This window comes from Escherichia sp. SCLE84, from assembly GCF_012584495.1.
GTDB lineage: Bacteria > Pseudomonadota > Gammaproteobacteria > Enterobacterales > Enterobacteriaceae > ECMA0423.
In genome coordinates this window covers 4,143,981-4,259,323 of sequence record NZ_CP051430.1, presented here as the reverse complement: position 1 = coordinate 4,259,323, position 115,343 = coordinate 4,143,981, and the positions used below count along the sequence as shown (strand labels likewise).

The window sequence follows — 115,343 nt, the reverse complement described above, 5'->3', positions numbered from 1 at the left end:
GATGAAGCCGCACTGGGAAATCTCTCAGAAAGAGGCTGACGCTTGCCTCGCCGCTACCGAATGGTGCCCGGCGATCCACGAATACTTCCGTGGCGGCGGTTACTCTTCCCGCTTCCTTACCGAAGGCGGCGTCCCGTTCACCATGACTCGTGTCAACATCATCAAAGGCCTGGGACCGGTACTGCAAATCGCGGAAGGCTGGAGCGTGGAATTGCCGAAGGATGTGCATGACATCCTCAACAAACGCACCAACTCAACCTGGCCAACCACCTGGTTTGCACCGCGCCTCACCGGTAAAGGGCCGTTTACGGATGTGTACTCGGTAATGGCGAACTGGGGCGCTAACCATGGGGTTCTGACCATCGGCCACGTTGGCGCTGACTTTATCACTCTCGCCTCCATGCTGCGTATCCCGGTATGTATGCACAACGTTGAAGAGACCAAAGTGTATCGTCCTTCTGCCTGGGCTGCGCACGGCATGGATATTGAAGGCCAGGATTACCGCGCTTGCCAGAACTACGGCCCGTTGTACAAGCGTTAATACATTACTCCCTGATGTGATGCCCGGTCGCTCCGGCTACCGGGCCTGAACAAGCAAGAGTGGTTAGCCGGATAAGCAATGTTATCCGGCTATATTGCAGGAGCGATTATGAAACAAGAAGTTATCCTGGTACTCGACTGTGGCGCGACCAATGTCAGGGCCATCGCGGTTAATCGGCAGGGAAAAATTGTTGCCCGCGCCTCAACGCCTAATGCCAGCGATATCGCGATGGAAAACAACACCTGGCACCAGTGGTCTTTAGACGCCATTTTGCAACGCTTTGCTGATTGCTGTCGGCAAATCAATAGTGAACTGACTGAATGCCACATCCGCGGTATCGCCGTCACCACCTTTGGTGTGGATGGCGCTCTGGTAGATAAGCAAGGCAATCTGCTCTATCCGATCATTAGCTGGAAATGTCCGCGAACAGCAGCGGTTATGGACAATATTGAACAGTTGATCTCCGCACAGCGGTTGCAGGCTATTTCTGGCGTCGGAGCCTTTAGTTTCAATACGTTATATAAGTTGGTGTGGTTGAAAGAAAATCATCCACAACTGCTGGAACGCGCGCACGCCTGGCTCTTTATTTCGTCGCTGATTAACCACCGTTTAACCGGCGAATTCACTACTGATATCACGATGGCCGGAACCAGCCAGATGCTGGATATCCAGCAACGCGATTTCAGTCCGCAAATTTTACAAGCCACCGGTATTCCACGCCGACTCTTCCCTCGTCTGGTGGAAGCGGGTGAACAGATTGGTACGCTACAGAACAGCGCCGCAGCAATGCTCGGCTTACCCGTTGGCATACCGGTGATTTCCGCAGGTCACGATACCCAGTTCGCCCTTTTTGGCGCTGGTGCCGACCAAAATGAACCCGTGCTCTCTTCCGGTACATGGGAAATTTTAATGGTCCGTAGCGCCCAGGTTGATACTTCGCTGTTAAGTCAGTACGCCGGTTCCACCTGCGAACTGGATAGCCAGGCAGGGCTGTATAACCCAGGTATGCAATGGCTGGCATCCGGCGTGCTGGAATGGGTGAGAAAACTGTTCTGGACGGCTGAAACACCCTGGCAAATGTTGATTGAAGAGGCTCGTCTGATCGCGCCTGGCGCGGATGGCGTGAAAATGCAGTGTGATTTATTGTCGTGTCAGAACGCTGGCTGGCAAGGAGTGACGCTTAATACCACGCGGGGGCATTTCTATCGCGCGGCGCTGGAAGGGTTAACTGCGCAATTACAGCGCAATCTACAGATGCTGGAAAAAATCGGGCACTTTAAGGCCTCTGAATTATTGTTAGTCGGTGGAGGAAGTCGCAACACATTGTGGAATCAGATTAAAGCCAATATGCTTGATATTCCGGTAAAAGTTCTCGACGATGCCGAAACGACCGTCGCAGGAGCTGCGCTGTTCGGTTGGTATGGCGTAGGGGAATTCAACAGCCCGGAAGAAGCCCGTGCACAGATTCATTATCAGTACCGTTATTTCTACCCGCAAACTGAACCTGAATTTATAGAGGAAGTGTGAAATGCTGAAAACAATTTCGCCGTTAATTTCTCCCGAACTATTGAAAGTGCTGGCAGAGATGGGACATGGAGATGAAATTATTTTTTCCGATGCTCACTTTCCCGCCCATTCGATGGGACCGCAGGTGATCCGCGCTGATGGCCTGTTGGTGAGCGACTTGCTCCAGGCGATTATCCCGTTATTTGAGCTGGACAGTTATGCCCCGCCGCTGGTGATGATGGCAGCGGTAGAAGGTGACACTCTCGATCCTGAAGTAGAACGACGTTACCGTAATGCGCTTTCACTACAAGCCCCGTGTCCTGACATCATCCGCATCAATCGTTTTGCGTTTTATGAACGGGCGCAAAAAGCCTTTGCGATCGTTATCACAGGCGAACGAGCGAAGTACGGGAATATTCTTTTAAAAAAAGGGGTAACACCGTAATCTCATACCGGTACGCCCGCATGACGCGGGCGGTTATCGAATGATGGGGTGAAAAATATGAAAGCGGCACGCCAGCAAGCGATAGTCGACCTGCTGCTGAACCATACCAGCCTGACCACGGAAGCTCTCTCTGAACAGCTAAAGGTCAGTAAAGAAACCATTCGTCGCGATCTCAATGAATTACAGACGCAGGGTAAAATTCTGCGCAATCATGGACGCGCTAAATATATCCACCGTCAAAATCAAGACAGTGGCGATCCCTTTCACATCCGGCTGAAAAGCCATTATGCGCATAAAGCAGATATCGCGCGCGAGGCGCTCGCGTGGATTGAAGAAGGGATGGTGATAGCCTTAGACGCCAGTTCAACTTGCTGGTATCTGGCACGCCAGTTGCCTGACATCAACATTCAGGTCTTCACCAATAGCCATCCGATTTGCCATGAACTCGGTAAACGCGAACGCATTCAACTGATCAGTTCCGGCGGCACACTTGAGCGCAAATATGGCTGTTACGTCAATCCCTCGCTGATTTCCCAACTTAAATCGCTGGAAATCGATCTGTTTATTTTTTCTTGTGAAGGGATCGATAGCAGCGGCGCACTGTGGGACTCCAATGCCATCAACGCTGATTACAAATCGATGCTATTAAAACGTGCCGCGCAATCGTTGTTATTGATTGATAAAAGTAAATTTAATCGTTCAGGGGAAGCCCGCATCGGGCATCTGGATGAGGTAACGCACATTATTTCTGATGAGCGCCAGGTTGCAACTTCTTTGGTAACAGCCTGACGGAAAGGGTAGCAGGCCGGAGACGACGCCCCGGCCTTGCCTGTTATCGCTCGTCGCGACGACCACCCACCGCAGCCCAGATGCGGCGGACGTGCACCGTCACTTCTTCGCGATCGTGATACAACTGCCGCGCCTGAATCTGAGCATTTATGCCATGTTCATCAAGCTGTGCCTGAATATACGCCAGATTGTGTGATACTTCTTCGTAGCGTTTTTTCATCGGCAGTTTGAGATTGAAAATGGTTTCACGGCACCAGCCATTAACCAGCCACTGCGCCATCAATGCCGCAACTTTAGCCGGTTTTTCAACCATATCGCATACCATCCAGGAGATATTGCTGCGTGTCGGACGGAATTTGAAACCGTCTTCCCGCAGCCACGTCACCTGCCCGGTATCCATCAGACTTTGCGCCATCGGGCCGTTGTCGACGGAATAAACCCACATGTTGCGCTTCACCAGTTGGTAGGTCCAGCCGCCTGGGCAAGCGCCCAAATCCACCGCCCACATCCCGTTCGCCAGGCGTTCATCCCACTCATCCGCAGGAATAAACACATGAAATGCCTCTTCCAGTTTGAGTGTGGAACGACTCGGCGCATCTGCCGGAAATTTCAGGCGCGGAATGCCCATATAGAACGGCGAATTATTGTTGCTGTATGAGTAACCGGTATAGCAGCAACCTGGTGCAATGAAGAATACATGCACAACCGGACGCTTCGGCGTTTCATAGTTCGCCAGCACCCCGGCATCGCGCAAGGCAGCGCGTAGCGGCACGGTGAATTTACGGCAGAATTTCAGCAACTCTTTGCTTTCGTTGGTATCGGCAACTTCAACACGCAGTTCACCGCCCTTCTCTACTACGCCCTGTAACATGCCGACAATGGGGGTAATACGATCTTCTGGCGGCAAATGCTGCAGGAGTTCCCCCACCACAAACCACTGGCGGGCAAAAATTAATGAACTGAACGGCAGCTCACGGATTAACTTATCGCCATCATCAGGTTGATAACATTCATAAATGACATAACCCGCATTCTCTTTCACGCGGGCAAAACCGAAAATTTCCCGCTGGCCGGCTTTATCGGTAATTTCTGCGGCGCACTCTTTTTCAAAGCCCGGACGGCACAGCAATACAACCTTATTCATGACTTACGCCCTTGCGCTTTAAACGGATAGCACCAACTAACATTAACGCCCAGCCCGCAAGGAAACTCACGCCGCCAACCGGTGTGACAAACGCCCACAAACGCAGATGGGACAGTGCCAGGCAATAAAGGCTGCCGCTGAACAGCACCGTGCCTAACGCGAGGAAAACGCTACTCCAGTAAAACCAGATACTGATGCGACGCTGCATTGCCACCGCCAGACCTAAGATCGCCAGCGTATGAAACGCCTGGTATTCGAGGCCGGTCTGGATCCAGCCCATCTCAACGGCGCCCATGGTTTTACTTAACACATGCGCGCCAAAAGCGCCCAGAGCCACAAAAATGAAGCCGCTAATGGCGGCGAAAATCAGCATAAAACGGCTGGTCATGGTCGTACCCTACGTAAATTATTGTTCATAACGAAAGCGGAATTTTTCTTGTTCAGCAGCGGCTTTCGCCAGGATCCATTGGCGAAAGGCGGCTATTTTACCCAGTTCTGCCTGGCTGTCATGACAAACCAGATAAAAAGCGTTTTTACTGACCAGAACATCATTAAACGGGCAAACAAGACGTCCGGCTTCAATTTCAGATTGCGCCATCACGTTATTTGCCAGCGCCACTCCCTGCCCGTGAATAGCCGCTTGCAGCACCATGGCGCTATGGCTAAAAATTGGCCCTTGCTGAACGTTGATATGATTTAACCCCAATTGTCGGGTATATGTCTGCCAGTCACGGCGCGAAGCATCATGTAATAACGTATGTTTAGCCAGATCTTCCGGGGTCTTCAAGGGTTTTTCGCCAGTCAGCAGTAGCGGCGAACACACCGGCAATAAATATTCGGCGTAAAGTTTTTCCACCCGTAGCCCCGGCCAGTTGCCCCGACCATAAAATATCGCCACATCAACATCATCCGCCAGCTTATCTTCCTGACGATCAACCGCCTGGATTCGAACGTCAATTCCCGGATAAGCTGAATTAAAGCTGGAAAGTCGCGGAACCAACCAATGAATGGCGAAACTGGGGAGTAAACTGACCGTCAACGCCCCTTTGGCGCTACGGGCCTGGAGTTTACGCGTCGCTTCGGTTAATTGCGAAAATATCTCTTTGATATCGAGGAAATAGCTTTGACCTTCCTCGGTCAGCAGGAGTGAACGATTACGGCGGCGGAACAGTTTTAGCCCCAGAAAATCCTCAAGAGACTTGATTTGATGACTTACTGCGGCCTGGGTCACAAAAAGCTCTTCTGCTGCGCGAGTGAAACTTAAATGGCGTGCTGCGGCATCAAAAACTCGTAAGGCATTTAGCGGTGGTAATCGTTTAGACATGGCTTTTAAACTTTGATGTTAAATGAATTTAACAATTAGATCACACTGTGTAACCTATTAGTTTTTTTAATCTGAGCCATTATAAATTGTCCGTTGAGCTTCTACCAGCAAATACCTATAGTGGCGGCACTTCCTGAGCCGGAACGAAAAGTTTTATCGGAATGCGTGTTCTGGTGAACTTTTGGCTTACGGTTGTGATGTTGTGTTGTTGTGTTTGCAATTGGTCTGCGATTCAGACCATGGTAGCAAAGCTACCTTTTTTCACTTCCTGTACATTTACCCTGTCTGTCCATAGTGATTAATGTAGCACCGCCTAATTGCGGTGCTTTTTTTTACCTTGCGATCGCGAATTACTGATCCAGTTCGACCATCTCTTTCACGTCGGTACGGTTGATCTGCTGTTTGTTGCCATTAGCGTCTTTATACGAAATCATACCGGTATCGTTATCAGTCTGTGGTTTGCCGTCAGAGACGATGGTACGTCCGTCATTGGTGTGCATCACATAGTTCGAACCGGAACAGGCGCTCAGGGCAAAAGTCAGCATACAGGCAGAAATAATTGCGGCAGTCTTTTTCATCATCTTCTCCTTAAAGCGATTAATAAATCTTAATAGTATTGATTAACAGGCTAAAATTAACGCCTAACACTATTCAGCATATGTTACTGACGCGGCTTCGCCAGGATATCCAGATAATTCTGATGGTTAGCACTCTCCTTGTATCAAAGTGAATTTTGCGTCACGATCGGTGCATCAAGCCGAGGAGTACCATGAACGTTTTTAATCCCGCGCAGTTTCGCGCCCAGTTTCCCGCACTACAGGATGCGGGCGTCTATCTCGACAGCGCCGCGACCGCGCTTAAACCTGAAGCCGTGGTTGAAGCCACCCGACAGTTTTACAGTCTGAGCGCCGGAAACGTCCATCGCAGCCAGTTTGCCGAAGCCCAACGCCTGACCGCGCGTTATGAAGCTGCGCGGGAAAAAGTGGCGCAATTACTGAATGCACCGGATGATAAAACTATCGTCTGGACGCGCGGCACCACTGAATCCATCAACATGGTGGCACAATGCTATGCGCGTCCGCGTCTGCAACCGGGCGATGAGATTATTGTCAGCGTGGCAGAACACCACGCTAACCTCGTCCCCTGGCTGATGGTCGCCCAACAAACTGGAGCCAAAGTGGTGAAATTGCCGCTTAATGCGCAGCGACTGCCGGATGTCGATTTGTTGCCAGAACTGATTACTCCCCGTAGTCGGATTCTGGCGTTGGGTCAGATGTCGAACGTTACTGGCGGTTGCCCGGATCTGGCGCGAGCGATTACCTTTGCTCATTCAGCCGGGATGGTGGTGATGGTTGATGGTGCTCAGGGGGCGGTGCATTTCCCCGCAGATGTTCAGCAACTAGATATCGATTTCTATGCTTTCTCTGGTCACAAACTGTATGGCCCGACGGGTATCGGCGTGCTGTATGGCAAATCAGAACTGCTGGAAGCGATGTCGCCCTGGCTGGGTGGCGGCAAAATGATTCACGAAGTGAGTTTTGACGGCTTCACGACTCAATCTGCGCCGTGGAAACTGGAAGCTGGAACGCCAAATGTCGCTGGTGTCATAGGATTAAGCGCGGCGCTGGAATGGCTGGCAGATTACGATATCAACCAGGCCGAAAGCTGGAGCCGTAGCTTAGCAACGCTGGCGGAAGATACGCTGGCGAAACGTCCCGGCTTTCGTTCATTCCGCTGCCAGGATTCCAGCCTGCTGGCCTTTGATTTTGCTGGCGTTCATCATAGCGATATGGTGACGCTGCTGGCGGAGTACGGTATTGCCCTGCGGGCCGGGCAGCATTGCGCTCAGCCGCTACTGGCAGAATTAGGCGTAACCGGCACACTGCGCGCCTCTTTTGCGCCATATAATACAAAGAGTGATGTGGATGCGCTGGTGAATGCCGTTGACCGCGCGCTGGAATTATTGGTGGATTAATGACAAACCCGCAATTCGCCGGACATCCGTTCGGCACAACCGTAACCGCAGAAACGTTACTCAATACCTTCGCACCGTTGTCGCAATGGGAAGATAAATATCGCCAGTTGATCATGCTGGGGAAACAGCTTCCGGCTTTGCCAGACGAGTTAAAAGCGCAGGCTAAAGAGATTGCCGGATGCGAAAACCGCGTCTGGCTGGGATATACCGTGGCTGAAAACGGTAAAATGCACTTCTTTGGCGACAGCGAAGGACGTATAGTGCGCGGCCTGCTGGCGGTGCTGTTGACTGCCGTTGAGGGGAAAACCGCCGCCGAATTGCAGGCACAGTCGCCGCTGGCATTGTTTGATGAGCTGGGATTGCGTGGGCAGCTTAGCGCCTCACGCAGCCAGGGGTTGAATGCGTTAAGCGAGGCGATTATCGCTGCGACGAAGCAGGTTTAAGCACAGAACCGGGTCGGATAAGACGTTCGCGTCTCATCCGACCTGATTGTTTAACCCTGACGCGCCGCTTTCGCCATCATCTTCTTCAGCGCATGAGAAACCGCAACAAACCCAAAGGTGGCGGTCACCATCGTTGCCGCGCCAAATCCAGATGCACAATCCATCCGCTTCGGCCCTTCTGCCGTGGCTTTCATCGCACACACCGTACCGTCTGACTGCGGGTACACCAGCGCTTCAGTAGAAAACACGCAATCCACGCCGAGCTTACCTTTACTGTTTTTCACTACGCCAAAATCGCTTTTCAGGCGCTCGCGCAACTTCGCCGCCAGCGGGTCCTGAATCGTTTTCGCCAGATCGGTAACCTGAATCTGCGTCGGGTCAATCTGCCCACCCGCGCCACCGGTCGTGACCAGCGGGATTTTATTGCGCCGACAATAAGCAATCAGCGCCGCTTTGGGTCGTACACTATCAATGGCATCAATCACGTACGAATAACCGGCACTCATATACTGCGCTACGTTATCCGGCGTCACGAAATCATCCACCACCGTTACACGGCACTCCGGGTTAATCTGGCGAATACGTTCCGCCATGACTTTCGCTTTTGCCAGCCCAACGTTATCGCGCAGGGCATGAATTTGCCGATTGGTATTGGTGACGCACACATCATCCATATCGATAAGCGTGATTGCGCCAATCCCCGTGCGCGCCAGCGCTTCCGCCGCCCAGGAACCGACACCACCGATACCGACCACACAAATATGCGCGTCAGCAAACAGTTGCAACGCTTTTTCACCATACAGACGCGCTGTGCCACCAAAACGCTGACGCCATGCATCACTAATTACCACAGACATAGCACCTCAGAATTAAAAAGGGTGAGGTTTTCCCTCACCCTAAACGCATAAATGCCTGATGCGCTACGCTTATCAGGCCTACATAACTCCTGCAATATTTTGGATTTGCATGATTTGTGGGCCGGATAAGGCGTTCACGCCGCATCCGGCATGAACAACGCGCACTTAGTCAATAATCAGGATGTGAGGTTACCCCTCACCCTGTCATATCCGTAAAAACGGCATACAGAATATCACATCAGCCGCTAAAGACGTTACCTGCGCCCGGGGCGGTTTTCAGCACCCAGACACGTCCATAGTGGTTGTACCAACCTGCGCGGTGTCCGGCTTCCGGCCCGATCCCTTGATAGATATCGAAGTGTTGGCCTTTGATTGCGCCCCCGACATCCAACGCCACCATCAGACGCAATTCGTACTGACCGTTAAATTTGCCGTTATTATCCAGCAGCGGCACTTCTGCCAGCAAGGTAGTACCTGGCGGAATAATTGAACGATCGGAGGCAACAGAAGCACGGCCAACCAGCGGCACCGCACTTGCCCCTTTCACCGGTGCAAAAGATTGCGGTTTAAAGAAGACGAAAGACGGGTTCTGTTCCAGCAGCTCGCGAACCTCGGCTTCACTGTGTGTTTCGCCCCAATGACGAATCGCCTGCATCGACATATCTTCTTTTTTCACTTCGCCACGGTCGATCAGCACCTTACCAATGCTGCGATAGGCATGACCGTTTTTCCCTGCATAGCTGAAAAAGTTAAGCGGACTGCCATCACCAAAGTCGATATACCCGCTACCCTGCACATCCATAATGAAGTTATCCATCAGGGAGTTGCTGTAAGCGAGAATATATTTATCACTCAGCGCCCCTGCGTAGATCTCCGCACGAGACGGCAGACGACCACGTTTTGGCGGCATACGGTAAATCGGATACTGGAACTCGCCCTGGCGGGTATGGCGCGCCTGAATTACCGGCGTGTAATAGCCTGTAAACTGCACGTTACCATAGTTGTCGGCACCTTCCATCTGCCAGGCATCAATGCCGAACTGACGCATATTGCGGGTATCACCGCCTGCGCGCAGCCACTCTTGCACCGCGTTATAAACATTACTCTGGTTGCCATACAGACGCGGTGACGAATTACGGATATGGTTAATTTGCTCGGCAAAATCACCGGCGTTAATCGGCGCGCCAACGGCATCTGGCTGGTTCACCAGAGAGAAAGGCTGGGTAAATTTCCCGTCTTTATATTGCTGTCCGCGATCGGTTGGTTTGGAAGAGCAGGCGGCAAGCATTGCCACAACCGTGCCCATAAGAAGGTACTTTACCCAACGTCCTTTCATTGTTCTCTTCTTCAGGTTAAAAAATAAGGCGCAACGAAGATAACAAACCGCCGCGTTTAATGAAATGAGCAGCCTCTCCCTGACGCAAATTTTGCACAAAAAATAGGCTTTAGTGATTTGTTTTTGTTCAAAATCATGCCAAATCCGTGATCGGGGTAAAAAAAAGGTTGCATGAAAACGCGAGCGGAGTATAGTGCGCATCCACGGACGCGGGGTGGAGCAGCCTGGTAGCTCGTCGGGCTCATAACCCGAAGGTCGTCGGTTCAAATCCGGCCCCCGCAACCAATTAAAATTTGATGAAGTAAAGCAGTACGGTGACGCGGGGTGGAGCAGCCTGGTAGCTCGTCGGGCTCATAACCCGAAGGTCGTCGGTTCAAATCCGGCCCCCGCAACCAATCAAATTTGATGAAGTAAAAGCAATACGGTGACGCGGGGTGGAGCAGCCTGGTAGCTCGTCGGGCTCATAACCCGAAGGTCGTCGGTTCAAATCCGGCCCCCGCAACCAATTATTGAACACCCTAACGGGTGTTTTTTTGTTTCTGCTCTCCCATAAAAAAAGCGCCATTCAGCGCCTTTTTATCATCCCCTTCTCGCCAGCGTCGCCCCATCGGCAAAATACGCTTTAATTCCCGCAAGAATAGACTCCGCAACTTCCTGCTGGAAAGTCGCCGTTTTCAGTTTACGCTCTTCCTCAACGTTACTGATAAACGCCGTTTCGACCAGAATGGAGGGAATATCAGGCGCTTTCAGCACGGCAAACCCGGCCTGTTCAACCTGATTTTTATGCAGCTTGTTGATTTTACCGAGCTTATTCAGCACCGCTTTACCAAACTTAAGGCTGTCGGCAATGGTCAGCGACTGCACCATATCGAACATGGTGTGGTCGACATAGCGGTCACCGCTTTTGCTCACGCCACCAATCAAGTCCGAGGCGTTCTGGGTCTGTGCCAGATATTTTGCCGCAGTACTGGTTGCGCCTTTGGTTGAGAGCGCAAACACTGAGGAACCGCTCGGCTGGCGACTGGTAAAGGCGTCGGCATGGATAGAGACAAACAGGTCGGCACGCTGTTTCTGGGCTTTTGCTACGCGCACTTGCAACGGAATGAAGATGTCTTCATTGCGCGTCATGTACACCTTCATATTGCCCTCTTTCTCGATCAGAGAGCGCAGACGGCGAGCTATTTGCAATACCACGTCTTTTTCGCGCGTTTTGTATTTCCCCACCGCACCGGAGTCTTCGCCGCCGTGGCCAGGGTCAAGCATAATAACAATAGGACGATCGCGCCCTGCTTTACCCGGTTGTGGACCACTTTGTGCTGGCGGCACCTGCTTTTCGAGGTCGCCTTTGTTGTAATCCTCCAGCAGCGCCAGCAGCGGGTCCTGCATATCCTGTGCATTGGCCGGATAGAGGTCCATCACCAGACGCTCTTTAAACCCGGCGACCGGCGCAAGGGCAAACAGCTGCGGTTTTACGTTTTGCTTTAATTCAAAAACCATCCGTACGGTCTGCGGGTCAAATTGCCCGACGCGCGCCGACTTGATGAACGGGTCGTCTGCACGAATTTGTGCCGCCATCCCCTTGAGTACCGAGTTCAGGTTTACATCTTCGATATCCACCACCACGCGTTCCGGGTTACTCAACGCGAACTGCTTATATTTCAGCTGACGATTTGATTCTACCGTCACGCGGGTGTAGCTGGACGCAGGCCAGACGCGCACCGCCACGACCTGGCTAACCGCAGCCAGGCTGACCTGACTTACGCTCAATAGCCACATAGCGCCCGCGCCTTGCAGTAAACGACGACGGCTGATTGCAGTGTTGGATCCTGACATGCCTCTCCCGAGCAAAAGAAATCTAAGCTGTGTAACAAGTAAACGACTAATTTGACCGGAAACTTTAGCGAAAGACGCATAATCTGTCATCTAATAAACGGTAAACATTCTTTTTATATTCACGGCATTACTGATAAAAAAGTCGCTCTCGCATAAAATTTACACTTGCACCCTGCGAAAAAACAGAATAAAAATACAATAATTTCGAATAATAATGCAAAGAGGTGTGCCGTGGTAAAGGAACGTAAAACCGAGTTGGTCGAGGGATTCCGCCATTCGGTTCCCTATATCAATACCCACCGGGGAAAAACGTTTGTCATCATGCTCGGCGGTGAAGCCATTGAGCATGAGAATTTCTCCAGTATCGTTAATGATATCGGGTTGTTGCACAGCCTCGGCATCCGTCTGGTGGTGGTCTATGGCGCACGTCCGCAGATCGACGCAAATCTGGCTGCGCATCACCACGAACCGCTGTATCACAAGAATATACGTGTGACCGACGCCAAAACACTGGAACTGGTGAAGCAGGCTGCGGGAACATTGCAACTGGATATTACTGCTCGCCTGTCGATGAGTCTCAATAACACGCCGCTACAGGGCGCGCATATCAACGTCGTTAGTGGCAATTTTATTATTGCCCAGCCGCTGGGCGTCGATGACGGCGTGGATTACTGCCATAGCGGGCGTATCCGGCGGATTGATGAAGACGCGATCCATCGTCAACTGGACAGCGGTGCAATAGTGCTAATGGGGCCGGTCGCTGTTTCAGTCACTGGCGAGAGCTTTAATCTGACCTCGGAAGAGATTGCCACTCAACTAGCCATCAAACTGAAAGCTGAAAAGATGATTGGTTTTTGCTCTTCCCAGGGCGTTACTAATGACGACGGTGATATTGTCTCAGAACTTTTCCCTAACGAAGCGCAAGCGCGGGTAGAAGCCCAGGAAGAGAAAGGCGATTACAACTCCGGTACGGTGCGCTTTTTGCGTGGCGCAGTGAAAGCCTGCCGCAGCGGCGTGCGTCGCTGTCATTTAATCAGTTATCAGGAAGATGGCGCGCTGTTGCAAGAGTTGTTCTCACGCGACGGTATCGGTACGCAGATTGTGATGGAAAGCGCCGAGCAGATTCGTCGCGCAACAATCAACGATATTGGCGGTATTCTGGAGTTGATTCGCCCGCTGGAGCAGCAAGGTATTCTGGTGCGCCGTTCTCGCGAGCAGCTGGAGATGGAAATCGACAAATTCACCATTATTCAGCGCGATAACACGACTATTGCCTGCGCCGCGCTCTATCCGTTCCCGGAAGAGAAGATTGGGGAAATGGCCTGTGTGGCAGTTCACCCGGATTACCGCAGTTCATCACGGGGCGAGGTTCTGCTGGAACGCATTACCGCTCAGGCGAAGCAGAGCGGCTTAAGCAAATTGTTTGTGCTGACCACGCGCAGTATTCACTGGTTCCAGGAACGTGGATTTACCCCGGTGGATATTGATTTACTGCCCGAGAGCAAAAAGCAGTTGTACAACTACCAGCGTAAATCCAAAGTGTTGATGGCGGATTTAGGGTAAGCGATGAAAATTGTCGGATGCGACATGCGTAACACTCGTGCGTCGCATCCGGCAATTACGTTTATTCCCGCGAACTAAACAACGCCGCCAGACCACTGCGCCGCTCAGTACGAGTGGCGATTGCCGCACTTAATATACGCTCATCGGCATACAGCGACAGACGGCGACGCGCGCGGGTCACCGCGGTGTATACCAGCTCTCGCGTTACTACCGGCGTGCGTTGGCTCGGTAAAATCAACGCCGCATGGTCGAACTCCGATCCCTGCGATTTATGTACCGTCATCGCCCACGTAGTTTCGTGCTCTGGCAAGCGACTCGGTTGCACAGACTTAATATTGCCGTCCGGCATCGCAAACCAGACGCGCGTCCCCTGCCCGCGATCCAGCGCAATACCGATATCGCCATTAAACAACCCAAGCGCGCTGTCATTACGGGCAATCATTACCGGTCGACCTTCGTACCAACGAGAGTGCGGATGACGATGAATTTTGCGCTTCTGTTGCATAAACTGCTCAATTCGCTCATTCAGTCCAGCCACGCCAAACGGCCCTTCCCGCAGGGCGCACAAAAGTTGGTACTCATTGAACGCCTGAATGATTAAATCCGGCTCGGCACGCGCTTGCAGCAGATCCAGATAACGTCCATAACCCGCAAGAGCTTCCTCAAGCATCGCAATATAATCTTCTCCGCTCTGTAAAAGCCGTTTTTCGATATCAGTAAAATCCTGCTGAAAAACGGTTTTCACTGCCGTTTTATCACCACGGTTGATCGCCGCAGCTAACTGACCAATGCCAGAATCACTGCCGAAACGATAGCTTTTTTGCAGCAGGCAGAGACTGTCGCGCAAAGATGCCGCTTCTGTGCCAGTTCCTGCCGGAACGTGAGTTCCCGTCAGGCGGCTTAGCTGCCCGGCACGCTCGGCGGTAAAGCCGGCATTGGCATAAGCGCAGATATCGCCCAGCACAGCCCCAGCCTCAACCGAGGCCAGTTGATCACGATCGCCGAGAAAGATCACTCGCGCATGATCGGGCAAGGCGTCGATCAGTCTCGACATCATAGGCAGATCGATCATTGACGCTTCATCTACCACCAGCACATCAAGATGCAGCGGGTTACCGGCATGATGACGTAAACGCTGGCTACCCGGCTGCGCACCCAGCAATCGGTGCAAAGTACTGGCATCTTCCGGAATGCGTTTCTTTTGTTCATCGGTCAGCGGTAACTGTCGCAAAGCCTTGCCGAGAGATTCGGTTAAGCGCGCGGCAGCTTTACCCGTTGGTGCAGCCAGACGGATACGGCAGCGTTCGCCGTCGGCCATTTGAATTAACGCTGCCAGTAACTTCGCCACGGTGGTCGTTTTACCGGTACCTGGGCCGCCGGAAATCACCGAGATCCGCCGCGTCAGCGCCACTGCCGCTGCAACTTTTTGCCAGTTAATTTCATCGCTTACTGGAAAAAGTTTGTCCAGGGTTTGCGCCAGTAGAGCTTCATCAACCTCAATGGCATGATTCACCTCATTGAAGAAGCGCGCTACCGTCCGCTCGTTACACCACATGCGATTCAAATAAAGACGATCGCCACAGAGGATCATCGGCGTGGGTTCATCTCCCCTGCTGACCGCTTGAGAAGCCAGCAAGCATTCTTCCCAATTTTGTAGCTCACCGATTTCACTGACACAGGTCGCCAACAGCGGATGCGACGCCTCGTTATTTTCCAGTCGTGAAAGCGGCAAACAGACGTGTCCCTCTCCGGCATCATGACTTAACAGTGCCGCCGCGAGGGTGACGGCAGGATGTTCATCTCCCGCCACGGTCAGGGCAAATTGCACATCCAGCGGGCGTAGCTGTTTGTGCTCCACAGCTTCCAGTAATTGCTTTTGCAATTTCATTACGCCTCCTCCAGGGTCATACCGGCAAACATCTCATCCATCAGGGCAATCAACCCGGCGTTGGGTCGGGTTGTGTAAATCCCTTGTTGCGGATGTTCTTTATCAACGCCACGCAGGAACAGATAGATAACGCCGCCAAAGTGACGATCATAGTCGTAATCAGCAATGCGATGGCGCAGATAACGATGCAGCGCCAGGGTATAAAGCTGATATTGCAGATCATAGCGGTGTGCCTGCATCGCTGCTGCCATAGCCTGTTGGGTGTAAGCCGAACTGTCTTCACCCAGCCAGTTGGATTTATAGTCGAGCAGGTAATAACGCCCTTCGTGGCGGAATACCAGGTCGATAAAGCCTTTTAACATGCCGCGTACCTGCATGAACTCCAGCGGCGGGCAGCCAGCGGATAGCGGGTCAAACTGGCGAATTAGTGCATCAAGCTGGCTGGCGATGAGCGGTTCGCTAATCGGCAGGTAAAACTCCATCTCCACCTGTTTATCGCGGTCGGAAAGCTGACTCAGGCTAACACCCGTTTCATTGAGAGGTGCCTGGAGGACAGCCGTGATCCACTCGGTCAACACCGGTTCCCACTGCGATTCAAAGCCGCCGAGTTCCAGTTTTTCCTGTACCCAGTTCGGGTCAACCGGCTGGGTAAAATCGAGGTCTTCAAACAAACTGTGCAAGAATGTCCCCGGTGACGCACCGCGCGGGAACTGATGCGGTGTTAACGTCGGTTCTTCAACGACGCTGACCACGCCTGCGGCATCAACATCCAGCCGTGGCATCAGATCCTGAGCGATACCGTGACCACGCTGCTGCAAGCCGGAGTAGCTGGTGACACGCCAGTTATCGCCGGGCAATCGTTGTAGCGTCCTCGCATTCAGTTCTGCAGTTAAAGCATCATTAACCTGCCAGGGCTGGTTATCACCAGTTTGTGCCGTTTGCCAGGCAATATCATCATCGCATAACGCTTCAATACAGGTGCGAAGCCCTGCCGCATCTTGCGGTTCCCCTTTTTGCAGCAAACGCCCGAGCGCACTTTGGTGGACGTCGGTGTCACCTTTTTTATCGCCACGACGGCGCACCAGCGGTGCAACGCCGAGACTGCAATGCCAAACCGAACGCGTCAGCGCCACGTAAAGCAAACGCAGATCTTCCGCCAGACGTTCGACCTCCGCAAGCTCGACGCTTTCTGGCGCAGCGTTAAGATCCAGAACAGCCTCAAACGAGTGGCGATCGTGATAAAACGCCTGATCCTGGACGCGGAAATTGGTAATAAATGGCAACCAGACCAGCGGATATTCCAGCCCTTTCGATTTATGGATCGTGACAATCTGCACCAGATGTTTATCACTTTCGAGGCGCATTTGTTGGCTGGAGGCATTACTGTCTGGCTCGAGGATATGTTGCGATAACCAGCGTACCAGCGCATGTTCACTTTCCAGCTGCGTTCCGGCTTCTTGTAGCAGTTCGCTGATATGCAAGATATCGGTAAGACGCCGCTCACCGCCTGCCGTTGCCAGCAAGTTTTCAGCAATGTTACGCGCCGACATCAGCGCCCGCAGCATCGGCATAACGCCACGTTTGCGCCAGATTTGCCGATAACCATCGAACTCTTCGACTACCACATCCCACGCATGTTCGTCATTGTTCAGCGTTTCGATATCCAGCGCGTTCAGCCCCATCATTGACGTTGCCAGCGCACTACGCAGGGTGTTCTCACGTTCGGGCGTCATCACCGCCTGCAACAACCAAAGCATTTCCTGCGCTTCCAGAGTTTCAAAAACACTGTCGCGGTTCGAAAGGTAAACGGAAGGGATTTCCAGCAACGTTAAGGCGTCGCGCACCTGGGCGGCCTCCTGGCGGCTGCGCACCAGCACACTGATGTCCGAAGCACGCACCGGACGCGCGTCGTCGCCGTTCATCAGCAACGCTTCGCCCCGCTGTCCGGCTTGTAGCCAGTCGCGGATTTGCGCAGCACATACCTGCGCCATGGTACTTTGATAGTCGCCAACGCCGCAGCTTTCGCCTTCCATCAGCCACATTTTCATCGCAGGCTGCGTTTCACCTTTAAACACAAAACGTAACGCCTGATTTTTCCCGGCTGATTTCACTGGAATAAACGGTATTTCGCGAAACATGAACGCGTCATCAGTCTGGCTGAAAAGCTTGTTCACACTGTTCACCATTCCAGGTGCGGAGCGCCAGTTGGTGTCTAAAGTGTAGTGGGCGTGAACTTCACTACGCGCCTTCATATAAGTGAAGATATCCGCACCCCGGAATGCATATATGGCCTGCTTCGGGTCGCCAATCAGCAACAATGCGGTTTCCGGCTGATGGTGCCAGATACGGCGAAAAATTCGGTACTGCTGGGGGTCGGTATCCTGAAATTCATCGATCATTGCCACCGGGAATCGCGTACGGATCGCCGCTGCCAACACCTCACCGCTTTCGCTACGCAGCGCGGAATCGAGCCGACTTAACATGTCATCAAAACCCAATTCGCCACGGCGGCGTTTTTCACGCGCTACTGTTTCGCGGATCTCAGCCAATGCGCGGGTGATCACCAGATCGCGGATCGACAATGGTTCTGCAAGCAGTTGATCGATCGCCTCAAACAGTGGATGTCGCGGGGTTTCCCCCCCGGCTTTCGTGCGATCTTCTAAGAAACGCTGGGAGAATTTTTCCAGCGACTCCGGCAACTGATAACTGTTGGTCTCTTCTTCTGCCCAGGCGCTGATCTTGTCGATCCATTTAGCCTGATTGCTACGGTTAAACTTGCGTCGATCAATACCAGAAGATTCGATCAGCGCATCCAGTTCACCCACTGCGTCGCGCCACTGCTGTTTTACCGTAGCAATACGCGCCACAATTTGCGCGTGGCGGGAAGCCAGCGTTTCATCATCGGGCGGCGGTGCTTTGATAACCGGCGCTTCGCCTTGCAGATAACGATTAATATCGCGCAGCAACGCCTGCGGCCCTTTCCAGGTTTCAAAGACGACCTGGGCTATTTCACGCGGCAGCGGGTAGCAGTGGCGACGCCAGAAATCGGCGCAGGCCTGGTAACGTAGCAGAGACTCATCTTCAATCAGCTGCTGCTCAAACAGCATGCCGGATTCAAAGGCATTCAGGTTGAGCATGCGCTGGCAAAAACCGTGAATAGTAAAGACTGCCGCTTCATCCATCTGCCGTTCGGCTAACAACAACCACTGCGCGGCTTGCGCTTTATCGTCGATCTCTTCCAGCAGACGTTCGTACAGTGGATTGTCGGTGGTTTCACGCAGACAGGCGATGCGCAACTCATGGATATTGCTACGGATACGACCACGCAATTCTGCCGTGGCAGCCTCGGTAAAGGTGACCACCAGCAGTTCTTCAACGGTCAGCGGGCGGGGAAAGGCGGCGGAACCGCCTAGTCCAAGTAACAGGCGCAAATAGAGCGCCGCAATCGTAAAGGTTTTGCCTGTGCCGGCAGAGGCTTCAATCAGGCGCTCACCCTGTAAGGGCAAGCGTAAAGGATCTAGTGTCTCGGCGACATCACTCATTCTTTTCACTCATCAGGGGCATTGTTTGCTGCAACGCGCTGACGTTCTCCCACACTTTCCAGCCTTCAGGGTGTACATATTCTGCTTTCCCATTCTGGCTGCCGGAAATCTGCGACAGGATAGCCATGCCTTGCGGCTCGACTACCGCCTGATGGAAGAAATCGGCCAGTTTTTGCGGCGTCAGCAGTTTAATCTGGGCCACGATTTTATCACGCGAATCGAAGCGCATATTGCCGCGATCGAAATCTTTACTTAACTTCGATGCTTCTTCGCCGAGCGTTTGCGGTGCCTGCAGCATCTGGGTAATTACCGCCTGCTGGATTTGCGCAAACTCATCTGGCTTCATCGCTCGCAATTTTGCCTCTGCAGTTGGGAAAAACGCCTTGTAACGCTCCCACAAGAATGAAGGCTGTTTATCATTGCTTTGCAAAAGGAAGCCCATGCCCCACTGACGCCCCACGCTCATTGGAAACGCAAACACGGCATAGCCCAATTGTTCTTCGGTACGCAACTGATTGTAGAACCACGGCTGTACGATCTGCCCCAACAGTGAGCTATAGGCTGAGCTGGTGTATTCATCGTAGCCAGTCGGTACAAATACCGCTGCCAGTGCGGAGTCGGTGCTGTTACCGGCTTTTTCAAAGATGACGGATTGTTTTTTATCGACCACTACATCTTTGTTTCGACACCACTCTGAACCATCAGCGCCCAACTGTTTTTGCACATCGCGTGCCAGCGTTGTTGCCTGGGCTTCGGTCATGTTGCCAATAACCATAAACTCTGGTCGAGCCCCTGATTTTAAGGCGTCGCGATAGGCCAGCACCTCTTTCAACGTAATGGAGGGCAAAATTTTGCGCCGTTCATCTCGCGAGAAGTACGGCACTTGCGAGAGCATCTGCGCAGGCATAATCGCCTGCTCGAACGCTTTGCCCTTTTCTGCGGAATCCATCATCTGGTTATACCAGGACTTCGCCTGCTCAAGCTGATCTTCCGTGGCGGTATAGCTAAAGTAGCCTTCCAGCAATGCCTGGAACAGCTGCGGCAGACGCTGGGTGTAACCATTAGCATTAACCATAAGGCCGTTGTTAGCGTTGGTGGAAAAACTTATGCCACCAACCGACGCCTGGTTGCTTAACTGATCAAGCGCCAGCCCTGCGAGATAATCATTGAGCGCAAACATCACCTGATTGCGGGCGCTGTCCATGGCTTTCGGATTACGCAAAATCAGGCTGACATCGGCTTTTGGCTCGCTGGCAAAATAACGGCTTGGCGCATACACCACGCGCAGATTCGACTCATCAACAATCAGCTCTGGATGGTCATATTTCTTGTCTGACTTAATCAGCGAGAAATCGTCAGGAATATAAGGGTTAAGCTCTGGCAAAGAGAGCGCAATGTCGGCGGCTTTTTTCTGCCAGTCGGCGAAAGTTTGTGCGCTGATTTTATCGACCTGATACGGCGCATCGACAAAGTAAGCCGTTTTGTTGTGCGGCTCTTTCGGGCTGATATACCAGATACGCGCATTCTGCGGCGTCATCATCGCCAGACGTTCCTTTACTGCTTTAGCATCGTACCGATCGGCAATATTGACTGCATCCAGCGTATGCTCAACAGGAACGCGAATCATGGTATCTGCCAGCCATTCGACGTAATCCATATCACGGGTGATTGACGGATAACGGAAGTCGATATCCAGCACATTCGCCAGTTCATCGAAGTATTGTTTATCGATCCCTTTTTCACGTAACAAATTGAGGTAGCTAAAAATAGCCGCCACAACCTGATCGCGATTCGCCAGACCTTTATCGGTTAAAGACGCAGAGATCGCTAATACGCCGCTGTTGCCGTTGACGATAGGATCGGAGTTGGCGCTAATGCCCTCAACTAATCCCTGCTTTTGCAGCCAGTCGGAAAGTGTACCTGGGCTGCGATTACCAATCAGATAGGTAATCAATTCATCGGTTTTGCTACGGAATTTCGCCGAGTTGTTATCAATACGAAACTCTACGCGCAACACTTTACGCGGCAGCGCCGGGACGTAATGAATGATAATGCCCTTTTGCGCGTCAGTGACTACCGGCACGGTGATTTCCGGTTTTTTGCTCTCTTTGTTCGGCACGCGACCAAAGGTGTCCGCCGCCATTTTTGCCAACTCCGGCAGCGGTTTATTGCTGTAAATAACCGCCTTCATCAGATTGGCGGAATAGTACTTCTCGTGGAAATCTTTCAGCGCCTGCTGCACCGGATTACCAGGTTTGTCGCTTAAAGTTTCGAGGTTACCACCAGAAAACTTTGAACCGGGGTGTGCCGGGTTAATGGTTTCTGCGCTGACCTGTGCCATGCGCATCCCGTCACGCGTACGCGCCATGGTTAATTCAGCGTTCACTGCATTACGCTCACGTTCGGCGTATTTCTTGTCGAGCAAGGGTTCTGCAATAGCATCAGCCAGGCGGTCTACCGCACCAGGCAAGGCGTCGTTCTCAACTTCCAGATAGAAAGCCGTGCGATACGGCGCAGTGCTGGCATTGTGACTACCGCCGTGCATTTTGAGATATTCGGCCAGACTGTCAGCCTGCGGGTACTTTTTCGACCCCATCAGACTCATATGTTCAAGGTAATGTGCCAGCCCCTGGTACGCCTCGGGATCTTCCAGCGACCCAACGGGCACCACCAGCGCCGAGAGCGATTTAACTGCCTGCGGATCAGAAACCAGCAAGACCACCATACCGTTATCCAGACGTATAGCCTGATACTGGCGGTTATCTTTATCACTTTTACGGATGGTTTCCTGAATCGGCTGCCATCCCGTTTCTGCCTGACTTAAGGGTGCCCAAAGGGCAACTAACAACAATAATGCTTTGAACCAGGTGCTGCGGGGCATTCACGGACCTCATAATCAACTTAATTTTCTGTCCAGATTCAACACGTTAACGCAAATCATCTGCCAGAATTTAATCTTGTGCTGCACGAGTCAGCCTATGTTTATATAACCATCAGTCCGTGACTGGTGCGCATCATAAAGTAAGCGGATAGATTGCGCAATTTTTATACAGCACTCATGACTGATTAAAGCGAAACAGCGGTAACAGGAAACGTTGCGACTGTTCAACGATGGCCTCCATTGTCTCTGGTGTTAATTGCCGCCAGAGCCGTTGATACCAGATATCATCACCTTCGCCACGCACCATCATGTTGCCTTCGTAAGCCTGCAGGAATTTCGTACGGGCTTTTTGCAACGTGGAATCGTCATCCAGCATGGCATCGTTTTGCGCGTCATAACAGGTTTTTAGCCACGCGCCGCCACTTTCAGGTAACACCAGCAATGGCGCGGACATCCCTTCACGATACCCCTCAATCAGTTGTGAGAGGTAATGCAAAGCCTGTTCGGCTGCAAGCGGCGGAAAACGCCACTCGCCGTCTTTGCGTAGAAAAAGGCGACTTTCACCATTACCACCGCTGGCACAGTAGACAAGGTGTTCCAGCCAAAGTTGCATTCCCTGCGCCACACTTAATAAAGAGGGACGCCAGCGCAACAAGCCATCCGGCTGCACCTGCGGCAACCAGCCAGTTATCTGCACACCGTTGCAGGCGAGATCAATTTCCATACTCTGCCCCGGCTGGCGACAGGCAATGACTCTGTCGGCAAGCTGCTGCATCTCCTGGCACTGTGTTTCCCAGAAAATTTCACCAAAAGCGCCATACGGTAAATCCCCTGCCGCCCGGAAGCGGCGGAACAAGCGTTCGGCATCATCCTGCTCAACCAGTGCATTCAATAACTGCTGATTGATTTGATAACGACTAAGCCCTTCAAGAATAAATGGCTCGGTGTCGGGGATTTCGCTGTCTTCAGTACGGAAGTTCACCTGCAAACGCATCTGGAAGAACGCCCGCACCGGATGTGCCCAGAATCGTTGTAGCGTTTCCAGCGGCACGGTTTCCGGTAAGGTAAACGGCAGCGGCTGAACAAATTCAGAATGTGCTTTACCAGCCTGGCTGGCCGCAGGTAGCCATTCACGAGCATAGCTTTGTCGTTCGCCTGGCTGGTAGTTTTGTGGATCAAACGGCATCCGGGTATGGAGGCAAGTAAGATGCGCTTTTACCCTTGCCTCGCTTTCATCACAGTTGAGCGCTTCATCGCCCGGTAGATAATGACTTTGCCCGATGTAGTCGATCAGTTCCTGCACCAGTACCGACGGGAAACGTTCACTGTTATCCTGAATGGAGCGCCCGATATAGCTGATATAAAGTTTTTGTTGCGCGGAAATTAACGCTTCCAGGAACAGATAGCGGTCATCATCGCGACGGCTACGGTCGCCACGCTTCGGTTTCTGGCTCATCAGGTCAAAGCCCAATGGCGCAAGCTGACGTGGATAAACGCCGTCGTTCATTCCCAGCAGGCAAACCACTTTGAACGGAATTGAACGCATTGGCATCAGAGTACAAATGTTAACCGGTCCGGCGAGAAAACGCTGGCTGATACGTTCTTGATCCAGACGCTGCGCCAGTTCATCACGCAATAGTGACAGCGGCACCGCGTCGCCATACTGCGCACCTAAACCTTCGGCGATAATCGCCTGCCATTGTTGTTCGATCAGCGTCATCGCCGCTTCGGTTTCCGCATCCGGCAGGAAGAAGGCGTTGAGCATATCGCGACAAACCGGCAACCACTCTTCTAGCGGACGCTCCTGTGCCAGCCCGCGACGCCAGATGTTTAGCTGCATTAGCAGTGAAGCCAGATGCCCCACCAGTTCTGCAATTAAGCCGCTCGATTCATCATAAGGTAGAACCGATTGCCACTCGCCCTGCGCGCTCTCCATCGCGTAGCCCAGCAACATACGCGTCAGGCCAAATCGCCAGGTGTGTTGTCCGGTGGCGGGGAGTTCCAGCTCGCGAACGTTGTCGTCATCTATCCCCCAACGAATGCCGGATTCGTTGACCCACTGGCGTAAATAACGCAGCCCTTCTTCGGTGATGTCAAACCGCGCCGCCAGCACCGGCACATCCAGTAATGCCAGCACGTCTTCCGACACAAAGCGGCTGTCTGGCAACGATAACAGGCTGATAAACGCTTCCAGTACCGGATGCGACTGCCGCGCCCGACGGTCGGAAATGGCGTAAGGCAGGTAACGATCCGCAGGTGCGCTACCAAACACAGCCTGAATAAACGGACTGTAGCTGTCGATATCAGCCACCATCACGATGATGTCGCGCGGAGTAAGTGTCGGGTCTTCTTCCAGCATCGCCAGCAGGCGATCGTGCAAAACTTCAACTTCACGCTGCGGGCTATGGCAAACGTGGAAGGTGATACTGCTATCCAGTGGATCAAGCGGGCGTTTGTTATCGCTACGGGAAAACTCTTCGATGTTCACACCAGCAACGGCACGGTTTTCCAGTTCCAGAATGTCAGACTGAATGTTATGCAGCAGGTTATCTGGCGTGACATCGACAAAGGCGTCCAGCTCCTGGCTGCTCTCCAGGTCAGAAAGGAGATAAATGTAGTCGCGCCCAAGCTTACCCCATGAAGCCAGCAGCGGGTTGCCGACATCCTGTTCACCATCGCTGTTAAAGAGCTGCCCGGCATTTTCGCTATCACGAAATAGCGGCAATTCGCGATCTTCAAAACTGTGTCGACGCTGACGGGTCAGCAGTTTCGCCAGATAAGCAGGATCTTTAATATCGCCCCAGTAATAACGGCAGGGGTTGGTAAACAGGAGATGGATTTCAATATGTTTACCCAGCGCCTGTAGCGCCTGGAGATAAACAGGCGGTAACGCGGAAATACCGCATATAAAGACGCGCGAAGGTAGCCCCGGCGGGCAGGTCGTCGCGGACTCCAGCGTTTCGATAAAGCGCTGATAGAGATTGGCGCGGTGCCAGCGCGGTTGCCCGAGTTGATGGGTATATTCCACCAACGCCTTCCACAACGGCGCTTGCCAGGCCTGTGCTTCTCCCAGCCCTTCAACCAAATGTCCTGTTTCCCACTGTGCCAGCCAGTCCGGACGATAGACCAGATACTGGTCAAACAGGTCCGCCGCTTTTGAAGAAAGCTGGAACAGTTTTCGCTTGTCGCTATCGTCAGTCAGATAATGCCGCAACAGGGTAAAGTCTTCGCGCTCCAACAATTGCGGCAGCAGAGTCATCAGTTTCCAGCTCATGCTCTGTTTGTTAAAGGCGCTCTCTTTGGGGATTTCCGGTAACACCCGGACGAACATATCCCAGATAAAGCTCGCTGGCAGCGGAAAATCAATGTTTGCCGCAATACCAAACTTTTGCGACAGGGTCATTTGCAGCCACTGCGCCATACCGGTACTTTGCACCAGAATCATCTCTGGTTCGAAAGGATCGTCCAGCCGTTCGCGTTCGACAATAAACTCCATCAACGCTTCCAGCACGTCCAGACGATTGGAATGGTAGACCCTTAACATAGCGGCTCCTGACTACTGACGATTCGGGCAATGCAGGCGGGTCATCTCGCCTTCTCTGCCCCCGGGTGAAACTAGCGTAACGCTGATGCTGACACATCCCGCCTGCGATGTCTGCATTCGGTTGACCTGCCAGTTGGCAGGTGGCGAAATCGCGCGCAGTTGCGTTTGCTGCCAACCATGCCGCCAGAGCTGTTGGTACTGGTTTCTGCTGGCGAGACTGTTCATTAATGTTCGCTGGATACCCGATAACGCAGTGACAATCATCACCATCAGCACCATCGCAACCATTACCTCCGGCAGGCTAAAGCCTTGTTGATTCTTCAGGGAAGCTGACATAACGCCCTCTCTTTCAGCGGACAAAAATCGCTCCAGCCGCGTGGCGAAAAAACAATGTTTCCATCAATGACTTCGCCTGTTCGCCACAACGAAACGCCTTCATAACCGGCAATCAATAAGGCTTCATTATCTGCCAGTAAACGCAAACAAACCTGGGCATCGGTTCCAGCGTACTGCGAGCACTGAACTGCTGGCTGCGTCTGCCAGGAGTGCATTTTTCCCCACGCCAGCGCCGACTGAACGATGGCCTGGCGGCGCAATGACTGACTTTCCATGCTCACGCGAGAGGCAAAACTGCGATCCTGCTGACTCATTCCTTGCAATAGCAAGCTACCCAAAACCAGCAGCATCAGGACCAGAGCCAGTGACGAAACACCTTTTTCGCGGTTCACAGGTTGAATCCTGTCACGCTATAGCTGGCATCCACCACGGTTTGCGGTTCAGACTTACTGGCAGCACGCATATTAACCGTCAACACCGGCGAGAAGCCGCTGACATCCTGACGTACGACCTGAAAAGTGTCGATAATGATGGCATCCGGATTAGCGACTTTATCCCAGCCCTTACCTTCACAGGATGTCGCACCGCGTAGCGTTTCCAGCACATGCTCCTTCAGACGAAATCCAATCTGGTCAGACTCTTTTACCGGTTCGCGATCCCAGATACCGTTACTGTTCGCATCCCACTGCACAATGATACAGTCACCCTGTCCGACAATTTCCAGCCCTTCGCCGGTACAGCTGCCATGACAATAACCCGCCCTCTGGAGATGCTTCGCGACGGTAAATACCCGCAGCCAGATTTCATCTTCCAGCGCCAGCTTACGGGTGCTCGTTAAACTTTCACGCTGTAACGCAGGCAGAAAGCGTGCAGCCCCCAGCAACAATACGCTACTGATCGCCATAGCAATCAACACTTCCAGCAGAGAAAAACCTTGCTCTTTTACAGGCATCCTTCTGTTTCTCCTTGCTGACAAAGCCGGAGTCTTCCCCACGGCGAAACCACCAGCCACCACTCGCCCGTTGAGTTTTTGAAGCGAATATGCCCGGCCCATGCGGTATTGCGCAGGCCAAAGAAAGCAAGCGAAGGTGTCAGGTCGCTCATTTCGACTTCGGGCCAGCGTGGCACAAAGACCAATGGTGAACTGCCATGACAGGTATTGGCCCCAGCAGCGGAACTCACAAGGCACCATAACGTCCCCTCCCTGATAACGCTGATACTGTGGTCGCGGTTATGCCAGTTGGCATCTTCACGTAAATAGAGCAAATAGTCCCGCGCCTGGCTGGCGGTTTGCCATAGCCGTTGCGACTGCTGCCAGTATTGCCAGCCATAGAGTCCACTTGCGCTTAGCATGACCAAAATCAGCATCGCGACCAGCGTTTCAATCAGCGTATAACCACGTTGTGTTTTCATGCCGGCAGTATGGAGCGAGGAGAAAAAAAGACGAGGGCCAGTTTCTATTTCTTCGGCGCATCTTCCGGACTATTTACGCCGTTGCAGGACGTTGCAAAATTTCGGGAAGGCGTCTCGAAGAATTTAACGGAGGGTAAAAAAAACCGACGCACACTGGCGTCGGCTCTGGCAGGATGTTTCGTAATTAGATAGCCACCGGCGCTTTAATGCCCGGATGTGGATCGTAGCCTTCAATCTCAAAGTCTTCGAAACGGTAGTCGAAGATGGATTCGGGTTTACGTTTGATAATCAACTTCGGCAGCGGACGCGGTTCGCGGCTTAATTGCAGATGAGTTTGATCCATATGATTGCTGTACAGGTGCGTGTCGCCTCCCGTCCAGACAAAATCGCCCATTTCCAGATCACACTGCTGCGCCATCATATGCACCAGTAACGCGTAGCTGGCAATGTTAAACGGCAGGCCGAGGAAAACGTCACAGGAGCGCTGATAAAGCTGGCAAGAGAGTTTGCCGTCTGCCACATAGAACTGGAAGAACGCATGGCACGGTGCCAGCGCCATTTTATCCAGTTCGCCTACGTTCCACGCTGAAACAATAATGCGGCGCGAATCCGGGTCGTTTTTCAGCTGGTTCAGTACCGTAGTGATCTGGTCAATATGACGACCATCCGGCGTTGGCCAGGCGCGCCACTGTTTACCATACACTGGCCCGAGGTCGCCGTTTTCATCGGCCCATTCGTCCCAGATGGTGACATTGTTTTCGTGTAGATAAGCAATGTTAGTGTCGCCCTGCAGAAACCACAGCAGTTCATGGATGATGGAACGCAGGTGGCAACGTTTAGTTGTCACCAGCGGGAATCCATCCTGCAGGTTAAAACGCATCTGATGACCAAAAATGGAAAGCGTTCCGGTTCCGGTACGGTCGTTTTTCTGTGTGCCTTCGTCGAGCACTTTTTGCATCAGTTCTAAATACTGTTTCATGGTTCCTCAGGAAACGTGTTGCTGTGGGCTGCGACGATATGCCCAGACCATCATGATCACACCCGCGACAATCATCGGGATGGAAAGAATTTGCCCCATGCTGATGTACTGCACCCAGGCACCGGTAAACTGCGCGTCGGGCTGGCGGAAAAACTCAACAATGATGCGAAACGCGCCGTAGCCAATCAGGAACAAGCCAGAGACAGCTCCCATTGGGCGCGGTTTACGAATATACAGGTTGAGGATAATAAACAGCACCACACCTTCCAGCAGCAGCTCGTAAAGCTGTGATGGGTGGCGCGGCAGCACACCGTAAGTGTCGAAAATGGATTGCCACTGCGGGTTGGTTTGCAGCAGCAAAATATCTTCTGTACGGGAGCCTGGGAACAGCATGGCAAACGGGAAGTTCGGGTCAACGCGGCCCCACAATTCACCGTTAATAAAGTTGCCCAGACGCCCGGCACCAAGACCAAACGGAATGAGTGGTGCGATAAAATCAGAAACCTGGAAGAAGGAACGTTTAGTACGGCGGGCAAAGATAATCATCACCACGATAACGCCAATCAGGCCGCCGTGGAAAGACATGCCGCCGTCCCAGACACGGAACAGATACAGCGGATCGGCCATAAACTGCGGGAAATTGTAGAACAGAACATAACCAATACGTCCCCCGAGGAAGACGCCGAGGAAGCCCGCATAGAGTAAGTTTTCAACTTCATTTTTGGTCCAGCCGCTGCCCGGACGATTCGCCCGTCGTGTTGCCAGCCACATTGCAAAAATGAAACCCACCAGATACATCAGGCCGTACCAGTGAAGCGCCACGGGTCCTATTGAGAAAATGACCGGATCAAACTCCGGAAAATGCAGATAGCTACTGGTCATCTGTCACCACAAGTTCTTGTTATTTCGCTGAAAGAGAACAGCGATTGAAATGCGCGCCGCAGGTTTCAGGCGCTCCAAAGGTGCGAATAATAGCACAAGGGGACCTGGCTGGTTGCCGGATACCGTTAAAAGATATGTATATGATCTGCGCTATAACCCTCCGCGAATCAGCCCGCCCATGCCGCGACGCTCCATAAAGGCTGCAACCTGATGGCGAACTTCGGTCGCCAGTTGCGCTTCCAGACTACGCTGCGCAAGATTTTCTGCTTCGGCATAATCAATGCGCCGCAGCAGGTATTTTACCCGCGCTACAGAACGTCCGTTCATAGACAGATGGCGATACCCAAGCCCAATGAGGATTGCCACGCACATGGGATCGCCCGCCATTTCACCGCACAAACGGAGATCGATTCCATGTATTTCCGCTTCCCGGGCGATCATCGCCAGAGCTCGTAACATTGCAGGATGAAGACTGTCATAAATGTTCGCCACCCGGGTATTGTTGCGATCAACGGCCAGAATGTATTGAGTCAGATCGTTGGTGCCAACAGAGATGAAATCGACCCGCTTTGCCAGATGCGGCAGCATAAATACCATTGACGGCACTTCCAGCATGATGCCGATACGTGGTTTGGGAATTTCGTAACCGATCATCTCCTCGACTTCACGTCCGGCACGTTCAATCAGGCGGCGTGCTTCATCAACTTCATCGAGGCTTGTGACCATCGGCAACAGAATATTCAGGTTGCCCGTAGCAGCATTAGCACGCAGCATCGCCCGCACCTGGATCAAGAAGATCTCCGGCTGATCGAGCGTAATGCGAATCCCACGCCAACCCAGGCATGGATTCTCTTCGCTGATCGGCATGTAAGGCAGCTGCTTATCTGCTCCGACATCCAGCGTACGCAAGGTGACGGGTTTATCATTGAACATTTGCAGCATCCCCTGATACTGCGCCACCTGTTCTTCTTCCGACGGGAAACCACTTTGCAGCATGAATGGGATTTCAGTGCGATAAAGACCGATGCCATCAATACGGCTGCCCAGTTTTTCTTCATGTTCCGGGCTTAAACCAGCATTGAGCATGACTTTTATACGCTCACCGCTTTTTAACTGCGCGGGTAAATTGACGTCATCTTCCGCCAGACGGCTAAGCTCAATCTCTTCACTAATTAGCCGCTGATATTCTTGCAGCAGTACCGGCTCCGGATCGACCAGCAATTCACCGCGATAGCCATCAACGATCAGCGTCCTACGATGCAGCACCGAAGGCTGAATATCCGCGCCCATCACGGTAGGGATCCCCAGCGCACGTACCATGATCGCAGCATGGGAGTTGGCTGCGCCATCTCGCACGACAACACCGACTAAGCGATCCTGGGGCAGCTCAGCAAGAGTTGTCGCTGACAGTTCATCTGCCACCAGAATGAAACGTTCCGGCCAGGCGTTCGGCCCTTGATTAGCGTCATCAAGATGAAACAGCAATCGCTGACCCAGCGCACGTAAATCGCCAGCCCGCTCTTTGAGATAGTTATCGCTTAGCGCGGCAAACTGTTCGGCAAATTTTTCAATGACCGTTTTTACCGCCCACTCTGCCACCGAGCCTTTATCAACCTCGGCAAACAATTCGCGACGCAGCCGGGTGTCCGAAAGCAGGTGCGAGTAAAGATCGAAAATAGCCGCCGTTTCTTTTTGTGCACCGGCGGCAAAGCGTTTGCTGTAGCGGCGAAACTCGTTTGCCGCTTCTTCCAGCGCCCCGGTCAGTCGTTCGCGTTCCAGAGCCGGATCCAGCGTTGATGCCTGATACACCTGTTCCATTAAAGGTAACGTGGCATCCTGCCAGCCTTCGGCAATCGCCACACCAGGTGCTGCCGGTAATGCGCGGATTCGCGTCTGGCGATATTGCCCAAACAGGGCAGTCAACTGCGACTGAGAAAGAATAGCTGCCATCTGGGTGGCAAGCGTCACCAGGAAGGATTCTTCACTTTCGTCATACTGGCGCAACTCTCGTTGCTGTACCACCAGTACACCAAGCAACTGGCGACGTTGAATAATTGGTACGCCTAAAAACGCGCGGAAACGTTCTTCTTTTACGGAGGGGATGTATTTGAAGCTGGGGTGCTTTTGCGCATCTGCAAGGTTTATCGGTTCCGCCAGCCTGCCAACCAGGCCGACGATCCCTTCATCAAACGCGAGCGTTACAGTGCGACCGCGTGGTTTTTTCAGCCCCCGGGTCGCCATCAGGTAGTAACAACGTCGATCATGATCGGCCAGGTAGACCGAACAGACCTCGGTATCCATCGCAAGACAGATGTCGGTAACCAGAATATTTAACGCCTCATTCAGGCGTGGTGCGCTGGCTACCTTTTCGACTATTTCGCGCAGGCGAGTGAGCATAATTGGCGTGACTTAACCTCTTTTACGTCGATAAGCAGATGCGTTTTGTGGTTTTGGCGTATTTTCCTGCAGTGACATCACCACACTCGCGAACTCTTTCATTACCCTACGGTAGACATCACGTTTAAATGACACCACCTGTCTGACCGGATACCAGTAACTTACCCATCGCCAGCCGTCAAACTCTGGTGTACTGCTGGTTTGCATATTGATTTCTGCATCGCCGCTCACCAGCTGCAAGAGAAACCATTTTTGTTTTTGGCCGATACAAACCGGCTTCGTGTCCCAACGCACCAAACGTTTCGGTAATTTGTAGCGCAACCAGTTACGCGTTGAAGCAAGGATTCGAACGTCTTTGCGGCTTAATCCTACTTCTTCAAACAATTCACGGTACATCGCCTGCTCTGCGGATTCTCCGGGGTTGATTCCGCCTTGCGGAAATTGCCAGGAGTGCTGACCAAATCGCCGGGCCCACATTACCTGCCCCTGGCGATTACAAATCACGATACCTACGTTTGGGCGGTAGCCATCGTCATCAATCACCGGACTACCTCAAAATAAAGCTTTATATACGAATGATTGTTTCATACTCCAGGAAGACGGTAAACCACTCTCTGCAGGGCATTACACACTAATAACAATTGAATAACTCACAGTTATGTGCAGAGTTATAAACAGAGGAAGGGGTGGATAGCCGTTTTTATTCACCTTTTCTGTGGATAGAGTTGTGAAGAACTACGGAATTACTACGGGAAAACCCAGAGCATTCTGAATAAGCCCGATATAGACATTTTAAAATATTCATTATTAGTCAATGCATTACATGTAATTTGAGTAATGAAAAAGAGTAATTCGTGACCCAGGTCACACCTCTCATTTACGGGTTGGCGAAAGATCAACCAATGCCGTATTTATCCACAGAATGTGCCACTAAGTTAAGCACTGAACCACTAAAAACTGGAGTTTCATCGCACGTCAAGGCTGTAAATGGAAACAGTAGTGGAGGTTTTTCACAGTTATCCCAGCTTTCTGTGGATAACATGGTGTAAGATCCTGTTTATTTTCAGTGACCAGATTTGGAAAACCTATTGCAGTGTTGCGCAACTCGATTACCGGCAGCCTAAAAAGCAATATAAATCAGGGAATTGAACAACACATGTGGAAAAAGTTACACTGCGAATATTCGGCACATAATTGCTGTTTGTTTTTTAATCAAGGTATCATGACATGTCCCAACCTCGCCCACTGCTCTCTCCTCCCGAAACTGAAGAACAGTTGTTAGCGCAAGCACAGCAACTTTCTGGTTATACATTGGGAGAACTGGCGGCACTTGCCGGGCTTGTTACGCCAGAGAATTTAAAACGCGATAAGGGCTGGATTGGCGTGTTACTGGAGATCTGGCTAGGTGCCAGCGCAGGGAGTAAACCTGAGCAAGATTTTGCCGCTCTGGGCGTGGAACTTAAAACTATCCCTGTGGATAGTCTTGGTCGTCCGCTGGAAACAACATTCGTTTGTGTTGCCCCGTTAACGGGTAATAGCGGGGTGACCTGGGAAACCAGCCATGTGCGCCACAAGCTCAAACGCGTACTGTGGATACCGGTTGAAGGCGAGCGCAGCATCCCGCTGGCGCAGCGTCGCGTAGGATCACCGTTGCTGTGGAGCCCGAATGAAGAGGAAGACCGACAGCTACGCGAAGACTGGGAAGAATTAATGGATATGATTGTTCTCGGTCAGGTTGAGCGGATCACCGCTCGTCACGGGGAATATTTACAGATAAGACCGAAAGCAGCGAATGCGAAAGCGCTTACCGAAGCCATTGGTGCCCGGGGCGAACGGATTCTGACGCTGCCACGCGGCTTTTATTTGAAGAAGAATTTCACCAGTGCACTACTGGCCCGTCATTTTCTGATCCAGTAGCCATCGCTTTGACCTGCCGCTTTCCGGGCATATAATTACCGCTTCATTTTTTTGGCAGGGCTTTTTAGATGTTATTTGCATGGATAACCGATCCTAACGCCTGGCTTGCGCTCGGTACGCTGACGCTGCTGGAGATCGTTCTTGGGATCGACAATATTATTTTCCTTTCTCTGGTGGTGGCAAAGCTTCCCACAGCACAACGTGCTCATGCGCGCCGTCTGGGGTTGGCGGGAGCCATGGTTATGCGTCTGGCGCTGCTGGCATCAATCGCCTGGGTTACGCGCCTGACAAATCCGCTTTTTACAATATTCAGTCAGGAAATTTCTGCCCGTGATTTGATTCTGCTTCTGGGTGGCTTGTTCCTTATCTGGAAAGCCAGCAAGGAAATCCACGAATCCATTGAAGGTGAAGAAGAAGGGCTGAAAACACGCGTTTCATCATTCCTCGGCGCTATCGTGCAGATTATGCTGCTGGATATTATCTTTAGCCTCGACTCGGTGATTACGGCTGTGGGTCTGTCAGATCACCTGTTTATTATGATGGCAGCCGTGGTGATTGCCGTAGGCGTGATGATGTTCGCCGCGCGCTCGATTGGTGATTTTGTCGAACGCCATCCTTCGGTAAAAATGCTGGCGCTCTCTTTCCTGATTCTGGTGGGCTTTACCCTGATTCTGGAAAGTTTCGACATCCACGTACCGAAAGGTTACATCTACTTCGCGATGTTCTTCTCTATTGCGGTTGAAAGCCTCAACTTGATTCGCAACAAAAAGAATCCGCTCTGATACTCCGTACGCTCTCCTGCGGGAGGGCGTACTCACTCCTTTTACCCTCACAGTTTAAGATTTTCCTGCTTTCAAGATATATAACGTCGGTTTATAAACAGACTATTATCATAGGTAGGCCAAATGAGGATAACCGGATGAAAAAATGGGCAGTAATAATTTCTGCAGTCGGACTGGTGTTTGCTGTTTCCGGGTGTTCCAGTGATTACGTCATGGCGACCAAAGATGGCCGTATGATTTTGACCGATGGAAAACCTGAAATTGATGATGATACCGGGCTGGTGAGTTATCACGATCAGCAAGGTAACGCGATGCAAATTAACCGTGATGATGTTTCGCAAATTATTGAACGTTAACAAATAAGGTCAGCATCCGGCTGGCCTTAAGATTTTTCTCTTTCCCTTTTCCCTTCCCTCTGCCATTTTTATATTCCTTATGTCGTGATTATAAAAAGGAAACGGCTATGCAATATCACCGTATACCCCACAGTTCGCTGGAAGTCAGCACGCTGGGGCTTGGCACGATGACGTTTGGTGAACAGAACAGCGAAGCCGACGCCCACGCACAACTCGACTATGCCGTCGCTCAGGGCATTAACCTTATCGACGTTGCCGAAATGTACCCAGTACCTCCGCGCCCCGAAACGCAAGGGTTAACCGAAACCTACGTCGGCAACTGGCTGGCGAAACATGGCAGCCGCGAAAAGTTAATTATCGCCTCCAAAGTGAGCGGACCGTCGCGCAATAATGACAAGGGCATCCGCCCGGATCAGGCGCTGGATCGGAAGAATATCCGCGAAGCGCTGCATGACAGCCTCAAGCGCCTACAGACTGATTACCTCGATCTTTATCAGGTGCACTGGCCGCAGCGCCCGACCAACTGCTTCGGCAAACTCGGTTATAGCTGGACGGATTCTGCGCCTGCGGTTTCGCTGCTGGATACGCTGGACGCACTGGCAGAGTACCAACGCGCGGGAAAAATTCGTTATATCGGCGTGTCGAACGAAACTGCATTTGGCGTAATGCGCTACCTGCATCTGGCGGACAAACACGATCTGCCGCGTATTGTCACCATTCAGAACCCTTACAGTCTGTTAAACCGCAGTTTTGAAGTAGGTCTGGCAGAAGTCAGCCAGTATGAAGGGGTCGAACTGCTGGCCTATTCGTGCCTGGGTTTCGGCACGCTGACCGGGAAATATCTCAATGGTGCAAAACCCGCTGGCGCACGTAATACGCTCTTTAGTCGGTTCACCCGCTATAGCGGTGAGCAAACGCAAAAAGCCGTCGCGGCGTATGTTGATATCGCCAGACGTCATGGCCTGGACCCTGCTCAGATGGCGCTCGCGTTTGTACGCCGTCAACCGTTTGTTGCCAGCACTCTGCTGGGCGCAACCACGATGGATCAGCTGAAAACTAACATCGAAAGTTTGCATCTGGAGTTAAGCGAAGACGTATTAGCTGAAATTGAAGCGGTGCATCAGGTTTATACTTATCCGGCACCATAAGATTAACGCCGGTTAAAACCGGCGTTAAATATTAATGACGGCGCTGCCAGATCCACAGCGCCGTTATTGCCAGCGCAAACAGCGCACCGAAGCCAATGCCAATGGGCACGACCGGGATGCCTATCATTACCGCCAGCGAGTAAATGCCCAGCATCAACAACATGGCGCTGTTTTCGCCAAGGTTTTGTACTGCAATCGCATTCCCCGCCCCGACGCTTTTTTTACCCCGCTCCTGTAGCAACGCATTGAGCGGAACGACAAAAAAGCCCCCCATCACGCCAATCAGCATCAACAAGGCATAGGCTGGCAGCAGCTCGTGTTGCAGGGAAAAAATCAGTACCACCACGCCAATCAAAATCCCGGCTGGCATACAGCGTGACACGGTTTCCAGCGTAACTAACTTCGCTGCCGCACCTGCGCCAACCACGATACCAATCGCTACCATCGCGTTGAGATAGGTGGGCGTAGCGTTATCGGTAATGCCCAGCGCCACCGGTACCCACAGCACCAACAGGAAACGCAGCGTGACACCCGCTCCCCAGAATAAACTGGTGCCCACCAGCGAAAAACGCGTTTCACCATTGCGCCATAGCGAGGTGCAGGCATTCAGGAAACTGCGGGTCATGTTGATGAGATTCCAGGACTGCCCCGGACGCGCCGCCGCCAGTTTGGGAATGTAGATATTGGCAACGACCGCACCACCGTAGGCCAGTGCGCATGCGGCCAGGGCGACGAGGACATGCCAGTCAGCCAGCACACCACCGGCTACGGAACCGAGCAAAATCGCCGCTATGGTAGAAGCTTCCATTAAACCGTTAGCTTTCACTAACTTACTACCCGTGGTTAATTCGCCGAGAATACCGTATTTCGCCGGTGAATAGGCTGCAGCACCAACACCCACCAGCGTATAGCCGAGAAACGGATTGATACCAAAGCAGATACTGGCTGCGCCCAGCAGCTTCAGGCCGTTGGCAAACATCATCACCCGGCCTTTGGCGAAGCTATCCGCCACCTGCCCGACAAACGGCGCAAAAAGAATGTAAGCACCTACAAACACCATTTGCAGGATGGGCTGGCTCCACTCCGGATAGAACTGCGCTTTCAGTAACGCCAGAGTGGCAAACAGTAGGGCATTATCGCCAAACGCAGAGAGAAACTGCGCCACGATAACCGCTTTCATCCCCTTCGACCACAACGAAGTGTTAGTGTGCACTGACTCACTCATCGTGTTGTTCCGCTTCGTCTACCCAGCTTTTCAACGTGACAAAGTCAGGTTTGCCGCTGCCAAGTAATGGCATCTGTTTCAGATAGCGAATATCGCGCGGTACAGCAAGCTCCGGCACGCCGTGCTCGCGGGCATACTGTTGCAACTTATCGCGCGTCAGTTCGTTATCTGTGGTGAAAAGCACCAGTGCCTCGCCTTTGCTGGCATCGCTCTTAATCGCAGTGGCATGGACTTTATCTGGCGAAACACCAAGTGCCAGTTGTTCCACCATTTCCAGCGACACCATTTCGCCTGCAATTTTGGCAAAGCGTTTTGCGCGGCCCTGAATCTGCACAAAGCCCTGCTCGTCAAAACGCACAATATCGCCAGTGTCATACCAGCCGCGCTCCATTTCGCCGCGAACATTCTCGGCGGTGGGCACTTCCAGTACACCTGGCTTCTCCACCCGCAGATAGCCGTTCATTATGTTCGGCCCTTTCAGTTGCAGGCGTCCGCCCTCTTCGATACCAGGGACCGACAACAGGCGCGCATCCATTCCTGGTAGAATACGCCCTACCGTACCGGGTTTCGCCGCCATCGGTACGTTGATAGAAACGACAGGCGCGCATTCGGTCACGCCGTAGCCTTCAAGGATGCGCAGGCCAAATTTATCCTGCCAAAGCTGTTTGGTACTTTCTTGTAATTTTTCTGCGCCTGCCACCACATAGCGTAGACGATAGAAGTCATACGGGTTGGCGAAACGCGCGTAGTGACCGAGGAAAGTCGAGGTGCCGAACAACACGGTGCAACTGCGGTCATACACCAACTCCGGCACAATGCGGTAATGCAGCGGGCTTGGATAAAGGAACACTTCTGCACCTGTAAGCAGTGGCGTAAACAGGCCTACCGTCAGCCCAAAGGAGTGAAACAGCGGTAACGCCGACATAAAGCGATCGTTGGTGGTGAAGTCGGCAATCGTTTTAATCTGCTCGACATTCGCCAGAATGCTTTTATGGCTATGGACGACGCCTTTCGGATGGCCTTCAGAACCGGAGGTAAAGAGGATCAGCGCCTCTTCTTCCGGCTGCTGTTTAACCTGTGCCAGACGCGGCATCAGCAAATGAGCGAAGATCCATACTTTGTCGGCAGTGGTGACATCTGCTTTTAAATCTTCCAGATAGACCCAGCGCACCTGAGTAAGTTGCTCCGGCAGATGCCAGAGTTTGCCTTTATCGAGAAACTGGCGGGAAGTGAAGATGGTTTTGATTTCAGCCGCCGTAATAGCACTGGTCAGCCCTTTTACCCCGGCAGTGTAGTTCATCATTGCGGGCATGCGGCGACGGGCGATGGCCCCAAAAATCACTGCCGCACTGATGCCTGCATTGGGCAGCATTAAGCCGATGCGTTCGCCTTCAACACTGTATTTTTCAAGGATGCGTCCAACAAACAGCGTTTTCGTAAGCAATTTGCGATAGGAGTCTGGGGTAAAGTTGACGTCTTCGACACATTTCTTCCCGGCTCCGAAGCGGTACATTGCACTCAGTAAAGATTCGTACAGCGTTTCACGCGGGCGCACCGCCATTCGCGCTTCCATCATTATTTGATGCAGCATTTCGCCAGCGATTTTGCGACGGTCACGGGCACGCGGCGCATCCGGCATCGCCACCTGCGTTGGTGGCAAAATATGCAGAGTAATTTGCGGGAACAAGCGACGTTTAACCAGACCTTTCAGGCGGCTGAAGTGCGTAAGTTCCGCCCCTTCAATACGCACAGGAATAACCGTTGCACCAGACTTCGCCGCGACAAAACCCGCGCCATCGTAGATTTTCATCAGCGAGCCTGTAGTGGTGATGCGTCCTTCAGGGAAAATCACCACTGGTCGGCCCTGTTCCACCAGACGTACCAGATGTTTAATAGCCATAGGTTGCGTCGGGTCGAGAGGAACAAAGTCGATAAATGATTTCAGCCAACGCATATACCACTGTTGGCTTATTGAGGTGTAAACGGCAAACACTGGACGCACAGGTAAAAACAGTCCAAGCAAAATGCCATCAATAAAAGAGACGTGATTAGGCGTAATTAGAACGCGCTCGCCCTTCAGTGCCTGGGTGTCACCCGTAACGCGAACGCGATACAAAACACGGCACAAATTTCGAAAAAAGCTAAAAAGCATTCCAACTCCCTTTGCTCTGATTCAGTAAAAGCGAATGGAGGGAGATTACACGAGATAAAGAACGCGAGCGACAGTAAATTAGGTGCGAAAAAAAACCTGCGCATCCGCGCAGGTTGGTGCAAGAGACAGGGTACGAAGAGCGTACCGAATAATCTCACCAATCAATACCTCTGGGATCTTGATTGTGGTCTGCACGACGACTCTTCGCCAGCGAGAAAACGCAAAGGAATGAAGGGAAATGCAACGAGGTGTGTAAATTGTCGGTTACTGTTACAGATTGATGACCGGCAAAAAAAAACCTGCGCATCTGCGCAGGCTGGTGTAATTCATGTGCTCAACCCGAAGTTGACTTCACCTATCAATACCTCTGGGATCACCACTTTAGCAACCTGAAGCCAAACGCCACCAGCGGTCAATCGCAACAGCGTTTCGCAAAGTGTAACCAAAGGTTTGCAATCTCTTTTTTTGTCTTACTTATTTGCGTTTGGCTCACATTCCCACGATGAAAACACGCCACCCCTTGAACCAACGGGCGTTTTCCGTAACACTGAAAGAATGTAAGCGTTTACCCACTAAGGTATTTTCATGGCGACCATAAAGGATGTAGCCCGACTGGCAGGCGTTTCAGTCGCCACCGTTTCCCGCGTCATTAATAATTCACCTAAAGCCAGTGAAGCTTCCCGGCTGGCTGTGCATAGTGCAATGGAGTCTCTTAGCTATCACCCGAACGCCAACGCCCGTGCGCTGGCGCAGCAGACCACTGAAACGGTCGGTCTGATCGTTGGTGATGTTTCCGATCCGTTTTTCGGTGCAATGGTGAAAGCGGTCGAACAGGTGGCTTATCACACCGGTAATTTCTTATTGATTGGCAACGGTTACCACAACGAACAAAAAGAGCGTCAGGCTATTGAGCAACTGATCCGCCATCGCTGTGCTGCGTTGGTCGTCCATGCCAAAATGATCCCGGATGCCGATTTAGCCTCATTAATGAAACAAATGCCCGGTATGGTGCTGATCAACCGTATCCTGCCTGGCTTTGAAAACCGTTGTATTGCTCTTGACGATCGTTACGGTGCCTGGCTGGCAACGCGTCATTTAATTCAGCAAGGTCATACCCGCATTGGTTATCTGTGCTCTAACCACTCTATTTCTGACGCCGAAGATCGTCTGCAAGGGTATTACGATGCCCTTGCTGAAAGTGGTATTGCGGCCAATGACCGGCTGGTGACATTTGGCGAACCAGACGAAAGCGGCGGCGAACAGGCAATGACCGAGCTTTTGGGACGAGGAAGAAATTTCACTGCGGTAGCCTGTTATAACGATTCAATGGCGGCGGGTGCGATGGGCGTTCTCAATGATAATGGTATTGATGTACCGGGTGAGATTTCGTTAATTGGCTTTGATGATGTGCTGGTGTCACGCTATGTGCGTCCGCGCCTGACCACCGTGCGTTACCCAATCGTGACGATGGCGACCCAGGCTGCCGAACTGGCTTTGGCGCTGGCGGATAATCGCCCTCTCCCGGAAATCACTAATGTCTTTAGTCCGACGCTGGTACGTCGTCATTCAGTGTCAACTCCGTCGCTGGAGGCAAGTCATCATGCAACCAGCGACTAACCGCAGTTAAAGCAATTCCAGCGCCAGTAATTCTTCGATGGTCTGGCGACGGCGAATCAACCGCGCCTGACCATTATCAAACAGAACTTCTGGTAACAGCGGACGGCTATTGTAGTTGGATGACATTGATGCGCCATATGCCCCTGTATCATGCAGTACCAGATAATCACCCGCCTTCACTTCCGGCAAGGCGCGGGTTTCAACATTTCCCCCTTCCTGCTGGGTAAAGACATCGCCCGATTCACATAATGGCCCGGCGACGACGGTTTCCACCGTTGGCGCGTGTTCCAGAGAACGACCATCAGCTGCCAGGGCACTGATATGGTGGTAACTACCGTACATTGCCGGGCGCATCAGATCGTTGAACCCGACATCAACCAGCACAAAGTGGCGGCTACCCATTTGTTTGACGCTCCGCACCTGAGTAATTAACACGCCAGACTGCGCTACCAGAAAGCGACCCGGTTCAATTTCCAGTTTCACAGGGTGGCCCAAATGGCGAGCGATTTGCTCACGCGCGGCATTCCACAGACCATAATAATGTTCGGTATCAACCGCCTCTTCACCCTGTTGATAAGGAATAGAAAGCCCACCGCCCGCAGAAATAGCCTGTAAATCCTGACCGAATTCGATGACCTGACGTACCATAGCACCACACACCTGTTCCAGATGGGCATAATCAACGCCAGAACCAATGTGCATGTGAATGCCGACCAGCTGCAAATGATGACGTTGTATCACGTCCAGTGCGGCGGGCAGATCGGTGTACCAGATACCGTGCTTGCTGTTTTCGCCACCGGTATTGGTTTTTTGGCTATGTCCGTGACCAAACCCCGGGTTAACGCGCAGCCATACCCGATGCCCTGGCGAAACCTGGCCCAGTTGGTCGAGCATATCAACAGAACCCGCATTCACCGGAATTTGCAATTCACTGACGCGTTCAAGCGTCGCCTGATCGATAACATCTGCCGTAAAAACAATATCATCGGGGTGCGTTTGCGGATTGTAACCCGCCGCCAACGCACGCTCTATTTCGCCTAACGAGACGGAATCCACTTTCACGCCCTGCTCACGCATTAAGCGCAAAATATGAATATTGGAACAGGCTTTCTGTGCAAAGCGCACCACATCAAACTGTTTCAGCGCTGCAATCTGCCGACGAATAATTTGCGCATCGTAGACCCACACCGGGCAGCCAAATTCAGCGGGCAAACGCAGCAGATTTTCGGCGGTGAGATCGGTATCGGTGCTGAACAGTGAATGTGGCATAACAAACTCCAGATAAGTGCTTTTTTATGATTACGCCACATCATAAAAAGAATAAAAAATATCGATTTATGTCGAGTCTATGCAAAAATGATATGGATTACCGGATTGCGAGAGAGCGCTAATGGCCGCCGTTAACTTACGTCATATTGAAATTTTTCATGCGGTAATGACCGCCGGAAGCCTGACTGAGGCAGCACACCTGCTACACACCTCACAGCCAACCGTCAGCCGCGAACTGGCGCGCTTTGAGAAGGTGATCGGGCTAAAATTGTTTGAGCGCGTACGTGGACGATTACATCCTACCGTGCAAGGACTGCGTCTGTTTGAAGAAGTGCAACGATCCTGGTACGGACTGGATCGCATTGTCAGCGCCGCAGAAAGTCTGCGCGAGTTTCGCCAGGGAGAACTGTCTATTGCCTGCCTGCCGGTCTTTTCGCAATCTTTTTTACCGCAGCTCCTGCAACCCTTTCTGGCACGTTATCCCGATGTCAGCTTAAATATCGTGCCCCAGGAATCACCGCTACTTGAAGAGTGGCTCTCGGCCCAGCGTCATGATTTAGGACTCACTGAGACACTCCATACGCCTGCGGGAACAGAACGTACCGAATTACTCTCTTTAGATGAAGTGTGTGTGTTACCTCCGGGTCATCCGCTGGCGGTAAAAAAGGTATTAACGCCGGATGATTTTCAGGGTGAGAACTACATCAGCCTTTCCCGTACTGACAGCTATCGCCAGTTGCTGGATCAGCTATTTACTGAACATCAGGTTAAACGACGCATGATCGTAGAAACCCACAGCGCCGCGTCAGTCTGCGCAATGGTACGGGCGGGGGTAGGTGTTTCGGTGGTTAACCCGCTCACCGCACTGGATTATGCGGCAAGCGGTTTAGTGGTGCGGCGGTTCAGTATTGCGGTTCCGTTCACCGTCAGCCTGATCCGCCCCCTGCACCGCCCGTCATCAGCGCTGGTGCAGGCGTTTAGTGAGCATTTACAAGCGGGGTTACCGAAACTGGTCACTTCTCTTGACGCTATTTTGTCGTCAGCTACGACAGCATAAAAGCGACAGCATCCTCGGCATGGATCGCCGCAGTATCAAACACAGGCAAAACACTGCGCTCTTCTGGCACCAGTAAACCAATTTCTGTGCAGCCAAAAATGACGCCCTGTGCGCCCTGTTCTGCAAGGCGAGCAATCACTTGCGCATAATAAGCGCGTGACGCTTCGGTAAATTGCCCCAGACACAGTTCTTCAAAAATAATCTGATTAATTTTCGCCCGTTCATCCGCTTCAGGAATAAGACAATTGATGGAAAATTGTTCCGTCAGCCGCCCGCGATAAAAATCCTGTTCCATGGTGTAACGCGTACCCAGCAGCGCCACACGAGTCATTCCGGCCCCGGTAATTGCACGTCCGGTGGCATCCGCAATGTGTAAGAAAGGCAGAGTGCAACGTGACTCAATGGCATCCGCCACTTTATGCATCGTATTGGTACATAACACAATACCTTCTGCGCCCGCCCGCTGTAAGCCAAGCGCCGCCTCAGCCAGAATGTCCCCGGTTTTATCCCATTCCCCGCGACGCTGGCACTCTTCTATTTCATGAAAATCGACGCTATGTAGCAGCACTTGCGCAGAGTGAAGCCCACCAAGCCGCTGTTTAATGCCTTCATTTATCAGACGATAGTAAGGAATGGTGGATTCCCAGCTCATTCCTCCCAGCAAACCAATTGTTTTCATTCCTCTCTCCTGATGTGTGTTACCGCAACAAGGCTGAATAAGGAACGAGACAAACGCCTCAACGGCCAGGTGCCCGATCTCTATTAACGAAAAAAGGGCCGGATGTACAGCACATCCGGCCCGTGAAATCAGACGCCGATATTTCTCAACTTCTCGCCTGCCATCAGTTTGCGTTCGATATGTTCCAGCGTGACATTTTTGGTTTCCGGAATGAGCCAGAAAGTGATGCCCACAAACGCAATGTTCAGCGCAGTGTAGAGCCAGAACGTACCGGCAGCGCCAATGCTATCAAGCAGTGTCAGGAAGGTCGCGCCGATAATCATATTCGACACCCAGTTTGTCGTCGTCGAACAGGTAATACCGAAATCGCGGCATTTCAGCGGCTGAATTTCAGAGCACAGGATCCACACCACTGGCGCGGCGCTCATCGCATAACCGGCAATACACATCATCGTCATGCCAACAGAGAGCCAGGACAAGCCACTGGAAGCCGTACCGTTATCAAACTGCATCAGGCAATAGCCCAGCACCAGAGTGCCTAACGCCATCACGCTGAAACCAATTTTCAGAGCCGGTTTACGACCTGCTTTATCTACCGTAAAGACCGCAATGAAGGTCGCGAACATAAAGGTCAGTCCCACGACCAGAGTCGCAATCATCTGTTGTTCTGTGGTCGTAAAGCCCGCCATTTTGAAGATACGCGGCGCATAGTACATGATGATGTTCATACCGGTAAACTGCTGCATCGCCTGCAACAACATACCGAGAAACACAGCACGACGGACGTTACGGTTGATCTTAAACAGTGCCCAACCGCCTTGTTTTAACTTCAGGCTTTCACGAATTTCGTTGAGTTCTTCTCGCGCTTTTTCCGACGTATCGCGCAGCATACGCAACACTTCTTCCGCCTCAATATGACGCCCCTTTTCCGCCAGCCAGCGCGGGCTATTTGGCAGGAAGACCACCAGAATAATCAGCAGGACTGCTGGTAAAGCAAGAACCCCCAACATTGCGCGCCAGTTACCGCTATAACTGAACGCTGTATCGGATAAAAACGCCAGCACGATGCCGAGTGTGACCATCAACTGGTACATACTGATCATCTTACCGCGAACGTTTTCACTTGCCATTTCAGAAAGATACAGAGGAGCGGTGTAAGACGCGATCCCGACAGCAATGCCCAGCACCACACGAGCGGCGATTAACATCTCTACGCTGGTCGCAAAAGCGGACCCTATAGAACCGAGTACAAACAGGATGGCCCCCGCCATCAGGCTGTATTTACGACCCAGGCGGAACGACAGCCAACCATTAAACAGCGCACCAATTGCTGCACCGAGCATCATGCTACTGACCACCCATTCCTGCAAACGGCTGGTCAGCACAAAGTGATCGGTAATGAACGGCAACGCTCCGGCGATTACGCCGATATCAAGACCAAATAACAATCCTGCGACCGCAGCAGCTACCGAAACAAACATATTCATACGCCGCGTATCCCGCAAAGAACGTGGCGTTAAAGCAGATTCCGTATTGATAGTAACCATTTTTTCCTGCCAGCAGAGAATAAGACATAGTGAAAAAATACGTGAACAATTCACACAGGTGTCAGGTCGGAAATAGCATAAATATGGATTAAAATGCTACGACATGCCGTTATGTGATGGATATTCCAATTTTAAAATTAAGTTGAATTATTGAGATTATTATTAACCACCTAATTTTAAAGCAGATAAAATTCATAAAGTTCATTCATTGATAATTGATATGGATTATTTCATAACCATGATATGGATTATGATGATCTACAGATATAAAAAACCCTGCCATGCGGCAGGGTCATAAAAGTAAGAAGAATGAATTAACGCGCCAGCCAACCGCCATCCACGGCAATGGTATAACCATTCACATAATCTGAAGCGCTGGAGGCAAGGAACACTACCGGCCCCATCAGGTCACTCGGCAGTCCCCAACGGCCAGCTGGAATGCGGTCGAGGATTTCCGCGCTACGTTGTTCATCTGCCCGTAGTTGTTGAGTATTGTTGGTCGCCATGTAACCCGGGGCTATCGCATTAACATTAATGTTGTGTTTAGCCCATTCGTTCGCCATCAATCGCGTCACACCCATCACGCCGCTTTTTGATGCGGTATAAGAAGGCACACGGATCCCGCCCTGGAAGGAGAGCATTGACGCGATATTGATAATCTTGCCGCCATTGCCTTGCGCGATAAAGTGTTTCGCCGCTGCCTGAGACATGAAGAATACGCTCTTGATATTCAGGTTCATGACATCGTCCCAGTCTTTTTCGCTGAACTCGAGAGCGTCTTCGCGGCGAATCAATCCGGCGTTATTCACCAGGATATCAATATGACCAAATTCAGCTACCGCGCGATCCAGCAGTCCAGGAATGCCATCAATCTTTCGCAGATCGGCGGTCAGGCTTAAAAAACGACGCCCCAGCGCCGTGACCTGCTCGATGGTTTCAGTCGGTTCAACGATGTTAATGCCAACAATGTCACAGCCCGCTTGCGCCAGCCCCAACGCCATCCCCTGGCCCAGCCCAGTATCACAACCAGTGACGACCGCAACTTTACCTTCGAGAGAAAATGCACTTAAAATCATAACAATACCTTATTCGTTTATGCCCACAACTAGCGCAAATCTTTAACGGCCACATGGTCCATATCATCAAAGACCTGGTTTTCACCAACCATGCCCCAGATAAAGGTATAAGCTTTGGTTCCGACGCCGGAATGGATCGACCAGCTCGGGGAGATCACCGCCTGCTCGTTATGCATCACAATGTGACGCGTTTCTTGCGGTTGCCCCATCATGTGGAAAACGCAGGCGTCATCATCCATATTGAAATAGAAATAAACTTCCATCCGGCGCTCGTGGGTGTGACACGGCATGGTGTTCCACAAGTTACCTGGAGCCAGCTCCGTCAGCCCCATACTCAATTGGCAGGTTTCCAGCACATCCGGGACAAAATATTTGTTAATAGTGCGACGGTTACTGGTGAGGTTATCGCCTAACGTGACTGGAGATACTTCGTCCGGGGTGACTTTTTTGGTGGGATACGTCGTATGCGCGGGTGCGCAATTGTAATAAAACTTCGCCGGAGTGCCGGTATCAATACTGGCAAAGACAACTTCTTTTGCACCTTTACCAACATACAGGGCGTCGCGGTGACCGATTTCATAGCATTGGCCATCGACAGTAATCGTACCGGCACCGCCAATATTGATAACACCTAACTCGCGACGTTCAAGGAAATAGCTTACGCCGAGTTGTTTACCAACTTCCCCGCCAACGGAAACCGTTTTAGTTATCGGCATAATGCCGCCAACAATAATTCGGTCAATGTGGCTGTAAACCATGGTGTACTCATCGGCGACAAATACCTTTTCAACCAAAAATTCATTGCGCAGCCCTTGGGTATCCAGCGTTTTTGCGTGCGCACTGTGGATGCTCTGTCTTACGTCCACATCAACCTCCGATAATCAGTGAAGCGTGAAAATAGAAAACGATAGTGAAACACTGTTTCGTTTTCTCTATAAAGGGATGATATGCCCATGGGCTAGGGTTTTCAATTAAAAATAAAACAATGTTTCATTTTTAAGTTAAGGATTAAAAAAAGTGCAGTGTCGATCACGAATATGTCATGAGAATGGAAAAATGAGGGAGCCCAGAAAATGTATGTCGACTTGCCAGCCATCATTATTCAACAGATTAATGACGGCAGATATTTATCGGTAAGGAGGAAATGCAGAGCTATTCGTCACGTTCAATGGTCAATGCCACACCCTGGCCCCCGCCGATACAAAGCGTTGCCAGTCCTTTGCGGGCATTACGTTTCACCATTTCATGAACCAGAGAAACCAGGATTCGGCAACCGGAAGCGCCTATCGGGTGACCAAGTGCGATCGCACCACCATTGACATTGACCCGACGCTCATCCCACTCAAGCATCTTGCCAACCGAAAGCGCCTGTGCAGCAAACGCTTCATTAGCCTCGATAAGATCGACATCAGCCAACTGCCAGCCTACACGCTCCAGGCAACGGCGGGTCGCATACACCGGCGCAATTCCCATCAATGCCGGATCTACACCAACGCTGGCAAATGCGCGAATGCGGGCCAGCACGGGTAAATTCAACGCTCGTGCTTTGGCTTCGCTCATCATCATTACCGCAGCTGCGCCATCGTTTATGGATGATGCATTACCCGCTGTCACAGAACCGAGACTATCAAATGAAGGATTTAAACGGGCTAAACCTTCTGCACTGGCGTCAGTGCGTGGCTGTTCATCGGTATCAACAACCAACGTCTGACCGTTACTTTGGGTCATTACCGGGACGATCTCATCTTTAAATCGTCCGGCGTCAATCGCCGCTCGCGCTTTTTGTTGCGAGCTAAGTGCGTAAGCATCCTGCAATTGACGGCTGATGCCATATTCGCGAGCCAGATTTTCGGCGGTGACACCAATATGATAATCATTGAAGGCATCCCATAACCCATCATGCACAAGACTGTCAACCAGCTGGCTATTGCCAAGCTGTGCACCGGTGCGGCTATCAGTCAGAACATGTGGTGCGCGGCTCATGTTTTCCTGGCCACCGGCGATGACAATATCAGCCTCGCCACACTGTATCGCCTGAGTAGCCAGATGCAGTGCTTTAAGTCCGGAACCGCAGACGTCATTAATCGTGATTGCAGAAACGCTATTAGGCAGACCACCTTTAATAGCCGATTGCCTTGCCGGATTCTGCCCTGCCCCTGCAGTCAACACCTGACCAAGAATTACTTCATCCACCGCATATGCAGGAACGCCGGTACGTTCTATTAACGCTTTCACGACCAGACTACCAAGTTCCACGGCGGAATGACCCGCTAACGCACCGCGAAAGCAGCCGATAGGTGTCCGTAACGCCCCGACAATCACAACGTCTTTCATCACAACCTCGCACCAATTAACAGTGCAATAGTAAATGATTGTTAATTACAGTTATCTTAATTGTTTAAAAAAAGTGATTTTTATCACAAAGGAAATATGCCTGAGCAGTAGTCAGAGTCATAACTGGCACGTAAGGTTTGCAACCACTAACCCACCAATAGAGGGGTAGATAGGGCGTTAATCTCCCATACTTAACCTGGTTTATGGTAAATTGCCCTCCATTTTGTTTAATTTGTAGATGATACGTTCAGATAATGTCTAATATTTGGTCTAAAGAAGAAACTCTGTGGAGTTTCGCGCTCTACGGCACAGCCGTTGGTGCAGGCACGCTCTTCCTTCCTATTCAGTTAGGTTCGGCAGGGGCTGTGGTCCTGTTTATTACTGCTCTGGTCGCCTGGCCTTTAACATATTGGCCACATAAAGCCTTATGCCAGTTCATCCTCTCATCGAAAACATCAGCAGGTGAAGGGATAACGGGCGCAGTAACACACTACTATGGCAAGAAGATTGGTAATCTGATTACCACGCTGTACTTCATCGCCTTTTTTGTCGTCGTGTTGATATATGCAGTGGCAATTACCAACTCACTTACGGAACAGCTGGCAAAGCATATGGTTATTGATCTTCGCATCCGTATGTTGGTGAGTCTGGGTGTTGTATTAATCCTGAATCTCATTTTTCTGATGGGACGCCATGCAACCATTCGGGTAATGGGTTTTTTGGTATTCCCATTGATTGCCTATTTCTTATTTCTTTCCATTTACCTTGTCGGTAGTTGGCAACCTGATCTATTAACGACCCAGGTAGAGTTCAATCAGAATACCCTTCACCAGATATGGATATCGATTCCCGTGATGGTTTTCGCCTTTAGCCATACGCCCATTATTTCTACGTTTGCCATAGACAGACGTGAAAAATATGGCGAACACGCTATGGATAAATGCAAAAAAATTATGAAAGTCGCTTATCTCATCATCTGCATAAGTGTACTGTTCTTTGTCTTTAGCTGCCTGCTTTCTATTCCACCTTCGTATATTGAAGCGGCTAAAGAAGAAGGGGTCACCATTTTATCGGCGCTTTCTATGCTGCCGAACGCCCCAGCATGGCTGTCAATTTCCGGGATTATTGTCGCAGTAGTTGCGATGTCGAAATCATTCCTGGGTACGTACTTTGGCGTTATTGAAGGTGCCACGGAGGTCGTCAAAACAACACTACAGCAGGTTGGTGTAAAGAAAAGTCGTGCATTTAACCGCGCACTATCAATTATGTTGGTATCGCTGATCACCTTCATTGTTTGTTGCATTAACCCGAACGCGATTTCGATGATTTACGCGATCAGCGGCCCGCTCATTGCCATGATACTTTTCATCATGCCTACGTTGTCAACGTATCTGATCCCGGCGCTTAAACCCTGGCGTTCCATCGGAAATCTGATTACGCTGATCGTGGGTATCCTGTGCGTATCGGTAATGTTCTTTAGCTGATATCCATTGTGAATGGTTCAAAATTGCTACAATTTTGAACCATTCCAGTTTTCATAATGTTCATTCGTTATTATTCCGCACTATCACTTCCCTCATCATATCCTAGTATTATCAGTTAGTTAAACACACAAAGAGATCTGAACATCTTAAATAAGACTATTTAAGATGCATAACTTAGATTCGCAAGATATCTTCCGGTCATTCAAAAACAATTTGCGATATAGATATTCTCATACCATGAAATAGTTATCTGAACCACCCTCAACCAGGTAAGATTAAATCAGTGAAACATAATCATATTTAATAACGAGAAATGCATTTTAAAATGTCTTAATCAGAATTATAGCAAATACAGATTAATCGCAATTTTTCCCAGCAAAATTACAAAATCATGGTGTATTGACATCATCAATCACCAATGAAATTATGCAATTATATACGGATAGGGAGGTTCTTAACATGGGGCTTTGTAGTCGTTATAAAAGTCTTACATGCAATAGTTGCTCAATGCATTGCCAAATAATGCCAGAAGAGTCACCGCGTTTGCAGTACTGCGCAAACTCGTGTTTTTGTATGTGGCCCGAAGAAAGTTCATATTTTAATTGTGGTGTGGTAGAAGGTATCTTAACAAAAAACCACAATGCGAGATTAAGCGGATATATTTTTGTCGATTTTTCAGTAAGTTTTTTACGTCTATTCCTTGAAAAAGACTGGATTGACTATCTTGCAAGTACTGACATGGGGATTGTTTTAGTCAGCGACCGCAATATGCAATCGTTAGCTAATTACTGGCGAAAACACAACTCAGCAATATCTGCTGTCATATATAATGATGATGGTCTTGATGTTGCCAATGAAAAGATCAGACAACTATTTATTGGTCGTTATTTATCATTTACCAGAGGTAACACATTAACTCAGATGGAATTCACCATAATGGGGTATATGGTTTCTGGTTATAATCCATATCAGATTGCTGAAGTTCTGGATATGGATATCCGTAGCATCTACGCGTACAAGCAACGAATCGAAAAGAGAATGGGTGGTAAAATAAACGAATTATTTATTCGTTCACATTCGGTCCAACATTGATACTCAACGACCAGCCAGAATCATACTCTGTTTATACGGGCATTTATTGAAATGTCCGTATTTTATAAATAGGCCGTCCCCTCAAGAGTAAACACCATAGTATTTAAAACCATCACACGAAAAATTCAGAAGCATTACGAAATATGAATTTACAAACAATAGTGGCATAAATGTTAACCATGTTAATTTACGTAAAGTTTTACGTTGCAACATTAAAGCCTCATTTCAATCATCATGATAAATATAAAATTAATATATATTTATGCCGTAAATACCAATATACTTAGCAAACTATGTGATCTCCATTTCGATTGATTTAGTGTTTATTGACGTATGTACTGGATTATTAACGATAATATCGAGTTCTGGCCTGAGCACCGAAAATTAATATCGGTACATAACGCCGATCTTAACGTCGTTCTGACAACGCCAGCCAGTCGATGTTTATCACTTCTACTTGAAGCTTTTCCTGATGTGGTTGCACAACAAGATTTTTTCACCAGAGTCTGGGAAGAAGAAGGTATGCGTGTGCCTACTAACACGTTATATCAGAACATATCCATTATCAGACGCGGATTTCGCGCTGTTGGTGATACTACCCACTCGCTAATTGCAACCGTGCCGAGAAGAGGATTCAAGATCCATAATGACATTAACATACAAAATCATGTAATAAACTCGTCAACAGACGCACATACACACAATGCCCCACCTGCCATAAAAGTTAATGCGGGATACAAAGAGAGCATTGGTGGCGCAAAGAATTTCAATAACAAAATCCTCAAACATATAAAAAGTCATCTAATTATGTTGAGCGCATTTGTCATAGGCGCATATTCTGCATATTGGCTATGGAATAATAATCAACCGAAGCCATTTTTCAAGGATTACAAGACTGTTGCGGAAATTAATGGCTGCCATTTTAATGTAACAGAAGATACAATTGACGGGTTGAAAGAGTTCGATAAATATAAAACACGGATACTGGATTCGGGGATTAACTGTAAAAAACATCCGTGGTTATACTTCCCTCTTGCAAAATCCTCACCGGGGATGATTGTTATGGCATGCAATAAAAATTATAACCAACATGAAGTGGCAGACTGTTTAACCCTGTCTTACCGTGAGGTTAATCGTGATTGATTATAAAAAAAACTTATTATTTATTTTAGTTTTTATCAGTGGGTTTATTCTCTTCACTGTCTATTCTTACACTGCAGAAAAAATGATATATAACGAAACATGCACTGCAAATTGGGTAATTTTTAATGACCAGGGACGAGCAAATCTTACCATCGACTTTATGTTTAACAAAAAAAATAAAACAGGAACTGTTGCGTTGAGTGGAACCTGGCAACAAGGTAACAGAGAAAGTAAATCAATACGGCGAAATATTGAATACACATGGATTGAAAACTATGACACAGCCCATTTAACATCAAAGAAAGTTAATAAGTTTGAGATTATGGATCAAGTTGATGATGATAGACTTGTACAACTTATTCCTGATTTTTATGTCTTTCCAGAAAAAAGTGTAAGCTATAATATACTAAAGCAAGGTAAGCATGCTTTTATTTTGAGCATTGGTAACAGAGCAATAATGCATTGTGCAAGGTAAACTAAAATAGATAACAAAAAGATGGAACCTCGTTAATCATAAAACAATAAAATTAAATATTCTCGCAGTATATGGCAGTCTAAAGCATCAAAGTTTTGATCAACATCTTTCATTTTAGACATCTCCTTGCAATGTAAAATATCATGTATCAACAACATCTGGTGCAAATCCATGAGTCGAACTCGACATTCATCTTAGCTCGATTATTATTCCTTCGTACAGTCGATGTAAACAATACAGAAAGAGGATTATTAAGAACCAGTTTACTCAGTGAATCAATAGAGGAAAGGATTAACGTTTCTTTAAAAGAATTAATTTCATCATCTGTTAAACTAAACTCATCATTGACAGATCGTGAGATATAACTGTTTTTAACTTTACTCTTTACGTTGACTTTATTGACAGAATTAACATTCACATATCTTGAATTTAATGTCCATGATGTTGTTTGCGTGAGAACCTTCTCAGCATTAATGAATTTTTTAACGGAATCCTTGGTTTCTTTTTCGAGTCCGAATTTACAATATCATGCATATAGACCATTTCATGAATCTGCGAAAACTCAATGTCCATTGTATACCTCACATTTTTACCGTGACTCGATGTTACTGTTCAATAATCACCTTCCATCAATACTAAAATTAATACCCCTAATGTGCCGATAACAAATATAGTCATTCTACGTAACGTCTCCATAAGGTGATATTTGACATTATCAGAAGCTGCGAATTCGGATTTTGCTCTAATCAAATGAGAGAAATGTAAAATGAAGCCACGAAATATTAATAATAGCCTATCACTGCAACCATTAGTTCCTGATCAGGAGAACAAAAATAAGAAAAATGAAGAGAAATCCGTTAATCCAGTTAAAATCACAATGGGGTCTGGTTTAAATTATATTGAACAAGAATCTCTTGGAGGAAAATATCTAATACATGATTTGTCAATAAAGATAGCGGATATTTCTGAAGAGATAATTCAGCAAGCAATATTATCTGCTATGAGCATATATAAATTTTCGATAACAGATGATTTAATGAGTATGGCTGTAAATGAACTCATAAAACTGACCAAAATAGAGAATAATGTAGACCTGAATAAATTCACTACTATATGCACAGACGTTCTATCCCCCCTCGTCACCAGACATAATAAAGAAAAAAAACAAACGACATTCTACCCTTCGCAAAAATCCCCTTTTTAATTTTCATTGAAAAAATGGCAATTGATACTATGAATCCAGGTCATACACATTAAGGCATTTATGTAATGTCGTAATTAAGACAACTAATAAGGTGAATATTAGTAAAACAACTAATGATGTTATTATTTTGTAGTGAACAGTACTTTTACCAATAATGAAAAATATACCATAAGCAATGCAAGCTTAAAACCAATAATTTAAAAAAGATAAATGTAAAAATATTAATGAGTCAATCAATAATAATTTAGCATCACGAGACACATCACAGAGGAATATTATGAGCACAGAAACAATTGAAATATTCAATAATAGTGATGAATGGGCAAATCAACTAAAACACCTATTATCGAAAGGAGAAAATCTGGCATTACTACATGGTTTAACTCCTGATATCCTTGATAGAATATATGCATATGCATTCGACTACCATGAAAAGGGTAATATAACGGACGCAGAAATTTATTATAAATTTTTGTGCATTTATGCGTTCGAAAATCATGAGTATCTAGAAGGTTTTGCATCAGTATGTCAGTCAAAAAAGAAATATCAACAAGCATATGACCTTTACAAACTAAGTTACAATTACTTCCCGTATGATGACTATTCAGTTATTTATCGTATGGGTCAATGTCAGATTGGGGCTAAAAATATCGATAACGCAATGCAATGTTTCTATCACATTATTAACAATTGTGAGGATGATAGTGTTAAGAGTAAAGCGCAGGCATATATTGAACTCTTAAACGATAATTCAGAAGATAATGGCTAAGCATTACAATCATTTGGTTAAATTTGCTGGTTATAGTGCAGTTAACCACTATAACCAGCACCTCTTATGTTTTCTTAAATCAGCATCTTAAAACAGTTAAGAGCATACTATAAATCATTATTTTTCAATGCGTTAGAGAACAATCTACTTTATCAAAATTGAATAAGGCTATTTCAGATTACATCACTGAATTCCTAAGATAAATTAGTGAACACAACCATAGAATGTCGAATGTAATTTCCTGTAGCGTTAATGACACATAAATATGAATAGCCATAATTTCTATTGCTTAAGCAGGATGCAAGAAACCAATTTTTTCATAGAGGTTAACTAATGGACTTAGAAAATAAATTCTCATATCATTTTCTTGAGGGATTAACGCTCACGGAAGATGGAATTCTTACTCAAGGAAATGAGCAAGTTTATATTCCACAGAAAGAGTTAGGTGTATTAATAGTATTACTTGAATCCGCTGGTCATGTTGTACTGAAAGATATGATCATCGAATCAGTATGGAAAAATATTATTGTTAGTGACGAGTCCCTGACAAGATGTATCTATTCTTTGCGCTGCATTTTTGAAAAAATTGGCTATGATCGTTGCATAGAAACAATCTACCGGAAAGGTTATCGTTTCAGCGGGCAGGTTTTCAAAACTAAAATTAATGAAGATAATACTTCAGACTATTCCATAGCTATATTCCCTTTCACTACTTCGTTGAATACACTGGATCCATTAATACTTAATCAGGAATTAGTGCAAATCATTTCAAATAAAAAAATCGATGGTCTCTATACCTATCCGATGGCTGCGACAAATTTTTGTAATGATCACATATCTCAAAATTCATTCTTGAGCAGATTCAAGCCAGATTATTTCGTTACAGGAAGAATAAACCAGAATAATGCAGTGAACACTTTATACATTGAGTTGATCGACGCTAAAAACCTTTTCCTCATCGCCAGTAATCATCTCCCTGTTGATGAACTACATAATACATCACAATTTATTATAGATAATATCCTTCAAACGGTACATAAACCAGAACGATCTGTAAGATTAGCTAAGCAGGACCAAGGATATAAGAATCATTATTTATCAGATGAAATGTTAGCCGGAAAGAAAGAACTTTACGACTTCACCCCTGAAAGCATTTACAGGGCCATGACTATATTTGATAGATTACAAAATAAAAGTGATATACAGACGCTAAAAACAGAATGTTATTGCCTTCTAGCGGAATGCCATATGTCTTTGGCACTTCATGGAAAAAGTGAACTTGAACTTGCTGCTCAAAAAGCATTAGAGCTTTTAGATTATGTATCAGACATAACCACTGTCGATGGAAAAATTTTAGCTATTATGGGACTGATAACTGGTCTGTCTGGACAAGCAAAAGTATCTCATATCTTATTTGAACAGGCTAAGATACACTCAACTGATATAGCCTCTCTCTACTACTATAGGGCACTAGTCCACTTTCATAATGAAAAAATTGAAGAGGCAAGGATTTGTATAGACAAATCACTACAACTCGAACCCAGAAGACGAAAAGCAGTTGTGATAAAAGAATGTGTAGATATGTATGTGCCTAACCCGCTCAAAAACAACATTAAACTCTACTATAAAGAAACTGAGAGTGAAAGCCATCGAGTTATAATTGACAACATTTTGAAATTAAAGCAGCTGACGAGAATTTGTATGCGATAAATTTTTATTGACGCAATTTTATTATTTAGATGTATGCAACTTGTTATTTAAACAACAGAGATAAAAATATCTAAGATATTCACCTTATTGCAAGATATTTAAAATGCTCTAGAGTTAAAAGTATGATGTAAAGACCATTGGCCTGGACAATTAAAAAAGGGAGCTTTATGACTAATCCAATCGGTATCAATAATTTATCTCAAAGTTCAAATATAGCGAATGCAACGGGTGATGAAGTCGTATCATTAGATAAACACATCAACACCAGTGCTACTGATACAGATCAAATACAAGCATTTATAGTTTCAACATGGATGGCGCCTTTTCAAAATGATATGTATTCAGAAGATAATCCTATCTCACCTTACTATAAAATTGAATGGTAGACGATTGACCAAATAAATCATAACGAGATACTTTTATAATAGTATCTCGTCCCTTTCATTCAATCCTCACACATGAAAAAATATGCGCTCACCAAAAGTTAAATTCTTAACCATCTTCACGTTTTGTATATTTATTACAAAAATGTCTTTCGCCAGCAACTCTTGCTCTAATGAAGCAGGAACAATGTTCAGAATCGAACCAAATTTAATTAAAGCTATCGCTCTTGTTGAAAGCAATCTAAAAAAGGATAGCATAGGCAAGAACAGAGATAAGAATAACAATATAAAGAGTTTAGATTATTGGTTAATGCAGATAAACCAGATGCATATTCCCCTGTTAAAAAAACGTGGAATAATAAAAGATGAACGAGATTTGTTAGATAACCCTTGTCTGAACATTAAAATAGGAACCGAGATTTTATATAACCATTTTTCACGTTGTGGAGTAACGTGGCAATGCCTGGGGACTTATAATGCGGGTTTTGCAATGGATAACCAAAAAAAGAGACAGCAATATGCCCCAAAATATATATTGTATATACCAGGCTTAATGAACTAGACAATCGTAAGGCTTCAGCAAAATGAGCCTAAAGCCTCTTTTTTTTATATAGTGCAAACACCCATACGTAAAGCTGTTTTGATCAACTCGATACCACTGTGAACATCTAATTTCTTCATGATATTGAGTCTATGAGTTTCGACTGTTTTTCTGCTTAACTGCAAGAAATTAGCGATTTCTTTGTTTGTTTTACCATCAGCTATGAGTTGTAATATTTCTGACTCACGATTTGTAAGTTGATTATCAGAGGAATACCTGGAAGATATTTTTTCACAATCCATATGTACACTATCAAAATAAGTGTAACCATTACTAATCGAATCAATAGCACGATTTAGTTTCGCCGGGTGACTGGTTTTCCATACGCATCCTTTCGCACCTGCTTCAAGCAATTTTATTGAATCAATATACGGCATCTTTGCTACAAATGTAATAATATGAGCATCTATCTTATGCGATTTAACCCATTTTACGAGTTCGGACCCCATCATTCCACCTGCAAATTCTCCTAAAATAAATATTTAGGCTGTAGATTTGTTACACTCCGCTATAGCTTTCTTCAGATCTTTATAGCCCCCAACAACCTTATATAAATCAGGATAATGTCCGAGAAATCCAATTATCCCATCAATCATAAACGGCTGCTGATCTGAAACTACAATTTTAATTTTTCCCATATATTCATCCTGAGTGTAAATGCTTTAACGCATTCATTTATAATCATCCCTTCCATTATTATTATAAGCAAAATCCAAAGAATACATTGATGAAATAATAATGAAATATAATTAAAAATAAAATTTTTTCGTAAAAAATACCACAGGCATTAAAAAATCATGAGATGATTAAAATATTACAATTAGATTATATTCAAATCATTAAACTTGAGCCAGGGAGCTATAAGTCCTCAGGGCTTGCCAAAACAGAATTATTCATATCCAAAGAATGTGTTTCAAACATTTTTTCAACTAAATAATGTCTGGCTTGTTCGCAGATTTCGTTAACCTTGTCAGGGGAGAAACAATGATTATTAATTAAATATTGCTCACAATTATCCACAAATTCCTGCGGACTAAATTCAGCAATAAATTGATCGGTAAAAAACACAAAACGCTTATCATCATGAAATGTAATATGGACATTCCATATTGATTTGTCGACAAAATATGACTCTACTTCAAGATACTTATCTTTGAATCTGGTAGGTATAAAGAGATTTACAGGACCTGATATTGCCGGTAATTTTTTTCTCCAACTTTCAAAAATTTTGATAAAAACATCAACTTCCTCTGAGGATTTTAACAATATACTCTTCAGATCGTTTATCATGTTTATTCTTTTTTTTCTAGTTCTGAGCTCAACAAGCTTATCAAGGGTATAAAATTATCCATCACATCAATAATGCCTTTTGTATAGCCATCATAATAACCTTGAATAAATTTTTCTTCTCTCTTTACCTCAATGCTCTGAATTTTTGCGCTGGTTTCAAGAAGGATACTTTCTTTAAGAGAAACTATTTATTTCAATCCATCAGAAATTTTTCTTTTAATCACAACACCATTTGCAGGAGATTTTATCAAGCTCATCTCTATTTTTTTTCGCATAAAATGTAATTCTCTCTAAAAGAGTTGATGCAAGTGGTAACGGCAATTGTATGTGATCAACAAAATCAGGAAATAATAAATTAAATCGTTGCTGCATTGCCAATGGTTGTTGCCTTATATAGGGTGACAACGTTGAAAAACCACATGTGATGATATTGTGATAGCTAGCGATGCCGGGTTTGTATCGTGCCTTTTCATTTATTTTCACCGGTATAGCTGATAAATAATCCCTTAGCACAGCAGGAACCTTATAAAAAAATCCGCGTTCTGCAAACCTTTCTCGATAAAAGTGATAACCACTGAATAAACAGAACAATGGAAATAAATTCCAATTGTTTATGTAGTAAATAAGTGAACTATTCAGATTAAAATGTTCAACTGAAAGATTGTACTGCAGAACAATCATTTCATTGGTAATAGATCTAAGCACCGGATTGTTAATAGGTGTATTATTCAAGCTTACTCGTTGAGGATGAATATAACTAATTGGATCATATATAATCTTTCTTAGGGCAAGATTCATAACGCTCTCATATGTCTACTTAATTTTCAACCTGACTAAATTAGTTAGAATGGCCCTATACTTCCATAACAGCCAGCAAGTCGCTACGGATATTAATGCAAGTAAGATAGAAACCGGCATAGCCTTATCATAAGCAAAAACAGGTTCGCTAATTTCATATGTTGGTGCTTGCTCAATAATGTCTCTTCGTTTTGACAATACAACAGAAATATTTTCATATTGTACGCTTGCAGAGCTATTAACAATAAATCTCTTGATATCATTTATTTTTATTTCTGGGTTGATATCTTTTTCATATACTGCAAGTACAGAAATATGAATTGGTAAAGCAGTTTTACCACTATCGCCATTATCAACATCGTAACTAACATGTACTCTCGAAGAAATAATGCCATCCATAATTTTGAGAGATTGCTCTAACCGCTGCTCAATAGCAGAATATAGCCTTGCTTTTTCCGCTCGTGGAGATGAAACGAGTGCATCTGCAGGGAACATCTGCGATATTTGAATATCAGGCTTACCCGGTAGATTGTAGATTTTTAGCCAATCCACCGCAGAAGCAAAATCCGTTGGTTCGACAAATATTGAAAATCCTGTTTTGCCTTAATCCTTCTTTTCAGCATTAATATTATGTCTTTGTAAAACAGCAAGGACATCATTAGCTTGCTGTTGATCAAGATGGTTCAATAATTCCTGCTGCTTGCAGCCGCACAACAGCAGGATAAACAATAATAATGATATATATTTCATGAGCGGGTCAACGTCTCAACTGCAGCGACAATCTTTCTTGCTAATGTTCCACCAATGAAACCTCGACATTATAATTAAGCACATGATCCTGCAAGACTAATAATTTTTCAGGAGTTAACCCCTCTTTATCAGACCTTAATGCTTGTAACGCATTTTGCTGCCAATTTTCAGTTTGTACAGCATAGTTGGCAAAAGCGGAGATTATTTTATCATCCGGGTTGTCAAGATTGAGAACCCGGTCATTTAAATCAATCACTTTCGCTTGCTGTATTTCATGAGCAGTTGATTGCTCAGCTCTATCAATAGGTGGCATATTGCTTACTGACATAATAAAATCCTTATCCAGTTTAGCGGAAGTTTTGTATGATTGCTGAATCAAGATCTTTATACGCTTTTACAACGTTAGATTGCGCATTTCGATATAATGTATACTCAGCTAATGCACTTTGATATTCGGCAAGAAATTTCGTGTCGGAGGGATTGGTTGGCTAAATCCTCCAACGCTTTTTCAACTTGCTGGTTCAGATCATCAACGCCCTGATCAAATTGATTGCTGATATCCATAATATAACCATTCCAATCTGCCATAAGTCCTCCTCAATTATTCCTGAAATGTCCAGTTGCTACCTTGAGACTTCTCGAATCGGTTATCTCCGTAGCTAAATGAACTATTATTTGTGTCCTGATTTTTCAAATTCACATTAAATCTTACATATTGTTTACCCCATTGTTTATAATATTCGTCAACATAGTTATTAATTTTATTTAATTCACTGTCACTTAACGTACCAATGATATTGAAATACACATTGTTAGCTGTTTTATATTTTTCATAAGAAAGACCTATCGCTGACAACGTTTCAATAGCCTGACTTTCCAATACATTATCATCTAATACCGCAATACTTATATTGCTGGCATATGGCATAGTTTGCAGTAATCCTTTAATAAGATTATCGATTAGTTGCTGTGTGATAGCGTTCCGTTGCTTACTCACTGTCAATCTTAGATTACTGGCATCTAATAGTTGAAGTTTAAAATATTGTAAATCAGGGAAATTATCAGCAAGCCATGAAAAAATTCGTATCGATTCATCATCAGGATTTATCACCCGTACTGGCTTTCCTGGTTGATTTTTTTCCAGTGCTTGTTTGACCCAGACTGCTTCATCCAAAATATTGGTATTAATATAGATAACATGATCTCTACCATATAAAACTTCATAATTCCTGTTTTTGTTTACAAGAATTTTATCGATATGTCTCAGCTGCGGATCATTACTAGCATTAACAATATAAAAAGCAATAAAAATGATAGCAAAAAGAAAAAAAAAGCATTACATACTTAAACAGCTTACTGCTAAAGAAATGTTGTTTTGTAGAAATAATGTTATTTTCAATAATGCCTGGCAATGAATACTGCCAAACTTCATTTTTTTCTTTTACAGCAAATTTGAGACCTAAAACTTCTATTTGCTGATTCAATGTTAACGTTCTATCTTCAGGTTCTTGTGCTGTTAATTCTCTGAATGTTACTACCAGATCAGGGTCGGTAGTAATTATTATCTCAAAACTACCTGTAAGCTCGCCATAAGGAACGACTATTGTGTTTTCTGGTAACTCAGAAAAAGCATCACTTCTTCCTAACGAAACATCATTACCAATGATAACAAGTAGACGCCCATTAAGTATTTCATACTCGCATCCATTCAATGGTCCGCTCAACAAACGAATGGCATAAGATTCCAATAAGTCTTGTGATAAGAATTTATCATTATTTTCCATGAATACCACCCGCTAATTCCATAAGCTCTAGTTTAGAGTAGTGTAACAAGACGGAAATTTCATGACCAAATTATGATGACACAGAATAAAAAAATTATAATTTCGAGAACTATTTTAAATGCCTCTATGCATAACTTTATTTACAATTTAAGGTATAAACCCTATTCCCTCAATGTTAAGCAAATATAACAATCACTCTTATTTTAAATTTTACACGTAATATTTACCCTAAATGATTTTAGAGTACAGGTGGGCATATGCAAGTCTTTTCCAGTGATGTCTACTTCACTGTAGGCACTAATGCATTATTAGCATCCCAAAAAGAATATTACAGCGATTTAGTTGCGTTGGTTGATCTTGGACATTCGTTCGTTGTTATTGATGAGCATCAACATCGAAATCTCAAACCAAATACAGAACCTGTAAACATCCTTTTGAGCAACAATTTCATCAGGATCAATAAGAATATTACATTATCTGATTTAACGCATTTCCTGGTTTCAAATCTTCATACACAAAATGTGTATTCCACACAAGAACCACTTACCCATGATGAGATAGATATCCTGCGGTTATGTGTTTCTTACTCGTTAAAACAAATAGCCATTATTAAAGGAATTGATTATAAAACAATATCATATCACAAAATAAGAGCTCTAAATAAACTTAACATAAAAGGTACTGTTTAGTTGTTTATAGCACTCTGTGAATGGGATAAACATTATTTTAAACTCCAATCTTGCGTAAGAGAAAGTTGATATGTCATTAGTAGGATATAATAGTAACATCATAATAACCATCGCGCTGATATCGTTGCTCTCTGCATGCACCAGAGAAAATTCATTAAAGGAGAATCAAAATAAAAGAAGTGGCGAATCCCAAGCGATAGTAGATGCAAGACAGTTCTTTAGCGAACACCCGGAATATATATCATCAGCAGAACTGGAGCAAAAGCTATATCGCGAATTTGCACAGGTTACTACAGTTCCAGCTTATAAAGAGATGAGTATGTATCAATTGCTTATCATTTCACAAGATCGTTTAACTCATTAAATAAGGATCTACACGCTTTTTGCGTGTAGATTCTTATAAATTTCTGACTACGACAGATGTTTAATTTTTTAAATTATCGTCTTTATTCTCGATTTTTGTGTCTTCACCCTCAATGAATTTATCTTCTGAAGAGAGCTGTTCATCTTGAACAGGTTGCCCAGCATTCTCCACATCTTCAAGCCACAGCAGAAGACGTAATATTTCATCTATATTTTCGAAGCTAACATAATCGTAGCGACGATGGGTAGCATAATTTTTTCGTGCTAATTTTTTATCTGTGATAATTGGTATTCCGATTTCCTTTGCATATTTCCTTACGCCTAAGGCCACCTCATTAGTTACTCTTACAGAAATCAATGGAATAGGTGAAAGATGTGGCTTAAAGTATATCCCTATTGCAATGTGAGTAGGGTTGGAAATCATCAAACGACTATTACTGACATCAGACTTCAATTGCTCAGAAAGAATTTCCTGATGCGCTCTCTGCGTTTAGACTTAATTTCTGGATTTCCTTCTTGCTCCTTGTATTCTCTTTTAACTTCTTGTTTATCCATTTTCATATCTTTCATAAATAAAAAATATTCAGCGATAAAATCAAAAATTAAGACAATTATCATACTGCCGAGACAATACAGTATGAGAAGGAATAGCATCTCTCCCCAATCTGATAATAAAGATATGATATCTCCATCAAGAGTTTTAAAAAGCAGTGATTTATGATTACTCCAAAATACTTTGATCGCCAATGCAAAAAAAACAATATAAAGAATTGCTTTAACAAATTCTTTTACGGTTTTTAAGCCAAATATACGCTTTAAGCCATTTACTGGATTCAATGAATCAAACTTAAATTTAACAGCTTCAGTTGCTAATTGCATTTTACTTTGAAACCAGGAGACAAGTATTGTTGTGAACATGCAAACCAGCAAAAAAGGAATGTTCGTTTTCAACCAACCAACCCCCATAGCTTTAAAATAGTCCCAAATATCTGGTTTAGCGTTATGATCAAGGATGTATTCAAGAATCGACATAATGTGATGCACATCAAAAACATATCCGAGATATAAAGTACCCACAAGCATTATTACAGAGATGGTTAAGTCTCTACTTTTTAGAATTTGCCCTTTTTTAGAAGCATCCTGGAGTTTCTTTTGTGTTGGCTTTTCAGTTTTATTGGCCATGAAACACTCTATTTCTCAATGTATAGTTGCAATTGTTCTGGGAAAAAGGATAACGGCATTACTCGTTCAGCCAGTATTGGGGCAAAATAAATAATTAATATTAAAAATGCCAGCGCACTTTTGACAGTCAGTGAAATGGCAAAAGCATTTAGTTGTGAAGCATAACATGCCAGCAATCCCAGGACAGCCTCACCGCCCAGCATAACGGCAATCACGGGGCTTGCGTAAACGATAGTATGAGTCATTATGTTATTAATATATGAGAATAAAGGCTCTAATTTAGGAAAATTAAAATTGCCTGAAGGCCATAAATTATAACTTTGCCAAAGAGTTTCCAGAATAAAGTTCATTCCACCTTTAGTAAGATAAACCGCAGCAGAGAAAAGGTTAAATAATCTTGCTAATTCCGAGGTATCGACACCTGTAGCCGGATCCAAAGTACTACTTAATGTTGCACCGCGTTGGTTATCGATAAAGCTACCTATAGCAAGGAACATCCAAAACGGGGATGCTAATAAGCATGCAATAAACAGCCCTATGATAATTTCTCTGGCAGCGAACAAAGCAATATCGATTTCATTTAAGTTCAATAATTCATAGTGGTAATGCTGAACTAATGCACATGATACCACTATTATTATTGGGTGACGAACTACTGTTGGTATATTCCCACTGGCGAAAAATGGTAACAAATAGAAAGTTGGTGCCAATCGGCAAAAACCGAGCGCTGTAGCAGCCAGCAGACTATGCAACTGATAGAGTATCGCCTCCCCCATGCTATCCTCTCGCGAATGCTAAATTCAGCATTTCGATACCAAATGAATATAATTTTTCACCATACCACCCGCTCATTAAAAAAAAGCAAATACTTACGCACAATAATTTCACGCCAAATGGCAACGTCTGTTCTTGCAACTGCGTTACCGTTTGAAAAAGCCCTACCAATAAACCAACAAATGTCGCAACTGCAATAGGTCCTGCAGACATAACTAAAATCAGATACAGCGCCCTATTCCCCGCAAAAACAATATCGTCCATATTTTTTCCTCAGGGATTAATGGATAGGTCAAAATATTGTAAAATGAGCCCTTTTGATAACATTGTCCAACCGTCCATCGCGACAAACAAAATTAATTTTATCGGTGTAGATATGGTTACCGGACTCATCATCATCATACCTAACGTTAACAGAACGCTGGATATAACCAGATCCACTACGACAAAGGGTAAATAGATATAAAAACCTATAATAAATGCACTTTTTATCTCACTCAATGCATATGCGGGCAGTAACGAGAAAATTGAAATATTATCATCATCGATTATCTCTTCATTGTCTTCAGAACTATTCACCTTCTGAATCTTTTCAAAAAAGCTAACCAACTCAGGTTCAGAATATTTTATCAAATATGATTTATAACCACTCATGCCTGTCTCAACAAAATTAACAACCGATGCTACATTATTGAATGAAAGATTCTCATTCTGACTGTTATTATATATTTCCTTCCCAACCGGCATCATTACGAACATTGACAATAGCAAAGCAACCCCATTAAGTGTCATATTTGATGGCACTTGCTGAAGTCCCAGCGCGTTTCGGACAATAACAAAAACAATCGAGAATTTAATAAAACATGTCCCGGATGCTATTATAAACGGCAATAGTGTAAATAATGATAATATCGCTATCAGCGAAATGCTATTTGACATTATTATTCCCTGATAACCAAGAATGAATTTCTACGCCCAATTTATCATCCACTTCAACAAGTTCGCCATAGCCAGTTAGCGCACCATTTACACGTATCTCTATATTTTTCTCAGATTCAGGAAGCAGAGATATTATTCTTTTTGCACAGAGATCGTCTATTTCATATAAATTCATTATTTTCTTACCAAGAACAAACTCAATTTTTACAGGCAACTCTTCAAAACTATTAATCATCTGTTCGTCATTTTCATCATAAATCTCACTCTCGTTTTTTTTGATATCAAAATCATCTGTTTCAAAATCTTCCTCGTACTCAAAATGATCAGCCATTTTTAACTCCTCTGGATAAATTAAATCACAAATTTTTGTATTATAAATAACCGCATAAGCCAAATTATTTGAGATTAATAAAACATCACCAACTTCAATATCAACAAGACTTCTGTAACATGTTTTACTAAATCCAATTACAAAATGAATGGACCAATATAATGATTTTTTGTCTAACACTGGAGCGTTTCCGTATTGGCAGACTGTGACTTTATCTAACCAAAGATTCAATTCCCCTGTTCATATTCTTATTAGTGGTTGAGCAGGGCTCAATACTCCATCAAATACTTTACCTACGTGCAAACGATTATATTTTAGTTCAGGATGCTTTAGATTTAACGGGGAACTGGATAAACTGAGCCATTCCCCTATTAACCTTTCTGTTTCTGGCATTAAAGCCATCCCAGCGAGCTCAGATGAAATTAAGGGAAATATTTCTCCAAGCAATACCCATCCAGACCAGCTGCCACTCTCTTCTGCTATCGGTAACCATTTAGCACTAAATTCGGGCATTAATAATGCAACATCTTCGCCATTTTCTTTCCAATTTTGAAAAGTGGTTTCAAACGTATGAGTGTTTCGATTTACTTTCCTCAGACCGAACATTAACTTTCATCCTTCTGATCGTTTTCGAATTTGCTTTCATTTTCTTGCTCCTCATAAGGCTGATGTCGTTGTCCTTGTCGTTCATCTTGCTCAGTCAATACCCAACGTTGTGCTGTAACTCATTATGAAAACTATTTAATTCCCTCATCATTGATAAGGTTGGACATCTCTTTCAACATGAGAGTCATTGAAGCTTTCGACCAATTTAGCGGAATGATAGGGCTTGGCGCTTCATGCAAAGTTCCCGACTTGTGGATATAGTTATAGCTTTCGGGAAGTGCCATTTCAGGTACACTCCTGCCATTTGCACCAATCATATTCTCGCCTGTTATTTGGGCCAATGATCTATTCATAAATTGCACTGAGTCATTCAAATACTCTTCCTTTCTTGATTCTTTATAAACAATTGCTGCTGATTTTGCATACCATGAGTCAAAAAACCATTCTGCTTCTGTTGATGGAATGAAGCTCTTTTCTCTTTTCGCATGTGAATTTTGATCGGTATCGGTTTTAATATCATTGAACCAAAAATTTGCCGACTGATAATTATCCTTCTCGTATCTTTTTATACCATACGGACCTGCTAGTTTTTTAACTATTTTTAGAACCTGCTCTTTTCTTCTGGTGTTTATCTTTGCAAGATTTGCAGGATAAATAACATTAAGTAAAGCCGCATCGGCTTCTCTGTAATGTTTATCTTTTTCCAGATAACCTGGGGATTCTCCCCCTAAATCAAGCTGTAACGTTATTCTTTCATAACCTTTATCTATGAGGTGGTTCAACCTCGTTGTTGAAAGAGGTTCATCCAGTTCATTGGCTTTAGCTTCGCGTAGTAAATCAGAGACAAAAACAGAGTCTTTCTTCGAGAGTAAGTTCGACAAACGTTCCAGTCCAGAGGTCACCAGTGCAACGGAAGATGTGTTTAATCGGGCATCTTCTTCCCATGCTCCGGAATCTTCCATAACATAGAAATTGGCTTTATCCAGATAAGCAATCAGCAGCGCAACCGATTTTAATCGGTCACCTTTTTGCCAATCTTCAGCGTTAATTGTATCAGTGTCGATTGCTTGTATAAGGAGATCAAGATAAAGACCTAACGCATCATTTTGTTTATGGTTCCACAGCTGCGGCTTGCCTTCTTCCTGCACATCTGCCATCACGGGGGAGTTGCTGTCAAATCGGATATGCACAACATTCATTTGCCCGGGAACTCCATCCAGTCGTTTGGGGTTGCTAATGACGTCCTGCATCCGCTTAATCTGGTCGGGCGTAGACATATAATCCCACAGGGTGAGCAGAACCTTTTTTGCGGCTACACTATTTCCCTGATCTGATACTAATGCCATATAGCCCCATAAACTATCCCTCAGCCAGACAGCATCATAGTGGGTTTCTGCCGCTGTTTTGTCATCTTCGAAAGTAGAAGCAAGAATAAACGTTCCCCAGGGTTTCTCCGTCAACGTTAACTTTCGTGTGTTTTCTGTTAATGTTAGCAATCCTTGAATTTCGTCTTTGGTATAGTGGCTCTTTATTTCATTTTGTAATTTGGCTGAGTGAATCAAAAGACGATAATTAGGATACTTATCTGGATTTAACGATAAATAACTTTTATCTGTTGCTGCCCCCGTGGAATTAAGAATGTTAAATACAGATTCACTCGTCACTTCTGCCCCTGTCGCCTGGCATGTGCCGCACGAAAATATACCAGCGAGCAGAAGAGTTAATGCAGATTTCCCTTTCATAAAATATTCCATCAATCGTTTGTTAAAAGCGTAGATAACCACTTATTTAACAACTTGAAAATAAGGTGTTTTACCTGGGTTGTTACAAAAGGATTGCATTGCGTAAACGCTTTTTATTTACAACAAAATGGGGAAGTATTACGGCGATTGCGAAAAGTCTGAAGCGATTGAATTAAGATAATATAGAAAATCAGATACAGCAAAAATGGCAGATTGATCAGGTGAAGATAAATTGGAGCGGGCGAAGGGAATCGAACCCTCGTATAGAGCTTGGGAAGCTCTCGTTCTACCATTGAACTACGCCCGCTTCGAGATGCGTAAGGCATTATAAACCTTACGCTCTCCTTAGCAAGTGCCGCGCTGCTGACTGCTGATTAATTCGCCATCAGCATTTTGGCTTGCTGCCCTGCGGCGGCAAGTAACGTAGCGGATCAATTGCCGTTGCACGGTAACGAATCTGGAAATGCAGGCGAACAGATGCCGCATCCGTGCTCCCCATAGTGGCGATTTTTTGCCCAGCCTTCACGCTTTGCCCATTATTTACCAGCATCGTGTCATTATGGGCGTAAGCCGTAATGTAATCTTCACTGTGTTTAATCATGATGAGATTACCGTAGCCACGCAGCTGGTTGCCCACATACACCACCTTTCCTGCACCCGCGGCGTAAATAGGTGTACCCCGTGGAGCTGAGATATCAATCCCTTTATTGCCGCCATCTGCTGTCGAATACGGCATGATAACTTTCCCTGTCGTTGGCCATAACCAACAACGTTGCCCTACTGGCGGCCAGGAAGATTTCGGTACCGCTGATGACGGTGTAACCGATGCGGTTTTGGTCGTTGATTTGGCGGTTGATTTACGTGTACTACTGCTACTTTTCGCCCCACCCAGTTTTAGTTTCTGACCAACTTCAATGGTGTAAGGGGGGGAAATGCCGTTCAGTCGCGCCAGTTCTTTTACGCTGGTTCCCGTGGTGCGCGAAATACGATATAGCGTATCCCCCCGTTTCACGGTGTAAACGGAGCCGGAATACGTTCCTGTATCGGATGATTTGCTACCCGAACAGCCCGCCAAAAGCAGTCCAACCGATAACAACATCACGATACCCAGAGATTTTTTATTCAGGCGTCCCGCACTCAAAATCTTTCCTCGCTTAAAAAACAAGACGCCTTATCATAGCAGCCAGCCTCTTGATACCCAATCTCTTGCTTCTGGAAAAACGTGGTAATAGAGAAAGAGGTTAATTTCATTTGGCAAAGGGAAGTATCATCAGCAAAATATTCGCTGTAGAGGTATCGAACTTCCTGACTTTTTACCCTATTTCCCATCCTGATGCGTAATAATCCCAATTTATCACATTGATTTTATCGCCACTCATATTGATACGTATCACTGCCCCTATTCAGAGTCCTGTTTCGTATCATATCTGTGTTTTTTTAACGTCATCACACTTCCTACCTCCCCTAACGCTTATCGTCGTTTCTGGCGTAAATCTTGCCTGCTTAGACTAAATCTTTGCCATAAGAACCAAATGTTCAAATCGAGGGGATTTCTATGGAAGCGCGGGAAGCAACCGCTACGGGTGAATCATGCATGCGCGTCGATGCCATTGCTAAGGTCACCGGGCGGGCACGATATACTGACGATTATGTTATGGCGGGCATGTGTTATGCGAAATATGTACGTAGCCCTATCGCACATGGTTATGCCGTAAGTATTAATGATGAACAAGCCAGAAGTTTGCCGGGCGTACTGGCGATTTTTACCTGGGAAGATGTGCCTGATATTCCATTTGCTACTGCTGGGCATGCCTGGACACTTGACGAAAACAAGCGCGATACCGCCGATCGCGCACTGCTAACTCGCCATGTTCGTCATCATGGTGACGCCGTTGCCATCGTCGTGGCCCGCGATGAACTCACGGCAGAAAAAGCGGCGCAATTGGTCAGCATTGAGTGGCAAGAATTACCCGTTATCACCACGCCAGAAGCGGCGCTGGCAGAAGACGCTGCACCAATCCATAACGGTGGCAATTTACTGAAACAAAGCACGATGTCGACGGGTAATGTCCAACAAACAATCGATGCCGCCGACTACCAGGTACAGGGGCACTATCAGACCCCCGTTATTCAACATTGTCACATGGAAAGCGTAACATCGCTGGCGTGGATGGAGGATGACTCGCGAATTACCATCGTTTCCAGCACCCAGATCCCGCACATTGTTCGCCGCGTGGTTGGTCAGGCGCTGGATATTCCCTGGTCATGCGTACGAGTCATCAAACCGTTTGTCGGTGGCGGTTTTGGTAATAAACAGGATGTACTGGAAGAGCCAATGGCGGCATTCCTGACCAGCAAGCTTGGCGGCATTCCGGTGAAAGTTTCCCTTAGCCGTGAAGAGTGTTTCCTCGCAACCCGTACCCGCCACGCTTTTACCATTGACGGGCAAATGGGCGTGAACCGCGACGGAACATTGAAAGGTTATAGTCTGGATGTTCTGTCTAACACCGGCGCTTATGCATCTCACGGGCACTCCATCGCTTCTGCGGGGGGGAATAAAGTCGCTTACCTTTATCCTCGTTGTGCCTACGCTTACAGTTCAAAGACCTGCTATACCAACCTCCCCTCGGCTGGTGCGATGCGTGGTTATGGCGCGCCACAAGTCGTATTTGCCGTTGAGTCTATGCTTGATGACGCCGCGACAGCGTTAGGTATTGATCCTGTTGAAATTCGTTTACGCAACGCCGCCCGCGAAGGAGATGCTAATCCGCTCACGGGCAAACGTATTTACAGCGCAGGGTTGCCGGAGTGTCTTGAAAAAGGCCGGAAAATCTTTGAATGGGAAAAACGCCGTGCAGAATGCCAGAACCAGCAAGGCAATTTGCGCCGCGGCGTTGGCGTCGCCTGTTTTAGCTACACCTCTAACACCTGGCCTGTCGGCGTAGAAATAGCAGGCGCGCGCCTTCTGATGAATCAGGATGGAACCATCAACGTGCAAAGCGGCGCGACGGAAATCGGTCAGGGTGCCGACACCGTCTTCTCGCAAATGGTGGCAGAAACCGTGGGGGTTCCGGTCAGCGACGTTCGCGTTATTTCAACTCAAGATACCGACGTTACGCCGTTCGATCCCGGCGCATTTGCCTCACGCCAGAGCTATGTTGCCGCGCCTGCGCTGCGCAGTGCGGCACTATTATTAAAAGAGAAAATCATCGCTCACGCCGCAGTCATGCTACATCAGTCAGCGATGAATCTGACCCTGATAAAAGGCCATATCGTGCTGGTTGAACGACCGGAAGAGCCGTTAATGTCGTTAAAAGATTTGGCGATGGACGCTTTCTACCACCCTGAACGCGGCGGGCAGCTCTCTGCTGAAAGCTCCATCAAAACCACCACTAACCCACCGGCGTTTGGCTGTACCTTTGTTGATCTGACGGTCGATATTGCGCTGTGCAAAGTCACCATCAACCGCATCCTCAACGTTCATGATTCAGGGCATATTCTTAATCCACTGCTGGCAGAAGGTCAGGTACACGGCGGAATGGGAATGGGCATTGGCTGGGCGCTATTTGAAGAGATGATCATCGATGCTAAAAGCGGCGTGGTCCGTAACCCCAATCTGCTGGATTACAAAATGCCGACCATGCCGGATCTGCCACAACTGGAAAGCGCGTTCGTCGAAATCAATGAGCCGCAATCCGCATACGGACATAAGTCACTGGGTGAGCCACCAATAATTCCTGTTGCCGCTGCTATTCGTAACGCGGTGAAGATGGCTACCGGTGTTGCAATCAATACACTGCCGCTGACGCCAAAACGGTTATATGAAGAGTTCCATCTGGCAGGATTGATTTGAGGATAACATCATGTTTGATTTTGCTTCTTACCATCGCGCAGCAACCCTTGCCGATGCCATCAACCTGCTGGCTGACAACCCGCAGGCCAAACTGCTCGCCGGTGGCACTGACGTACTGATTCAGCTCCACCATCACAATGACCGTTATCGCCATATTGTTGATATTCATAATCTGGCGGAGCTGCGGGGAATTACGCTGGCGGAAGATGGCTCGCTACGTATCGGCTCTGCAACGACATTTACCCAGCTAATAGAAGATCCTATAACTCAACGTCATCTCCCGGCGTTATGTGCTGCGGCCACGTCCATTGCTGGACCGCAGATCCGTAACGTCGCTACCTACGGTGGAAATATTTGCAACGGTGCCACCAGCGCAGATTCTGCCACGCCAACGCTAATTTATGACGCGAAACTGGAGATCCACTCCCCGCGCGGTGTTCGTTTCGTCCCGATTAATGGCTTTCACACCGGGCCGGGCAAAGTGTCTCTTGAGCATGACGAAATCCTCGTCGCCTTTCATTTTCCGCCACAGCCGAAAGAACACGCGGGCAGCGCGCATTTTAAATATGCCATGCGCGACGCAATGGATATTTCAACGATTGGCTGCGCCGCACATTGCCGACTGGATAACGGCAATTTCAGCGAATTACGCCTGGCATTTGGTGTTGCCGCGCCAACGCCGATTCGCTGCCAACATGCCGAACAGACTGCACAAAATGCGCCATTAAACCTGCAAACGCTGGAAGCTATCAGCGAATCTGTCCTGCAAGATGTCGCCCCGCGTTCTTCATGGCGGGCCAGTAAAGAGTTTCGTCTGCATCTCATCCAGACGATGACCAAAAAAGTGATTAGCGAAGCCGTCGCCGCGGCGGGGGGAAAATTGCAATGAATCACAGCGAAACAATTACCATCGAATGCACCATTAACGGGATGCCTTTTCAGCTTCACGCCGCACCAGGCACGCCGCTCTCGGAATTACTCCGCGAACAAGGACTGCTAAGTGTCAAACAAGGGTGCTGCGTGGGTGAATGTGGTGCCTGTACGGTGCTGGTCGACGGCACAGCAATAGACAGTTGCTTATACCTTGCCGCCTGGGCTGAAGGAAAAGAGATCCGCACGCTGGAAGGTGAAGCGAAAGGCGGAAAACTTTCTCATGTTCAGCAGGCTTATGCGAAATCCGGCGCAGTGCAGTGCGGGTTTTGTACGCCTGGCCTGATTATGGCTACCACGGCAATGCTGGCGAAACCACGCGAGAAGCCATTAACCATTACGGAAATTCGTCGCGGACTGGCGGGAAATCTTTGTCGCTGCACGGGGTATCAGATGATTGTAAATACAGTTCTGGATTGCGAGAAAACGAAGTAAAAGGATATCCGGCCTGAATTCAGGCCGGATTCACTGAGGTTATGTGTTTAACAACTCATATTTCTTAATCTTGCGATAGAGCGTAGCAATGCCGATGCCCAGTTCATCAGCAACTTGCTTCTTGCTGTTATGACGTGAAAGCGCCTCGCGGATCATTTGCTTTTCCATCTCCTCCAGCGCCGTGCCGCCCGCATCATCGAGTGACAGGTGCGCCTCACTGACCTCTGTTACATCACTTTGCTCCGTTGTGCCATTATTCAGCAGATTTGGCGGCAATAGCGTGCTGTCGATAACTTCACCTGAAGGAACTACGTTAACCAGATATTCCATCAAATTGCTTAACTCGCGCAGGTTTCCGGGCCAACGATGCTTACGCAATATTTCGACGACATCGGGAGCAATGCCAGGATAAACCGATCCCAGACGACGGGTATGCAGATGTAAAAAGTAATGCACCAATAGTTCAATATCTTCCTGACGTTCACGCAGCGGTGGCAGAGTTATCGGGATAACATTAAGTCGGTAGAAGAGATCTTCGCGGAATTTACCTTCGGCAATGAACTGGGCCAAATTCTGATTAGTTGCAGAAATGATGCGAATGTCGACTTGTATTGGGCTACTGGCACCAATCGGCAGAATTTCACGCGCCTCAATAGCGCGCAGTAATTTAGCCTGCAACATTAATGGCATATCACCTATTTCATCGAGAAACAGCGTGCCCGTATTCGCCGCCTGAATCAACCCTGTTTTACCGTTGGCAGAAGCGCCAGTAAATGCGCCTTTAACATAACCGAACAGTTCGCTTTCCAGAAGCTGCTCCGGAATCGCGGCACAGTTGATAGCAATAAAGGGTTTATTCCGTCTTCCGCTCAACTTATGGATTGCTCGGGCGACGACTTCTTTACCCGTGCCGCTTTCACCAACCACCATAACGCTGGATGGGCTGGGTGCAATACGGCTAATGAGTCGTTTTAATTGCCGCATAACACGGCACTCGCCAACCAATTGTTCAATATGTGGTTCATCAGGTGCATTTGCTACAGAAAAACTGGTATGCGATTGGTGAAATGCCATTAAAAATAATTGTCGGCCCTGAATGTTATGCAATTGACCAATGATTAATTCACTTTTATCGTCCCACGAAACAATATGCTGCATATGTCCATGAGTAAAATTACTCTCAAATGTTAATGGTCTGAAACGGATAGGTTTCCCAATAATATTATTTTGTACAACACCAAGTGTTTTTAAGGCAGTCTGATTAACAAACTGAACCCGACTTTCATCATCAACAACTAATACGCCCTGATCCATATTATCGATCATGGTCGCGAATATTTTACTGATGTTATCTCCTGGCCCCTGATCCTCCAGAAGTTTCGAAACAAAAATGGTGGATATATGGCGAACATAATCAGAAAATTCGCGTAAATTATCACTGATATGCTCTTGTTGCTCGTGGGTAACGGCAATCAAACTTATCACCCCAACACAACGATCCTGTAAAATGACAGGCGTACCCAGAAATGCTTTTTCGCGGCAATTTTCTTTACTATCGCAACCTTCGCAAAGGGGATCGAAGCGAGACTGTGTCACAACTTTTTCAGTTTTCGTTTCCAGGACGTGGCGGAGCAGGCGTGAGTTGCCGCTCAACTGGCGGCCAAGAAACTTCCCATACGCGCCAGTTCCGGCGACGCGACACAAGTTTTCATCAACGATCTCAACCTCAAGCTGCAAAACGCTGGCAAGCATTCTGGCAAAACGCTGAATTGTCGGTTGAATTTGCATCAATACTGACTGCGTAGTAGCAAGCTCCATAGCTTTACCTTCCAGACTTACTTAAAAGTCGATCATTGAAGACGTTGATGGTTCACAGATCATGATGATATTAACTCAGGCGAAATTGGCTTTGATAAAAACATAAGATTTTTATCACTTTCTAATGAAATTATGGAAGAGATATCACATTTCTATATCAATATGAGAATTACGGCGGTGAGTTTATCAAACTGAAGAGAGATAGCCTGTCCCTTTATCTTATTTCTGATACTTAGCAGTAAATAAATAACGCGATAAGAAAAGCCAATCGTTTTCGTATTTTACAAACAACCCGAAGCTGGCATCAATTTGTGATCAACCCCACACATTATCCGTCAAATTAGTCTTTTACAGCCCCGTGGATAATTCTGGCACACTTATTGTTAGTCCCAGGTATAGCTGTGAAAACACCAATCACTTTGGCAAGTCACAGTGAAATAAACCACTTTGCCTGTCATTCCACTACCGGGACTTTATGATGAAAACTGTTAATGAGCTGATTAAGGATATCAATTCGCTGACCTCTCACCTTCACGAGAAAGATTTTTTGTTAACGTGGGAACAGACGCCAGATGAACTGAAACAAGTACTGGACGTTGCCGCAGCATTAAAAGCACTGCGTGCTGAAAACATCTCAACCAAAGTCTTTAATAGTGGATTAGGTATTTCCGTATTCCGCGACAACTCCACTCGTACCCGCTTCTCTTATGCTTCCGCGCTTAACCTGCTCGGCCTTGCACAACAAGATCTCGACGAAGGCAAATCACAAATCGCTCACGGCGAAACCGTGCGTGAAACCGCCAATATGATCTCCTTCTGCGCCGACGCTATTGGTATTCGCGACGATATGTATCTGGGCGCAGGCAACGCCTATATGCGTGAAGTTGGCGCTGCACTTGATGACGGTTACAAGCAGGGTGTACTGCCACAGCGTCCGGCTTTAGTGAACCTGCAATGCGATATTGACCACCCGACTCAGTCAATGGCTGACCTCGCGTGGTTACGTGAACACTTTGGTTCACTGGAAAACCTGAAAGGTAAAAAAATCGCCATGACCTGGGCCTACTCTCCAAGCTATGGCAAACCGCTCTCTGTACCACAAGGCATCATCGGTCTGATGACTCGCTTCGGTATGGATGTCACCCTGGCCCATCCGGAAGGCTACGACCTGATCCCGGATGTAGTAGAAGTCGCGAAAAACAATGCTAAAGCATCTGGCGGTAGCTTCCGTCAGGTCACCAGCATGGAAGAAGCATTCAAAGATGCAGACATCGTTTATCCGAAGTCATGGGCACCTTACAAAGTGATGGAACAGCGTACCGAATTGCTGCGCGCTAACGATCACGAAGGCTTAAAAGCACTGGAAAAACAGTGTCTGGCACAGAACGCGCAACACAAAGACTGGCATTGTACTGAAGAGATGATGGAACTGACCCGTGATGGCGAAGCCCTGTACATGCACTGCCTGCCAGCTGATATCAGCGGCGTATCCTGCAAAGAAGGGGAAGTGACTGAAGGCGTATTCGAAAAATACCGTATCGCTACCTACAAAGAAGCCAGCTGGAAGCCTTATATCATCGCCGCGATGATCCTGTCCCGTAAATACGCCAAACCAGGTGCACTGCTCGAGCAACTGCTGAAAGAAGCGCAAGAACGCGTGAAATAACCCCTCGGGCCGATCAGCTGGTCGGCCCTCTATTTCCAGAGGCCAAAAGGATAGGATATGTCCGTTTTCTCATTGAAGATTGATATCGCCGATAACAAATTTTTCAACGGCGAAACATCACCGCTCTTTTCGCAAAGCCAGGCCAAACTGGCGCGCCAGCTCCACCAGAAAATAGCTGGTTATCGCCCAACACCGCTTTGTGCGCTGGACGATCTCGCAAACCTTTTTGGTGTGAAGAAAATTCTCGTCAAAGACGAATCAAAACGATTCGGTCTGAACGCCTTCAAAATGCTTGGCGGTGCGTACGCCATCGCTCAATTATTGTGTGAAAAATATCATCTTGATATCGAAACGCTGTCATTTGAGCACCTGAAAAATGCCATCGGCGAAAAAATGACTTTCGCGACCACCACCGACGGCAACCACGGGCGCGGTGTGGCGTGGGCAGCACAGCAACTCGGACAGAATGCGGTGATTTACATGCCGAAAGGTTCTGCTCAGGAACGCGTTGACGCCATTCTGAACCTCGGTGCCGAGTGCATCGTCACGGATATGAACTATGACGATACCGTTCGCCTGACCATGCAACACGCGCAGCAGCACGGCTGGGAAGTGGTACAGGACACGGCATGGGAAGGTTACACCAAAATCCCAACCTGGATCATGCAAGGCTACGCAACCCTGGCAGATGAAGCCGTCGAGCAAATGCGTGAAATGGGCGTAACCCCGACGCACGTTCTGCTGCAAGCCGGTGTCGGAGCAATGGCCGGTGGTGTGCTGGGTTATCTGGTCGACGTCTACAGCCCGCAAAATCTGCACAGCATTATTGTTGAACCTGACAAAGCTGACTGTATTTATCGCTCCGGCGTCAAAGGCGACATCGTCAACGTTGGCGGTGATATGGCCACCATCATGGCGGGCCTGGCCTGTGGCGAACCTAACCCGCTGGGCTGGGAAATCCTACGTAACTGCGCCACCCAATTCATCTCCTGCCAGGACAGCGTTGCCGCATTAGGTATGCGCGTGCTGGGTAATCCGTACGGCAACGACCCGCGCATCATCTCCGGTGAATCCGGCGCTGTCGGTTTGGGCGTTCTCGCAGCGGTTCATTATCACCCGCAACGTCAAAGCCTGATGGAAAAACTGGCGCTGAACAAAGATGCCGTGGTGCTGGTTATCAGCACTGAAGGCGACACCGACGTGAAGCACTACCGCGAAGTTGTCTGGGAAGGCAAACACGCTGTAGCACCTTAATCACCCTATTGGAACTACTCCCTGCAAAACGGGGAGTAAAAAATCTGGAGAAAAATAATGGCTAAGAATATTCCATTCAAACTGATTCTTGAAAAAGCAAAAGATTACCAGGCGGACATGACTCGCTTCCTGCGCGACATGGTTGCTATTCCCAGTGAAAGCTGCGACGAAAAACGCGTAGTACATCGTATTAAAGAAGAGATGGAAAAAGTCGGCTTCGATAAAGTTGAAATCGACCCGATGGGCAACGTTCTCGGTTATATCGGCCACGGCCCGCGTCTGGTGGCAATGGACGCTCATATCGATACCGTCGGCATTGGCAACATCAAAAACTGGGACTTCGATCCGTACGAAGGCATGGAAACTGATGAGCTGATCGGTGGTCGCGGTACTTCCGACCAGGAAGGCGGCATGGCATCTATGGTTTATGCCGGTAAAATCATTAAAGACCTCGGTCTGGAAGATGAATATACCCTGCTGGTTACCGGTACTGTGCAGGAAGAAGACTGCGACGGTCTGTGCTGGCAGTACATTATTGAACAATCCGGCATTCGCCCGGAATTTGTGGTCAGTACCGAACCAACCGACTGCCAGGTATACCGTGGTCAGCGCGGTCGTATGGAAATTCGTATTGATGTTCAGGGTGTTAGCTGCCACGGTTCTGCGCCAGAACGCGGTGACAACGCCATTTTCAAAATGGGTCCGATTCTTGGCGAATTACAAGAACTCTCCCAACGTCTGGGTTATGACGAATTCCTCGGCAAAGGCACCCTCACCGTTTCTGAAATCTTCTTCACATCCCCAAGCCGTTGCGCTGTAGCAGATAGCTGCGCCGTCTCTATTGACCGCCGTCTGACCTGGGGCGAAACCTGGGAAGGCGCGCTGGACGAAATCCGCGCCCTGCCTGCAGTACAGAAAGCTAACGCGGTTGTTTCTATGTACAACTACGACCGTCCGTCCTGGACTGGCCTGGTTTACCCAACCGAATGCTACTTCCCGACCTGGAAAGTGGAAGAAGATCACTTCACCGTTAAAGCACTGGTGAATGCCTACGAAGGGCTGTTTGGCAAAGCGCCGGTTGTTGATAAGTGGACCTTCTCAACTAACGGCGTATCTATCATGGGCCGTCACGGCATTCCGGTGATCGGCTTTGGCCCGGGTAAAGAACCTGAAGCGCATGCACCTAACGAAAAAACCTGGAAATCTCACCTGGTGACCTGTGCCGCGATGTACGCTGCAATCCCGTTAAGCTGGCTGGCAACAGAGTAATTACTCTTCACTTATTCCCCTCCGGTTCGCCGGAGGGTTTTTGGAGTTTGCTATGCGCGTATTGATCAAAAACGGCACTGTCGTTAACGCAGATGGACAAGCCAAACAGGATTTGCTGATTGAAAGCGGGATTGTTCGCCAGTTGGGCAACAATATTTCGCCGCAGCTCCCGTATGAAGAAATTGATGCCACTGGCTGTTACGTTTTCCCTGGCGGCGTGGATGTCCATACGCATTTCAATATTGATGTCGGCATCGCGCGCAGTTGTGATGATTTTTTTACCGGTACCCGCGCAGCTGCGTGTGGCGGTACAACAACCATTATTGACCATATGGGATTTGGCCCAAACGGCTGTCGGTTACGCCATCAACTGGAGGTTTATCGTGGTTATGCCGCCCATAAAGCGGTCATCGATTACAGCTTTCACGGTGTGATCCAGCACATTAATCACGCAATCCTCGACGAAATCCCGATGATGGTCGAGGAAGGACTGAGCAGTTTTAAACTCTATTTAACCTATCAATACAAACTCAACGATGACGAGGTTTTGCAGGCATTACGCCGTCTGCATGAATCCGGCGCGCTGACCACCGTGCACCCGGAAAATGATGCGGCTATCGCCAGCAAGCGGGCGGAATTTATCGCCGCAGGGTTAACCGCGCCGCGCTATCATGCCTTGAGTCGCCCTCTGGAATGCGAAGCGGAAGCCATCGCCCGCATGATTAACCTGGCACAAATTGCCGGTAACGCCCCGCTCTATATCGTGCACCTGTCTAACGGCTTAGGTCTGGATTATCTGCGTCTTGCCCGTGCGAATCACCAGCCAGTCTGGGTTGAAACCTGCCCACAATATCTCCTGTTGGACGAACGCAGTTACGATACAGAAGACGGCATGAAGTTCATTCTTAGCCCACCGCTGCGTAACGTACGCGAGCAGGACAAACTGTGGTGTGGCATCAGCGATGGTGCGATTGACGTGGTGGCGACCGATCACTGCACCTTCTCGATGGCTCAACGCCTGCAAATTTCTAAAGGCGATTTCAGTCGCTGCCCAAATGGCTTACCCGGTGTGGAAAACCGCATGCAGTTACTGTTTTCCAGTGGCGTGATGACGGGACGTATAACACCGGAACGCTTTGTTGAATTAACCAGCGCAATGCCCGCCAGGCTGTTTGGCCTGTGGCCGCAAAAAGGATTATTAGCGCCCGGTTCCGATGGCGACGTGGTGATTATCGACCCACGTCAGAGCCAACAAATTCAGCATCGCCATCTCCACGACAACGCCGACTACTCGCCATGGGAGGGTTTTACCTGTCAGGGCGCGATTGTCAGAACCTTATCCCGTGGTGAAACGATTTTCTGTGACGGCACCTTTACAGGCAAAGCCGGGCGAGGTCGTTTCCTGCGACGCAAACCGTTTGTCCCTCCCGTGCTCTAACCACTGTCAGGGATCTATACACAATCAAGAATGATGAGTGAGGAAAAATGAGTAAGAAAATTGTTCTCGCCCTGGGCGGGAATGCGCTGGGCGATGACCTGGCCGGACAAATGAAAGCGGTAAAAATTACTTCTCAGGCAATTGTTGATTTAATTGCCCAAGGACATGAAGTTATCGTCACTCATGGTAACGGGCCGCAGGTGGGCATGATTAACCAGGCCTTTGAAGCTGCTGCAAAAACTGAAGCGCACTCGCCAATGCTGCCGATGTCTGTCTGCGTTGCCTTAAGCCAGGGTTATATTGGTTACGATCTACAAAACGCCTTAAGAGAAGAACTGCTTTCTCGGGGCATTAATAAACCGGTAGCAACGCTGGTTACTCAGGTCGAAGTCGACGCTAACGATCCGGCATTCCTCAACCCGACCAAGCCGATCGGTTCGTTCTTTACCGAGCAAGAAGCAGAGCAACTGACAAAACAGGGTTACACTCTGAAAGAAGATGCTGGTCGCGGCTATCGCCGTGTTGTTGCCTCGCCAAAACCGGTTGATATTATTGAAAAAGAAACGGTTAAAGCTCTGGTAGATGCAGGCCAGGTGGTGATCACCGTTGGCGGTGGTGGTATTCCTGTTATTCGTGAAGGTAACCATCTGCGTGGTGCCAGCGCGGTTATCGATAAAGACTGGGCCAGCGCCCGTTTAGCAGAAATGATTGATGCCGATATGCTGATCATTCTGACTGCGGTAGAAAAAGTGGCCATTAACTTCGGTAAAGAGAATGAACAGTGGCTCGATCGCCTGTCATTAAGTGATGCTGAACGCTTTATCGAAGAAGGTCATTTTGCGAAAGGTTCTATGCTGCCTAAAGTGGAAGCTGCCGCCTCGTTTGCTCGCTCTCGCGCAGGTCGTGAAGCACTGATTACCGTATTGAGCAAAGCGAAAGAAGGGATTGAAGGCAAAACCGGAACGGTGATTTGTCAGTAATTTTAAGGCCGGGTGGGTAATACCATCCGGCCATTTTCATTTAAGCCACTTCCAGCACTTCTTTTGTCGCTTTCACGCCCTGATGCATCAACATCATTAACGCCTCAAGTACGCCGCCGCCAATCGCCCGGGCTTTATCAGAAACGCTGGAGAAATCAGCGGTTTCACCACGAGGATCGATATCACCAATTTTAAAACCACCAACCACTGCCAAGCCGTCGTTCAACAAGCCACGCACCATCCCCGTCAACGGTGCTTTAATTTCATGCTCACCAATCCAGGCAATCACATCGCCCTCTTTCACCAGATCGCCTAATTTCACGTTGGATCGCATAATGCCTGCAGCAGGAGCACGGATCACCCGTCGGGTGGTATGCCCCATAATATTGCCAGGAACACCGGTATTCTCCTGCGCACAACCAGAGTAAATCACCTGACCGAGCCAGTGCCCGCGATTTGTTTCAATTACCGCATGACAATCCTTCCCTGCAGTAAAGCCCGGCCCAAGCGCGATTGTTACTGGTGCCATATCTGCCCGCGTTCCCAAATTCTGTTTCGCCAGAATAGCGTCCACCACGCAAAGCGGTTTCAGTTCATCAAGCAATGAACAGGCGGGATCTACCATCACAGGGATGAATCCGCGTTCGGTAAGTTTCATCGCTTCCGCAGAGCTGGTTGCCAGGCGAGCAGTGACGCCTTCGACCGTCATTTCGCCATCGAACACGGCCTGGGCAAACGCCACCGTACAACGAATCACTGTCGGTTTTTCCACTTCCAGCATGATCACTTTAAAACCCGCATGATACAGACGTAGCGCCACACCACTGGCGATATCTCCCGCACCGCGAATCACCACCAGCTGGTGTCCGGAAGGATGAGAAGGTTTCATCATCAGCCCACCCGGCGCGTTATTTTTCACCTGTAATATTTCTGCCAACACGCTGATGGCGATCTCCTGCGGCGTTTCCGCACCTATGTTGTAACCAACGGGCGCATGTAAACGGGCAATATGTTCTTCAGCCACGCCTTTCTCACGCAATTGACGCAGGAAAAGCTGAACCTTGCGGCGACTTGCCAGCAACCCCAACCATGCAATGGGCTGTTCAATGAGTTTGTCGAGGGCTTCACGATCCTGATTATTCGTGGCAATCAGGACAAAATTATCAGGGCGAATATCCAGTGCTTCCACTGCTGCACCAAACGACTCAGCATGGAGAAGCGTGGTTGATGGAGGGAATAGTTCAGGATTGAGGCTTTCGCGATAAATATCGGCAACGGCAATATCAAATCCTAATAGCGCCGCACTCTGGGCTATCGCCCGGTTGACATGCCCCGCGCCAATCAACACCAGACGTGGACGCATACCATGGACGCTGATAAATACTGACATTGCACCTCCACAATCTGACCCGACAGCATCCGCACCGTTACGAGCCATACGTCCATGGAATAATCGCGGCTTACGTTCCTGCAATGCCTGAAGTGACTCTTCAATCACCTTCCGCTCAACCATTCCGCCACCAATTGTACCGACGATAGAACCATCGGCGCGCACTAACATTTGTGCAGAATGGCGGGGAGTCGAGCCTCGGCTATCAACAATTTGCGCCATCGCAAACGGACAATTTTGCTCTTCGAGTTTTGCAGCCTCTGTGAAAATATTCATACCAACCTCAATGGATATCCTTTCAGTAACCCGGAATACCCGGGCCGCTAATTCACAAATCTGCGCGCGATTGCAGGATGTTCTTGTATATCGCCCAGCCAGATTGCCTCTACGTCGTGTTGTTGCAGCGGTTGAAGGAGCTCGCTTTGTGCAATCGCATTCTCACATTGAGAAAAACGGTTAATGAACCAGACTCGCCGACAACCTTGCGGTACGTTTTTAAACGCCCCCTGAGGGTGGCGAACCAGCGCAACGAGATCGCTCAGTTGCAAGGTTGCATCAGGTGTTAACCCGGTAATATCAGCAAACTGCGACCAGCGATGGACATTTTCTGTGCTCACTTTCGCGCCCAAAGTATGTCCTCCCATCACAGCAATCACGCAGCAACTGCTTTTGGGTATGCAAGGTTCGTGCTCATCAGGCGCTTTTAACGGCATTCCACGCGAGCCATCTGCTTCAATGAGAATTACGTCACACTCTGGTCGTTGCACCAGTGCATCAATCGCTTCTGGCGTAAATCCCTGCACTTTTCCCTGGTTCGCTTTCCAGCTGTGAAAACAAAATGAAATGGGGGATGTAAGAGACGCATGAGGAAGCATGGCGGGATCACGACAGAAAACCACGGGCCAGTGAGACGTTGGCATAAACATATGTGTCGTCGTCGTGATTAACACACGCCTGCCGCTAGCCTGGAGCAGTTCTGCCAGCCAAAAAAGCAAGCTGGTTTTCCCCCCAGCACCAACAACAGAAATCACAGTGGGACGTTTCTGCGCACCTAAATCAATGACTAATGCCGATGGGTCAACTATACTTTTCACGAGTCTTTATGACCTCTCTGGGATAAATTATCCCCAACTTAATCCATCAGGAAGTAACGCAATTATCAGGCGTTATTAGCCCCTATAAATAATGGAACCACTATGTCAGCCATCGACTGTATAATTACCGCTGCCGGATTATCATCAAGAATGGGGCAATGGAAAATGATGTTACCCTGGCAACAGGGGACAATTCTTGATACAAGTATCAAAAATGCGTTGCAGTTTTGTAGCCGAATTATTTTAGTCACCGGCTATCGTGGTAATGAACTGCACGAACGTTATGCGAACCAGAGCAATATCACTATTATCCACAACCCAGATTATGCGCAGGGTTTACTAACATCAGTAAAGGCCGCAGTACCCGCAGTGCAAACAGAACATTGTTTTCTCACCCACGGTGACATGCCAACCCTCACCATCGATATTTTTAGAAAAATCTGGTCGTTACGAAATGATGGCGCAATACTGCCACTCCATAATGGCATCCCCGGCCATCCGATTTTAGTGTCAAAACCATGCTTGATGCAGGCAATCCAACGACCCAATGTCACCAATATGCGTCAGGCACTCCTTATGGGAGCTCATTATTCCGTCGAGATAGAAAATGCAGAAATAATTTTAGATATTGATACTCCGGACGACTTTATTACAGCGCAAAAAAGGTATACTAAAATTTAGAAAATGTAGTTAAACGATTGCGTTCAAATATTTAATCTCTCCAGCACTCTTTATCATAATGATAAGGAATCACTGATTTTGAGAAAAGAGAAAAAGTGATAAATGGGCTGACAATAATAATTTTCAGGAGTGATTTTAATTCTCATTTGGCACCTGTGAGTTCATTCACAAAAAGCCTTTAAGTTTCGAGCCGCCTCACATTTTTTTATATTTCCCGCCAAACCTGGCAAGAGTGGTGCGATTGTTGCTCTATCCCCCTAAACCACCGGATTTCTCAACACCGGTCACTCAATGATATCTGTATAAGCTAAGGAGAGGGTTATGGGGGATATTATGCGTCCCATTCCGTTTGAGGAACTTTTGACGCGCATATTTGATGAATACCAACAACAACGCTCAATCTTTGGTATTCCCGAGCAACAGTTTTACTCACCTGTAAAAGGTAAAACTGTTAGCGTCTTCGGTGAAACCTGTGCCACTCCCGTCGGCCCTGCCGCTGGCCCGCACACGCAGCTCGCGCAAAATATTGTCACTTCCTGGCTGACTGGCGGACGCTTCATCGAACTAAAAACCGTCCAAATTCTTGACCGCCTGGAGCTGGAAAAGCCCTGTATCGATGCCGAAGACGAGTGCTTTAACACCGAATGGTCTACCGAATTTACCCTGCTTAAAGCCTGGGATGAATACCTCAAAGCCTGGTTTGCCCTGCACCTTCTCGAAGCGATGTTCCAGCCTTCTGATTCCGGTAAATCGTTCATCTTTAATATGAGCGTCGGTTACAACCTCGAAGGTATTAAGCAACCGCCAATGCAACAGTTCATCGACAATATGATGGACGCATCTGACCATCCGAAATTCGCGCAATATCGCGATACGCTGAATAAATTACTCCAGGATGACGCATTTTTAGCCCGCCACGGATTGCAGGAAAAACGCGAAAGCTTGCAAGCCTTACCCGCTCGCATCCCCACCAGTATGGTGCAGGGCGTCACCCTCTCCACCATGCACGGCTGTCCTCCGCATGAAATCGAAGCCATTTGCCGCTACATGCTGGAAGAAAAAGGGCTCAACACCTTTGTGAAACTTAACCCGACCTTACTGGGATACGCGCGTGTTCGTGAGATCCTCGATGTCTGCGGTTTCGGTTACATAGGCTTAAAAGAAGAGTCATTTGATCACGACCTCAAGCTGACGCAAGCACTGGAAATGCTGGAACGCCTGATGGCACTGGCAAAAGAAAAATCACTCGGCTTTGGCGTAAAACTGACTAACACTCTCGGCACCATCAACAATAAAGGCGCACTGCCTGGTGAAGAGATGTATATGTCAGGCCGTGCGCTGTTCCCGCTCTCCATCAATGTTGCAGCAGTTCTCTCTCGCGCCTTTGACGGCAAACTGCCCATTTCTTATTCCGGTGGTGCCAGTCAGCTGACTATCCGCGATATTTTTGATACAGGTATTCGCCCTATTACTATGGCAACCGACCTGCTGAAACCTGGCGGCTATTTGCGCTTAAGTGCCTGCATGCGCGAGCTGGAAGGCTCCGACGCCTGGGGACTTGACCATGTTGACGTCGAACGACTGAACAGACTGGCAGCAGATGCGTTAACCATGGAATACACCCAGAAACACTGGAAGCCAGAAGAGCGTATTGAAGTGGCAGAAGACCTGCCGCTGACCGATTGCTACGTTGCCCCCTGTGTTACTGCCTGCGCTATCAAGCAAGATATTCCGGAATACATCCGTCTGCTTGGCGAACACCGCTATGCCGACGCGCTGGAACTCATCTACCAACGCAACGCTCTGCCCGCCATTACCGGTCATATTTGCGATCACCAGTGCCAATACAACTGTACCCGCCTGGATTACGACAGTGCGCTGAATATCCGCGAACTGAAAAAAGTCGCGCTGGAAAAAGGTTGGGATGAATATAAGCAACGCTGGCACAAACCAGCCGGTTCTGGTTCACGCCATCCGGTTGCCGTGATTGGTGCAGGTCCGGCGGGTCTGGCAGCAGGTTACTTCCTTGCCAGAGCGGGCCATCCGGTTACGCTGTTTGAACGCGAAGCCAATGCGGGCGGCGTGGTGAAAAATATCATTCCTCAGTTCCGAATTCCGGCTGAGTTAATTCAGCACGATATCGATTTTGTTGCCGATCACGGCGTGAAATTTGAGTATGGCTGCTCACCCGATTTGACCGTTGAACAGTTAAAAAATCAGGGCTTCCACTATGTTCTGATTGCCACCGGCACTGATAAAAATAGCGGTGTGAAACTGGCGGGTGACAACCAAAATGTTTGGAAATCACTCCCCTTCCTGCGTGAATACAACAAGGGTACAGCGCTCAAGCTGGGCAAACATGTGGTCGTTGTCGGGGCGGGTAACACCGCAATGGACTGCGCTCGTGCGGCGTTACGCGTTCCAGGCGTAGAAAAAGCAACGATCGTTTACCGTCGTTCACTGCAAGAGATGCCCGCATGGCGCGAAGAGTATGAAGAAGCGTTGCACGACGGCGTGGAGTTCCGTTTCCTGAATAATCCGGAACGTTTCGATGCTGATGGCACCTTAACCTTGCGCGTTATGTCGCTTGGCGAACCCGATGAGAAAGGCCGTCGCCGTCCGGTTGAAACCAACGAAACAGTAACACTGCATGTAGACAGCCTGATCACCGCCATTGGTGAACAGCAGGATACTGAAGCCCTGAATGCGATGGGCGTGCCGCTGGACAAAAACGGCTGGCCAGACGTCGACCACAATGGCGAAACTCGTCTGACTGACGTCTTTATGATCGGCGACGTACAGCGCGGACCATCCTCCATTGTCGCTGCTGTCGGAACCGCGCGTCGGGCGACCGATGCCATCCTTAGTCGGGAAAATATCCGTTCCCACCAGAACGATAAATACTGGAACAACGTCAATCCGGCGGAAATCTATCAACGTAAAGGCGATATCTCTATCACTCTGGTGAACAGTGACGATCGTGACGCGTTTGTCGCCCAGGAAGCCGCTCGCTGCCTCGAATGTAACTACGTTTGCAGCAAGTGTGTGGATGTCTGCCCGAACCGCGCCAACGTCTCCATTGCGGTCCCAGGCTTCCAGAATAGATTCCAGACGCTGCACCTCGACGCTTACTGTAACGAATGCGGCAACTGCGCTCAGTTCTGTCCGTGGAACGGTAAACCATACAAAGACAAAATCACCGTTTTCAGCCTGGCGCAAGACTTTGATAACAGCAGCAACCCAGGCTTCCTTGTGGAAGATTGCCGGGTACGAGTACGACTGAATAACCAAAGCTGGGTGTTAAACATCGACAGCGAAGGTCAGTTCAACAACGTACCACCGGAGCTGAACGATATGTGCCGCATCATCAGCCATGTCCACCAGCATCATCATTATCTGCTGGGCCGCGTGGAGGTGTAATCATGTTGATTCTGAAGAATGTCACCGCAGTGCAGTTACACCCGGCGAAAGTGCAGGAAGGCGTTGATATCGCTATCGAAAATGATGTGATTGTCGCTATCGGCGATGCCCTGACGCAACGCTACCCCGATGCCAGCTACAAAGAGATGCATGGTCGGATTGTGATGCCGGGAATTGTCTGCTCGCACAACCATTTTTACTCGGGGCTTTCCCGCGGAATTATGGCAAACATCGCCCCCTGCCCGGATTTCATCTCAACGCTGAAAAATCTCTGGTGGCGGCTCGATCGCGCCCTTGATGAAGAGTCGCTCTATTACAGCGGGCTGATTTGTTCCCTGGAAGCGATTAAGAGCGGATGTACATCGGTTATCGATCACCATGCCTCTCCGGCGTATATCGGCGGGTCGCTCTCCACATTGCGCGACGCATTTTTAAAAGTTGGCCTGCGCGCGATGACCTGTTTTGAAACTACTGACCGTAACAACGGCATCAAAGAGTTGCAGGAAGGTGTAGAAGAAAACATCCGCTTCGCCCGTCAGATTGATGAGGCGAAGAAAGCAGCAACCGAGCCGTATCTGGTGGAAGCACATATCGGTGCTCACGCGCCGTTTACCGTGCCAGATGCCGGTCTGGAGATGCTACGTGAAGCCGTGAAAGCCACAGGCCGTGGTTTGCATATTCACGCTGCGGAAGACCTTTACGACGTTTCCTACAGTCACTACTGGTACGGCAAAGACCTGCTGGCACGACTGGCGCAATTCGATCTCATCGATAGCAAAACGCTGGTCGCTCATGGGCTGTACTTGTCGAAAGATGACATCGCCCTACTCAATCAGCGCGATGCGTTCCTGGTGCATAACGCCCGTTCAAACATGAACAACCATGTCGGCTACAACCATCACCTTAGCGACATCCGCAATCTGGCGTTGGGAACGGACGGCATTGGTTCGGACATGTTTGAAGAGATGAAATTTGCCTTCTTTAAACATCGCGATGCGGGTGGTCCGCTGTGGCCTGACAGTTTTGCCAAAGCCCTGACTAACGGTAACGAACTGATGAGCCGCAACTTTGGCGCGAAATTTGGACTTCTGGAAGCCGGTTACAAAGCTGATTTAACCATTTGCGATTACAACTCACCGACGCCGCTGCTGGCAGACAATATCGCCGGGCATATCGCTTTCGGTATGGGCTCAGGCAGCGTTCACAGCGTGATGGTCAATGGTGTGATGGTCTATGAAGACCGTCAGTTTAACTTCGATTGCGATTCCATTTATGCACAAGCCAGAAAAGCCGCTGCCAGTATGTGGCGTCGGATGGATGCGCTGGCATAAATGACAGATGCCCTCTTCCCGCAGGGAAGAGGGTTAAATAAGGAAAGAAGATGATTGAACAATTTTTCAGGCCCGACTCTGTCGAACAGGCGCTGGAACTGAAGCGCCGCTACCAGGATGAAGCCGTCTGGTTCGCCGGGGGCAGCAAACTCAATGCTACACCAACCCGTACCGATAAAAAGATTGCCATTTCCTTACAGGATCTGGAACTGGACTGGGTTGACTGGGATAACGGTGCACTGCGGATTGGCGCAATGTCTCGCTTGCAGCCACTGCGTGATGCGCGATTTATTCCTGCAGCGCTGCGTGAAGCCCTCGGTTTTGTTTACTCACGCCATGTTCGTAATCAGTCGACCATTGGTGGTGAAATCGCCGCCCGCCAGGAAGAGTCGGTGCTGCTTCCCGTCCTGTTGGCACTGGATGCTGAACTGGTTTTTGGCAACGGCGAAACGCTGTCAATCGAGGACTACCTGGCCTGCCCATGCGATCGCCTGCTAACCGAAATTATCATTAAAGATCCGTATCGCACCTGTGCGACCCGCAAAATTAGCCGTTCTCAGGCAGGTTTAACCGTCGTGACGGCAGCCGTTGCAATGACAGACCACGACGGTATGCGAATTGCGCTGGATGGCGTCGCCAGTAAAGCACTGCGTCTGCATGATGTCGAAAAACAAAATCTGGAAGGCAATGCACTTGAACAGGCTGTCGCCAACGCCATTTTCCCGCAGGAAGATTTGCGGGGCAGCGTGGCCTATAAACGCTATATCACGGGAGTTCTGGTAGCCGACCTGTATGCCGACTGCCAACAGGCTGGGGAGGAAGCCGTATGATCATCCACTTTACTTTAAATGGCGCGCCTCAGGAGCTAACCGTTAATCCAGGCGAAAACGTGCAAAAGCTGTTGTTTAACATGGGAATGCACTCTGTACGCAACAGTGATGATGGCTTCGGGTTTGCCGGTTCTGACGCAATAATCTTTAACGGTAATATCGTTAACGCGTCCTTGCTTATTGCCGCACAGTTAGAGAAGGCAGATATTCGTACCGCAGAATCTTTGGGCAAATGGAACGAGTTAAGTCTGGTTCAACAGGCAATGGTTGATGTTGGCGTGGTGCAGTCTGGTTATAACGATCCAGCTGCAGCTCTGATTATCACCGATCTTCTCGATCGCATCGCCGCACCTACCCGCGAAGAGATCGACGACGCGCTTTCTGGTTTGTTCAGCCGCGATGCAGGCTGGCAACAATACTATCAGGTCATTGAACTGGCGGTTGCACGTAAAAATAATCCGCAGGCCACCATTGATATCGCTCCGACTTTCCGTGACGACCTTGAAGTCATTGGCAAGCATTATCCTAAAACTGATGCCGCGAAAATGGTGCAGGCGAAACCCTGCTATGTTGAAGACCGCGTAACGGCTGACGCCTGCGTCATTAAAATGTTACGTAGCCCACACGCTCACGCACTGATTACTCATCTGGATGTCAGCAAAGCTGAAGCCTTACCGGGCGTCGTTCACGTTATTACTCACCTGAATTGCCCGGATATCTACTATACCCCGGGTGGTCAGAGCGCACCGGAACCGTCACCGCTTGACCGCCGTATGTTCGGCAAGAAAATGCGTCACGTCGGCGATCGTGTTGCTGCGGTCGTCGCAGAAAGTGAAGAAATTGCGCTCGAAGCATTGAAGCTCATCGACGTTGAATATGAAGTGCTTAAGCCGGTAATGTCGATCGACGAAGCAATGGCGGAAGATGCGCCTGTCGTGCACGATGAACCGGTGGTGTATGTTGCTGGTGCGCCAGATACTCTGGAAGACGATAACAGCCATGCAGCCCAGCGCGGCGAGCATATGATCATCAACTTCCCGATCGGTTCTCGCCCTCGCAAAAATATCGCCGCCAGTATTCATGGTCATATTGGTGATATGGACAAAGGCTTTGCCGATGCCGATGTGATCATTGAGCGAACCTATAACTCAACGCAGGCACAGCAGTGCCCGACTGAAACACATATCTGCTTTACCCGGATGGACGGCGATCGTCTGGTTATCCACGCCTCCACCCAGGTACCATGGCACTTACGCCGCCAGGTCGCGCGCCTCGTAGGCATGAAACAGCATAAAGTTCATGTCATTAAAGAGCGAGTTGGCGGCGGTTTTGGCTCCAAACAGGACATCCTGCTGGAAGAAGTGTGCGCATGGGCAACCTGCGTGACCGGGCGTCCGGTACTGTTCCGCTACACCCGTGAAGAAGAGTTTATTGCTAACACCTCTCGTCACGTCGCGAAAGTCACCGTCAAACTGGGAGCGAAAAAAGATGGTCGCCTGACGGCAGTGAAGATGGATTTCCGCGCCAACACTGGCCCTTACGGCAACCACTCACTCACCGTACCGTGTAACGGACCGGCGCTGTCGCTGCCGTTATATCCGTGCGATAACGTCGATTTCCAGGTCACCACCTACTACAGCAACATTTGCCCAAATGGTGCTTATCAGGGTTATGGCGCACCGAAAGGTAACTTCGCTATCACCATGGCATTAGCGGAACTGGCTGAACAGTTACAGATCGACCAACTGGAAATTATCGAACGTAACCGGGTACACGAAGGGCAAGAGCTGAAAATTCTCGGTGCAATCGGTGAAGGTAAAGCGCCGACCTCCGTTCCTTCCGCCGCCAGCTGCGCACTGGAAGAGATCCTGCGTCAGGGTCGCGAGATGATCCAATGGTCTTCACCGAAACCGCAAAATAGTGACTGGCACATCGGTCGCGGCGTCGCCATTATCATGCAGAAATCGGGTATCCCGGATATCGATCAGGCTAACTGCATGATCAAACTGGAATCGGACGGCACCTTTATCGTTCATTCTGGCGGTGCGGATATTGGTACTGGTCTGGATACTGTAGTGACGAAACTGGCAGCAGAAGTGCTGCACTGCCCACCGCAGGACGTGCATGTTATCTCCGGTGATACCGATCATGCGTTGTTTGATAAAGGCGCATATGCCTCGTCCGGTACTTGCTTCTCGGGTAACGCGGCGCGTTTGGCAGCGGAAAATCTGCGGGAGAAAATTCTGTTCCACGGCGCGCAAATGTTGGGTGAGGCAGTGGCAGATGTTCAACTGGCAACGCCGGGCGTCGTGCGCGGCAAGAAAGGCGAAGTCAGCTTCGGGGATATTGCTCATAAAGGCGAAACCGGCACCGGCTTTGGTTCACTGGTGGGAACTGGCAGTTATATCACGCCTGATTTCGCCTTCCCGTATGGCGCAAACTTCGCTGAAGTTGCCGTCAACACGCGTACGGGTGAAATCCGCCTGGATAAATTCTACGCCTTGCTGGACTGCGGTACACCGGTCAACCCGGAATTAGCATTGGGACAAATCTACGGTGCTACCCTGCGAGCTATCGGCCACAGTATGAGCGAAGAGATCATTTATGACGCCGAAGGTCACCCGTTAACGCGTGATTTACGCAGTTACGGCGCACCGAAAATTGGTGACATTCCGCGTGATTTCCGCGCTGTGCTGGTGCCGAGCGACGATAAAGTCGGCCCGTTCGGGGCGAAATCGATCTCGGAAATCGGTGTAAATGGCGCAGCTCCGGCGATTGCTACCGCAATTCACGATGCATGCGGCATCTGGTTACGCGAATGGCATTTCACACCGGAGAAAATACTCACTGCGCTGGAAAAAATATAAATAATAAATGGCCGCTTCGGCGGCCTGTTTCTCTGTTTGGACGATGACTAAATAGTGACTGCGAAAATGAGATAAGCCGTTCTCAAGGCGTCCTGCGCCCCAAATTCGTGGGAATTTATTTTACTAATTCAGATGATCAAATTTACTTTAAAAGAAGTGAAGGGATGTCTGATATAAACAATGCAGGTTCTGACCTTATATTTGAACTGGAGGATCGCCCTCCCTTTCATCAGGCTCTCGTTGGTGCCATTACCCATCTGTTGGCAATTTTCGTTCCGATGGTAACCCCCGCGTTAATCGTGGGGGCGGCCTTACAGCTTTCCGCTGAAACAACTGCCTATCTTGTTTCTATGGCGATGATCGCCTCTGGTATTGGTACCTGGTTACAAGTAAACCGCTACGGCATCGTCGGTTCTGGCCTACTCTCAATTCAGTCAGTCAATTTTTCATTTGTTACGGTCATGATTGCGCTGGGCAGCAGCATGAAAAGCGACGGTTTTCACGAAGAGTTAATCATGTCGTCGCTTCTCGGCGTCTCCTTCGTTGGCGCATTTCTGGTTGTCGGATCTTCATTTATCTTGCCCTATTTACGTCGGGTTATTACGCCTACCGTCAGCGGTATTGTGGTACTGATGATCGGCTTAAGCCTGATTAAAGTCGGCATTATCGATTTTGGTGGAGGATTTGCAGCCAAAAGCAGCGGTACATTCGGCAATTACGAACATCTCGGCGTTGGTTTATTGGTTTTAATTGTGGTGATCGGCTTTAACTGCTGTCGCAGTCCGTTGCTACGCATGGGAGGGATCGCCATTGGGCTATGTGTCGGCTATATCGCATCGTTATGCCTGGGCATGGTGGATTTCAGCAGTATGCGCAATTTGCCGTTAATCACCATCCCGCATCCGTTCAAATACGGCTTTAGTTTTAGCTTCCATCAGTTCCTGGTGGTTGGCACGATTTATCTGCTTAGCGTGCTGGAAGCTGTCGGCGATATCACCGCCACGGCAATGGTTTCCCGCCGACCCATTCAGGGAGAAGAGTATCAGTCCCGACTGAAAGGCGGCGTGCTGGCAGACGGTCTGGTTTCTGTTATCGCCTCCGCTGTCGGGTCATTACCCTTAACCACGTTTGCGCAAAATAATGGGGTTATTCAGATGACTGGCGTCGCTTCACGTTATGTCGGGCGAACCATCGCGGTAATGCTGGTTATCCTCGGTTTGTTTCCGATGATTGGCGGCTTCTTCACGACCATTCCCTCGGCAGTTCTGGGAGGCGCAATGACGTTGATGTTTTCCATGATTGCCATCGCTGGGATTCGCATAATCATCACCAACGGTTTAAAGCGCCGAGAAACACTTATTGTCGCCACTTCTTTAGGTTTAGGACTTGGCGTCTCCTACGATCCCGAAATTTTTAAAATATTGCCAGCCTCTATTTATGTACTAGTTGAAAACCCTATTTGTGCTGGCGGGTTAACTGCGATTTTATTAAATATTATCCTCCCTGGTGGCTACCGACAGGAAAACGTTCTGCCTGGTATTACCTCAGCGGAAGAGATGGATTAACAGTAAAGGAGTCAATGATGTCAGGAGAACACACGTTGAAAGCGGTACGAGGCAGTTTTATTGATGTCACCCGTACGGTCGATAACCCGGAAGAGATTGCCTCTGCGCTGCGGTTTATTGAGGATGGTTTATTACTCATTAAACAGGGAAAAGTGGAATGGTTTGGCGAATGGGAAGACGGAAAGCATCAAATTCCTGACACTATTCGCGTGCGCGACTATCGCGGCAAACTGATAGTACCGGGCTTTGTCGATACACATATCCATTATCCGCAAAGTGAAATGGTGGGGGCCTATGGTGAACAATTGCTGGAGTGGTTGAATAAACACACCTTCCCTACTGAACGTCGTTATGAGGATTTAGAGTACGCCCGCGAAATGTCGGCATTCTTCATCAAGCAGCTTTTACGTAACGGAACCACCACGGCGCTGGTGTTTGGCACTGTTCATCCGCAATCTGTTGATGCGCTGTTTGAAGCCGCCAGTCATATCAATATGCGTATGATTGCCGGTAAGGTGATGATGGACCGCAACGCACCGGATTATCTGCTCGACACTGCCGAAAGCAGCTATCACCAAAGCAAAGAACTGATTGAACGCTGGCACAAAAATGGTCGTCTGCTATATGCGATTACGCCACGCTTCGCCCCGACCTCATCTCCTGAACAGATGGCGATGGCGCAACGCCTGAAAGAAGAATATCCGGATACGTGGGTACATACCCATCTCTGTGAAAACAAAGATGAAATTGCCTGGGTGAAATCGCTTTATCCTGACCATGATGGTTATCTGGATGTTTACCATCAGTACGGCCTGACCGGTAAAAACTGTGTCTTTGCTCACTGCGTCCATCTCGAAGAAAAAGAGTGGGATCGTCTCAGCGAAACCAAATCCAGCATTGCTTTCTGTCCGACCTCCAACCTTTACCTCGGCAGCGGCTTATTCAACTTGAAAAAAGCATGGCAGAAGAAAGTTAAAGTGGGCATGGGAACGGATATCGGTGCCGGAACCACTTTCAACATGCTGCAAACGCTGAACGAAGCCTACAAAGTATTGCAATTACAAGGCTATCGCCTCTCGGCATATGAAGCGTTTTACCTGGCCACGCTCGGCGGAGCGAAATCTCTGGGCCTTGACGATTTGATTGGCAACTTTTTACCTGGCAAAGAGGCTGATTTCGTGGTGATGGAACCCACCGCCACTCCGCTACAGCAGCTGCGCTATGACAACTCTGTTTCTTTAGTCGACAAATTGTTCGTGATGATGACGTTGGGCGATGACCGTTCGATCTACCGCACCTACGTTGATGGTCGTCTGGTGTACGAACGCAACTAATAATAAAACTTTAACATCCTCGTGAGGACATCATTATGTCTGGAGACATCCTACAAACACCGGACGCACCAAAGCCACAGGGCGCGCTGGATAATTATTTTAAAATTACCGCTCGTGGCAGTACCGTTCGTCAGGAAGTACTGGCTGGCTTAACGACCTTTCTGGCCATGGTTTATTCCGTTATCGTCGTTCCGGGAATGCTGGGCAAAGCAGGTTTTCCTCCCGCAGCTGTGTTTGTTGCCACCTGTCTGGTCGCGGGCTTCGGCTCGTTGCTGATGGGGTTGTGGGCCAATTTGCCAATGGCGATTGGTTGTGCGATTTCCTTGACGGCATTTACCGCATTCAGTCTGGTACTCGGGCAACAAATTAGCGTTCCTGTCGCACTGGGCGCGGTCTTTCTGATGGGCGTCATCTTCACCGCTATTTCCGTAACCGGTGTGCGTACCTGGATCTTACGTAATTTACCGATGGGTATCGCTCACGGTACAGGTATCGGTATCGGCCTGTTTCTGCTGCTGATTGCTGCTAACGGTGTGGGTATGGTTATCAAAAACCCGATTGAAGGCTTGCCAGTGGCGCTCGGTGCGTTTACCTCCTTCCCGGTGATGATGAGCTTGCTGGGGCTGGCGGTCATCTTCGGTCTGGAGAAGTGCCGCGTACCCGGCGGGATCTTGTTGGTGATTATCGCAATTTCGATTATCGGCTTAATCTTTGACCCAGCGGTGAAATACCACGGTCTGGTGGCGATGCCAAGTCTGACTGGCGAAGATGGTAAGTCTCTGATTTTCAGCCTCGATATTATGGGCGCACTCCAGCCAACCGTACTTCCGAGTGTACTGGCATTGGTGATGACCGCAGTGTTCGACGCCACTGGCACCATCCGTGCCGTCGCCGGTCAGGCGAATTTGTTGGATAAAGACAACCAGATCATCAATGGCGGCAAAGCCCTGACCAGTGACTCAGTAAGTTCAATATTCTCCGGTCTGGTGGGCGCAGCGCCCGCAGCGGTTTATATCGAATCAGCGGCAGGAACCGCCGCCGGGGGTAAAACAGGGTTGACCGCAACCGTAGTGGGGGCGTTATTCCTGCTGATTCTGTTCTTATCACCGCTGTCATTTTTGATCCCTGGTTACGCCACTGCACCCGCTCTGATGTACGTGGGTTTGCTGATGTTAAGTAACGTCTCGAAGCTGGATTTCAACGATTTTATTGACGCAATGGCTGGCCTGGTGTGTGCCGTGTTCATCGTTCTGACTTGTAATATCGTTACCGGTATTATGCTGGGCTTTGTGACACTGGTCGTAGGCCGTGTCTTTGCTCGCGAATGGCAAAAGTTGAATATTGGTACGGTGATCATTACTGCCGCACTGGTCGCATTTTACGCGGGTGGTTGGGCAATCTAATAGATTCTCCGCGCCTTTCAGCGCGGAGATTTCTTTCACAGAGGATTCTCACCGCTGGCAACAATACGCTGCTGGCGGACTCGCCTGAGTTCTCTTTCAGTAAGCAACTGCAGCGCCTGTGTCGGGCAAGATTCAACACAGGCTGGCCCCTCTTCCCGCTGTTCACAGAGATCGCATTTCACAATTTGTTGTCGGGTATCCCCCGGCAACGACTGAATGGTGATCATTCCAAACGGGCACGCACTGACGCAACTCTGACAGCCAATACAACGGGCAGAATTGGTCTGCACCACCTGCTCGCCCATCGTCAGCGCCCCCACGGGGCAAGCGCCAACACAAGGGGCGTTTTCACACTGATGGCACATCACCGGCGCACTGATGCTGTCCAGTCGCTGTACCTTCAGCCGGGGTAAAAAGACATCGGCATTCAACTCCTGTTCTGAAGGGTGAGCGACCACACAGGCTACTTCACAAGTACGGCAGCCAATACAGTCAGCCGGATTAACGATAATTAACGATTTCATCACGATGCCTTCGTATCAAACAGAGTTAACATATCGCGCGCCGCCTGCCTTCCTGCGGCCATTGCAGTGACAACCAGATCCGCGCCATGAACTGCATCACCACCAGCAAAGACTTTTTTCAGATGCGTCTGGGTAGGTAAATACCCGACGTCACCGGTTTGAATCAGGCCCCATTTATCGAGTTTAATTCCGCTGCCCTGCAACCACGGCATGGCATGCGCCTGGAAACCAAAGGCCATAATCAGAACATCGGCGGGCAATTCAAACTCTGAACCCGCTACCGGACGAGGACGACGGCGACCATCCGGCCCCGGCTCACCCATGGCGGTACGAATCAGGCCCACCGCAGTTAAACGCCCATCTTCGTCACAAGCGATATATTGCGGTTGAACATTGAACTGAAACTCGACACCTTCCTCGCGCGCATTAACCACCTCTTTGCGCGAGCCCGGCATACTGACTTCATCACGACGATACGCGCAGGTCACGCTGGCGGCATTGAGGCGGATGGAAGTCCGCAAACAATCCATTGTCGTATCGCCACCGCCCAATACCACGACTCGCTTACCTTCCACGTCCGTCAGCGGATACTCTTCAGACTCCGGCAATCCCATGAGCTGGCGGGTATGGGCAGTCAGGAACGGTAGAGCCTGAATGACACCGGGCGCATCTTCATGCGGCAGATCTGCTCGCATCATCCCGTAAGTCCCCACGCCGATGAAAACTGCATCATATTCAGAAGTTAAATCGCTAAAGGTAATATCGCGGCCAATTTCACAGTTAAGATGAAAGTCGATTCCCATTGCGGTGAATATCTCTCGCCGCTGGCTTAATACCGTTTTATCGAGTTTGAAAGGAGGAATGCCAAAAGTCAGCATACCGCCAATTTCTGGATGGCGATCAAAGACATCAACCTGAACTCCCGCGCGCGCCAGAATATCAGCACACCCTAACCCTGCTGGCCCAGCGCCAATCACCGCCACTTTTTCGCTACGGGGAACAACTTTGCTGACATCGGGACGCCAGCCCATCGCCAGCGCGGTATCGGTGATGTAGCGTTCCAGATTACCGATAGAGACTGCGCCCGAGTGATCTTTCAAAGTACATGCGCCTTCACAAAGACGGTCCTGTGGACATACCCTGCCGCAAATTTCTGGTAAGGAACTGGTCTGGTGGCAAAGTTCTGCCGCTTCAATAATCTTTCCTTCCTGTACCAGACGGATGTAATCCGGAATAGCGTTATGCAGCGGGCAATGCCAGTTGCAGTTAGCTTTTTCGGCACAATAAACACAGCGGTCACTCTCATAAGTCGCTTGCAGTGGATCCAGCCCGCAATATATTTCGCCAAAGTGGGTTTTCCGTTCACTCGCTGAAATTTTATCTGCGCCTTTACGCGAGTTAACGGGGAGCAACGCTGCACTGCGAGATGGCTGAGCATCTGATGACGCTTTTCCTGCTGCCGTTTTGCGCTGGCGAGCCACCTTTATCCACTGTAACCCTTTATCGTCCATCAGTCGTAACGCCTGTGTTGGGCAGACTTCAATACAGGCTTGCGTGCCGGAACTGCGCTGGTTACAAAGGTCGCATTTCTGCGCAATCGTATCGACCATCTCAACGACGCCAAAGGGGCAAGCGATTGCGCATCTTTTACAGCCAATACATTTTTGCTCGTCCAGTTGTACGCTATCGGACTGGAAAGTCAGAGCATTAACCGGACAAGCCGTAACGCAAGGGGCATTGTTGCAGTGATGGCAGGCCACCGGATTCGCAGCCTGGCCTTTCCCTACAACGTGGATACGCGGTCGAAAGTCACTGTGACTCAGCGGCCAGTTTTCTTGATTGTGTGCCACCGCACAGGCAATTTCACAAGCATGACAGCCTATACATTCCGCAGCTTCAGCAGCGATAAACTTATTCATTTGCATCCCTTTCATTTAATGAGTTATGTCTTCTCAAATTTCGCGATGCAATAAACGGGCATATATTAGGTAGCATGACCGTTTTAATTATAATTTTGCGACTGAGTTCAAATTATTGCCCCTCAATCTATGCCGCTTTCATTATTTCAACATTGCCGACCAAAAGAGCGCTATCCAGATAAAAACGATTAAATGCGAGAGTGCGACATGCCAGAATGATTAATGAAATATCAATATGAGAAAATTACAGATAATTTCATTGTCAGGTTCTCTTCTCATTTTCGTGGTTTAAGCACGATTATGTGATTGCCTCCGCAATTCCTGTCTCTAACTCCCCTTCCTCGCAAAAACTGGCACTCCACGAGCATGTGTTTAGACAGTTTCATTAACGTAAACGGTTGCTTTTTACTCTGGCGGGCGAAAGGAGAAACACTGATGAGCGCCATAGATTCCCAACTTCCCTCATCTTCTGGGCAAGACCGCCCAACTGATGAGGTTGACCGCATATTATCACCAGGAAAGCTGATCATACTCGGTCTGCAACACGTCCTTGTCATGTACGCAGGTGCAGTCGCTGTTCCTCTTATGATTGGTGACCGACTGGGCCTCTCAAAAGAAGCTATTGCGATGCTCATTAGCTCGGATCTCTTTTGCTGCGGGATCGTCACATTATTGCAATGTATCGGTATCGGCCGCTTTATGGGGATCCGCCTGCCGGTGATTATGTCGGTGACCTTTGCTGCTGTAACACCAATGATAGCCATTGGGATGAACCCGGATATCGGCCTGCTGGGGATATTTGGTGCCACTATCGCCGCGGGTTTTATCACCACATTATTAGCGCCACTTATTGGTCGCTTGATGCCTTTATTCCCGCCACTGGTTACCGGTGTGGTTATTACTTCTATTGGGCTTAGCATCATTCAGGTGGGTATTGACTGGGCCGCCGGAGGTAAAGGGAATCCGCAATATGGTAATCCCGTTTATTTAGGTATCTCCTTTGCCGTCTTAATTTTTATCTTGCTCATTACTCGCTATGCGAAAGGATTTATGTCCAACGTCGCCGTATTACTGGGGATTGTATTTGGCTTTTTACTTTCGTGGATGATGAATGAAGTCAATTTATCCGGGCTACATGATGCCTCGTGGTTTGCGATTGTCACCCCGATGTCGTTTGGTATGCCGATTTTCGATCCCGTTTCCATTCTGACCATGACTGCCGTGTTAATCATCGTGTTTATCGAGTCGATGGGGATGTTCCTGGCACTGGGTGAAATAGTCGGTCGTAAACTCTCTTCACACGATATTATTCGCGGGCTGCGTGTCGATGGCGTAGGGACAATGATAGGCGGCACGTTTAACAGCTTCCCCCACACGTCATTTTCTCAAAACGTTGGCCTGGTTAGCGTGACGCGCGTTCATAGCCGCTGGGTGTGTATTTCTTCGGGAATTATATTAATCCTGTTTGGCATGGTGCCAAAAATGGCGGTGCTGGTAGCCTCCATTCCGCAATTTGTGCTGGGCGGCGCTGGGCTGGTGATGTTCGGCATGGTACTGGCGACAGGGATTCGAATTCTGTCGCGCTGTAACTACACCACCAACCGTTACAACCTCTATATTGTGGCGATCAGTCTCGGCGTTGGCATGACTCCGACGCTCTCTCACGATTTCTTTTCTAAGTTACCGGCCGTACTGCAACCGTTGCTGCATAGCGGCATTATGCTCGCAACCCTTAGCGCCGTTGTGCTGAATGTCTTCTTTAATGGCTATCAGCATCATGCTGACCTGGTGAAGGAATCCGTCTCTGATAAAGATTTAAAAGTCAGGACAGTACGTATGTGGCTTCTGATGCGCAAGCTGAAGAAAAATGAGCATGGAGAATAATATGAATTTTTTAATGCGCGCTATATTCAGTCTGCTGTTGCTTTTTACTCTCTCTATTCCTGTCATTTCTGACTGTGTTGCAATGGCCATTGAAAGTCGCTTCAAATATATGATGCTACTTTTTTAAATGGTTTTTACCTGTCGGCATCCGCTCAAAACGGGCGGTTGTCGATAAACGCTCACTTGGTTAATCATTTCACTCTTCAATTATCTATAATGATGAGTGATCAGAATTACATGTGAGAAATTATGCAAACGGAACACGTCATTTTATTGAATGCACAGGGAGTTCCCACTGGTACGCTGGAAAAGTATGCCGCACACACGGCAGACACCCGCTTACATCTCGCGTTCTCCAGTTGGCTGTTTAATGCCAAAGGACAATTATTAGTTACCCGCCGCGCACTGAGCAAAAAAGCGTGGCCTGGCGTGTGGACTAACTCGGTTTGTGGGCACCCACAACTGGGAGAAAGCAACGAAGACGCGGTGATCCGCCGTTGCCGTTATGAGCTTGGCGTGGAAATTACGCCTCCTGAATCTATCTATCCTGACTTTCGCTATCGCGCCACCGATCCGAATGGCATTGTGGAAAATGAAGTGTGTCCGGTATTTGCCGCACGCACCACCAGTGCGTTACAGATCAACGATGATGAAGTGATGGATTATCAATGGTGTGATTTAGCAGATGTATTACACGGTATTGATGCCACACCGTGGGCGTTCAGTCCGTGGATGGTGATGCAGGCAGCCAATAGTGAAGCAAGAAAATTGTTGTCTGCTTTCGCGCAGCACAATTAAAAAACCCCGACATTTGCCGGGGTTGTGAGCATAACGTAATGCTTATTTTACCGGACGCATCGCCGGGAACAGAATAACGTCGCGGATGGTATGGCTGTTGGTGAACAGCATTACCATACGGTCGATGCCAATCCCCAGACCTGCTGTCGGCGGTAAGCCATGTTCCAGTGCGGTAACGTAATCTTCATCGTAGAACATCGCTTCGTCGTCACCTGCGTCTTTCGCGGCAACCTGATCCAGGAAGCGTTGCGCCTGATCTTCCGCGTCATTCAGCTCGCTAAAGCCGTTACCGATTTCACGACCACCGATGAAGAACTCAAAGCGGTCTGTGATTTCCGGGTTAATGTCGTTACGACGCGCCAGCGGAGAAACTTCTGCCGGATATTCAGTAATGAAGGTCGGCTGAATCAGATGTGCTTCTGCCACTTCTTCGAAGATCTCGGTAACGATACGGCCCAGACCCCAGCTCTTCTCAACGTGGATACCGATAGATTCAGCAATCGCTTTCGCAGAGTCGAAGTTATCCAGATCCGCCATGTCGGTTTCCGGGCGATATTTCTTGATCGCTTCACGCATGGTCAGTTTTTCGAACGGTTTACCGAAGTCCAGCGTCACGTCGCCGTAGGTCACTTCCGTCTTACCGAGAATATCCTGTGCCAGAGTACGGAACAGCGATTCGGTCAGCTCGATCAGATCTTTGTAATCTGCGTAAGCCATGTAGAGTTCCATCATGGTGAACTCTGGGTTATGACGTACGGAAATACCTTCGTTACGGAAGTTACGGTTGATTTCGAATACACGCTCGAAGCCACCGACCACCAGACGCTTGAGGTACAGTTCCGGCGCGATACGCAGGTACATGTCGAGATCCAGCGCGTTATGGTGGGTGATAAACGGACGCGCAGCGGCACCGCCTGGGATCACCTGCATCATCGGCGTTTCAACTTCCATAAAGCCGCGGTTCACCATGAACTGGCGAATACCAGAGAGGATCTGCGAGCGTACTTTAAAGGTGTTACGGGATTCATCGTTAGAGATGAGATCCAGATAACGCTGACGATAGCGCGCTTCCTGATCCTGCAAGCCGTGGAATTTATCCGGCAGCGGACGCAGTGCTTTGGTCAGCAGACGCAGCTCGGTACAGTGGATAGACAGTTCGCCGGTTTTGGTTTTGAACAGTTTACCTTTCGCGCCGAGGATGTCGCCGAGGTCCCATTTTTTGAACTGCTCGTTGTAAACGCCTTCCGGCAGATCGTCACGGGCAACGTACAGCTGAATGCGGCCACCCACATCCTGCAGGGTAACGAAAGACGCTTTACCCATAATACGGCGGGTCATCATGCGGCCAGCAACGGCGACTTCGATGTTCAGCGCTTCCAGTTCTTCGTTCTCTTTACCGTCGAATTCTGCGTGCAATTGGTCAGAGGTATGATCGCGACGGAAATCGTTCGGGAAGGCAATCCCCTGCTCGCGCAGGTTCGCCAGCTTCTCACGACGCGTTTTCAGTTCATTGTTAAGATCGACTACCGCGTCAGCGCCCTGTGCGTGTTGTTCAGACATGTTGGTTCCTCATAACCCTGCTTTCAAACTTGCTTCGATAAATTGATCCAGGCTGCCGTCCAGCACGGCCTGCGTGTTGCGGGTTTCTACCCCGGTACGCAGATCTTTAATGCGGGAGTCATCAAGGACATAAGAACGAATCTGGCTGCCCCAGCCGATGTCGGATTTGTTATCTTCCATCGCCTGTTTCTCGGCATTTTTCTTCTGCATCTCCAGTTCATAAAGCTTCGCTTTCATCTGCTTCATGGCCTGGTCTTTGTTCTTGTGCTGGGAACGGTCGTTCTGGCACTGGGTCACGATCCCGGTCGGGATGTGGGTAATACGCACCGCAGATTCGGTACGGTTAACGTGCTGACCGCCCGCGCCGGACGCGCGATAAACGTCAATGCGCAAATCCGCCGGGTTGATTTCGATATCAATATCATCATCAACTTCCGGGTAAACAAACGCAGAGCTGAACGACGTGTGGCGACGACCGCCGGAGTCAAACGGGCTCTTACGCACCAGGCGGTGAACGCCAGTTTCTGTACGCAGCCAGCCGTAAGCGTAATCGCCGGAGATTTTGATCGTCACGGATTTAATACCCGCCACTTCACCTTCCGACTCTTCGATGATTTCAGTTTTGAAACCACGCGATTCTGCCCAGCGCAGATACATACGCTCAAGCATGCTCGCCCAGTCCTGTGCTTCCGTACCGCCAGACCCCGCCTGAATATCGAGGTAGCAGTCGGCGCTGTCATATTCGCCAGAGAACATACGGCGGAACTCAAGCTGCGCCAGTTTTTCTTCCAGGGCGTCGAGTTCAGCAACGGCTTCGTTAAAGGTTTCTTCGTCGTCAGCTTCTACAGCCAGTTCCAGCAGACCAGAAACATCTTCCAGCCCCTGTTTCATTTGGTCGAGGGTGTCGACAACGGCTTCGAGGGAGGAACGCTCTTTACCCAGCGCCTGTGCGCGTTCGGGTTCGTTCCAGACATCCGGCTGTTCCAGCTCGGCGTTTACTTCTTCCAGACGCTCTTTCTTGGCGTCGTAGTCAAAGATACCCCCTAAGAACGTCGGAGCGTTCCGTGAGGTCCTGAATGCGATTATTTACCGGATTAATTTCAAACATGGTCTGATTTCTTTTATTGAGCTAGTCAAAATGCGGTGATAAGAGCGGGATTGTACCCAATCCACGCTCTTTTTTATAGAGAAGATGACGCTAAATTGGCCAGATATTGTCGATGATAATTTGCAGGCTGCGGTTGCCGCGAAACTCGTTGATATCGAGCTTGTAAGCCAGTTGCACTTCGCGCACGCCGTTATCCGGCCAGAGAGCGGTATCGACATTAAAAGCAATACCATCCAGCAGTGGACCGCCGCCGACCGGTTCGACCATCACCTTCAAATGACGTTCGCCCACCAGCCGCTGTTGCAGCAGACGGAAATGACCGTCAAACAGCGGCTCCGGGAACATCTGCCCCCACGGGCCAGCATCGCGCAGCAGCTGCGCCACTTCCATGGTCATTTCGGCCGGGCTTAACGGACCGTCTGACACCACTTCGCCTTGCAATAGCGAAGGGTCCAGCCACTCAGTAACCAGTTCGCCAAACCGTTGTTGAAAGAGTTCGAATTTATCCTCTTCCAGCGACAAACCCGCCGCCATCGCATGACCGCCAAACTTCAGCATCATGCCAGGGTAGAGTGTGTCTAATCGCTCCAGTGCATCACGCATATGCAGCCCCTGAATGGAGCGACCTGAACCTTTCAGCGTACCATCACCTGCTGGCGCAAAGGCGATAACCGGACGGTGAAAACGCTCTTTGATGCGCGAAGCCAGAATACCGACAACGCCCTGATGCCATTCGGGGTGATACATTGCCAGCCCGCCGGGTAGCGTGTCGCGACTTCGCTCCAGTTTCTCGCACAGGGTCAGGGCTTCAACTTGCATTCCTTGTTCGATCTCTTTTCGCGTCTGGTTTAGCGCATCGAGTTCATTTGCCAGCACGCGCGCTTCGCCGATGTTGTCGCACAGCAAGAGCGCCACACCGACGGACATATCGTCCAGTCGTCCGGCAGCATTGAGACGTGGCCCCAGCGCAAAACCTAAATCGCTGGCGGCGAGTTTTTGTGCATCACGGTTTGCCACTTCCAGCAGCGCTTTAATCCCTGGACGGCACTTTCCGGCACGGATGCGACTCATCCCCTGCCAGGTCAGAATGCGATTATTAGCGTCCAGCGGCACGACGTCCGCCACTGTTCCCAGCGCGACCAGATCCAGCAGTTCTGCCAGGTTAGGAATTGCGATGCCACGCTCATCAAACCAGCCCTGATCGCGCAAAAAGGTGCGCAGCGCCAGCATCAGATAAAACGCCACACCCACGCCTGCCAGTGATTTCGACGGGAAATTACAGTCGCGCAAGTTAGGGTTAATGATCGCTTCCGCTGCGGGTAATGTTTCGCCCGGCAAATGGTGATCGGTAACAATAACCGGAATGCCCAACGAGCGAGCGTGTACAACCCCCGCATGGGAGGAAATACCGTTATCCACCGTGACAATTAACTGCGCGCCACGGGCATGGGCCTGATCGACCACTTCCGGGCTTAAGCCGTAACCGTCTTCGAAACGGTTTGGTACCAGGTAGTCGATATTGCTGCAACCAAGCGAGCGCATCGCCAGCACGCTTAGAGCCGTGCTGGTCGCGCCGTCGGCGTCGAAATCACCGACCACAATAATCCGCGTTCCTTCGCGAAAAGCGTTGTAAAGGATCTCAACGGCCTTTTCGACACCGCTCAGTTGCTGCCAGGGCAACATACCTTTAACACTGCGTTCCAGTTCTTGCGCACTGCGCACGCCCCGGCTGGCGTATAAACGGCGCAGCAAGGGAGGCAATTCAGCGGGCAAGTCTGCCGTTTCATCGACTTCACGGCGACGAAGTTGTATCTGTTGTTTCACGCGAATTATTTACCGCTGGTCATTTTTTGGTGTTCGTCGAGGAATTCTTTCATCTCTTTCGGCAGCTGGTAACCCGGAACAAGTGTGCCATTGCTCAGCACAACTGCCGGAGTACCGCTAACGCCAAGCTGGACGCCAAGTGCGTAATGGTCGGCAATATCCACGTCGCAGCTGGCTGGTGCGGCGCTTTTACCTGCCATCACATCATCAAACGCTTTGTTTTTATCTTTCGCACACCAGATAGCTTTCATTTCTTTCTCTGCATCGCTGTCCAGCCCCTGGCGCGGGAAAGCAAGATAACGCACGGTGATCCCCAGCGCGTTATAGTCTGCCATTTGCTCATGCAGTTTGTGGCAGTAACCACAGGTAATATCAGTAAACACGGTGATGACGTGTTTTTCCTGCGGCGCTTTATAAACGATCATCTCTTTTTCAAGCGCATTCAACTGCTTTAACAGCATCTTATTGGTGACATTGACCGGAGCCGTGCCGCTAACGTCATACATTGGCCCCTGAATGATATGTTTACCATCATCGGTGATGTACAACACGCCGCTGTTAGTCAGAACTGTCTTCATGCCAGCTACGGGCGCGGGCTGAATATCGCTGCTTTTGATGCCCATTTTGGCTAACGTTTGTTGAATTGCCGCGTCATCAGCCTGAGCAAAACCTGAAAACGCCGCTAACAAAGTAAACAACATAAAACCTTTCTTCATAAATCTTCCCGTTCTTTTCAGACATCACGCCCGCGGGTGATGCTGTTGATGAAGTTGCCGCAGACGCTCGGTAGCGACATGCGTATAAATTTGCGTGGTGGAGAGGTCGCTGTGGCCCAGTAGCATCTGCACCACGCGTAAATCCGCACCATGATTTAATAAATGGGTGGCAAAAGCGTGACGCAATACATGCGGTGACAGCTTTTCGCTGTCGATACCCGCCAGCACAGCATAATGTTTAATGCGGTGCCAGAAGGTCTGTCGCGTCATCTGCTGCGCACGCTGGCTGGGAAACAACACGTCAATTGACACACCATTCAGCAGCCACGGACGCCCATGTTCCAGATAGGTTTCCAGCCAGTAAACCGCCTCTTCACCTAACGGTACCAGGCGCTCTTTGTTGCCTTTACCAATGACCCGCACTACGCCCTGACGCAGGCTGATATCACTCATTGTCAGTCCGACCAGTTCAGAGACACGCAGCCCGGTAGCATACAACACTTCAAGCATGGCTTTATCGCGTAGCTCCAGTGGCTGATCAATTAATGGTGCCTGTAATAAACGTTCGACCTGCGCTTCGCTTAAATCTTTTGGCAAACGCTGGGGCAATTTCGGTGAAGCGAGATGCGCACTGGGATCGTCTTCACGAAACTTTTCGCGATAAAGATACTGGAACAATCGGCGCACTGCACTCAGCAAACGCGCTGAGCTGGTGGCTTTATACCCGCCCTCCAGCCGTTCTGCCAGTAATGCCTGCAAATCGTCACTTTGCGCCGTCGCCAGCGTCAACCCGCGGTGATGCAACCACTCCACCATCATTGACAGATCGCGACGGTAAGCGTTCAACGTATTTTCAGCCAGATTTTTTTCCAGCCACAGAGCATCAAGAAACTGCTCGATGCGTGCCAGATCCTGTTTCACTTGCGCCCCTTATGGTCACTCATTTGATCCATTATGCCTTATTGTGCCGTGACTAAAGCGATTCTGATACACTAGCTGCAAAAGCCACAGCAGAATCGAGAAGCTTACGTTATGAATATGGGTCTTTTTTACGGTTCCAGCACCTGTTACACCGAAATGGCGGCAGAAAAAATCCGCGATATTATCGGCCCAGAACTGGTGACCTTACATAACCTCAAGGACGACTCCCCGAAATTAATGGAGCAGTACGATGTGCTCATTCTGGGTATCCCGACCTGGGATTTTGGTGAAATCCAGGAAGACTGGGAAGCCGTCTGGGATCAGCTCGACGACCTGAACCTTGAAGGTAAAATTGTTGCGCTGTATGGGCTTGGCGATCAACTGGGATACGGCGAGTGGTTCCTCGATGCGCTCGGTATGCTGCATGACAAACTCTCGACCAAAGGCGTGAAGTTCGTCGGCTACTGGCCAACGGAAGGATATGAATTTACCAGCCCGAAACCGGTGATTGCTGACGGGCAACTGTTCGTGGGTCTGGCGCTGGATGAAACTAACCAGTATGACCTTAGCGACGAGCGTATTCAGAGCTGGTGCGAGCAAATCCTCAACGAAATGGCAGAGCATTACGCCTGATCTCACTGACGGCTTAGCGCATATGCTTTGCCGTCATCTTTATCTTTGCGTCTCTTGTTGCAACAAAATCCGCCGTAAATCCCGCCATTCGGCTTCGTCCATGCTGTCGGCTGCCAGCCATAAATGTTGCCGTTTACCGCCATCAGAACGTAAACGCAGCATCATGCCGCTCTTAATCATCCACGGTGCTTTGACGATGCACCACTCCTGCCCTTGCCAACGCAAACGCCCGTCCATCAACAAGCGAATTTCCCCCTGGCGAGCATTAATACGCCGCTGGCTGCGAACGCAATCAAACACCACCAGCGAAAGTAACACCATCCATAACGGGGTGTAACTGAGTGGCCAGGGCATGAGTAAAATAACAGCGGCAACCAGCCCATGAATCAGCAAGGAAAGCCACTGTGCGCGCCAGGAGACGCGCAAATCAGATTGCCACAGGACCACGTTCCCGGTTCCGTGTCTGGATGAGTCGGACCATCATTTCCAGTTCTGCATCGGCCGGTTTACCGTGATTCATCAGCCAGTTAAACAGGTCCGGATCGTCACATTCCAGCAGACGAATAAAGATGCGTTTTTCGTCATCGCTTAAGCTGTCGTACTCATGTTCGAAAAACGGCATGATTGAAATATCGAGTTCGCGCATACCACGGCGGCATGCCCAATGAATGCGGGCTTTGTTGTTAATGTCCATCTTCTTCCTGTCTCACGAAAATCCAGTACCCGGCTATTGTAACGTGTTTTTCGCCTTCTTTTACGGGAATATCAGTAAACACCATCGCGATCGCGAAATTAATTCACAACAATTCAATGGCTTCATTTTTTTGGAAGTCGCCTCGCAGAAGGCACAGATCGCGTAGTGAAAGCACTTGCATTGCCTCATAGCTCTTTTACCATTAGTCATTAATACGCCGTTAAGCAACTCAGGACTCTATTATGGCTTTTACACCTTTTCCTCCCCGTCAGCCTACGGCTTCTGCCCGTTTACCGCTGACGCTGATGACGCTTGATGACTGGGCGCTTGCCACCATTACTGGCGCGGACAGCGAAAAATATATGCAGGGTCAGGTGACAGCAGATGTCAGCCAGATGGCAGAAGATCAGCACCTGCTCGCCGCCCATTGCGACGCCAAAGGTAAAATGTGGAGCAATTTACGTCTGTTCCGCGACGGCGATGGCTTTGCATGGATTGAACGGCGCAGCGTGCGTGAACCGCAGCTGACTGAACTGAAAAAATATGCGGTATTCTCTAAAGTGACCATCGCGCCAGACGACGAGCGTGTGCTGCTTGGTGTTGCCGGTTTTCAGGCGCGCGCCGCGCTGGCAAATCTCTTTAGTGAACTGCCTTCGAAAGAAAAACAGGTAGTTAAAGAAGGCGCGACCACTTTGCTATGGTTTGAACACCCGGCAGAACGTTTCCTGATCGTAACCGATGAAGCTACTGCTAATATGCTGACCGATAAACTGCGCGGTGAAGCGGAACTGAACAATAGCCAACAGTGGCTGGCATTAAACATTGAAGCGGGTTTCCCGGTGATTGATGCCGCCAACAGCGGGCAGTTTATCCCACAGGCGACCAACCTCCAGGCGCTGGGCGGCATCAGCTTTAAAAAAGGCTGCTATACCGGACAAGAGATGGTGGCGCGAGCAAAATTCCGTGGTGCCAATAAACGTGCGCTCTGGTTGCTGGCAGGTAGCGCCAGCCGACTGCCGGAAGCTGGTGAAGACTTAGAGCTGAAAATGGGCGAGAACTGGCGTCGTACCGGTACGGTGCTGGCTGCGGTAAAACTGGAAGATGGTCAGGTCGTGGTACAGGTCGTCATGAATAACGATATGGAACCGGATAGCATCTTCCGCGTACGCGACGATGCGAATACACTGCATATCGAGCCGCTGCCGTATTCGCTCGAAGAGTAAATCTCTTTATCGCATCAGGCATTTATCGCCTGATGCGACGCTGGCGCGTCTTATCAGGCCTTGTATTATCCCTCCAGTGCAGAGAAAATCGGCCAGTTTTCTCTGCCTGCAGTCCGCATGCCGTATCGGGCCTTGGGTTCTAACCTGTTGCGTAGATTTATGCAGCGGACTGCCTTTCTCCCAAAGTGATAAACCGGACAGTATCATGGACCGGTTTTCCCGGTAATCCGTATTTGCAAGGTTGGTTTCACTATGGAACATGAACTTCATTATATCGGTATCGACACCGCTAAAGAGAAACTGGATGTCGATGTGTTGCGTCCTGATGGTCGTCATCGCACCAAAAAATTCGCTAACACCACTAAAGGGCACGATGAGCTGGTGAGCTGGCTGAAAGGTCACAAGATTGACCATGCGCATATCTGCATCGAAGCGACCGGCACCTATATGGAACCTGTCGCTGAGTGCCTTTACGATGCTGGCTACATAGTGTCAGTCATTAATCCTGCGCTGGGTAAAGCTTTCGCTCAGAGTGAAGGACTGCGTAACAAGACTGATACCGTGGATGCGCGCATGCTGGCAGAGTTCTGTCGTCAGAAGCGCCCTGCAGCCTGGGAAGCGCCTCACCCGCTTGAACGCGCGTTGCGTGCCCTGGTAGTCCGCCACCAGGCGCTGACAGATATGCACACGCAGGAACTGAATCGCACTGAAACGGCGCGGGAAGTCCAGAGACCGAGCATTGATGCTCACCTTCTGTGGCTTGAAGCAGAGCTGAAGCGTCTTGAGAAGCAGATAAAAGACCTGACAGACGATGATCCGGATATGAAACACCGCAGGAAACTGCTGGAAAGCATCCCGGGTATCGGAGAGAAAACATCTGCGGTATTGCTGGCTTATATCGGTCTGAAGGACCGCTTCGCCCATGCCAGACAGTTCGCCGCTTTTGCGGGTCTGACACCACGGCGTTATGAATCAGGTAGCAGTGTGAGAGGGGCGAGCCGGATGAGTAAGGCCGGACATGTGTCGCTTCGCAGGGCGTTGTATATGCCCGCAATGGTAGCCACCAGTAAGACTGAGTGGGGACGGGCGTTCCGCGACCGTCTGGCGGCTAATGGCAAGAAAGGAAAGGTGATTCTCGGCGCGATGATGCGCAAGCTGGCACAGGTGGCGTATGGAGTGCTGAAGTCAGGCGTGCCGTTCGATGCGTCACGGCATAATCCGGTAGCGGCGTAAAAATCGCGGAAGGGATGAAAAAAACAGCGCCTGACGGCGCTGTGTCTGGCATGCCTGCAATCCGGGAAACCGGACCAGGAAAAAACTTGCAGGCCATAACAGTATCTACAAAGGCATACCCATTACGCCTGCCCAATATACAAATAGATCGCCAGAAAGTGGCACACACTACCGCCGAGCACGAAGCCGTGCCAGATGGCATGGTTGTATGGAATGCGTTTGCAGACGTAGAAAATCACCCCGAGCGAATAAACCACGCCGCCTACCGCCAGTAAGGTAACGCTGCCCGCCGCGAGCTTAACTGCCATTTCATAAATTACCACCAGCGACAGCCAGCCCATCGCCAGATAGGTCACCAGAGATAAAATTTTGAATCGGTGCGCGATGGTCAGTTTAAACAGAATCCCCAGCAATGCCAGGCTCCAGATAACAATCATCAACCCGCGCGCTAACGGAGAATCCAGCCCCACCAGCAAAAACGGCGTGTAGGTTCCGGCAATCAACAGGTAAATAGCGCAATGGTCAAATTTCTTCAGCCACATTTTTGCCCGTTGATGAGGAATGGCGTGATAGAGCGTCGAAGCGAGGAACAGCAGGATCATACTGCCGCCATAGAGGCTGTAGCTGGTTATCGCTGTGGCGCTGGCATTGAGATCCACCGCCTGAACCAGTAGCAACACCAGCCCAACGATACCAAACACCAACCCAATGCCGTGACTGACGCTGTTGGCAATTTCCTCTGCCAGCGAATATCCCTGCTTAATGAGGGGCTTCTGAACCATAACTTACTCCGGAGAAACGTACACGCACATGTATACCTCTCCAGCGTAACTGAGAATAGTTCCAGTGAACACCTGTTAGCTAAAATAAATTCTGATTTGAGACTAATCTCCTAAAAATCATGAAATTAAATGAGAAATTTCAACTAACAGGCGTGAGTTCAATTTAAAGACATTTAAATTCAATCACATAAAACTGTGTCTGACCGGGATAGATGTCGGCAATGACCTTTTTCAGTTCAGTCAGGGTCATATTTTCCTGCTCTGCATGTTTTTCAGTCAGCGTATCCAGCCTTACGGTTGAGGTTGCGGTGACTTCAATCGTGCAAAAATAACCGTCATCTTCAAAACGCCCGACACGAAGCACATCACCCGTTTTGAAGTGCGATTCAGACTCGTCGCGGATGGTGATGGTTTTACGCCCAGCCAGAATGTCATCCTGGAAACGTTGAAAAAAAGTGATGTCGTTTGGCTGCATGGTACTATTTCCTGTAAGAATTGACTCATCTGGAGCCTATGATAGTGAAAAAACTCACCTTACCGAAAGATTTCTTATGGGGCGGCGCAGTTGCCGCTCATCAGGTCGAAGGCAGCTGGAACAAAGGCGGCAAAGGGCCGAGCATTTGTGACGTTCTGACCGGTGGCGCACACGGCGTGCCGCGCGAAATCACCAAAGAAGTCTTGCCAGGCAAATACTATCCAAACCATGAAGCCGTTGATTTTTATGGTCACTACAAGGAAGACATCAAGCTATTTGCCGAAATGGGCTTCAAATGTTTTCGGACTTCCATCGCCTGGACGCGTATTTTTCCAAAAGGTGATGAAGCTCAGCCAAACGAAGAAGGGCTGAAGTTCTACGATGATATGTTCGATGAACTGCTGAAATACAACATCGAACCGGTGATCACCCTCTCCCACTTTGAAATGCCGCTGCATCTGGTGCAGCAATACGGTAGCTGGACCAACCGTAAAGTGGTTGATTTCTTTGTCCGTTTCGCGGAAGTGGTGTTTGAACGCTATAAGCATAAAGTCAAATACTGGATGACCTTCAACGAAATTAACAACCAGCGTAACTGGCGTGCA

At 48.6% G+C, this 115,343-nt stretch carries 96 protein-coding genes, 4 tRNA genes and 12 pseudogenes (2 of these 112 cut by a window edge); 50 read left to right on the top strand and 62 right to left on the bottom strand.

The genetic code is table 11. The features are described from left to right. The 4 genes from fucI to fucR form a co-directional block, all read left to right on the top strand. A protein-coding gene (fucI, locus tag HGD79_RS20650) for an L-fucose isomerase (protein ID WP_000724150.1) crosses the window boundary here: on the top strand, positions 1-541 show its 3' portion. It extends 1,235 nt beyond the left edge of the window; the window shows 541 of its 1,776 coding nt (coding positions 1,236-1,776); the start codon falls outside the window, past its left edge; its stop codon occupies positions 539-541. A 108-nt stretch (positions 542-649) separates the two neighbouring features. Beyond that, complete coding sequence (gene fucK, locus HGD79_RS20645) at positions 650-2,068, top strand: L-fuculokinase (RefSeq protein ID WP_000808376.1); 1,419 nt, start codon at positions 650-652, stop codon at positions 2,066-2,068. Position 2,069: 1 nt separating this feature from the next. After that, positions 2,070-2,492 (top strand): L-fucose mutarotase, encoded by a 423-nt coding sequence (gene fucU, locus HGD79_RS20640; RefSeq protein ID WP_000920840.1) that lies wholly within the window; start codon positions 2,070-2,072, stop codon positions 2,490-2,492. A 57-nt stretch (positions 2,493-2,549) separates the two neighbouring features. Beyond that, complete coding sequence (fucR, locus tag HGD79_RS20635; RefSeq protein ID WP_000642344.1) at positions 2,550-3,281, top strand: L-fucose operon activator; 732 nt, start codon at positions 2,550-2,552, stop codon at positions 3,279-3,281. A gap of 43 nt (positions 3,282-3,324) precedes the next feature. Here fucR and rlmM read toward each other — a convergent pair whose 3' ends face one another. The 4 genes from rlmM to HGD79_RS20615 form a co-directional block, all read right to left on the bottom strand. Further along, complete coding sequence (rlmM, locus tag HGD79_RS20630) at positions 3,325-4,425, bottom strand: 23S rRNA (cytidine(2498)-2'-O)-methyltransferase RlmM (protein ID WP_001045520.1); 1,101 nt, start codon at positions 4,423-4,425, stop codon at positions 3,325-3,327. Next, positions 4,418-4,813, bottom strand: a complete 396-nt coding sequence (locus HGD79_RS20625; RefSeq protein ID WP_000203905.1) for a DUF423 domain-containing protein — start codon at positions 4,811-4,813, stop codon at positions 4,418-4,420. Before HGD79_RS20625 ends, rlmM begins: the two co-directional genes overlap by 8 nt. 18 nt (positions 4,814-4,831) lie before the next feature. After that, positions 4,832-5,749, bottom strand: coding sequence for a glycine cleavage system transcriptional regulator GcvA (gene gcvA, locus HGD79_RS20620; protein ID WP_000044401.1), 918 nt, complete (start codon positions 5,747-5,749; stop codon positions 4,832-4,834). A gap of 350 nt (positions 5,750-6,099) precedes the next feature. Further along, entirely contained in the window at positions 6,100-6,327 is a 228-nt protein-coding gene (locus HGD79_RS20615) for a YgdI/YgdR family lipoprotein (RefSeq protein ID WP_000750398.1), read from the bottom strand. 191 nt (positions 6,328-6,518) lie between these two features. Here HGD79_RS20615 and csdA point away from each other — a divergent pair, with 191 nt between their 5' ends. Together csdA and csdE are read left to right on the top strand one after the other, a co-directional pair. Then, positions 6,519-7,724, top strand: coding sequence for a cysteine desulfurase CsdA (csdA, locus tag HGD79_RS20610; protein ID WP_168848489.1), 1,206 nt, complete (start codon positions 6,519-6,521; stop codon positions 7,722-7,724). Next, positions 7,724-8,167, top strand: coding sequence for a cysteine desulfurase sulfur acceptor subunit CsdE (csdE, locus tag HGD79_RS20605; protein WP_168848488.1), 444 nt, complete (start codon positions 7,724-7,726; stop codon positions 8,165-8,167). The genes csdA and csdE overlap by 1 nt, the downstream gene beginning before the upstream one ends. A 50-nt stretch (positions 8,168-8,217) precedes the next feature. On the opposite strand, the gene tcdA is transcribed toward csdE, so the two are convergent. Together tcdA and mltA are read right to left on the bottom strand one after the other, a co-directional pair. Further along, positions 8,218-9,024, bottom strand: a complete 807-nt coding sequence (tcdA, locus tag HGD79_RS20600) for a tRNA cyclic N6-threonylcarbamoyladenosine(37) synthase TcdA (protein ID WP_000117734.1) — start codon at positions 9,022-9,024, stop codon at positions 8,218-8,220. 238 nt (positions 9,025-9,262) lie between these two features. Next, positions 9,263-10,360 carry a murein transglycosylase A gene (gene mltA / locus HGD79_RS20595; RefSeq protein ID WP_000678646.1) on the bottom strand — a complete coding sequence of 366 codons (1,098 nt, stop codon included), beginning with the start codon at positions 10,358-10,360 and terminating at the stop codon, positions 9,263-9,265. Positions 10,361-10,568: 208 nt separating this feature from the next. On the opposite strand from mltA, the gene HGD79_RS20590 reads away from it, so the two are divergent. The 3 genes from HGD79_RS20590 (at position 10,569) to HGD79_RS20580 (ending at position 10,865) form a co-directional block, all read left to right on the top strand. Beyond that, positions 10,569-10,645: transfer RNA gene (locus HGD79_RS20590), tRNA-Met, on the top strand. A gap of 33 nt (positions 10,646-10,678) precedes the next feature. Continuing rightward, a tRNA-Met gene (locus HGD79_RS20585) sits at positions 10,679-10,755 on the top strand. Positions 10,756-10,788: 33 nt separating this feature from the next. Continuing rightward, a tRNA-Met gene (locus HGD79_RS20580) sits at positions 10,789-10,865 on the top strand. A 74-nt stretch (positions 10,866-10,939) separates the two neighbouring features. On the opposite strand, the gene amiC is transcribed toward HGD79_RS20580, so the two are convergent. Next, entirely contained in the window at positions 10,940-12,193 is a 1,254-nt protein-coding gene (gene amiC, locus HGD79_RS20575; RefSeq protein WP_000016907.1) for an N-acetylmuramoyl-L-alanine amidase AmiC, read from the bottom strand. A gap of 231 nt (positions 12,194-12,424) precedes the next feature. Between amiC and argA the strand changes: the two genes are divergently transcribed. Then, complete coding sequence (gene argA / locus HGD79_RS20570) at positions 12,425-13,756, top strand: amino-acid N-acetyltransferase (protein ID WP_000237948.1); 1,332 nt, start codon at positions 12,425-12,427, stop codon at positions 13,754-13,756. Positions 13,757-13,817: 61 nt separating this feature from the next. Here the strand turns inward: argA and recD are convergent, their stop codons facing one another. The 13 genes from recD to ygdT form a co-directional block, all read right to left on the bottom strand. Further along, on the bottom strand, positions 13,818-15,644 hold the full coding sequence (recD, locus tag HGD79_RS20565; protein WP_000775946.1) for an exodeoxyribonuclease V subunit alpha: 1,827 nt from the start codon (positions 15,642-15,644) through the stop codon (positions 13,818-13,820). Then, on the bottom strand, positions 15,644-19,186 hold the full coding sequence (gene recB, locus HGD79_RS20560) for an exodeoxyribonuclease V subunit beta (RefSeq protein WP_001446355.1): 3,543 nt from the start codon (positions 19,184-19,186) through the stop codon (positions 15,644-15,646). Before recB ends, recD begins: the two co-directional genes overlap by 1 nt. Further along, on the bottom strand, positions 19,179-22,067 hold the full coding sequence (gene ptrA, locus HGD79_RS20555; protein ID WP_001138197.1) for a pitrilysin: 2,889 nt from the start codon (positions 22,065-22,067) through the stop codon (positions 19,179-19,181). The genes recB and ptrA overlap by 8 nt, the downstream gene beginning before the upstream one ends. 175 nt (positions 22,068-22,242) lie before the next feature. After that, on the bottom strand, positions 22,243-25,611 hold the full coding sequence (gene recC, locus HGD79_RS20550) for an exodeoxyribonuclease V subunit gamma (RefSeq protein ID WP_000946938.1): 3,369 nt from the start codon (positions 25,609-25,611) through the stop codon (positions 22,243-22,245). Positions 25,612-25,623: 12 nt separating this feature from the next. Continuing rightward, on the bottom strand, positions 25,624-25,947 hold the full coding sequence (locus tag HGD79_RS20545; protein ID WP_001276478.1) for a prepilin-type N-terminal cleavage/methylation domain-containing protein: 324 nt from the start codon (positions 25,945-25,947) through the stop codon (positions 25,624-25,626). Then, entirely contained in the window at positions 25,932-26,339 is a 408-nt protein-coding gene (locus tag HGD79_RS20540; protein ID WP_001078388.1) for a DUF2509 family protein, read from the bottom strand. Before HGD79_RS20540 ends, HGD79_RS20545 begins: the two co-directional genes overlap by 16 nt. Continuing rightward, entirely contained in the window at positions 26,336-26,899 is a 564-nt protein-coding gene (locus tag HGD79_RS20535; RefSeq protein ID WP_168848487.1) for a prepilin peptidase-dependent protein, read from the bottom strand. Before HGD79_RS20535 ends, HGD79_RS20540 begins: the two co-directional genes overlap by 4 nt. Continuing rightward, positions 26,890-27,360 (bottom strand): prepilin peptidase-dependent protein, encoded by a 471-nt coding sequence (locus tag HGD79_RS20530; protein WP_000857051.1) that lies wholly within the window; start codon positions 27,358-27,360, stop codon positions 26,890-26,892. The genes HGD79_RS20535 and HGD79_RS20530 overlap by 10 nt, the downstream gene beginning before the upstream one ends. 184 nt (positions 27,361-27,544) lie before the next feature. After that, positions 27,545-28,339, bottom strand: coding sequence for a thymidylate synthase (gene thyA / locus HGD79_RS20525; protein ID WP_168848486.1), 795 nt, complete (start codon positions 28,337-28,339; stop codon positions 27,545-27,547). A 6-nt stretch (positions 28,340-28,345) separates the two neighbouring features. Beyond that, on the bottom strand, positions 28,346-29,221 hold the full coding sequence (gene lgt, locus HGD79_RS20520) for a prolipoprotein diacylglyceryl transferase (RefSeq protein WP_000204658.1): 876 nt from the start codon (positions 29,219-29,221) through the stop codon (positions 28,346-28,348). Between the two features lie 150 nt (positions 29,222-29,371). Then, complete coding sequence (ptsP, locus tag HGD79_RS20515) at positions 29,372-31,618, bottom strand: phosphoenolpyruvate--protein phosphotransferase (protein WP_000957914.1); 2,247 nt, start codon at positions 31,616-31,618, stop codon at positions 29,372-29,374. Between the two features lie 12 nt (positions 31,619-31,630). After that, positions 31,631-32,161, bottom strand: coding sequence for an RNA pyrophosphohydrolase (gene rppH / locus HGD79_RS20510; protein WP_000564489.1), 531 nt, complete (start codon positions 32,159-32,161; stop codon positions 31,631-31,633). Between the two features lie 352 nt (positions 32,162-32,513). Continuing rightward, a complete protein-coding gene (gene ygdT / locus HGD79_RS26910) occupies positions 32,514-32,660 on the bottom strand; it encodes a protein YgdT (RefSeq protein WP_000953278.1) in 147 nt (48 codons plus the stop codon). Positions 32,661-32,845: 185 nt separating this feature from the next. Between ygdT and mutH the strand changes: the two genes are divergently transcribed. From mutH to HGD79_RS20490, 4 genes are all read left to right on the top strand, one after another. Beyond that, positions 32,846-33,535, top strand: coding sequence for a DNA mismatch repair endonuclease MutH (gene mutH, locus HGD79_RS20505; RefSeq protein ID WP_000082188.1), 690 nt, complete (start codon positions 32,846-32,848; stop codon positions 33,533-33,535). Between the two features lie 68 nt (positions 33,536-33,603). Next, positions 33,604-34,317 carry a TerC family protein gene (locus HGD79_RS20500; RefSeq protein WP_000895624.1) on the top strand — a complete coding sequence of 238 codons (714 nt, stop codon included), beginning with the start codon at positions 33,604-33,606 and terminating at the stop codon, positions 34,315-34,317. A gap of 137 nt (positions 34,318-34,454) precedes the next feature. Continuing rightward, positions 34,455-34,673: a lipoprotein YgdR gene (gene ygdR / locus HGD79_RS20495; RefSeq protein WP_139496405.1), complete on the top strand. Its 219-nt coding sequence runs from the start codon at positions 34,455-34,457 to the stop codon at positions 34,671-34,673. A 107-nt stretch (positions 34,674-34,780) separates the two neighbouring features. Then, positions 34,781-35,821, top strand: coding sequence for an NADP(H)-dependent aldo-keto reductase (locus HGD79_RS20490; RefSeq protein ID WP_001199295.1), 1,041 nt, complete (start codon positions 34,781-34,783; stop codon positions 35,819-35,821). A 31-nt stretch (positions 35,822-35,852) separates the two neighbouring features. Here the strand turns inward: HGD79_RS20490 and lplT are convergent, their stop codons facing one another. Then, entirely contained in the window at positions 35,853-37,046 is a 1,194-nt protein-coding gene (gene lplT, locus HGD79_RS20485; protein ID WP_000004616.1) for a lysophospholipid transporter LplT, read from the bottom strand. Further along, on the bottom strand, positions 37,039-39,198 hold the full coding sequence (gene aas / locus HGD79_RS20480; RefSeq protein ID WP_000899054.1) for a bifunctional acyl-ACP--phospholipid O-acyltransferase/long-chain-fatty-acid--ACP ligase: 2,160 nt from the start codon (positions 39,196-39,198) through the stop codon (positions 37,039-37,041). The genes lplT and aas overlap by 8 nt, the downstream gene beginning before the upstream one ends. A gap of 585 nt (positions 39,199-39,783) precedes the next feature. On the opposite strand from aas, the gene galR reads away from it, so the two are divergent. Further along, positions 39,784-40,815: an HTH-type transcriptional regulator GalR gene (gene galR, locus HGD79_RS20475; RefSeq protein ID WP_000201048.1), complete on the top strand. Its 1,032-nt coding sequence runs from the start codon at positions 39,784-39,786 to the stop codon at positions 40,813-40,815. 6 nt (positions 40,816-40,821) lie between these two features. Here the strand turns inward: galR and lysA are convergent, their stop codons facing one another. Continuing rightward, complete coding sequence (gene lysA, locus HGD79_RS20470) at positions 40,822-42,084, bottom strand: diaminopimelate decarboxylase (RefSeq protein ID WP_001120707.1); 1,263 nt, start codon at positions 42,082-42,084, stop codon at positions 40,822-40,824. Positions 42,085-42,205: 121 nt separating this feature from the next. Between lysA and lysR the strand changes: the two genes are divergently transcribed. Then, positions 42,206-43,141, top strand: a complete 936-nt coding sequence (gene lysR, locus HGD79_RS20465; protein ID WP_000741827.1) for a DNA-binding transcriptional regulator LysR — start codon at positions 42,206-42,208, stop codon at positions 43,139-43,141. Here lysR and ygeA read toward each other — a convergent pair. From ygeA to HGD79_RS20440, 5 genes are all read right to left on the bottom strand, one after another. After that, positions 43,128-43,820 carry an amino acid racemase gene (ygeA, locus tag HGD79_RS20460; RefSeq protein ID WP_000848664.1) on the bottom strand — a complete coding sequence of 231 codons (693 nt, stop codon included), beginning with the start codon at positions 43,818-43,820 and terminating at the stop codon, positions 43,128-43,130. The two genes, lysR and ygeA, sit on opposite strands and share 14 nt — an antisense overlap. A gap of 128 nt (positions 43,821-43,948) precedes the next feature. Continuing rightward, complete coding sequence (araE, locus tag HGD79_RS20455; RefSeq protein ID WP_000256438.1) at positions 43,949-45,367, bottom strand: arabinose-proton symporter AraE; 1,419 nt, start codon at positions 45,365-45,367, stop codon at positions 43,949-43,951. A 314-nt stretch (positions 45,368-45,681) separates the two neighbouring features. Further along, complete coding sequence (kduD, locus tag HGD79_RS20450; protein WP_000603509.1) at positions 45,682-46,443, bottom strand: 2-dehydro-3-deoxy-D-gluconate 5-dehydrogenase KduD; 762 nt, start codon at positions 46,441-46,443, stop codon at positions 45,682-45,684. Positions 46,444-46,472: 29 nt separating this feature from the next. After that, on the bottom strand, positions 46,473-47,309 hold the full coding sequence (kduI, locus tag HGD79_RS20445) for a 5-dehydro-4-deoxy-D-glucuronate isomerase (RefSeq protein ID WP_000383237.1): 837 nt from the start codon (positions 47,307-47,309) through the stop codon (positions 46,473-46,475). A gap of 286 nt (positions 47,310-47,595) precedes the next feature. Continuing rightward, a complete protein-coding gene (locus HGD79_RS20440; protein ID WP_000656029.1) occupies positions 47,596-48,777 on the bottom strand; it encodes an acetyl-CoA C-acetyltransferase in 1,182 nt (393 codons plus the stop codon). A gap of 254 nt (positions 48,778-49,031) precedes the next feature. Between HGD79_RS20440 and HGD79_RS20435 the strand changes: the two genes are divergently transcribed. The 4 genes from HGD79_RS20435 to yqeJ all read left to right on the top strand — a co-directional run bounded on the left by HGD79_RS20435 (position 49,032) and on the right by yqeJ (position 52,971). Beyond that, positions 49,032-50,261 (top strand): amino acid permease, encoded by a 1,230-nt coding sequence (locus tag HGD79_RS20435; RefSeq protein ID WP_000065950.1) that lies wholly within the window; start codon positions 49,032-49,034, stop codon positions 50,259-50,261. Positions 50,262-50,720: 459 nt separating this feature from the next. Further along, on the top strand, positions 50,721-51,353 hold the full coding sequence (locus HGD79_RS20430; protein ID WP_089636781.1) for a helix-turn-helix transcriptional regulator: 633 nt from the start codon (positions 50,721-50,723) through the stop codon (positions 51,351-51,353). Positions 51,354-51,686: 333 nt separating this feature from the next. After that, positions 51,687-52,496, top strand: a complete 810-nt coding sequence (locus tag HGD79_RS20425; RefSeq protein ID WP_001295154.1) for a transcriptional regulator — start codon at positions 51,687-51,689, stop codon at positions 52,494-52,496. Beyond that, a complete protein-coding gene (yqeJ, locus tag HGD79_RS20420; RefSeq protein WP_000568336.1) occupies positions 52,489-52,971 on the top strand; it encodes a protein YqeJ in 483 nt (160 codons plus the stop codon). The genes HGD79_RS20425 and yqeJ overlap by 8 nt, the downstream gene beginning before the upstream one ends. Positions 52,972-53,003: 32 nt before the next feature. Here yqeJ and HGD79_RS20415 read toward each other — a convergent pair whose 3' ends face one another. Beyond that, positions 53,004-53,084 (bottom strand): hypothetical protein, encoded by an 81-nt coding sequence (locus HGD79_RS20415; protein ID WP_000655821.1) that lies wholly within the window; start codon positions 53,082-53,084, stop codon positions 53,004-53,006. Between the two features lie 35 nt (positions 53,085-53,119). Then, positions 53,120-53,544 (bottom strand): annotated as a pseudogene (gene yqeK / locus HGD79_RS20410) (protein YqeK). Between the two features lie 193 nt (positions 53,545-53,737). Between yqeK and HGD79_RS20405 the strand changes: the two are divergent. From HGD79_RS20405 to HGD79_RS20385, 5 genes and pseudogenes are all read left to right on the top strand, one after another. Beyond that, positions 53,738-54,228: pseudogene (locus HGD79_RS20405) on the top strand (hypothetical protein). Positions 54,229-54,452: 224 nt separating this feature from the next. Then, positions 54,453-54,944: a tetratricopeptide repeat protein gene (locus HGD79_RS20400; protein ID WP_136724055.1), complete on the top strand. Its 492-nt coding sequence runs from the start codon at positions 54,453-54,455 to the stop codon at positions 54,942-54,944. A gap of 333 nt (positions 54,945-55,277) precedes the next feature. Then, positions 55,278-56,654, top strand: coding sequence for a HilA family transcriptional regulator YgeH (ygeH, locus tag HGD79_RS20395; RefSeq protein ID WP_000362702.1), 1,377 nt, complete (start codon positions 55,278-55,280; stop codon positions 56,652-56,654). Between the two features lie 167 nt (positions 56,655-56,821). Further along, positions 56,822-57,040, top strand: a complete 219-nt coding sequence (ygeI, locus tag HGD79_RS20390) for a protein YgeI (RefSeq protein WP_000184091.1) — start codon at positions 56,822-56,824, stop codon at positions 57,038-57,040. Positions 57,041-57,122: 82 nt separating this feature from the next. Next, a pseudogene (locus tag HGD79_RS20385) lies at positions 57,123-57,625 on the top strand (lytic transglycosylase domain-containing protein). Positions 57,626-57,643: 18 nt separating this feature from the next. Here the strand turns inward: HGD79_RS20385 and HGD79_RS20380 are convergent. The 8 genes and pseudogenes from HGD79_RS20380 to HGD79_RS20350 form a co-directional block, all read right to left on the bottom strand. Then, positions 57,644-58,276: pseudogene (locus HGD79_RS20380) on the bottom strand (response regulator transcription factor). 220 nt (positions 58,277-58,496) lie between these two features. Then, on the bottom strand, positions 58,497-58,928 hold the full coding sequence (locus HGD79_RS26395; RefSeq protein ID WP_001349908.1) for a hypothetical protein: 432 nt from the start codon (positions 58,926-58,928) through the stop codon (positions 58,497-58,499). A gap of 2 nt (positions 58,929-58,930) precedes the next feature. After that, a complete protein-coding gene (locus HGD79_RS26995; RefSeq protein ID WP_146274757.1) occupies positions 58,931-59,116 on the bottom strand; it encodes a hypothetical protein in 186 nt (61 codons plus the stop codon). Positions 59,117-59,144: 28 nt separating this feature from the next. Further along, positions 59,145-59,726 carry a type III secretion apparatus protein OrgA/MxiK gene (locus HGD79_RS20370; RefSeq protein ID WP_001341846.1) on the bottom strand — a complete coding sequence of 194 codons (582 nt, stop codon included), beginning with the start codon at positions 59,724-59,726 and terminating at the stop codon, positions 59,145-59,147. A gap of 15 nt (positions 59,727-59,741) precedes the next feature. After that, positions 59,742-60,476, bottom strand: a pseudogene (locus tag HGD79_RS20365) (EscJ/YscJ/HrcJ family type III secretion inner membrane ring protein). Next, a pseudogene (sctI, locus tag HGD79_RS20360) lies at positions 60,473-60,804 on the bottom strand (type III secretion system inner rod subunit SctI). The pseudogenes HGD79_RS20365 and sctI overlap by 4 nt, the downstream one beginning before the upstream one ends. A gap of 19 nt (positions 60,805-60,823) precedes the next feature. Further along, positions 60,824-61,064 (bottom strand): annotated as a pseudogene (locus HGD79_RS20355) (type III secretion system needle complex protein). 13 nt (positions 61,065-61,077) lie between these two features. Next, positions 61,078-62,260 (bottom strand): annotated as a pseudogene (locus HGD79_RS20350) (PrgH/EprH family type III secretion apparatus protein). Between the two features lie 257 nt (positions 62,261-62,517). Here HGD79_RS20350 and HGD79_RS20345 point away from each other — a divergent pair. Together HGD79_RS20345 and HGD79_RS20340 are read left to right on the top strand one after the other, a co-directional pair. Next, positions 62,518-63,018: pseudogene (locus tag HGD79_RS20345) on the top strand (LuxR C-terminal-related transcriptional regulator). Position 63,019: 1 nt separating this feature from the next. After that, entirely contained in the window at positions 63,020-63,313 is a 294-nt protein-coding gene (locus HGD79_RS20340; protein ID WP_000060558.1) for an invasion protein, read from the top strand. A 60-nt stretch (positions 63,314-63,373) separates the two neighbouring features. Here HGD79_RS20340 and HGD79_RS20330 read toward each other — a convergent pair. From HGD79_RS20330 to actS, 9 genes and pseudogenes are all read right to left on the bottom strand, one after another. Beyond that, positions 63,374-64,494: pseudogene (locus HGD79_RS20330) on the bottom strand (EscU/YscU/HrcU family type III secretion system export apparatus switch protein). Between the two features lie 8 nt (positions 64,495-64,502). Continuing rightward, on the bottom strand, positions 64,503-65,270 hold the full coding sequence (sctT, locus tag HGD79_RS20325; protein ID WP_000503294.1) for a type III secretion system export apparatus subunit SctT: 768 nt from the start codon (positions 65,268-65,270) through the stop codon (positions 64,503-64,505). A gap of 1 nt (position 65,271) precedes the next feature. Next, entirely contained in the window at positions 65,272-65,532 is a 261-nt protein-coding gene (locus HGD79_RS20320) for an EscS/YscS/HrcS family type III secretion system export apparatus protein (RefSeq protein ID WP_000341004.1), read from the bottom strand. A gap of 9 nt (positions 65,533-65,541) precedes the next feature. Further along, the gene (locus tag HGD79_RS20315) at positions 65,542-66,207 is read right to left on the bottom strand and encodes an EscR/YscR/HrcR family type III secretion system export apparatus protein (protein ID WP_000071534.1); all 666 of its coding nucleotides are present in this window, start codon (positions 66,205-66,207) and stop codon (positions 65,542-65,544) included. Then, positions 66,197-67,184 (bottom strand): annotated as a pseudogene (locus HGD79_RS20310) (YscQ/HrcQ family type III secretion apparatus protein). The gene HGD79_RS20315 and the pseudogene HGD79_RS20310 overlap by 11 nt, the downstream one beginning before the upstream one ends. Further along, positions 67,144-67,263: pseudogene (locus HGD79_RS26990) on the bottom strand (type III secretion protein); the annotation flags it as partial. The pseudogenes HGD79_RS20310 and HGD79_RS26990, both read right to left, overlap by 41 nt. A 12-nt stretch (positions 67,264-67,275) precedes the next feature. Next, complete coding sequence (locus HGD79_RS20305) at positions 67,276-68,886, bottom strand: glycoside hydrolase family 15 protein (protein ID WP_000676929.1); 1,611 nt, start codon at positions 68,884-68,886, stop codon at positions 67,276-67,278. 233 nt (positions 68,887-69,119) lie between these two features. Next, positions 69,120-69,193: transfer RNA gene (locus tag HGD79_RS20300), tRNA-Gly, on the bottom strand. A gap of 78 nt (positions 69,194-69,271) precedes the next feature. Beyond that, a complete protein-coding gene (actS, locus tag HGD79_RS20295) occupies positions 69,272-70,027 on the bottom strand; it encodes an amidase activator ActS (RefSeq protein WP_001272558.1) in 756 nt (251 codons plus the stop codon). A 414-nt stretch (positions 70,028-70,441) separates the two neighbouring features. On the opposite strand from actS, the gene xdhA reads away from it, so the two are divergent. Genes xdhA through xdhC form a run of 3 tightly spaced genes read left to right on the top strand, consistent with a single transcriptional unit; the run spans position 70,442 to position 74,104 of the window. Beyond that, positions 70,442-72,739 (top strand): xanthine dehydrogenase molybdenum-binding subunit XdhA, encoded by a 2,298-nt coding sequence (gene xdhA / locus HGD79_RS20290; RefSeq protein WP_000388150.1) that lies wholly within the window; start codon positions 70,442-70,444, stop codon positions 72,737-72,739. A gap of 10 nt (positions 72,740-72,749) precedes the next feature. After that, the gene (xdhB, locus tag HGD79_RS20285) at positions 72,750-73,628 is read left to right on the top strand and encodes a xanthine dehydrogenase FAD-binding subunit XdhB (protein ID WP_000459182.1); all 879 of its coding nucleotides are present in this window, start codon (positions 72,750-72,752) and stop codon (positions 73,626-73,628) included. Beyond that, a complete protein-coding gene (xdhC, locus tag HGD79_RS20280) occupies positions 73,625-74,104 on the top strand; it encodes a xanthine dehydrogenase iron sulfur-binding subunit XdhC (protein ID WP_001016605.1) in 480 nt (159 codons plus the stop codon). Before xdhB ends, xdhC begins: the two co-directional genes overlap by 4 nt. A 39-nt stretch (positions 74,105-74,143) precedes the next feature. Here the strand turns inward: xdhC and HGD79_RS20275 are convergent, their stop codons facing one another. After that, positions 74,144-75,922: a sigma-54-dependent Fis family transcriptional regulator gene (locus tag HGD79_RS20275; RefSeq protein WP_000417808.1), complete on the bottom strand. Its 1,779-nt coding sequence runs from the start codon at positions 75,920-75,922 to the stop codon at positions 74,144-74,146. Between the two features lie 478 nt (positions 75,923-76,400). Between HGD79_RS20275 and ygeW the strand changes: the two genes are divergently transcribed. From ygeW to arcC, 5 genes are read left to right on the top strand one after another with little or no spacing between them, the layout of a single operon-like run. Continuing rightward, on the top strand, positions 76,401-77,588 hold the full coding sequence (ygeW, locus tag HGD79_RS20270) for a knotted carbamoyltransferase YgeW (protein ID WP_001303128.1): 1,188 nt from the start codon (positions 76,401-76,403) through the stop codon (positions 77,586-77,588). 57 nt (positions 77,589-77,645) lie between these two features. Further along, a complete protein-coding gene (dpaL, locus tag HGD79_RS20265) occupies positions 77,646-78,842 on the top strand; it encodes a diaminopropionate ammonia-lyase (protein WP_168848485.1) in 1,197 nt (398 codons plus the stop codon). A 57-nt stretch (positions 78,843-78,899) separates the two neighbouring features. Next, the gene (locus tag HGD79_RS20260) at positions 78,900-80,111 is read left to right on the top strand and encodes a YgeY family selenium metabolism-linked hydrolase (RefSeq protein WP_001107125.1); all 1,212 of its coding nucleotides are present in this window, start codon (positions 78,900-78,902) and stop codon (positions 80,109-80,111) included. Between the two features lie 52 nt (positions 80,112-80,163). Beyond that, positions 80,164-81,549, top strand: a complete 1,386-nt coding sequence (gene hyuA / locus HGD79_RS20255) for a D-phenylhydantoinase (protein ID WP_001264452.1) — start codon at positions 80,164-80,166, stop codon at positions 81,547-81,549. A 47-nt stretch (positions 81,550-81,596) separates the two neighbouring features. After that, complete coding sequence (arcC, locus tag HGD79_RS20250; protein ID WP_000037992.1) at positions 81,597-82,529, top strand: carbamate kinase; 933 nt, start codon at positions 81,597-81,599, stop codon at positions 82,527-82,529. Between the two features lie 40 nt (positions 82,530-82,569). On the opposite strand, the gene yqeB is transcribed toward arcC, so the two are convergent. Together yqeB and yqeC are read right to left on the bottom strand one after the other, a co-directional pair. Next, positions 82,570-84,195: a selenium-dependent molybdenum cofactor biosynthesis protein YqeB gene (yqeB, locus tag HGD79_RS20245; RefSeq protein ID WP_001020380.1), complete on the bottom strand. Its 1,626-nt coding sequence runs from the start codon at positions 84,193-84,195 to the stop codon at positions 82,570-82,572. Positions 84,196-84,242: 47 nt separating this feature from the next. After that, positions 84,243-85,013, bottom strand: a complete 771-nt coding sequence (gene yqeC, locus HGD79_RS20240) for a selenium cofactor biosynthesis protein YqeC (protein WP_001298920.1) — start codon at positions 85,011-85,013, stop codon at positions 84,243-84,245. A gap of 102 nt (positions 85,014-85,115) precedes the next feature. Between yqeC and mocA the strand changes: the two genes are divergently transcribed. From mocA to ghxQ, 8 genes are all read left to right on the top strand, one after another. Further along, positions 85,116-85,694 carry a molybdenum cofactor cytidylyltransferase gene (gene mocA / locus HGD79_RS20235; RefSeq protein ID WP_001272856.1) on the top strand — a complete coding sequence of 193 codons (579 nt, stop codon included), beginning with the start codon at positions 85,116-85,118 and terminating at the stop codon, positions 85,692-85,694. Between the two features lie 321 nt (positions 85,695-86,015). Then, entirely contained in the window at positions 86,016-89,114 is a 3,099-nt protein-coding gene (gene ygfK, locus HGD79_RS20230) for a putative selenate reductase subunit YgfK (RefSeq protein ID WP_000502429.1), read from the top strand. Between the two features lie 2 nt (positions 89,115-89,116). Beyond that, positions 89,117-90,445, top strand: coding sequence for a putative aminohydrolase SsnA (gene ssnA / locus HGD79_RS20225; protein ID WP_168848484.1), 1,329 nt, complete (start codon positions 89,117-89,119; stop codon positions 90,443-90,445). Positions 90,446-90,495: 50 nt separating this feature from the next. Then, complete coding sequence (gene ygfM / locus HGD79_RS20220) at positions 90,496-91,275, top strand: molybdopterin-dependent oxidoreductase FAD-binding subunit (protein ID WP_000572462.1); 780 nt, start codon at positions 90,496-90,498, stop codon at positions 91,273-91,275. Continuing rightward, positions 91,272-94,142, top strand: a complete 2,871-nt coding sequence (locus HGD79_RS20215) for a molybdopterin-dependent oxidoreductase Mo/Fe-S-binding subunit (protein ID WP_000583618.1) — start codon at positions 91,272-91,274, stop codon at positions 94,140-94,142. Before ygfM ends, HGD79_RS20215 begins: the two co-directional genes overlap by 4 nt. 164 nt (positions 94,143-94,306) lie before the next feature. Further along, positions 94,307-95,707: a xanthine/proton symporter XanQ gene (xanQ, locus tag HGD79_RS20210; protein ID WP_001280215.1), complete on the top strand. Its 1,401-nt coding sequence runs from the start codon at positions 94,307-94,309 to the stop codon at positions 95,705-95,707. A 17-nt stretch (positions 95,708-95,724) separates the two neighbouring features. Continuing rightward, positions 95,725-97,041, top strand: coding sequence for a guanine deaminase (gene guaD / locus HGD79_RS20205; RefSeq protein WP_001295158.1), 1,317 nt, complete (start codon positions 95,725-95,727; stop codon positions 97,039-97,041). Between the two features lie 35 nt (positions 97,042-97,076). Next, the gene (gene ghxQ, locus HGD79_RS20200) at positions 97,077-98,444 is read left to right on the top strand and encodes a guanine/hypoxanthine transporter GhxQ (protein ID WP_000012163.1); all 1,368 of its coding nucleotides are present in this window, start codon (positions 97,077-97,079) and stop codon (positions 98,442-98,444) included. Positions 98,445-98,479: 35 nt separating this feature from the next. Here the strand turns inward: ghxQ and HGD79_RS20195 are convergent, their stop codons facing one another. Beyond that, on the bottom strand, positions 98,480-98,968 hold the full coding sequence (locus tag HGD79_RS20195) for a 4Fe-4S dicluster domain-containing protein (RefSeq protein WP_000838428.1): 489 nt from the start codon (positions 98,966-98,968) through the stop codon (positions 98,480-98,482). Continuing rightward, positions 98,968-100,887, bottom strand: a complete 1,920-nt coding sequence (gene ygfT / locus HGD79_RS20190; protein WP_001345944.1) for a formate-dependent uric acid utilization protein YgfT — start codon at positions 100,885-100,887, stop codon at positions 98,968-98,970. Before ygfT ends, HGD79_RS20195 begins: the two co-directional genes overlap by 1 nt. Before the next feature lie 435 nt (positions 100,888-101,322). On the opposite strand from ygfT, the gene uacT reads away from it, so the two are divergent. Beyond that, complete coding sequence (gene uacT, locus HGD79_RS20185; protein ID WP_001295374.1) at positions 101,323-102,771, top strand: urate/proton symporter UacT; 1,449 nt, start codon at positions 101,323-101,325, stop codon at positions 102,769-102,771. 1 nt (position 102,772) lies between these two features. Further along, a complete protein-coding gene (yqfG, locus tag HGD79_RS20180) occupies positions 102,773-102,898 on the top strand; it encodes a protein YqfG (RefSeq protein WP_001010156.1) in 126 nt (41 codons plus the stop codon). Here the strand turns inward: yqfG and HGD79_RS20175 are convergent. After that, positions 102,895-102,966, bottom strand: a complete 72-nt coding sequence (locus HGD79_RS20175; protein ID WP_120795390.1) for a protein YqfH — start codon at positions 102,964-102,966, stop codon at positions 102,895-102,897. The genes yqfG and HGD79_RS20175 overlap by 4 nt on opposite strands. 54 nt (positions 102,967-103,020) lie before the next feature. Here HGD79_RS20175 and idi point away from each other — a divergent pair, with 54 nt between their 5' ends. Further along, on the top strand, positions 103,021-103,569 hold the full coding sequence (gene idi, locus HGD79_RS20170; protein ID WP_001192814.1) for an isopentenyl-diphosphate Delta-isomerase: 549 nt from the start codon (positions 103,021-103,023) through the stop codon (positions 103,567-103,569). Between the two features lie 42 nt (positions 103,570-103,611). Here idi and lysS read toward each other — a convergent pair whose 3' ends face one another. From lysS to xerD, 5 genes are all read right to left on the bottom strand, one after another. After that, a complete protein-coding gene (gene lysS, locus HGD79_RS20165) occupies positions 103,612-105,129 on the bottom strand; it encodes a lysine--tRNA ligase (RefSeq protein WP_000003068.1) in 1,518 nt (505 codons plus the stop codon). A gap of 9 nt (positions 105,130-105,138) precedes the next feature. Then, positions 105,139-106,237, bottom strand: a protein-coding gene (gene prfB, locus HGD79_RS20160) for a peptide chain release factor 2 (protein ID WP_001701073.1) whose coding sequence is annotated in 2 segments (ribosomal slippage) — positions 105,139-106,161 and positions 106,163-106,237 — 1,098 coding nt in all. Because the reading frame shifts where the segments join, the coding sequence is not laid out codon by codon here. A 90-nt stretch (positions 106,238-106,327) separates the two neighbouring features. Then, positions 106,328-108,061, bottom strand: coding sequence for a single-stranded-DNA-specific exonuclease RecJ (recJ, locus tag HGD79_RS20155; protein ID WP_000813223.1), 1,734 nt, complete (start codon positions 108,059-108,061; stop codon positions 106,328-106,330). A 5-nt stretch (positions 108,062-108,066) separates the two neighbouring features. After that, the gene (gene dsbC, locus HGD79_RS20150) at positions 108,067-108,777 is read right to left on the bottom strand and encodes a bifunctional protein-disulfide isomerase/oxidoreductase DsbC (RefSeq protein WP_168848483.1); all 711 of its coding nucleotides are present in this window, start codon (positions 108,775-108,777) and stop codon (positions 108,067-108,069) included. A gap of 24 nt (positions 108,778-108,801) precedes the next feature. Beyond that, positions 108,802-109,698, bottom strand: coding sequence for a site-specific tyrosine recombinase XerD (gene xerD / locus HGD79_RS20145; RefSeq protein WP_000806638.1), 897 nt, complete (start codon positions 109,696-109,698; stop codon positions 108,802-108,804). Positions 109,699-109,809: 111 nt separating this feature from the next. On the opposite strand from xerD, the gene fldB reads away from it, so the two are divergent. Beyond that, positions 109,810-110,331, top strand: coding sequence for a flavodoxin FldB (gene fldB, locus HGD79_RS20140; protein WP_001055874.1), 522 nt, complete (start codon positions 109,810-109,812; stop codon positions 110,329-110,331). A 39-nt stretch (positions 110,332-110,370) separates the two neighbouring features. Here fldB and HGD79_RS20135 read toward each other — a convergent pair whose 3' ends face one another. Further along, positions 110,371-110,778 (bottom strand): protein YgfX, encoded by a 408-nt coding sequence (locus HGD79_RS20135; protein WP_000244772.1) that lies wholly within the window; start codon positions 110,776-110,778, stop codon positions 110,371-110,373. Then, a complete protein-coding gene (sdhE, locus tag HGD79_RS20130) occupies positions 110,759-111,025 on the bottom strand; it encodes an FAD assembly factor SdhE (RefSeq protein WP_000354046.1) in 267 nt (88 codons plus the stop codon). Before sdhE ends, HGD79_RS20135 begins: the two co-directional genes overlap by 20 nt. A 242-nt stretch (positions 111,026-111,267) precedes the next feature. On the opposite strand from sdhE, the gene ygfZ reads away from it, so the two are divergent. Next, complete coding sequence (ygfZ, locus tag HGD79_RS20125) at positions 111,268-112,248, top strand: tRNA-modifying protein YgfZ (protein ID WP_000886062.1); 981 nt, start codon at positions 111,268-111,270, stop codon at positions 112,246-112,248. A 252-nt stretch (positions 112,249-112,500) separates the two neighbouring features. Continuing rightward, on the top strand, positions 112,501-113,481 hold the full coding sequence (locus tag HGD79_RS20120; RefSeq protein WP_000399648.1) for an IS110-like element IS621 family transposase: 981 nt from the start codon (positions 112,501-112,503) through the stop codon (positions 113,479-113,481). Positions 113,482-113,603: 122 nt separating this feature from the next. On the opposite strand, the gene HGD79_RS20115 is transcribed toward HGD79_RS20120, so the two are convergent. Both HGD79_RS20115 and yqfB read right to left on the bottom strand, forming a co-directional pair. Next, on the bottom strand, positions 113,604-114,263 hold the full coding sequence (locus HGD79_RS20115; RefSeq protein ID WP_000250274.1) for a hemolysin III family protein: 660 nt from the start codon (positions 114,261-114,263) through the stop codon (positions 113,604-113,606). Between the two features lie 163 nt (positions 114,264-114,426). Continuing rightward, positions 114,427-114,738 carry a N(4)-acetylcytidine aminohydrolase gene (gene yqfB, locus HGD79_RS20110; RefSeq protein ID WP_001182947.1) on the bottom strand — a complete coding sequence of 104 codons (312 nt, stop codon included), beginning with the start codon at positions 114,736-114,738 and terminating at the stop codon, positions 114,427-114,429. 44 nt (positions 114,739-114,782) lie between these two features. On the opposite strand from yqfB, the gene bglA reads away from it, so the two are divergent. Next, positions 114,783-115,343: the 5' portion of a 6-phospho-beta-glucosidase BglA gene (gene bglA / locus HGD79_RS20105; protein WP_001342496.1), read on the top strand. 873 nt of this gene lie beyond the right edge of the window; the window shows 561 of its 1,434 coding nt (coding positions 1-561); its start codon is at positions 114,783-114,785; the stop codon falls past the right edge of the window.

What these genes read in the sequence shown, in the direction of transcription:
- HGD79_RS20120 (WP_000399648.1), top strand. Translation starts at nt 112,501, where the DNA reads ATGGAACATGAACTTCATTATATCGGTATCGACACCGCTAAAGAGAAA.
- sdhE (WP_000354046.1), bottom strand. Translation starts at nt 111,025, where the DNA reads ATGGACATTAACAACAAAGCCCGCATTCATTGGGCATGCCGCCGTGGT.
- csdE (WP_168848488.1), top strand. Translation starts at nt 7,724, where the DNA reads ATGACAAACCCGCAATTCGCCGGACATCCGTTCGGCACAACCGTAACC.
- HGD79_RS20275 (WP_000417808.1), bottom strand. Translation starts at nt 75,922, where the DNA reads ATGGAGCTTGCTACTACGCAGTCAGTATTGATGCAAATTCAACCGACA.
- ygeI (WP_000184091.1), top strand. Translation starts at nt 56,822, where the DNA reads ATGACTAATCCAATCGGTATCAATAATTTATCTCAAAGTTCAAATATA.
- kduD (WP_000603509.1), bottom strand. Translation starts at nt 46,443, where the DNA reads ATGATTTTAAGTGCATTTTCTCTCGAAGGTAAAGTTGCGGTCGTCACT.
- HGD79_RS20535 (WP_168848487.1), bottom strand. Translation starts at nt 26,899, where the DNA reads ATGCCTGTAAAAGAGCAAGGTTTTTCTCTGCTGGAAGTGTTGATTGCT.
- ptrA (WP_001138197.1), bottom strand. Translation starts at nt 22,067, where the DNA reads ATGCCCCGCAGCACCTGGTTCAAAGCATTATTGTTGTTAGTTGCCCTT.
- recB (WP_001446355.1), bottom strand. Translation starts at nt 19,186, where the DNA reads ATGAGTGATGTCGCCGAGACACTAGATCCTTTACGCTTGCCCTTACAG.
- gcvA (WP_000044401.1), bottom strand. Translation starts at nt 5,749, where the DNA reads ATGTCTAAACGATTACCACCGCTAAATGCCTTACGAGTTTTTGATGCC.
- dsbC (WP_168848483.1), bottom strand. Translation starts at nt 108,777, where the DNA reads ATGAAGAAAGGTTTTATGTTGTTTACTTTGTTAGCGGCGTTTTCAGGT.
- guaD (WP_001295158.1), top strand. Translation starts at nt 95,725, where the DNA reads ATGTCAGGAGAACACACGTTGAAAGCGGTACGAGGCAGTTTTATTGAT.
- lysR (WP_000741827.1), top strand. Translation starts at nt 42,206, where the DNA reads ATGGCCGCCGTTAACTTACGTCATATTGAAATTTTTCATGCGGTAATG.
- recC (WP_000946938.1), bottom strand. Translation starts at nt 25,611, where the DNA reads ATGTTAAGGGTCTACCATTCCAATCGTCTGGACGTGCTGGAAGCGTTG.
- uacT (WP_001295374.1), top strand. Translation starts at nt 101,323, where the DNA reads ATGAGCGCCATAGATTCCCAACTTCCCTCATCTTCTGGGCAAGACCGC.
- ygeA (WP_000848664.1), bottom strand. Translation starts at nt 43,820, where the DNA reads ATGAAAACAATTGGTTTGCTGGGAGGAATGAGCTGGGAATCCACCATT.
- HGD79_RS20625 (WP_000203905.1), bottom strand. Translation starts at nt 4,813, where the DNA reads ATGACCAGCCGTTTTATGCTGATTTTCGCCGCCATTAGCGGCTTCATT.
- xdhB (WP_000459182.1), top strand. Translation starts at nt 72,750, where the DNA reads ATGTTTGATTTTGCTTCTTACCATCGCGCAGCAACCCTTGCCGATGCC.
- HGD79_RS20340 (WP_000060558.1), top strand. Translation starts at nt 63,020, where the DNA reads ATGTCATTAGTAGGATATAATAGTAACATCATAATAACCATCGCGCTG.
- fucR (WP_000642344.1), top strand. Translation starts at nt 2,550, where the DNA reads ATGAAAGCGGCACGCCAGCAAGCGATAGTCGACCTGCTGCTGAACCAT.
- HGD79_RS20530 (WP_000857051.1), bottom strand. Translation starts at nt 27,360, where the DNA reads ATGAAAACACAACGTGGTTATACGCTGATTGAAACGCTGGTCGCGATG.
- HGD79_RS20615 (WP_000750398.1), bottom strand. Translation starts at nt 6,327, where the DNA reads ATGAAAAAGACTGCCGCAATTATTTCTGCCTGTATGCTGACTTTTGCC.
- HGD79_RS20415 (WP_000655821.1), bottom strand. Translation starts at nt 53,084, where the DNA reads ATGAAAGATGTTGATCAAAACTTTGATGCTTTAGACTGCCATATACTG.
- galR (WP_000201048.1), top strand. Translation starts at nt 39,784, where the DNA reads ATGGCGACCATAAAGGATGTAGCCCGACTGGCAGGCGTTTCAGTCGCC.
- ygfK (WP_000502429.1), top strand. Translation starts at nt 86,016, where the DNA reads ATGGGGGATATTATGCGTCCCATTCCGTTTGAGGAACTTTTGACGCGC.
- HGD79_RS20195 (WP_000838428.1), bottom strand. Translation starts at nt 98,968, where the DNA reads ATGAAATCGTTAATTATCGTTAATCCGGCTGACTGTATTGGCTGCCGT.
- ygdR (WP_139496405.1), top strand. Translation starts at nt 34,455, where the DNA reads ATGAAAAAATGGGCAGTAATAATTTCTGCAGTCGGACTGGTGTTTGCT.
- yqfG (WP_001010156.1), top strand. Translation starts at nt 102,773, where the DNA reads ATGAATTTTTTAATGCGCGCTATATTCAGTCTGCTGTTGCTTTTTACT.
- HGD79_RS20430 (WP_089636781.1), top strand. Translation starts at nt 50,721, where the DNA reads ATGGGGCTTTGTAGTCGTTATAAAAGTCTTACATGCAATAGTTGCTCA.
- hyuA (WP_001264452.1), top strand. Translation starts at nt 80,164, where the DNA reads ATGCGCGTATTGATCAAAAACGGCACTGTCGTTAACGCAGATGGACAA.
- xdhA (WP_000388150.1), top strand. Translation starts at nt 70,442, where the DNA reads ATGGAAGCGCGGGAAGCAACCGCTACGGGTGAATCATGCATGCGCGTC.
- ygfT (WP_001345944.1), bottom strand. Translation starts at nt 100,887, where the DNA reads ATGAATAAGTTTATCGCTGCTGAAGCTGCGGAATGTATAGGCTGTCAT.
- rlmM (WP_001045520.1), bottom strand. Translation starts at nt 4,425, where the DNA reads ATGAATAAGGTTGTATTGCTGTGCCGTCCGGGCTTTGAAAAAGAGTGC.
- recD (WP_000775946.1), bottom strand. Translation starts at nt 15,644, where the DNA reads ATGAAATTGCAAAAGCAATTACTGGAAGCTGTGGAGCACAAACAGCTA.
- ygfZ (WP_000886062.1), top strand. Translation starts at nt 111,268, where the DNA reads ATGGCTTTTACACCTTTTCCTCCCCGTCAGCCTACGGCTTCTGCCCGT.
- sctT (WP_000503294.1), bottom strand. Translation starts at nt 65,270, where the DNA reads ATGGGGGAGGCGATACTCTATCAGTTGCATAGTCTGCTGGCTGCTACA.
- araE (WP_000256438.1), bottom strand. Translation starts at nt 45,367, where the DNA reads ATGGTTACTATCAATACGGAATCTGCTTTAACGCCACGTTCTTTGCGG.
- ygfM (WP_000572462.1), top strand. Translation starts at nt 90,496, where the DNA reads ATGATTGAACAATTTTTCAGGCCCGACTCTGTCGAACAGGCGCTGGAA.
- HGD79_RS20500 (WP_000895624.1), top strand. Translation starts at nt 33,604, where the DNA reads ATGTTATTTGCATGGATAACCGATCCTAACGCCTGGCTTGCGCTCGGT.
- lgt (WP_000204658.1), bottom strand. Translation starts at nt 29,221, where the DNA reads ATGACCAGTAGCTATCTGCATTTTCCGGAGTTTGATCCGGTCATTTTC.
- HGD79_RS26395 (WP_001349908.1), bottom strand. Translation starts at nt 58,928, where the DNA reads ATGATAAACGATCTGAAGAGTATATTGTTAAAATCCTCAGAGGAAGTT.
- mltA (WP_000678646.1), bottom strand. Translation starts at nt 10,360, where the DNA reads ATGAAAGGACGTTGGGTAAAGTACCTTCTTATGGGCACGGTTGTGGCA.
- xanQ (WP_001280215.1), top strand. Translation starts at nt 94,307, where the DNA reads ATGTCTGATATAAACAATGCAGGTTCTGACCTTATATTTGAACTGGAG.
- HGD79_RS20305 (WP_000676929.1), bottom strand. Translation starts at nt 68,886, where the DNA reads ATGAAAGGGAAATCTGCATTAACTCTTCTGCTCGCTGGTATATTTTCG.
- aas (WP_000899054.1), bottom strand. Translation starts at nt 39,198, where the DNA reads ATGCTTTTTAGCTTTTTTCGAAATTTGTGCCGTGTTTTGTATCGCGTT.
- HGD79_RS20315 (WP_000071534.1), bottom strand. Translation starts at nt 66,207, where the DNA reads ATGTCAAATAGCATTTCGCTGATAGCGATATTATCATTATTTACACTA.
- mocA (WP_001272856.1), top strand. Translation starts at nt 85,116, where the DNA reads ATGTCAGCCATCGACTGTATAATTACCGCTGCCGGATTATCATCAAGA.
- ygeW (WP_001303128.1), top strand. Translation starts at nt 76,401, where the DNA reads ATGAAAACTGTTAATGAGCTGATTAAGGATATCAATTCGCTGACCTCT.
- lplT (WP_000004616.1), bottom strand. Translation starts at nt 37,046, where the DNA reads ATGAGTGAGTCAGTGCACACTAACACTTCGTTGTGGTCGAAGGGGATG.
- arcC (WP_000037992.1), top strand. Translation starts at nt 81,597, where the DNA reads ATGAGTAAGAAAATTGTTCTCGCCCTGGGCGGGAATGCGCTGGGCGAT.
- lysS (WP_000003068.1), bottom strand. Translation starts at nt 105,129, where the DNA reads ATGTCTGAACAACACGCACAGGGCGCTGACGCGGTAGTCGATCTTAAC.
- dpaL (WP_168848485.1), top strand. Translation starts at nt 77,646, where the DNA reads ATGTCCGTTTTCTCATTGAAGATTGATATCGCCGATAACAAATTTTTC.
- ptsP (WP_000957914.1), bottom strand. Translation starts at nt 31,618, where the DNA reads ATGCTCACTCGCCTGCGCGAAATAGTCGAAAAGGTAGCCAGCGCACCA.
- yqfB (WP_001182947.1), bottom strand. Translation starts at nt 114,738, where the DNA reads ATGCAGCCAAACGACATCACTTTTTTTCAACGTTTCCAGGATGACATT.
- ygeH (WP_000362702.1), top strand. Translation starts at nt 55,278, where the DNA reads ATGGACTTAGAAAATAAATTCTCATATCATTTTCTTGAGGGATTAACG.
- thyA (WP_168848486.1), bottom strand. Translation starts at nt 28,339, where the DNA reads ATGAAACAGTATTTAGAACTGATGCAAAAAGTGCTCGACGAAGGCACA.
- amiC (WP_000016907.1), bottom strand. Translation starts at nt 12,193, where the DNA reads ATGTCAGGATCCAACACTGCAATCAGCCGTCGTCGTTTACTGCAAGGC.
- xdhC (WP_001016605.1), top strand. Translation starts at nt 73,625, where the DNA reads ATGAATCACAGCGAAACAATTACCATCGAATGCACCATTAACGGGATG.
- HGD79_RS20260 (WP_001107125.1), top strand. Translation starts at nt 78,900, where the DNA reads ATGGCTAAGAATATTCCATTCAAACTGATTCTTGAAAAAGCAAAAGAT.
- csdA (WP_168848489.1), top strand. Translation starts at nt 6,519, where the DNA reads ATGAACGTTTTTAATCCCGCGCAGTTTCGCGCCCAGTTTCCCGCACTA.
- fucU (WP_000920840.1), top strand. Translation starts at nt 2,070, where the DNA reads ATGCTGAAAACAATTTCGCCGTTAATTTCTCCCGAACTATTGAAAGTG.
- fucK (WP_000808376.1), top strand. Translation starts at nt 650, where the DNA reads ATGAAACAAGAAGTTATCCTGGTACTCGACTGTGGCGCGACCAATGTC.
- mutH (WP_000082188.1), top strand. Translation starts at nt 32,846, where the DNA reads ATGTCCCAACCTCGCCCACTGCTCTCTCCTCCCGAAACTGAAGAACAG.
- HGD79_RS20490 (WP_001199295.1), top strand. Translation starts at nt 34,781, where the DNA reads ATGCAATATCACCGTATACCCCACAGTTCGCTGGAAGTCAGCACGCTG.
- fldB (WP_001055874.1), top strand. Translation starts at nt 109,810, where the DNA reads ATGAATATGGGTCTTTTTTACGGTTCCAGCACCTGTTACACCGAAATG.
- HGD79_RS20370 (WP_001341846.1), bottom strand. Translation starts at nt 59,726, where the DNA reads ATGAATCTTGCCCTAAGAAAGATTATATATGATCCAATTAGTTATATT.
- ghxQ (WP_000012163.1), top strand. Translation starts at nt 97,077, where the DNA reads ATGTCTGGAGACATCCTACAAACACCGGACGCACCAAAGCCACAGGGC.
- tcdA (WP_000117734.1), bottom strand. Translation starts at nt 9,024, where the DNA reads ATGTCTGTGGTAATTAGTGATGCATGGCGTCAGCGTTTTGGTGGCACA.
- HGD79_RS20545 (WP_001276478.1), bottom strand. Translation starts at nt 25,947, where the DNA reads ATGTCAGCTTCCCTGAAGAATCAACAAGGCTTTAGCCTGCCGGAGGTA.
- HGD79_RS20215 (WP_000583618.1), top strand. Translation starts at nt 91,272, where the DNA reads ATGATCATCCACTTTACTTTAAATGGCGCGCCTCAGGAGCTAACCGTT.
- lysA (WP_001120707.1), bottom strand. Translation starts at nt 42,084, where the DNA reads ATGCCACATTCACTGTTCAGCACCGATACCGATCTCACCGCCGAAAAT.
- HGD79_RS20425 (WP_001295154.1), top strand. Translation starts at nt 51,687, where the DNA reads ATGTACTGGATTATTAACGATAATATCGAGTTCTGGCCTGAGCACCGA.
- HGD79_RS20320 (WP_000341004.1), bottom strand. Translation starts at nt 65,532, where the DNA reads ATGGACGATATTGTTTTTGCGGGGAATAGGGCGCTGTATCTGATTTTA.
- idi (WP_001192814.1), top strand. Translation starts at nt 103,021, where the DNA reads ATGCAAACGGAACACGTCATTTTATTGAATGCACAGGGAGTTCCCACT.
- ssnA (WP_168848484.1), top strand. Translation starts at nt 89,117, where the DNA reads ATGTTGATTCTGAAGAATGTCACCGCAGTGCAGTTACACCCGGCGAAA.
- HGD79_RS20115 (WP_000250274.1), bottom strand. Translation starts at nt 114,263, where the DNA reads ATGGTTCAGAAGCCCCTCATTAAGCAGGGATATTCGCTGGCAGAGGAA.
- HGD79_RS20435 (WP_000065950.1), top strand. Translation starts at nt 49,032, where the DNA reads ATGTCTAATATTTGGTCTAAAGAAGAAACTCTGTGGAGTTTCGCGCTC.
- ygdT (WP_000953278.1), bottom strand. Translation starts at nt 32,660, where the DNA reads ATGTTATCCACAGAAAGCTGGGATAACTGTGAAAAACCTCCACTACTG.
- HGD79_RS20440 (WP_000656029.1), bottom strand. Translation starts at nt 48,777, where the DNA reads ATGAAAGACGTTGTGATTGTCGGGGCGTTACGGACACCTATCGGCTGC.
- HGD79_RS20400 (WP_136724055.1), top strand. Translation starts at nt 54,453, where the DNA reads ATGAGCACAGAAACAATTGAAATATTCAATAATAGTGATGAATGGGCA.
- yqeB (WP_001020380.1), bottom strand. Translation starts at nt 84,195, where the DNA reads ATGAATATTTTCACAGAGGCTGCAAAACTCGAAGAGCAAAATTGTCCG.